We start from the raw sequence: 115,343 nt of genomic DNA on the forward strand, positions 1-115,343 counted from the left end.
GCATGCACGCTCGTCGTCTTTTGCTGAACTCAGAGGCCATTGGCCAGTCAGTTCATGGGTATCCACGCGGCAGGTGAACGCGCGTTATGACAGTCAGCAGGGACGATTAGAGTGGATCGGTCTAACAGGCAGCTGGCGACATTGCTCGTGATCTGTTGGACTGAATCAACGCTGGAGGCGTACAGGAATGTCACGGTGCGTTCATCCGGCGTGGATAAACTCAGAACGCACACCCTGATGAGAGGAGACAGGCATGAGCTTGCAAAACAGCAGCAATCAAGAACCCGTCGTCCGGCCCCAACCCGAGTTTCAACTGGGCGGTGCCATTCTCGATAAACACGGGAAGGAAATCCTGATTACTGAAGAGATGGTTCAGGCCGCATGTCAGGAATGCGACAAGTACTGGGTCAAACCCGAACAACAAGACTGATGAGCAGACTCACTTGAAACCCGGCACTCGATGCCGGGTTTTTTATGCGCGCAGCATTCACATCCTGCAACACACGCAACGCCAGCCGCCGTTGTGCATCCACCCCAGCTGCGATTACGTCCCTGGCTCTCACCCGTCAAATGACGCAATCCAGGGAAGACTCGTTATGTCCGCTACACACTACGCTTATACGCCCAGGGAACTGGACGCCGTCTATAGCCAACTGGAAGCCTCCCTGTTCAGGGTCAGGCAAGACATCGGCGAGGATGGCATGCCGGCGCCGAAAATCCTGGTGGTCGCCGGGGTCCAGGGCTCGGGCAAGACCTACATGCTCAATCACACGCTGTTGAAGGATCCGCGCTACGCCAACTACGTGCGTCTGTACGACGAACACTTGCGCCAATTGCACCCGCGTTACGCCGAGTTCGCCGACCAGGACGTGACCAGCCGCTACAAACACACCGAGACCTTCATCTGGGAGCTGTGCAGCCGCATCTTTACCCACGCGCACCAGAACAAGTTCAACATCGTCATGGAGACGGCGCTGGACACCAAGGCGTTCGCCAGCGTCATCTCGGGTCAGGAGCTGGCCGATTACCAGTTCGACGTGCGCCTGATCGGCTGCAAGAAAGACTTCGTCCATCTGTCGACCATCGACCGCGCACTCAATGCGCTGGAAGCCGGGACCCTGGAGCGTTTCGTCGACATCGCCACCATCGAGACCAGCATCGACAACGCCGAGGCGATTCTCAACGCGTTCGAGGCCGCTTGCATGCGGGTCAGCGGATCGACCATCAGCATGTATGAACGAGGATTTGGCGAACTGCGCAATCGCCGGAAACTGTGCAGCAGTCGCTGCGAGCGGATCGACACACTCACCCCGCACGTCTTCACCGATGAAACCGGCGCGGCGATCACCGTGCAGGAACAGACCCATCGCATCGAGCGCAGCGAGCAATCGCCCGTGCCGTGCACCTTCGCCAGTTTCATCGCGCTGACGCAGGCCCCTGTCAGCGCTGCGCGGGACCGTGAGCAAGCCTGGCAGCAAGCCTACGGCGCCCTGGCCCGCATGCGGCGATTCTGGAAAGAAGTCCCGCCGCGTCTGCCTGATACCTTGTGGAGTTACATCAAGAAGTACACCGAGTGACTCAATCGCCGACCGATACCGCGCCCAGCGCCTGAATAATCTGCTGCAAAGGCGCCGACTGGCCATTGATGCTCACGCGCAGGCCTTCGATTTCCCGGCGTGGCGGGTAATGCTTGCGCAGGGCATCGAAGGCCAGTCGCTGGCTCGACGAGTCGCCCACCAGACTGCGACGAAAATCCGCGTCATCACGACGCGGATCGTAGACACCCCGGCACAGCATGTTCAGCGCCCAGGCCGGGTCGGTCGCAGCGTCCAGTGCAACCTGGGCCAGCCATGGCTTTGGCAACAGGTCTTCAAGGGCAATAGTCGCTGGCTGATCAAGAAATGCACACAACGCCTGATAGATCTGTGCCGTGCCGCGCTGGCGGCCGTCCAGGCTGTAGCCGGCGATGTGTGGGGTACCGATCACGCACAGCTCGGCCAGTTCGACGTCCACCAGCGGCTCTTTTTCCCAGACATCCAGCACCGCCTGCAAATCCTCGCGTTCGAGCAGGACCTCACGCAGGGCGGTGTTATCCACCACCGGTCCGCGGGCTGCGTTGATCAGCCAGGCGCCGTGCCTGAGCTGCTGCAGACGCGCGCGATCCAGCAGGTGCCAGGTCGCCAGCTCGCCGCTCTTGCTCAAGGGGGTGTGCAGGCTGATGACGTCGCAGCGGGCGATGATCTCATCGAGGCTGACGTAATCACCGCCTTCTGCAGACTGTCGTGGCGGATCGCAGACCAGTACATTCCAGCCCAGGCCACGCAACACGCTGATCAGCCGACCACCTACCTGCCCCGCCCCGACCACGCCGTAGGTGCGTTGGGTGAGGTCGGCGCCTTCGATTTCAGCCAGCGTCAACAGGCTGCCGAGCACGTAATCGACAACGCCCCGAGCATTGCAGCCAGGGGCGCTGGACCACTGGATGCCCGCCTCGTTGAAGTAGTCCAGGTCCAGATGATCGGTGCCGATGGTGCAGGTGCCGACGAAACGCACCGGGCTGCCTTCGAGCAGCTGGCGATTGACCTGGGTCACCGAGCGCACCAGCAGAATGTCGGCATCGGCCACGGCGGCGCGGTCCAGAGTGCGTCCCGGATAACGCCGGATGTCGCCAAAGCCGGCAAAGAAGGCGTCGAGCAGTGGAATGTTTTCGTCAGCAACTATGCGCATGATGGGCTCCCTGAAGTCGCGGCAGTGTAGAGCCTGCCGCGCGGCGGGACCAGCGCGGTGCAGCGGCGCACCGGGATCGGCGCGACTCAGGCCGGCTTCTTGCGAATCCAGTACAGGTACACGCCATCGGCGGCCTGTCTGCCAACCAGTTCGTGGTCTAGGAAGACGCAGAATTTGGGAATGTCGCGCTCGGTCGAGGGGTCGGTGGCGATGACCTTGAGCAAACCACCGGCAGGCAGGTCACGCACCTTCTGGTGCAGCATCATCACAGGTTCCGGGCAGTTGAGGCCGGTCGCGTCGAGGACGGCATCAACGGCAAGGGTTTCGATGGGATCAGACATGTCGCGCTCCAAAAACTGGCGGGCATTGTCGCCTAAATAGCAACAGGCGCCAATATTATCGGTCCCGAAGCTGACTTCGATACGCCGTTGCACGAGCCCTGTAGCCGTCCGGCTTGGCGGCGGAAACGATCGGGAGGGCGTCACCGCCGGCAAGCCGTGCGGCGACAGCCGCTACCCGGTGATATTTGCCATCACACGCCATCAACCTTCCCCATAACCTGCGGTCAACTACGCTGCTGCTTGAAGCCTTTGTAGGATTCTGCGACATCTTGGCGGTTGGTGATGCACGACCCGGCACGTATGATCCTTGACATTTATTCGCAGATTAGAAGCCTATGTCCCTGATAGTTCTACTGCTTCTGCCTTTCATAGGCAGCTGTCTGGCGGCCCTTTTGCCGCACAACGCCCGCAACAGTGAATCCATTCTGGCTGGCCTGATCGCCCTCATCGGCGCGATACAGGTGGCCTTCTGGTATCCGCAGATCGCGCATGGCGGGGTCATCCGCGAGGAATTTTTCTGGATACCCAGCCTGGGCCTGAACTTCGTCCTGCGCCTGGATGGCTTTGCCTGGCTGTTTTCGATGCTGGTGCTGGGCATTGGCACCCTGGTGTCGCTGTACGCGCGCTACTACATGTCGCCGGCCGACCCGGTGCCGCGCTTCTTCTCCTTTTTCCTGGCGTTCATGGGCGCGATGCTCGGGCTGGTCATGTCCGGCAACCTGATCCAGATCGTGTTCTTCTGGGAGCTGACCAGCGTCTTTTCTTTCCTGCTGATCGGCTACTGGCACCACCGCGCCGACGCCAGACGCGGCGCCTACATGGCGCTGATGGTCACTGGCGCCGGTGGTCTGGCGTTACTGGTCGGGATGATGCTGCTCGGCCATGTGGTCGGCAGTTATGACCTGGACCGGGTGCTGGCTTCGGGCGATGCGATTCGCGCCCACGCCTTGTATCCGGTGTTGCTGACCCTGATTCTGATCGGCGCGCTGAGCAAAAGCGCGCAGTTCCCCTTCCACTTCTGGCTGCCCCACGCCATGGCGGCGCCAACGCCGGTGTCGGCCTATCTGCACTCGGCGACCATGGTCAAGGCCGGCGTGTTCCTGTTGGCGCGGTTCTGGCCAGCGCTATCGGGCAGCGAGCAATGGTTCTGGATCGTCAGCGGTGCCGGGGCATGCACCCTGGTAATCGGCGCCTATTCGGCCATTTTCCAGACCGACCTCAAGGGCCTGCTGGCCTATTCGACCATCAGCCATCTGGGTCTGATCACTCTGTTATTAGGCCTGAACAGCCCGCTGGCGGCCGTCGCGGCGGTGTTCCACATCCTCAACCATGCCACGTTCAAGGCCTCGCTGTTCATGGCCGCCGGGATCATCGACCACGAGAGCGGCACCCGCGACATCCGCAAACTCAGTGGCCTGATCAAGCTGATGCCCTACACCGCCACCCTGGCCATGGTCGCCAGCGCGGCGATGGCAGGCGTTCCGCTGCTCAATGGCTTCCTGTCCAAGGAAATGTTCTTTGCCGAGACCGTATTCATCACCTCCACCGCCTGGGTCGAAGCCGCGCTACCGGTGATCGCCACGGTGGCCGGGACCTTCAGCGTCGCCTACTCGCTGCGTTTCACCGTGGACGTGTTCTTCGGCCCCAGAGCCACCGACCTGCCGCACACCCCCCATGAGCCGCCGCGCTGGATGCGGGTGCCGGTCGAACTGCTGGTGCTGGCTTGCCTGATCGTCGGTATCTTTCCGGCGCTGTCGGTCGGCCCGCTGCTGGCTGCCGCCGCGCAACCGGTGGTCGGCGGCACCCTGCCCGAGTACAGCCTGGCGATCTGGCACGGCTGGAACGCACCGATGATCATGAGCCTGATCGCCATGGCTGCCGGCATCGTCCTTTATCTGTTACTGCGCGCAGGCTTCAAGCGCGAGCGCTTCAACGGGCCGCCACTGATCTGGCGACTCAACGGCAAGCGCCTGTTCGAACGGGTGCTGGTCAGCAAAATGCGTGGCGCACGCGCCCTGGAAGGCCTGCTGACGACCCGCCGCCTGCAAGCGCAGTTGTTCCTGATGGTGTTCGTCGCGCTGATTGCAGGCTTCGTGCCAATGTACGACAGCGGCCTGAGCTTTGGCGACCGCCCGAAGATTCCAGGCTCCGGAGTGTTCGTCATGCTTTGGCTGATCGCCATTGCCTGTGCCCTGGGCGCTGCCTGGCAAGCCAAATACCACCGTCTGGCAGCGGTGACCATGGTCGGCGTCTGCGGCCTGATGACGTGCGTGACGTTCGTCTGGTTCTCGGCGCCGGACCTGGCCCTGACCCAGCTGGCGGTCGAGGTCGTCACCACCGTACTGATCCTGCTGGGGCTGCGCTGGCTGCCACGGCGTAACGAAGATGTCGCGGTGCCTGCGCGCTCGCGCAATCGCGCCAGAGCCCGCCGGGTGCGCGACTTCATCCTCGCGGTGGCGGTCGGCGGCGGCATGGCCCTGTTGTCATACGCCATGCTCACGCGCCCGACGCCGAACGCCATTTCCGAGTTCTACCTCAGCCGGGCACTGGCCCAGGGCGGCGGCACCAACGCGGTCAACGTGATGCTGGTGGATTTTCGCGGCTTCGACACCTTTGGCGAAATCACCGTTCTTGCCGTGGTCGCCCTCACCGTATTCGCCCTGCTGCGGCGTTTCCGCCCGCCCAGGGAAAGCATCGCATCGCCGGCCCAGCAGCGCCTGCTGGCACGCGATGTAGTGACTGACCTGGTCAACCCGCGACATGCCACCGATACCGCCCTGGGCTTCATGATGGTGCCGGCGGTGCTGGTTCGCCTGCTGCTGCCGGTGGCCTTCGTGGTCTCGATGTACCTGTTCATGCGCGGTCACAACCAGCCAGGTGGCGGCTTCGTCGCAGGGCTGGTGATGTCGGTGGCGTTCATCCTGCAGTACATGGTCGCCGGGACTCAGTGGGTCGAGGCCCACATGAGTCTGCGCCCGTTGCGCTGGATGGGCACCGGGCTGTTCTTCGCCCTGGCCACGGGGCTGGGCTCCATGGCCCTGGGTTACCCGTTCATGACCACTCACACGGCGCACCTGCACCTGCCGCTGCTCGGCGAGGTGCACGTGGCCAGCGCGCTGTTCTTTGATATCGGCGTGTACGCCGTGGTGGTCGGATCGACGCTGCTGATCCTCACGGCCCTGGCCCACCAGTCAGTGCGCAGCCATCGCCCGACCTCACTGCCGCAACCGATCGAGCCATTGCCGGGCAGTCCCGCCAGCCCCGCTACTTCACAAGGAGCCATCTGATGGAAGAAGTCATTGCCATTGCCATCGGCGTGCTCGCCGCTTCCGGCGTGTGGCTGATCCTGCGCCCACGGACCTTTCAGGTGGTCATGGGCCTGTGCCTGCTGTCCTATGGCGTCAACCTGTTCATCTTCAGCATGGGCAGCCTGTTCATCGGCAAAGAGCCGATCATCAAGGACGGCGTGCCGCAGGACCTGCTCAACTACACCGACCCGCTGCCACAGGCACTGGTGCTCACGGCGATCGTCATCAGCTTTGCCATGACCGCGCTGTTTCTGGTGGTGCTGCTGGCCTCCCGCGGCCTGACCGGCAACGACCATGTCGACGGTCGGGAGAGCAGTGAATGAGTGTGATGAACCAACTGATCATCGCGCCGATCCTGCTGCCGGTACTGACCGCCGCATTGATGCTCTGGCTGGGTGAAAAACACCGGCCGCTGAAAGCGCGCATCAACCTGTTGTCCACGGCATTGGGGCTGGCCATTGCCGTCACCTTGATGCTCTGGGTGCAGAAGACCGGCACCACGGGCTCCATCGGCGTGTACCTGCCGGGCAATTGGGAGTCGCCGTTCGGCATCGTGCTGGTGATCGATCACCTCTCGGCGCTGATGCTGGTGCTGACCGGTATCGTCGCTTTCTGCGCGCTGCTGTTCGCCCTGGCGCGCTGGGATCGTGCCGGTGCCAGCTTCCATGCGCTGTTCCAGATTCAACTGATGGGCCTGTACGGCGCCTTCCTGACCGCCGATCTGTTCAACCTGTTCGTGTTCTTCGAAGTCCTGCTGGCAGCCTCCTACGGGCTGATGCTGCATGGCTCGGGCCGGGCACGGGTCTCGGCCGGTCTGCATTACATCACCATCAACCTGCTGGCCTCCTCGCTGTTTCTGATTGGCGCGGCGCTGATCTATGGCGTCACCGGCACGCTGAACCTGGCCGATCTGGCGGTCAAGATCCCCCAGGTCCCGCAAGCCGACCTCGGCCTGCTGCATGCGGGGGCGGCGATTCTCGCGGTGGCGTTCCTGGCCAAGGCCGGCATGTGGCCGTTGAACTTCTGGCTGGTGCCGGCCTACTCCGCGGCCAGCGCACCGGTGGCGGCGCTCTTTGCGCTAATGACCAAAGTCGGCGCCTATACCCTGCTTCGGCTGTGGACACTGCTGTTCTCAGGTCAGGCAGGTGCGTCGGCGTTTTTTGGCGGCGACTGGCTGATCTGGGGCGGCATGGCAACGCTGGCCGTGGCGGCCATTTCCATCGTTGCTGCGCAACGCCTGGAGCGCATGGCCAGTCTGAGCATTCTGGTCTCGGCAGGCATCCTGCTGTCGGCCATCGGCTTTGGCCAGCCAAGCCTGACCGCGGGCGCACTGTTCTATCTGGTCAGCTCGACCCTGGCCTTGAGCGCCTTGTTTCTGCTGGCCGAACTGGTGGAGCGTTCTCGGTCCGCCAACGAGATCCCACTGGAAGAGGACGCCGATCAATTGCCCAAGACCATGGAGTCACTGCACCCGGTGCCGGGCACCAACCTGGATGACCAGCAAAAAGCCGTGGTCGGCCAGGTGATTCCCTGGACCATGGCCTTCCTGGGCTTGAGCTTCATTGCCTGTGCGCTGCTGATCATCGGCATGCCACCGTTGTCGGGGTTCCTCGGCAAGCTGACGCTGATCAGCGCCCTGCTCAACCCGTTGGGCCTGGATGTGGCGAAAGACGAAGCCATTCGTGCCGACAGCTGGACGCTGGTGGCGCTGTTGATTCTCTCGGGGCTGGCCTCGCTGTTCGCCTTCGTGCGGGTCGGCATCAAGCGTTTCTGGACGCCGCAGGAGCGTCCGTCTCCCCTGCTGCGCCGCAACGAATGCATCCCCATCGCCCTGCTGCTGTGCGCCTGTATCGTGCTCACATTCAAGGCCCAGGCGCTGCTGCGCTACACCCAGGACACCGCCCAGGCGTTGCATGATCCGCAGCAATACGTGTTGTCGGTGAACGCCGCCCGACCTGTCCCCGGGCCGACCACCAGCGCCGAGGAGCTACAGCCATGACGCGCCTGTTGCCTGCGCCGCTGTTGTCCCTGTCGCTGTGGGCGCTGTGGCTTTTACTCAACCTGTCGCTCAGTGCCGGCAACCTGTTGCTCGGCGCGATGCTGGGCTTGCTCGCGCCGATCATGTTCGCCCCGCTGCGGCCACTGCCCGTGCGCATCGGCAAACCCTGGCTTGCGGTCAGACTGTTCTTTCTAGTCGGGCGCGATGTGCTGGTGTCGAACCTGACAGTGGCCTGGGGCGTGTTGCGCGCCGGTCAGCGAGCACCCCGCTCGGTCTTCATCAAGATCCCGCTGGACCTGCACGATGCCCATGGGCTGGCGGCGCTGGCGATGATCTGCACGGTGATACCCGGTACCGTGTGGTCGGAACTGGCGCTGGACCGCAGCGTGTTGTTGATGCACGTCTTCGATCTGGACGACGAAGCGCAATTCATCGAGCACTTCAAAGGGACTTACGAACGCCCGCTGATGGAGATTTTCCAATGAGCCCGCTGCTTGCCAACGCGATCCTGCTCAGCCTGTCGCTGTTCACCCTGGCGATGATCCTGACCCTGATCCGCCTGTTCAAAGGCCCCTCGGCCCAGGATCGGGTATTGGCGCTGGATTACCTTTACATCCTGGCGATGCTGATGATGCTGGTGCTGGGCGTTCGCTACGCCAGCGACACCTATTTCGAAGCGGCGCTGTTGATTGCCCTGTTCGGCTTCGTCGGCTCATTCGCCCTGGCCAAGTTCCTGCTACGCGGGGAGGTGATCGAATGAATTCTCTGCATGTCCTGCCGTTCTGGGTCGAGGTACTGACCGCCCTCCTGCTGGTGCTGAGCAGCCTGTTCGCGCTGATCGGCGCGCTGGGGCTGTTGCGCATGAAGGACTTTTTCCAGCGTATGCACCCGCCTGCACTGGCCTCGACCCTCGGGGCCTGGTGCGTGGCGCTGGCGTCGATCGTCTATTTCTCGGCCATGAAGGGCGCCCCGGTGCTGCATGCCTGGCTGGTTCCGGTGCTGCTGGCAATCACGGTGCCGGTGACCACGTTACTGCTGGCGCGCACCGGGCTGTTCCGCAAGCGCATGGCCGGCGACGCCAACGTGCCCGCCGAAGTCAGCGAAGGGCGCCATGAGGGTCACTGAATGCACGGCCCCGGATGCAGGCTGGGCGCTCGCCGGCCTGCGGTTTACTCGCTGGCCTTGAACGTCAGTTCGCCCTTGCGCCACTTGGCGGCCTTGGCCGTCGCGCTCTTGAGCACTTTGCTCAAATCCTGCTGAATCTGGTCGTGGGCGGCGAACACCATCACCACGCTGTGCGACTCCTTGAACACAACGCCGTGTCCTTCAGGCACATCGACAAAGGCATATTCGCCCAGGCCATAGACGGTGATCTTGATGTCACGAAACTTGATTTCGAACTTGCCGCCTTCACGACTTGGCAAGACCGCGGCGCGAAAATGATCGCCGACCTTGAGCTCCAGACGAGGCTTGTCATCAACCACCAGCGCGGTCTCGGTGTCGATTTCCGACATGTAGATGCCTTCAGGTGACTGCTCGATGACGTAAACGAAACGTGCCTGGAACTGCTTCACCAACTTCGCGCGCAAATCCCCGAGCACGAATAACGCATGGGTATCCAGATTACTTACTGCCAATGTACAAACTCCCAACCTGATATGAACTCGCCCGGCCGCTGGGCCAGGCAAGGAAAAGACAAGAAAACAGTACGTTCCGGGTGCCGGACATGGGCACAAGCGTGGATTCTACCGGCTCAGAGTCTATACGGGATATATGCCTTTCGTCCGTTATGTGGCGGATTTTGTACGCCGGGGTCATGACTGCCTGTGCCCGCCCGACTGAAGGACCGGCAACGCCAACGCTAACGCCACGCAACTGCCTAGAACTCTTGAGCCTGTGCTGCACTCAGATGCAACACAGGTTTGCTAACCGATAACGCCAACTCGGGTCCTCGACCCGCCAGGGAGACATGATGGAAATCACCACACCGACGCTCGCCACGCTGTTCGAGCAACTGGGGCTCGATTCGGATCAGGCCAGCATTGATGCATTTATCACCGCTCACCCTCTGCCCGACGAGGTGAAGCTATCGGATGCAGATTTCTGGAGCCCGCAACAAAAGAGCTTGCTGAAAGAAGAACTGCATGTGGACGCCGAATGGGCGCCGGTGGTCGACGAGCTCAATGCGGCGTTGCATGAAAAAAAATAATGAACAGCATCACCTGAAACAACAATGGCGGCCCTGAACAGGCCGCCATTTGACTAATGGGGGTATCCCGGCTGGCTCATGTTGGGAAAGCGTTGACGCCCTTCCCGCCCCGGAGCATGTACAAAGAGCCGGTCCACCAGGGTACCGCTGCGACCCAGCGTGCTGTTCCAGTGCGCCGAACAATGGATGTAACGCCGATAGAGCATTTTCAGCTCGTCCGGCGACAGCGCGCTGCCCTCGCCTCGCGCATAAGCCACCAGCTTGACGGCGACCACCCGCAGCTCGGGAGGCAGACTCAGATCCCCTGAATCGCATACTGCAAGAAACGGCGCGCCCTCATCGCAGGCCAGCGCATGCATCACGCGCAGGTAGATGCGCGAAAGATGGCCGAACACCCGCCGCTCCAGCCTCACGCTTGCCACCACGGTCTTCATGGCGTGGCCCCGCTGGCTCATGCGCTCGATGCCTTCGATGCCCATCGAGGCGCTGTCATCCTGAGGGTCTATCCAGCGCTGCGCGTCCAGCTCGAGCATCTCGGCCTGGGTCTGCTGCCATGCGTCAGTGGCGTATGAAGGCGTATCGGCGCTCACCAGGCTTCGTCGGGGTCGGGTCAATGCAACCTTCTCCACAGCTTGCGGGTGATAGCCGCCACCAATGTCCGAGTGGCTGCCCGGAAGCACGATTTCCCGTGTCCAGTGAGGTGCGACGCTGTTCAGGGCGAAGTTGCGACGATACTCATCGGCCGCCACCAGGTGCAGCACTTGCTGCGCACACCCAGGAGGTAAAAACAGATTGACCCGTGAGTTGACCGAATCGCGCACATTACCCAGATCGGAGATGCCTCCCACTGCCGCCACCGTATCGAACAGTCCGATGACCTTGAGCCGCACACAGCCGTTGGCCCAGGAAAACTCCGCAGCCAGGGGCAACTTCTGCGGATCAAGTAACGGGCCGAGTGCGCCTCGGGATTGCTTGAGTACTTCATTGGCCAGATGACGGGCCGATGCGGCGCCGCGACTGAACCCGAACAGATCAAGTTCCAGCGCGGTGATGACGCAGCCCGGATTAAGGCTCTGAAACTTGCCCAGTATGTTACTTATCTTCTTTACGCTTCTGCTTACTTTCGCCAGGACACCGGTATTGCCGCGGCCAAAGCCCTGCCCGGACAAGCGCGAGTCCCGACCGCCAGACGTAGTACCCACGCCGCTGACATAAACCGCCTGGTAAACCTTCAGGCCGCTGCCGTCATTACTGGCCACGGCCTGGTGCCGATAAAGACTGGCCAGTCGAGCGATATTGGTCAGATCGTTGCTGTAACTGCTGGTGGGGTCAGAATGTCGGCCGGCGCATTCCTTGATGTGGGCGCGGTGGTAAACCTGCGCCATCGCTTGGCAATCAGCGCCAATCTGGCTGTTGATCCGGTTATTCCCCGTGCCATCGAAGAAGACGCCGATGCGCACAGTGACGCCCAGTGCACTGGCGGCGCAGCCTGATACTTTATTCAAAGGGAGTGCTGTCATATGTATCACCTGTGAGTCGCGACTTATAGCCTGAATATTTATTTACATATCAGGCCAAACAACTCACAGAATGCTCGCAGCTAGGACTTCGTCAACGGCAAAACTATAACTTCAGAAACTTCCCACCAAAAGATCAGACCTATACGTTTGCAGGCACCTTACTTCCCACAACTCCACGTCCTATTTCCCAAAAGCAACGAAATAATTAAATAACTATTTATCAAGAAAACGATAACTAATTATTACCCATGTTTTTTCCCATGGGCACACAATAGTCCGGGCCTGTTTTCATCCAGGCCCGGTCTAGCACTATTTCCAGGGGCTCATCGGGGTTTATTGCCATCGCTCTGCGGCTTGTAACCAAGTCGCAAACCGCCCCAGTGCCGGCCCTTGACCATGATCGGGACTGACAGATCGTGCATCAGCTCCCCGGTGTCACGCGTATAGGTCTGCAGCAGGACAGGCTGTTGATGGCTGCCGCAGCGAATGCCGGTGCGGTCATCGAATTTGCGCTTGGTGCGGTTGTGCACCGTGTCAATGGCCGGGTCCCCCGTCAGCGCGCGACTGAACGCCTGATTGTGGGTCGGCACATAGCCCTGTTGCGTGCAGGCGATGGCGAACACCAGGCCCTCGTGACGCGCCAGCAGCGGCTCCTGAATCGCCGGAAGCGCCTGATCGGTGTAGCGGTCGAAACGCGTCTGATACTTGACCGGCGAGGTGTTGCCGATTGGCTGGTAAGTGCGGTCGAACAGGTCTTCCAGGCTGACCCGGCGCTGCTCGATATCCTGCTCGAACTTCTGTGCAATCTGGCTGGCGCCCTCGAGCGCCAGGTCGTAGATGCGCTGGTGATAATCATCCAGCCCGACCTGCGCCAGACGCTCGCTGATGGTTTCAGCCTGCCCCTCCATTTGCACCGCAGACTGGGCCAGGCGGCGAGTCTGATCATCGCTGATCGCCAGATCGCTGCGCATCTGTTCCACGGCCACGAACAGGCTGCTCAGTTGCTGCTGATTGGTCTGGGCACCGAGGGCGATTTCACTGACCTGCCCCTCGACTCCGGCCGCCAGTTGCGCGATGTTCGCCAATTGCCGCCCGGTCAGCTCCACTTGCTCCACGCCGCCGTTGAGGTCGCCGGACAACTGGCGAATCTGCTCCACCACCTGGGCGGTCCGCTGCTGAATGTCGGCGACCATCTGCCCGACTTCGCCGGTGGCCGTCGCCGTGCGTCCGGCCAGCCCCCGCACCTCATCAGCGACCACCGCAAAGCCCCGACCATGCTCACCGGCGCGAGCGGCTTCGATGGCCGCGTTGAGCGCCAGCAGATTAGTCTGGCTGGCGATCGATTGAATCACCGCCGTCACCCGTTGAATGTCTTCACTGCGCTGGCTGAGCGCTTCGATCAGTTGCCGGCTGTTGTCGGCGCGTTCGCTGAGCTGGTGCATCAGGGTGATTGATTGGTGGAGCACGGTCAGCCCGGCGTCACTGCTTTGCCGCGCCTGACTGGCTGCGCCCAGGGCTTGCTGGCTGAGCGACGAGGTGGCGCGTTCGGTGGCGATCATCACGTCGGCGCTGCTGACGATCTGGTCGGCGGCATCGACCTGAGATTGCAGCCTGGTCGCCAGCTGCCTGACCGAATACGCCACCGCCGCGGCGGACAACGCGTTATGGCTGGTGCTGCGGGACAGATCGCGGGTCAGCGCGGCGAGCGCATCGTCCTGCCGGTCCAGCGGCAACGGGAGCGCCCGGGAAGTCAGCAGCCGAGGCAACCACAGCGTCAGCAGGCCCAGCGGCAGGCACAGATAGACCGACAAATCGCTCCAAGCCATGGCCAGGAACAGCAGGCACAGCGCAGCACTTTGCAGCAACACGCTCAGCCAACGCGAGGGAGTTGCAGGTGCCAGGGCGTCAGGCGATTGCAGTTGTGCGGGGAGCGTTCCTGTGTAACTTCCTTTAGCAGCCATATCCTGTGACCCACCCTGCTTATCATTATTTTGAAAGCATTAAACGTCAGATAGCGGCCATGCGCCATGCGTCGTTGGTGGTAGTCGGTCGGGTTTATGACAGTCGGTCAGGCGCGTGCGGGGCACAAAGTGCAGACGACAAAAGGCCCGACCGCCTGTACAAGGCGGTCGGGCCCGGTCGATCACGCCTGACGCTGGTGGCGGTCGATCTGTTCGTGGCGTTCCTGGGCTTCGATGCAGTACTTGGTGGTCGGGCTGATCAGCAGACGCTTCAGACCAATAGGCTCACCACTGTCTTCGCACCAGCCAAAGGTGTCTTCGGCGATGCGGCTCAGGGCCATTTCCAGCTGCGGAAGCATGCGCTGATCGCGGTCGATCACGTTGACCAGCCAGTGACGCTCTTCTTCGACGGAAGCTGCGTCAGCGGGATCAGCCGGGGTGTCCAGGCTTTCGATAGCGATACGGCTCTGCTCGATGCGCTCGTGGATTTCCACTTTCATGGCTTGCAGCAGCTCGACGAAGAATGCGTGTTGCTCCGCGTTCATGTAGTCATCGGCCGGCATCGCCAGCAACTTTTCCTTGGTCATTGATTTCTCTATAAAAAAACGTGCATTAAGGCGAATCGAGGGAGCGCCTTGGCCCGATCGTAAAAGCGCCGTAGTCTCCAAGCGCCACCTGGCACTCAATTTACGAGGGGCGGCAGTCTAAGGCCGGTGTTCGTACTCGGCAACATAATTGAACAAGATTCGCTCAACAAGCCGCTGAAACCGCGCTGGCATTGAGTCAAACGGCTGTTTCAACCTGTTTCCGACGCAGTCTTCGCCTGACCCTTTCGCAACCAGGCCCCCCTTGCGCCAGGCGCATGATCTGTAGGAGTGAGCCTGCTCGCGGCGGGCTGGCCAGGCAACGCAAAGGCAAACGGCCTGAAGACGCTGTCTGACCGACTATTGGCCCCTGGGTTCAAACCGCGGGAAAACAAAAAGGGCCTGAAACCAGGCCCTTTCGATATTCATCGAACCCTCAGCGCTTGAGCTTGCGCTTGTTGCGGTATTGGTCGATGACCACCGCGACGACGATGATCAGCCCTTTGATGATGTCTTGTACATAGGCATCGACCCCCACGAAGGTAAAGCCGCTGGCCATGACCCCTAGAATCAGCGCACCGATCACTGTACCGGTGATGCGGCCCACGCCGCCCGCAAGGCTGGTGCCGCCGATGACCGCCGCGGCGATGGCGTCAAGCTCGTAGGACACGCCCATCCCGGCTTGCCCGGTGGCCGCCCGTGCCGAGGCAACCACACCGGCAAGGCCTGCCAGCAGTCCGGCGATGCTGTAGACGATCACCAGATGGCGCTTGACGTTGATTCCGGAGGTACGCGCGGCCTGCATGTTGCCGCCGATGGCATAGGTGTATTTGCCGTACTTGGTGTAACGCAGGGCAATGTGAAAAATCAGCGCCACGACCAGAAAGATGATCACCGGCATCGCGCCCTGACCGATGGCGGTGTAGGAATCGTTGAGCATGCTCACGGGTTGGCCACCGGTGTAGAAGCGTGCCAGGCCGCGGGCGGACACCATCATGCCCAAGGTGGCGATGAATGGCGGAATCCCGGTGATGGCGATGATGCTGCCGTTGATTGCCCCGGCCAACAACCCGACCCCAAGCCCGGCCAGCACGGGAAGCCACACCGGCAGGTCGGTCAGCGACGGGAACACCGCACGCGTATAGTCGGACGACTGTGCAAGGCTGGCCGCGACCATCGCCGACAACGCCAGCACCGAGCCTGAGGACAGATCGATACCGGTGGTGATGATCACCTGGGTCACGCCGATGGCAATCATGCCGATGATCGACACCTGCAGGATCATCAGCACCAGACGCTGGGAATTCATCAGAAAACTCTGGTCGCGCACGACCCAGCCAAACACTTCAAAGATCAGGGCGATGCCGATCAGCACCAGGAAGATGCTCAGTTCCGTCGGCAACCGGCGCTTGTGTTTGCTCGGTACCATAGCCGGCTTGTTTTCCAGTATCGCGTTCATTTTCATACCTGCCTCTTATTCTTGTTTCGACCCTGATCGGGTGTTCGGCAACCGGGCCGTCAGTGGACGGAATGTCCCGATGCCAGATGCATGACCCGCTCCTGAGTCGCGTCAGCGCGGTCCAGGGTGCCCATCATTTCGCCTTCGTGCATGACCATCACCCGGTCGCTCATGCCCAGCACTTCCGGCAGTTCCGAGGAGATCATGATCACCGCCATGCCTTCGCTGGCCAGCAGGGAAATAAGCCGATAGATCTCGGCCTTGGCGCCAACGTCGATGCCGCGCGTCGGCTCATCGAGGATCAGCACCCGCGGATTGGTCATCAGCCAGCGCGCCAGCAAGGCTTTCTGCTGGTTGCCGCCGGACAGGGTGTCAATGCACTGCTCCAGCGACGGCGTCTTGACCCGCAGCTTCTTGCACATGTCTTCACACAAGGCGCGCAAGGCCTTCTGATGCACGAAGCCGTTGCCGACGTAATGCGGCAGCACCGCCATTTCCATGTTTTCCAACACCGACAGGCAAGGGAACAGGCCGCTGAGCTTGCGATCTTCGGTGAGCAGGGCAAAACCCTTCTCGATGGCGAAATGCGGGTCGGTGACCTTGATCGGCGCGCCGTCCAGGAAGATTTCACCGCCGGTACAGGGGGTGATGCCGAAAATCGTCTCGGCGATGTTGGTGCGGCCCGAGCCCATGAGCCCGGCGATACCTAGCACTTCACCGGCATGCAGGTCGAAGGAAACCCCCTCGAATACGCCGCTTAACGACAGATCACGCACCGACAGCATCAGCTCGCCGATCGGCTTGTCGCGCTGCGGAAACAACTGGTTCAGTTCACGACCGACCATCATCGAGATCAGGCTGTCGCCGTCCATGCTGTCGGCGCGCTGCAGGCCGATATAAGCGCCGTCGCGAAACACTGCCACTTCGTCGGCGATGGCGAACACTTCATTCATCTTGTGGGTGATGTAGATAATGCCCTTACCCTGCGAGCGCAGGTCGGCAATGATCGAAAACAGATGAGCGACCTCCTTCTCGGTGATGGCCGACGTCGGCTCATCCATGATCAACACGTCGGAGTCGTAGGAAACCGCCTTGGCAATCTCGACCATCTGCCGCTCGGCGATGCTCAAGTTGCCGACATGCTCCTCAGGGTCCAGGTTGATGCGCAGACGTTCCAGCAGTTCGGCGGTGCAGCGATGCATGGCGCGGTGATCGACCATGTGCAGGCCGTTGAGCTGCTCACGACCGATCCAGATGTTCTCGGCGATGGTCATGTGCGGCATCAGGTTGAGTTCCTGGTGAATCATCGCGATGCCCGATTGCAGCGCCGCCAGCGGTGTGTCGAACACCACCGGCTTGCCGCGCAGACGTATCTCGCCGGTGTCGGGCTGGTAGATGCCTGCGATGATCTTCATCAGGGTGGACTTGCCGGCGCCGTTTTCGCCCATCAACGCCAGCACGCTGCCGGGACGCACGCGCAGTTCCACATTGTCCAGCGCCACCACGCCAGGAAAACCTTTGCTGATATTGGTGATTTCCAGCAGATAAGGATGCTCGGCAGCGTTTGCCGCAAGATCGGGCAGCGCCTCGGTGTTGGCAGGGGTCGAAGCAGTAGCTGAAGCGAACATGGTCACAGGCTCCTCAAGTGACGGCGGAGCAGAGGCGCGTTGGCCGACCTCTGCGTCCTGTCAGTTGTCGTGATGTGAACGTTATTTGAAGGTGCTGACGTTGTCCGGGGTGATCAGGCGAAACGGAATCACGATCGCCTGTTCAGGCAGGGTTTGCTTTTTCGCCATTTTCACCGCAGCGTCGATCGAACCCTCGCCCTGGCCTTTGGCGTCCTGGAATACCGAGACCGTGAGCTCGCCCTTCTTCACCGCGCTCAAGCCGTCCGGGGTACCGTCGACGCCTGCGACCAGCACATCGCCCTGCTTCTTACCGGCCTGTTTCAAAGCCATGGCCGCACCGATGGCCATTTCGTCATTGTTGGACACCACCGCACTGAAGTCGCGGCCCTGGGTCAGCCAGTTGTTGGTAATGTCCATGCCTTTCTGCCGTCCCCAGGCGCCTTCCTGTTCTTCGGCGACCTTGATGCCGGGGTATTTCTTCAGCGTGTCCTTGACCCCTTCGGTGCGGTCGCGGGTCGAGTTGTTCGACAGCTCACCGAGCAGAATCACGATGGTGCCCTTGCCATCCATCTTCTTGGCCAGGTACTCCATCTGCATGCGCCCCGCTTCCTTGTCATCGGAGGTTACCGAGGCAACCCCTGCCGGCAGTTTCGGATCATCCGGGCGGCGGTTGACGTAGACCAGGGGAATGCCCGCTGCGATGGCCGCTTTGGTGATGCCGGCCGTGGCGGCGGTATCCACCGGATTGACGATCAGCGCGTCGACCTTTTTACCAATCAACTCCTGTACCTGATCGAGCTGTTTGTTCACATCGTTACGACCGTCGACGAACTGCAGATCGACGCCGCCCATGGCGCTGGCTTTCTTGCCCATGTCTTCGCGCATGTAGGTCAGGTAGGTGTCATCGAACTGCGACATGGCCACGCCGATCTTCAGGTCGGCGGCCAGGACCGCGCCGCTGCTGAGCATCAGGGCCAGTGCCAGGGAGGTAAAACGGAGCTTGGTATTCATGAACGGTCTTTCTCCAAATTCTTGTTGTTGTAGTGAATTGGCTAACGACTGCTGGTGTTTACAGAGCTGCTGGTTGATCCACGGGTGTTTGCTGAGCTGAAAAATGCGGATTGGAAAAGTGCGCAACCGACGCTCCCGCCGAACCGCAGACCATGACCCCGTGGCTTTGCACGCACAACACGTGGGCGACGGTTTCCAGGGCTCGGTCCAGGGCAGTGGCGGTCAGGGGTTTAAGGCGCGAGGCAACGCAAGAGGGGGCGAGAAGAGAAGCTAACGCGGATCGGCAAGCCTGGGCGGCATGTTTGAAAATGTTCATCGACGGTACCTGTCTACTATGGCTTTCTTGTTTTTGTGTCGTTCGTCCCGCCTGTTGTCGAAAGCTGCGACAGCAGGCCCGGACGTCGATAGTCGGCAACCTGGAAATGACTCTATTGGAAAATAATTTCTACTTCAACCGATTTTAGAATTTATTTCTATTTTTCATTTCTGTTTTTGACCCAGACGTTCAAAGGCGAGCGGAACGCAGGAATTGCGGCCCAGATATGCCTACTGTAGGGGCCGGCTTGCTGGCTCGCAGAGGATGCCAGTGGGTGTCAGTTACAACGCCACCACCCTGCCCTCCAGTGCACTGACCCGCGCCGCATCCAGCACGTTGGCCGATGCCACGGCATCCCTGGCGTCCACCGGATTGCGGCCTTTGCTGACCACCGCTTCCTGCAACTGGCGATAGAACTCCGGCCAGCAGCCGCGCTCAGACGGCACCCGCTCGCGGTGCTCGCCCTGTTCGAACCAGCCCCAGCGCCGGTGCTCTTCGACGCCCCAGCGCTCGCCTTCGGATTTGGGCGAAAGCCCTTTGAGCGCTGCATCCTCCTGCCCGTCCAGGCCATCAACGGTATAGCAGCCCTGCGCACCATTGACGCGAAAACGTGGGCCCTGGGCGTTTTGCAGGCAGTTGCCCCACAGGTGCGAGGTCACGCCGCTGGTATGAATCAACGAAACGAAGAAGCCGTGATCGACCTTCTTGTCAGGGCTTGCGAACTCGAGCTCGGCGTACACCCGCTTGACCGGTCCGAACAGCACCAGTGCCTGATCCACCAGATGGCTGCCCAGATCACGCAGAATCCCGCCCCCGCTTTCCTTGCCAACCGAGGAGGGCGAATAGCGCTCGACCCGCGATTCGAAGCGGGTGATCTGGCCAAGCACGCCCTGCTCGATCAGCTTGCGCACCGTGAGGAAATCCGAATCCCAGCGTCGGTTCTGGTACACGCTCAGCAATACGCCACGGCGTTCGGCGGCGTCCACCAGTTCCTGCGCCTGCCTGGCATCAGCGGCGAACGGCTTGTCGCTGACTACCGCCACGCCCAGTTCGATGGCTTCCAGGATCAATGCGCGACGCGAGGCCAGCGGGGTGGAGATCACCACGGCATCGACACCGGCGGCGACCATCTCGGCCAGGCTGTCGAACGCCGCGACCCTGGGGTAATCGTTGCTCAAATCCTGACGCCGCTCGGCAGAGCGCGTCACCACCCCGGCAAAGGTAGCGCCGTTCATGCTGGCCAGCAGCGGCGCATGAAAGTAGCGCCCGCCCTTGCCGTAGCCGATGAGTCCGATTTTCATGAGGTTCTCCTGTGAAAAATCCTGTGGTGCCTGGCGCCACGGGACGATCTATCTGTGCAGAAAGAATGCGGTCCCCTGTAGGAGTGAGCTTGCTCGCGATAGCCATCCGCCGGACGCATCCCGGTATCTGACATACCGTAATCGCGAGCAAGCTCACGCCTGCAAGGTTTGCAGTGATCAATATGTGCGGGCCTTGGCCAGCATCGCTTTCTGCTGCTCATACGCCTGGGCGGTGCCGCCGGCGGTAGACACTCCAGCCAGACCCACGCGCCACCACGACAGGTAGCCATGGATCATGGTCTTGGGCAGGACCTTGATGTCGATCAGGGTCGAGACCGTCTGCCTGCGCGCGTCCGTCAATGCCGCTTGCAGCGCCTCGACGGTGCTGACCTTATAGGTCTTGCAACCATAGGCCGCCGCGCTCATGGCGAAATCCACCGGCACCAGGTCGCCGTCCAGCCGTCCGCTCTCGGGATTGCGGAAACGGAATTCGGTGCCGAAGCTGCCCATGCCGTTGCCCATCTGCAGGTTATTGATGCAGCCGAAGGCCATGTTATCCAGCAGCACCACGTTGATCTTGCGCCGCTCCTGAATCGAGGTTGCCAGCTCCGAGTGCAGCATCATGTACGAACCGTCGCCGACCAGGGCGTAGACCTCGCGCTCGGGCGCTGCCAGCTTCGCCCCCAGCGCCGCGTTGACCTCATAGCCCATGCACGAGTAGCCGTACTCGACGTGATAACTGTCGACGCTGGTACTGCGCCACGCCCGTTGCAAATCGCCTGGCAGGCTGCCGGCGGCGGCGACGATCACCGCATCGCTGGGCAACTGCTGATTGAGCACGCCCAGCACCCGACTCTGGGTCAGGCAGGAGCCGGTCATCTCGATGAAATCGCGCAGCACCTGTGGGTCCAGATGACCGCTGACCTCCGGTTCGAAATCCTCGGTCTGGTAGTCGACGGCGTACAGCCGATCCACCTCGGCATCCAGCGCCGCTCGTGCCTGCTTCGGCGCCTGGCCCCACTGGCTGCGATATTCCCCCAGCCCCTCGCTGAGCGACTGCAACGCCAGTTGCGCATCGGCCAGCACCTGCACGCCATCGAGCTTCTGCACATCGAAGGCGCCGACGTTGAGGTTGAGGAACTGCACCTCCGGGTTCTGAAACAGCGATTTGGAACCGGTGGTGAAGTCGCTGTAGCGGGTGCCGACGCCGATGATCAGGTCGGCCTCGCGGGCCAAAGTGTTGGCGGCCAACGAACCGGTCTCACCAATGCCGCCCATGTTCAACGGATGCGCCGAAACAATCGCGCTCTTGCCGGCCTGGGTTTCGCTGAAAGGGATATCAAAGCGTTCGGCAAAGGCTTGCAGCTGCGCGGCTGCGCCGGAATAACGCACCCCGCCGCCGCAGATCAGCAACGGTTTGCGCTTGCCCTTGAGCAGCGCCAGAGCGTCCTTGAGCATGGCCTGGGTGGGCGGCCGACGGTCGATGCGGTGCACGCGCTTTTGCAGGAATGAATCGGGGTAATCGTAGGCCTCGCCCTGTACATCCTGGGGCAGTGCCAGGGTCACCGCACCGGTTTCGGCGGGGTCGGTGAGCACGCGCATGGCATTGAGCGCCGCGCTCATCAATTGCTCGGGGCGGTTGATACGGTCCCAGTATTTGCTGACGGCCTTGAACGCATCGTTGGTGCTGATGCTCAGGTCGTGGAACTGCTCGATCTGCTGCAATACCGGATCAGGCTGACGGCTGGCGTAGACGTCACCCGGCAGCAGCAACAGCGGAATACGGTTGGCCGAGGCGGTGGCGGCGGCGGTGATCATGTTCGCCGCACCCGGCCCGACCGAGGAGGTGCAGGCGTAGATCTTGCGCCGCAGGTGCTGCTTGGCAAAACCCATGGCCGCGTGGCACATGCCCTGTTCGTTGCGGCCCTGATGCACGATCAGCTCGCCACTGTCCTGCTCCAGCGCCTGCCCCAGGCCCAGCACGTTGCCGTGGCCAAAAATAGTGAACACCCCGGCGACGAACTTGCTCTGCACGCCGTCGACTTCGACGTACTGGTTATCGAGAAACTTCACCAGGGCCTGGGCCATGGTCAATCGTGTCGTGGTCATGCTTGCACCTGGCTCTTGTAGGTGAGGACGCATAGTAGGGATCGGCATTTTTTGTAGGAGTGAGCTTGCTCGCGATGACGACGGTACATCCGGCGCCTTTCTATCGCCTGGTCATCCTCAATCGCGAGCAAGCTCACGCCTACAGGTTGGGCTGCGGCGCCAGTTCCTATTTCGCCGTCGGCATACTGAACTCCGCGCCCTTGACGATGCTGTCCGGCCAGCGCTGCATCACGCTCTTGTAACGGCTGTAAAACCGCAGGCCTTCTTCGCCATAGGCATGGTGGTCGCCGAACAGCGAACGCTTCCAGCCGCCGAACGAATGCCAGGCCATCGGCACCGGGATCGGCACGTTGATGCCGACCATGCCGACCTTGATGTTGCGGGCAAAGGCACGAGCGATGCCGCCATCGCTGGTGAAGCACGACACGCCGTTGCCGAACTCATGGGCGTTGATCAGCTCAACCGCGGTGGAGAAATCGGGCACATGCACGATACCCAGCACCGGGCCGAAGATTTCTTCCTTATAGATAGTCATCTGGGGCGTGACCTCATCGAACAACGTGGCGCCGACGAAGAACCCGCGCTCGGCACCCGGCACCGTGAAGTTGCGGCCATCGACGATCAGCTTCGCGCCCTCTTTCACGCCCTGATCGATATAACCCTCGACCTTGGCCTTGTGCACGGCGGTGACCAGCGGGCCCATGTCCGAGTCGGCATTCATGCCGTTGCCGACCTTGAGCGAATCGATGCGCGGCAGCAGCTTGTCGATCAGTTTCTGGCCGACATCGCCCACCACCACGGCGATGGAGATCGCCATGCAGCGCTCACCCGCCGAACCGTAGGCCGCACCGATCAAGGCGTCGGCGGCTTGATCGAGGTCGGCATCGGGCATCACGATCATGTGATTCTTCGCCCCGCCGAGCGCCTGCACCCGCTTGCCGTGTGCGGTGCCCTGCTGATGGATGTATTCGGCAATCGGCGTCGAACCGACAAAGGAAATCGCCTCGATGCCTTTGTGTTGCAGCAACGCATCGACAGCCACCTTGTCGCCCTGCACCACGTTGAAGACGCCGTCGGGCAGACCCGCCTGCTTGAGCAGACGCGCCATCAGCAGGCTGGCCGAAGGGTCACGCTCGGACGGTTTGAGAATGAAGCAGTTACCGGTCACCAGCGCCATGGGAATCATCCACAGCGGCACCATGACCGGGAAATTGAACGGGGTCACGCCTGCGCAGACGCCCAGCGGTTGACGCAGGTTCCAGTTGTCGATGCCGCCGCCGATGTTGTCGCTGAAATCGCTTTTCAACAGGCTCGGTGCGCCACAGGCGAATTCGACGATTTCGATCCCGCGCACCACTTCGCCCCTGGCATCGGAGAACACCTTGCCGTGTTCGCGGCAAATGATCTCGGCCAGTTCATCGTGGTGCTGATCGAGCAGTTCCTTGAACTTGAACATCACCCGCGCACGACGCAGCGACGACTGATCGGCCCATGCCGGGAACGCGGCCTGGGCAGCGGCGACGGCCTCATCGACAGTCGTAGGTTCGGCCAGCGCGACACGCGCCTGCACCGCGCCGGTGGCCGGGTTGAACACATCACTGAAACGCTCGCTGGCGTCGTGCCGCTGGCCATTGATGAAGTGGCCGATAATCGGGGCGTTGCTCATTGCAGAACTCCTTGCGAAATAGTTGTGCGTCCGTAGCAGCACGGCTTGCCGGCGGCAGCGGTGGGCGTAGGCCGACATGGTGTGTCAGCGCCGGGATTCACAGATCCATCAACCATTGATGCTGCGGATCGTTGTGAAATTGCCAGGCGCGTTTGGGGCCGGCCATCACGTTCAGGTAATAGGATTCGTACCCGTAGGGCACGCTGACCGGGTGGTAACCCTTGGGCACCGTCACCAGATCGTTGTTTTCCACGGCCATGGCCTGATCGATGCTGCGATCGTCGGTGTAGACCCGCTGAAAAACGAAGCCCTGGGGCGGATTGACCTGATGGTAATAGGTCTCCTCCAGAAAGCTTTCATGAGGCAAGTCGTCCTTGTCGTGCTTGTGCGGCGGGTAGCTGGAGGAATGCCCCGAAGGCGTTCGCACCTCGACCACCAGCAGCGAATGAGCAGGTTCAGTGTCCGGCAGAATGTCGCAAACATAGCGGGTGTTGGCCGCCTTACCGCGCACACTGCGCTTCATGCTCTGGGGCTCGATCAGGCGGGCCGGCAAATTCCCGGCCCGATTGCCCGGCGCGGCACAGACCGCGATTTGCACCGCGCTCAAAGCGACGACCTGAGCCTGGCTGCCCGGCGGCAGATACACGGCAAAGGGTGATTTGTCTTCGAATACCGACTGCCGATCACCGATGTTTTCCCAGTTGAAACTGCCCTGCCCCGGCGCCTCGCCGCTGACGCTGACCCGGCCGCTGAGCAGCACCAGGCACAGCTCCTTGTCCCCGGCGTTGACCGGCAGGCGCTCGCCAACCGTCAAGCGATGCGCGGAAAACCCGACGTACTCCAGCACGCCTTCGCCCAGGGCCACGACATCGCGGCCCTGGGCCTTGCTTTTGACCAGCAGATTCATGTTCACAGGCTCCTTCGGGCGGGCTGTTGCAGGGCAGTGCTCTGTTCTTGCGCAGCTGCCAGCAGGTTGCGCAGGGTTTCATAACCTTTCTTGGCGTAGGCATAGCTCGGTGCCACGGCCGGGTCTTGCTCGGCCTCGACCACCAGCCAGCCCTGGTAACCTGCGCTAATCAAGACTTCCAGCAACGCGGCGAAATCGATGTCGCCATCGCCCGGCACGGTGAAGGTGCCATTGACGATGCAATCGGGAAAGCTCCACAGGTTGTTGCGCGCCAGCTGCACCACCGCTTTGCGTACGTCCTTGAAGTGCACGTGGCAGACACGCTCGATGTGCTTGCGCAGCACCTGCAGCGGCTCGCCCCCGCCCATGTAGCAGTGGCCCGAATCGAACAGCAGACCGACTTCGCTGCCCGTACGCGCCATCAGCTGATCGATGTCCTCCGGCGACTCGACGTAAGCCCCCATATGGTGGTGATACGCCAGACGCACGCCCTGGGACAAGGTGAAACGCGCAAGCTCGGTGAGTTTGTCCGCGTACTCCTGCCATGCGCTGTCGCTGTGAAAACGCGGCCGCTCGACCAGACGAATGCGCTGGCCCTGAATCGAGTCGGCGACCTCGCCATACACCAGCACGTTGGCGCCGTTGTACTTGAGCAGCTCGACGTGGCTGGCAATGGCTTCGATCTCTTCGGCCACCGAGCGGCTGGCCAGACGGCTCGAATACCAACCCGAAACCAGCGCCAGATCGTAAGGCCGCAGGACATCGGCAACGCCCTTGGCGTCCTTGGGAAACTTGCCGTTGAGTTCGAAACCTTCGTAGCCGATTTCCTTGCCTTCGCTGAGCGCGGTGCTCAGTGGTGTTTCACCGCCCAACGCGGGCAGGTCGTCGTTGCTCCAGGAAATCGGGTTGATGCCAATTCGGATTGCGGAAGCGGGCATGGCTGCACCTTTATTGTTTTCTTCGCTTTGAATGTGTTTCACGTGTCTGGTTGCTTCAGCCCCGCGCTTCGCGCCAGGACTCGATCAGAAAGCCAAAGGTGCTCTGCACCCGGCTGATCAGCCCGGCATCGTCGATCTCACCTTGCAACCAGGCGCGGCTGGGCTCGTGAAAAATCGTGCGACCCACCGCGAAACCCCGGCAGCTGGTGCTTCTGGCGGCCTCGCGAAAACCGGCGGCAAGCTGTTCGGCCGGCGCATTAAGCCCCAGCAGAACCACGCCACGGCAGTACGGATCACGCTCCTGAATCAGCGCGTCCAGTTGCTCCCAGACCTGCGCCGGTTGCGATTCAATCTTCCACCAGGCGGGATAGATACCCAGGTTGTACAGGCGTTTGAGCGCCCGGTAGATCACATCCGGATGGGTCGAGGGGTGATCCTTGGGCGGGATGACCTCCAGCAACAATTCATGGCCGCTGGCCTGGGACGCCTGATACAGCCCCATCAGCTGCGCTTCCTGCTCCAGGCGCAGCATCGGTTCGTCATCGGGGTGGTACTGCACCAGACACTTGATGATCTGCTCCTTCGGCCAGGTCTGCAGATTGCTGCCGATGGAGCGCCCATGCTCGAACGCCAACGGCCGCGAGCCCTGCACTTCCACTGGCCGCGCGATCCACCAGCCACGGCCGGTGGCGGCGTTCAGCGAATCCTGACCGAAACGCTGATCGGCCAACAGCCCGACATCGGCTTCGATGCCGCGTTTTTTCAGGTCAGCCTCGACCCGCTGGACCGCCGTTATGAACAGCTGCTTGAGCTGACCGATACATGCCAGGTCACGACCGGCCTTCTGCGCAAGCTCCACCAGTTGCCCACGGTGGTCGAAGGCGAAAACGAACAGTTGCCGCCACTCCTTGCGCGGCACGCTGACCTGATGCAGACGTTGCAGCACCAGGTCCTGGTCGGGACGGGTGATCGGCACTGGACTGTTGAACAGGTATTCCAGCTCCACCAAGGTCGGCATCGCCGGAGCGCAGGCATGCCGTGAAACCACCAGGCCGCCGCAGGCATTGGCCAGCTGACAGCAGCGCTCGTCGCTCTCGTCGTTGAGCCAGCCTTTGAGAAAGCCAGACATGAACGCATCGCCCGCGCCCAGCACATTGAGGACTTCCACGCGCACGCCGGGATAAATCGCGCCATCTTCCAGGCGGGCAGGAATCGCTCCATGAATCACCGTGCAACCTTGTGGTCCCAGTTTGACCACCAGCGTCGCTGCGCTGAGCTCGCGCACCTTGCGCAACGCCGCCAGCAGATCGGTGCCGCCCCCGGCGATGAGGAATTCTTCTTCTGTGCCGACGATCAGATCGAAGCGCGGCAGAATGCGCTGCACGTGCTGGCTGACGTTCTGGTCGGCGACGAAACGGGTTTCGCCGTCAGCCTTGCCGGCCAGCCCCCAGAGCACCGGACGATAGTCGATGTCCAGTACGCACCTGACGTTGTGCTGCCGGGCGTAGTCCAGTGCCTGGCTGCTGGCCTTGAATACCGGGTCGGTGGAAAAGTGGGTACCGGTGATCAGCAGTGCCTTGCTTGAGGCAATCTGCGCCGGGTCGATGTCTTCGGCTTGCAGCGCCATGTCGGCGCAGTTCTCCCGGTAGAACACCAGCGGGAAACTTTCACGATCCTTGATGCCCAGCAGCACCATGCCGGTCAGGCGTTCGGCATCGACCTTGATCCCGCTGACATCGCAGCCTTCGCGGGCAAGAGACTCAACCAGAAAACGGCCCATCTGATCGTCGCCGACGCGGGTCAGCATGGCGGACTTGACGCCCAGCCGTGCGGTGCCGAATGCGATGTTGGCGGAGGACCCGCCCAGGTATTTGGCGAAACTGCTGACGTCTTCCAGGCGCGCCCCGATCTGCTGCGCGTAGAGATCAACGCCCAGACGTCCGAGACAAACCACGTCCAACGGACGTCCACTGGCGAAACGAGTCTGGCCCATGCCGGCTCCTCTTATTCTTATTAAGCCCTGGCTCAGACACGGCTGCCTGACGCCTGTTCGTGGATGCAGACTAGATCGGCACGAGACAAGGAGCAATGGTTTTTTCTAAATTTTTTTCATGTGGAATATTTTTTCCACTTTGCGCAAAGCCTGGCACTTCATGCTAAACAGGCAGGATATAAAGACGAAGCGCGTTAAACTGCGCGCCTGGCCGCCGCCGTAGTGAAGGGTCGACAGACCGTACCGGTAGCAGTCCGGCTTGCCGACGTTGGCGGCGCCCGACTCGCCACCGCCGGCGAGCCGGACTGCTACCGGGGCCAGGCGTTGCAACAGGTTGTTCGTTCAGATCGATGAGCGCGCGAAGTCGGCACCGGGCCCAGCGCGCCTTATAACAAAAGCCAGAGGATTCACGCGTATGCCCAGCACCGATCAGCCTACCTTGCCAGACAGCGGCGCCGAGGCTGCGTCTTCGCAAACCGTCGCTCCGGACAGCGCCGAGGCCCTGCTCAAGCTGATCACTGCCGAATACGAAAGCCTGCCGCGCCAGCTCAAGCGCATCGCCAGTTACATGAGCCAGCAGAGCGACCGGATCATGGTCGATCGCATCAGCGACATCGCCCGTGAATGCGAAGTCCATCCCTCGGCCATCGTGCGGTTTTCCCAGCGTTTCGGCTTCAGCGGGTTCAGCGAGATGCAGGCCCTGTTTCGCGAGGCCTACACCCACAAAGCCAGCCCGGTTCAGAACTACCAGCAGCGTATCCGCAGCATGATCGCCAACAAGTCGCAGAAAGCCAGCGGCGGTGACCTGGCGCGCGAGTGTGTGAACGCAACGCTCTCAGGCCTTGAGCGCCTGGCGCTGGAACTGGACGACGAAGCCTTCGACAAAGCCGTGGACCTGGTGGTCAACGCCGACAACATCTATGTGGTCGGCGTGCGTCGCTCGTTTGCAGTGGCCGATTACCTGGTCTACAACCTGCAGCACACCAACAAGCGCATCCACCTGATTTCCGGCCTTGGCGGCAGCTACCGCGAGCAGATGCGCAGCGTGCGCGCCAACGATCTGGTGATTGCCATCAGCTTCACTCCTTATGGCAAGGAAACCCAGCACTGCCTGCGTATTGCCCAGCATCATCAGGCCAAGACCCTGATCATCACCGACAGCAACCTGTCGCCGCTGGCCAAACGCGCCAACTCGGTGCTGTTGGTCAATGAGGGCAGTTCGTTCGCCTTCCGCTCGCTGAGTGCCACGCTGTGTCTGTGTCAGGCGCTGTTCATTGCCGTGGCGTATCGCCTGGAGTTGAAGGTCGACGAGATGTCGGAGCAGGTGGGCTTCGACGATTGATCTGGGGCTTATGTGCTCAGACTTGCCGCTTTTCACAAACAGCGCAATACCTGTCACAGCCGCTTGATGGCGAAGGCGGCGTATCAAACAACACTTCTGTAATTGCTCAGACAACCCGCCGCCAAGCCGGCGCGTTCAGAGGCGACGCACGGAAAAACCTGTACAAAACCGACGAGCTGTACAAGATATTTATAGCTTTTTGATATCACCTTTGTGATGATCTCTGCGCTGCAATAGGAAATTGCAGCCGAGCATTACCGCTCTTGAGGCCAGGGAACGGGAATTTCTGTCCACCTGCCTGAGCCGCCCTCATGTTTTTCGACTCGTCCAAGAACAAAGTCATTCAAGATCTGCAGTTGACCGTCGCCCATCAGGCCAGCCTGCTGGAAGCCATCAACCGCTCGATGGCCAGCATCGAGTTCGATCTCAATGGAGTCGTGCTCAGCGCCAACGACAACTTTTTCCAGGCCATGCGCTATCGCCCCGAGCAGGTGCTGGGCAAAGAGCACCGCATGTTCTGCACCGTCGACCACGCGCGCAGCGCCGACTACGCGCAGTTATGGTCGCGCCTGCGCAATGGCGAGTTCGTCGCGCAGACCTTCCAGCGCGTGGCCGGCGATGGCAGCACGGTGTGGCTGCAGGCCAGTTACAACCCCATCAGGAATGCCGACGGCAAAGTGGTGAAGATCGTCAAATATGCGATGGACGTGACGCACAAGGTTCACGCCGAAAACGAAACCCGCAACAAGCTGCAAGCCATAGACCGCGCCATGGCGGTGATCGAATTCGATCTCGATGGCCGCATCATCGCCGCCAACGACAACCTGCTGCGCTTGATGGGCTACAGCCGTCAGGAGCTGCTGGGCAAGAATCACAAGCTGCTGTGCCCGGCGGAGCTGGCCAACGGCTCGGAATACCAGGACTTCTGGCGCCGGCTGAACAAGGGCGAGTTCTTCGGCGGCCAGTTCAAGCGCGTCGGCAAGCATGGCCAGACACTCTGGCTGGAGGCCTCCTACAACCCGGTCTACGACGCCGACGGCAAGCTGTGCAAAGTGGTGAAATACGCCTCCGACGTCACCGCGCGCATCGAGCAACACGAGCAGGACTCACACAGTGCCGCCCAGGCTTATCACATCTCGGTGCAGACTCAGAAGGTGGCCGAGCGAGGTACGCTGGTGATCCAGCAGGCGGCGACGGAAATGCGTGAGATCTCGCGCAACATCGAGGATTCGTCGCGCATCATCGGCCAGTTGGGTGAACGCTCGGAACAGATCACCGCCATCGTCAACACCATCCACAGCATCGCCGACCAGACCAACCTGCTGGCCCTCAACGCCGCCATCGAAGCAGCGCGTGCCGGTGACCAGGGGCGCGGATTCGCCGTGGTCGCCGATGAAGTGCGGCAGCTGGCCGGGCGCACCAGCCGCTCGACCCAGGAAATTTCCGAGATGATCCAGCTGATCCAGACCGAAACCCGGCAGGCGATCGTCAGCATGGACAACACCCGCACCAACGCCGCCAAAGGCGTGGATCTTGCCGACCAGGCAGGCTCGGCGATCGTGCAGATCAGCAGCGGCACCCATGAGGCCGTCGAAGCCGTGCGGATGTTCGCCGCCAAGGATTGAGGGCCGCGCCGATCAGCCGCGTTCAACCCGGTCCACTGTAGGAGCCGGCTTGCTGGCGAAAGCGCCAGGGCAGTCGACATCGATGCTACCTGGCCCACCGCGTTCGCCAGCAAGCCCACGCCTACAGGGTTCAGAAGTTTCGTCAGCGGGCGATTGACTCAGCCCAGACGCGCCTCATTCTTGCTGCGCATGGCCTTGGCGCGTTTTTCCAGGACCAGGTACACCACCACCGCCAGCAGCAACGGGATGAGGAAGTAGATCACCCGGTAGCCGATCAACGCCGCCAGCAACTGGCCCTTGCTGAACTGGTGCTGCATCAGCGTAATGAACACGGTTTCCAGCACCCCCAGTCCGGCGGGAATATGGGCAATGACCCCGGCGATACTGCTGATCAGCAAGATCCCCAGCACCGCCGGATAAAAGGCTTTTTCCGGCAGCAGTACGAAGATCAGCAGCGCCATCAGGCCCCAGTTCAATGCCCCGAGACACGCCTGGCGCAAGGCTTGATTAAGCGACGGCAGGACCAGTTGCTGCTTGCGAATGGTCCAGGTCCGCCGCCGGGAAAAGCGACACGCCAGAAAGTAGCTAAAGCACACCGCCAGCAGTACAAAGCCAATCAGTTGCAGGGTGGTGTCGCCGATCTTCCAGCCGTCGGGCAAATCGATGAAACGACCGGCGAAGACAAATCCGGCCAGCAACATATACCCCAGCCAGTTGGTGATCAGGCTCAGGCTCAGAATCCGGGTGATGGTCGGCACGTCCAGCCCCAGCCGTGAATACAGCCGATAACGCAAAGCGATGCCACCGACCCATGAACTGAGGTTGAGGTTGAACGCGTAACAGACGAAGGTCACCGGCACGATCTGCGCCACGGACAACTTGTGTTCGGTATACCTGCGCGCCAGCACGTCGAATCCGCAGTAGGTCAGATAGCTGGCCAGCGCAATCACGAAGCCCAGCGCCAGGGTGCTCAGCTTGTACGATTCCAGTGCGTGACTGACCTCGTTCCAGTCCAGATTCTTCATCACCGTGAACAGCAACACCGGCACGGCGATGAAGAAAAACAGGGTGAAGCCACGCTTGGCCCATTTCAGCCAGGCGCCGTGTTTGCTGGCGTTCGACGGCTTGTCCTGGCTGGCAGACGTTTGCGATACCCCGCTCATAGCGACTTCTCCTGGTCAGGCGACAACTCATGCTTGAGGACTTCAGCTTCGGGAACCGCGTCCGGCGCGCGCACCGGCTTCAGGCGCGGCCCATGCACCGGAAACAGTCCGGCGATTGCCGGAAAATGGCGCAGGAAGTGAAAACTGAGAAAGATCATCGGCGCCCGCCACCACTGCCCCTTCGCCAGCCCCTTGAGGTTGACCTGCTTGCTGTGGGCGGCCGCCAGTTCCTGTAAATGTTCGTGAAGCTGCTGATTGAGGGCATGGTCCCGAATGAACAGATTGGCCTCCAGGTTCAACGCCAGGCTCAACGGGTCCAGGTTGCTCGAACCCACGGTGGACCATTCATGGTCGATCAGCGCGACCTTGCCATGCAGTGCTCGCTGTTTGTATTCGTGAATCACTACCCCTTCGCGCAACAACCAGGTGTAGGTCAGGCGAGAACACACGCGCACGAACGGCATGTCAGGCTGACCTTGCAGGATCAGCGTGACCTTCACCCCGCGGCGGGCAGCGTTGCGCAGTTCGCGCAGAAAACGATAGCTGGGGAAGAAATAGGCGTTGGCGATGGTAATGCGCTGAGTCGCGTTGCGCATGGCCAGCAAGTACTGTTCTTCGATGTCGGTGGTGTGACGGCGGTTGTCGCGCTCGGCCAGCAGCATGCGGGCGCTGCCGGCTTGACGGGTGGCCACCTTGAGCGGGGTGAACCTCTCGCGCAGCGCAGGCCCGAGCATGTTCAGCGTCGAGCGGTAGATGTCAGCGACAATCGGCCCGCGCACCAGCACTGCATAGTCCTGCTTGGCGGTGATGCCGGTATCGGCCATGTGGTCGACGCTGTAATTGATGCCGCCCATGAAGGCCAGTTCGGCATCGATCACCACCACCTTGCGATGCAGGCGACGAAACAGGTTGGTGCGCATGCCCATGAGCTTGGGGCGCGGGTCGAACAGCTGGATCTGCACGCCGACTTCGAGCATTTGCGCGATGAACGCCGTGCTCAGATCGCTGGTGCCGTAGTCATCGACCGTGATCACCACGCGCACGCCGCGGCTGGCAGCTTCGATCACGGCTTGTTGCAGGCCCTCGCCCACCCGGTCCTCGAAGATGATGAAGGTCTCGATCAAGACCTCATGGCGTGCCTCACGGATACGCTCGAAGACCTTGCTGAAAAAGTCCTCGCCATTGATCAGCAACTCCACCGAATTACCGTCCTGCCAGATGCCGCATTGATCGCTGAACGCCTTCATAGGGTGACCTCCACCGCCAACGGCGCATGATCGGAAAGGTGCGACCAGGGCCGGTTGGACAGCACCCTGGGTGCGCCGATTTTCACGTTACGCACGTAAATACGGTCCAGGCGCAGCAACGGCAGACGCGCCGGGAAGCTCTTCGCCGGGCGGCCGAAGGATTCGACGAACACCTCGCGCAATCCTGCCGGTGCCAGTAACCCATCGGCCTTTTGCCGCCAATCGTTGAAGTCACCGGCGATGATCACCGGCGCCTGCGGCGGCAGCCGGCCCACCAGACCGGCCAATAACGACAACTGCTGCTGGCGATGCATTTCCTTGAGTCCCAGGTGCACACAGATGGCGTGAACCTCACCGAACCCCGGCACCTGCAGGACGCAGTGCAACAGCCCGCGTTGCTCGGTGCCAAGGATCGAAATGTCGAGGTTTTCGTGACGCACGATCGGATACTTCGACAGCAGTGCGTTGCCATGATGGCCGTGGGGATACACCGCATTGCGCCCGTAGGCGAAGTCCTTCCACATGCTGTCGGCGAGAAACTCATATTGCGAGGTGGTCGGCCAGTTCTTGACGTTCTGCGCATGGTTCTGATGCTCGCCGTGGACCTCCTGCAAGAACACCACGTCCGCCGAGACACTGCGCACCGCGTCGCGCAACTCGGGCAGGATGAAACGCCGATTGAAAATGCCGAAGCCCATGTGCATGTTCATGGTCAATACATTGAGCGTGATCGCAGCCGATGCACGCTGGCGTTGGCTGGCAATGTCCTCGGGAATAAGGGCGCTGGTCAAAAGCTCACTCCTTGCAGATCGCCGGGGGCCACTTCCAGGTCATCGGCCAGCTCGAAACGTTCGAGCAGCTTGCGGGCGTCATAGGGCGCGTGGACCTTGATGTCGTTGTCGAAATAGCAGTAAACGTCTCGAGACTTGCGCGGCCTGGGGGGTTTGGCGCCGGTCAGGTGCGCATCCTTGGGTTGGGTGCCCTGGCGCCACAGGTCGATGCGGTCCCCCCAGCGTTTGAGTGCCGCAGGCGTATAGCCGCTGGCGTACAACTCTTCGGCACCGTGCAGTCGCAGATAGACAAAGTCTGCGCTGAGGTCTTCCAGATACGGCCATTTGCCTGCCGTGTCGGCGACCACCAGCGCGACTTTGTATTTGCGCAGCAGTGCGACGAATTCCGGGACGGCGAAGCTCTCGTGGCGAATTTCCACGGCATGCCGCAACCGGAGCCTGGCCGGGATATCCAGGTAGCCCGGCTTTTCCAGACGCGCAGCGCACTGTTTGGCGCAGGCCTTGGCGGCTTTTCCGTCATGCGGCAGCAACTGCAGAAACGCCTCGAACTTCTCGGGGTTGAATTTGAAATTCGGCGGAAACTGCCAGAGGATCGGCCCCAGCTTGTCCCTGAGCTTGAACACGCCGGAGGCAAAGAAGTTGGCCAGCGGTTCGGCCACATCGTTCAAGCGTTTGATATGGGTGATGTAGCGCGGCCCCTTGACGCTGAAGACAAAGTCCTTGGGTGTGTCGGCATACCACCGAGCGTAGAGATCCGGCGACTGCAGAGAGTAGAACGAGCCATTGATCTCAATGCTGTTCACCGCTCTGGAGGCGAATTTCAATTCGTTTTTCTGGGCCAGACCTTTCGGGTAGAAATCACCGCGCCACGGCACATAGCGCCAGCCCGAGATGCCGATACGGATATCGCTCATGCAAGTGCTCTCTGTGCTTGCCGTCACGACCGGTGTCGTGACAGCCCTGAACAAGAGATATGAAGCTTGAGAGCGAGGCAGGTTCCCTGGTTTTTTGCCGACAGTTACCAGGCGTTGTCAGGTGGATTTCTTTCAGCGCCACGCAGGCGGGAACCACAGCGCGAGCGTCAGAATTGCGCCACGGCGCGCTTGGCCTTTTCACGGGCACCGCAGACGTTCATCTGGCACCAGCGACGTCGGCCGTTCTTCGAAGTGTCGATGAACAGCCAGTCGCAGTCTGGGGTATCACAGGCCTTCAGGCGGCCGAGATCGACAGAGGTGAGCAGCGCCGAGGCCTGAACCGCCAGGCGTGCGATGAAACCGGCGGTCATGGCTTGCAGCGTCTGGCATGGGCGCCAGCACCAGATCACGCCAAAGGGCGTCGGCACCAGCACGCGTTGATCAGCGGTGCTGGCCAGCAGCTGATTGAGTGCATCGAGCTGTGCGGCATCCACCGGATCGCCCAGCGCCAATGGCAAAAACAAGCGGTACAGAGACTCACGAAAGCCGATCAACTCGTTGAATGCACTCACCGTGTGCCACGAAGCACCGCGCACCAGTTGTACGAGCTGCTCATGCTCGTGCGCCTCGATCAAACCGGCATGCAGGAACCAGTGCACGATGTCTTCAAGGTTCGACAATTTGTCGAGCACCTCGTGCACCGCCGTGCCGGGGCGGCGACCGTCGCAGGTGTTCAGGTAATCGAGCACCCCCATGCCACCGACCAAGCGGATCGAATTGATTTTAATCTGACCCAAAGACATTGCACCCCCAAGACATCAAAGCAAAAGCTCAATGATGGCAGAGATGGGCGAATTCGCCGGACTTTCAGACAGCCGCGAATGATCGGCTAGAACCCGTCCGGTTCAGCCGTGGCTACAGGCCTCTGAACTGCCGCAGCCAGTGGTCGATCATCTGCGCGGCAGCACACGCACTGACCTGATCGTTGTGAATATGCAACTCGGGACAGACTGGGGGTTCATACGGCGAATCCACCCCGGTGAACCCGCAGATTTCACCCTGTCTGGCCCGGCGGTACAGGCCCTTGGGGTCCCGGGCTTCGGCCACCGCCAGCGGCACGTCGACGAACACTTCGACAAAACGCTCGATGCCGATGATCGAGCGGGCGTGGTGCCGCGCAGCGCGGGTCGGTGAAATCAATGCCACCAGCACGGTCAGCCCGGCATCGGCCATCAACGCGGCGACCTGCGCTACGCGTCGCACGTTTTCCTCCCGGTCAGCGGCCGAAAACCCCAGATCCCGGCACAGACCGGTACGCAGTGAATCACCGTCAAGGATACAAGTCCTCAGCCCGCGTTCCCCCAGGAGCGGGTTGAGGCTGTCGACGATGGTCGACTTGCCCGCAGCGGAGAGCCCGGTCAGCCACACCACCTGAGGGGCCGGCTGCTCCTGAGGCAGTGCGGTGGGACTGAAGGGATGGGCAAACAGGTTGTCGTGCCCCGCCTGGGGCTGCCTTTGGAGGTTCATTGAAAGCTCTTCCTTGAGTCGTCAGGCCTGGGCCTGGTGAATGATGAAGTCAGCGCGCAGCGGGTCATAGACGCTTTTGAAGTCGCCAAAGCTTTTTTGCGCCACGAACCCTGCCGACTCCATCTCGCCGCGAAGCTTGCCCGGCAGCACGGGGAATACCCGCAAACGGTAGCGGGCACCGTCGGCGAAGGTGTAAACGAATTCGCAGAGTGAATCGTTCAGCTCGCCCAGCGTCACGCTGGCGGTCTTGCCACAGTAGTAATAGCGCCCGGACGATGAGAAGTTGCCATGCAGGATCGCTTGAAAATTGCGCTGGTCAAGCAGCAACAGGCCGCCTGGCCTGAGCAGGCTGCGAAACCGTTTCAACACCTCGATGCGCTCCCGCTCATCGAAGACGTGACACAGCGAACTGCCCAGGCACAGCACTGCGTCAAAGGTGCCCAGTTGCCGCGGATCGAGGTCGCGCCAGTCACGACACACCACCGGAATGTCCAGGCCGCGGATGGCGAAGTTGGCCTTGGCCCGCGTCACCATGGTCGGGCTGCCATCGCAGGCCGTCACATTAAAACCGGCCTTGCGCAGCTGCACGGCATGAAACCCGCTGCCGGTGGCCGCGTCGAACAGACGGCAAACGCCGGCTCGCAATAACAGGTCAGTGAAAAACTGCCCCTCTCCCGCCGCGCGCTTGTCCCAGTCGATCAGCTCATCCCAGCGGCTGACAAAATCGTTGCAGTACTGGGCGGCGTAATCCTGATCGGCAGGATCAGGGCTTATTTCAGGCGAACAGACGCTGTTCAAGGCCATGGTCGCAGGCTCCGTGCAGGTGAGTAGAACGGGTAAATTCCTGATATTTGCGCCCCAGTTCCAGGGCATGCCCGGCGGCGTCCTGAACCCTCATTGCGGACATCGAAAAGCCCAGCAAGCGCTGCATGACGTTCATCTGTGGGCGCCCGAAAACCACGGTACCGTCGGCCAGAATCGCCTCGATGCCGTCCTGGCACTGGCCCTTCTCGTTAAGGTCAATGGCGACTTCGCGCTTTACGCTGTAGGGCAGGTCCAGCAGCACCTTGCCCATCCCCACCTTGACCGGATAGCCGCCCGGCAGGCCATGGGGCCCCGGGGCATGCACGTGAACCTCCGTATCGGCGTACAGGTTCTCGATCACCGTGACAGCCGACATGGCCGTCAGGTACTGACCGTCCATGCCACCCTTGCGCCGGAACTCGGTGGCAACGCCGGCGAAGATCTTTTCATCGAGGAACTCACCGGTGAGTTCCTGGCCATTGACCCAATAGGTCAGGTTATGCAGCTCTTGCAACGGCGGCAGCCCCTCGCGCGGCACGTAGTGACTGAAATAATGCTGTCCGATCAGCTTGACCCGCACCTGCAGCGGCTCGCAGCGCGCCAGGCGGGCGATGGCGCAGCGGGTTGCCGGAATCAGGTTGGCGACATTGCCGACCCCGACATCCGGCGCCATGCCGACCTTGTACAGCACGGCATTCACGGCATCGGGAAAGGCGGCGTTGACCACCAGGGATTTCGGACAGGACTGTAAGACGGCCCGCATGAGGGCATAGGCCGGCGCCAGATGCATGGGCAGCCAGGGCCCCAACTGCGCCTGGTCCAGGGCGTCGAATTTGGCTTTCGGCAGCTGGGTGATGACCCGCCAGGACTGCAGCGAGGCGCAGTTGACGATAATGTCCGGCTTGATCCGTGCCAGCGTCTGCGCGTTGCGCTCGATCGCCGCCTCGGTCAGGTCCATTTCCCAGGGCTGGACCTGTGCAGCGACATCCTGCTGCAACGCGGCCAGGCGGACCAGGTTGCACAGGCGCGTGGTTTGCTCCAGATCGCGACTGGCGACATGAAATTCGAACCGGTTGCGCGGCACCAGAATCTGCAGAATCTGCAGGCAAAGATTGCCGCCGCCAACGATAAGCAGTTTTCTACGTTGCATCAGCTTGTCTCCTGAAAAGTATCTGTACAGCCCGCCAACTAGCGCGGATAGGCGCCGTTATCGACAGCAATGACCTTTCCGGTCAGGTGGCGGCTCTGGTCCGAGAGCAGGAATATGATCACGCCGGCGACGCCCTCAGGCTCGATGGGTTCCTTGAGCACTTCCTGGCGTTCGTATTCCTGGCGCCGATACTCGGGAATGCGGTCGTGAATGGAGGTGTTTCGAACCAGCGCCGGCGAAACCGCGTTGACCCGCACCCGTGGCGCGAAATTCCAGGCGTTGGCCTTGGTCAGGCCGATCACCCCCGCCTTGGTGGCGCCATACAGGGCGTCCATGCTGCCGACCTCTCCGGCCACCGACGTGACGTTGATGATGCTGCGCGGCTGCGGCGCATGGGGCTCTCGCAAGGCGAAGTCCTTGGACAGATAGATCAGCGACTTGAGGTTCACGGCCCACATCTCGTCCATCTCGCGATCGCTGTACTGGTAGACGCTCTTGCCGTGATACAGGCCTGCGTTATTGATCAGCCCATGCAGGGAGCGGTGTTTGTGCACCTCGTACAGATCGCCGATGAAGGATCGATAGACGTGCGCTTGCGAGAAGTCCGCCGGATGGGTTTCCAGTTGGTGCACCGGCAGATTCTTCTGCAGATCCTTCAGGCCATCTGTGTCCTTGTCCGCTGCGATGACGTAAAACCCGGCCTCCACACAAGCGATCGTGGTGGCTTTGCCGATGCCGTTGGCAGCGCCTGTGATGACGATCTTTTTCATGAATGCTCCTGCTGGACGAATTGATTCATGCGCTCGTAGAACGGTCGATGGGCCTGGTAATAGGCCATCAGATGAGGGTGCGCGGTGAGCTGCTGCTCATCGAAGTCGGCGGACGCGGGGAGGATCCGCGTGCTCAACTCCGCCTCCGTGTGCCAGCTGCGCCAGGCCTGCCATTGCACTGGGCAAGACGCCTCCCAGCTCAACGCCTGGGGTAGAAACTCCAGCTGCAGGTGATCACAAAGCCTGCGCAGCGTCTGCTGCGGACGATTGGCCAGGTCATCGCCGTTGATCACATGGGGGGTCTTGCCGGTGAGCCGGGTGACCAGGCAGAAAATCTCGTACATGGCCTTGTGGCCGATCGCCTGCAACGGCATCTGCGCGAACATTGCGTGATGCGAGACGATGGCCCGCGCCGGCTCGCGAATGATGAACACATTCTGCTGCTCGAGCAGAAACTCAGGATCGGCCTTCAACTCATCGAGGCAGTGGTAACACATGTCCTTGTGGAACACCGAGCGCGTCTGGCGAGCGTCGCGCAGCAGCGCCTTGACGCCCTCGTAGGTCCGCGGCAGGCCACAATCCAGATTGTCGTGAGGAATCGCCGACTGTTCATCGAATGCCATGTGCGCGAAGGGTTCGTGGAAAACCTCGAAGTCTCCGCGCTCGATGAACACCCGTTCCAGCACCGTCGAGCGCGAGCGAGGATGGGCCCAGAGGGCAATCATGCGGTTCATGACCAATGCTCCATCGGCGCATCACTGGCCGGGGGTATCACCGGCCTGGCGGCTCCATCGCCTGTCTGCTGGACAAAGGCGGACAAACGCTGCGTCCCTTCGCGGGCGTCATTGCTGGCGGTAATGAAAGCCGGCTGCGAAGCGAAATCGGCCGGTGCCAGATCACCCTCGAAGTACGCCTGATTGAAATACGGTATGGCCATCAGCCTGTTCAGCACCCGCTTGGGCACTTGTACCCAGCCGTTGGCGGGAACCACCGGCCGCCCCTGCTGCTGGCTGCGAATCAGGAATTCGATGATCTGCGGCGTCAATGTGTACAAGGTGCAGTCGGCGCCGGTGCGCTGCAGATGCCAGCAGTGCTCGCGGCCCTGTACATCGGTATCGATCTTCAGGCTGCACAAGAGCAGACGAGCCGGCGTTGGTCGGCGCCGCAGCAAGGCCTGGATCGCCTGATAGACCAGGATCTCCGCCCAACGTCGGTCAGCCGCGGTCAGGCATAAGCGGCGCTGCGAGGCCTGCCGCGCAAACTCTTCCTGTGCGCCCAGACGGCCGATCATGAAACTGATGACATAACGCGCCCGTTCGGTGCTCACGCCCTGAAGTTGCGCGCGCAAACGCCCGTCATGGATGGCTTTGAGACAAGCCGCCGCTTGAGAAACGCTGAAGCAGAAGGTGTTATTGATCGAGCATCCCTTGGCCACCAGCTGCTCGATGGCCCGATACCCTTGTTCGCTGCCGGGCACCTTGATCATGACGTTGGGCGCCAGCCTGGCCAGTTGCAGCCCGCGGGCCACCAGCGCCCGTTCGTCCATGTCCTCGCCACCCTCGATCTGTGCCGACAGCCAGCCGAGCGTGCGCCGCGAAGAGATCCACAGCGGGTGAAGCTGCCGGGCGCCCTCGACAATCACCTGATCGTACAGGCGCCGCGCCCGCTCGGCTTCTGTCAGGCGGCCCGAAAGGGAAGTTAAATAGTCAGACCATTGATGTGGACTTTCCAATACAGCCTGCGCAACTAACCTAGGGTTGGTAGTTGCACCGCTCATCCCGACCTGGCTTTGCGAAAAGTTATCAGGCAGCAGCGCCTCGATAAACTCGAACAGCTGCGGGTACTTGCTGATCATGTGACTTTTGAAACGCGCAAAGGCTGTCGGGGAAGAATCCCACCAAACCTCGGAGTCCATGTTTTTCTGTTTTAGCGAGCGAGTGAAGCCGGGGACGTCCATATGTAGAGTCCTGTGAGCAGAGTTTCATCCGATTAAAACGAAGGTCCCGGTGAAGCCGAGCAAAATGCCAGTCGGTTCAGACTGATAGCCAGAAGCTTGAGCCGTCCGCCGTAAAGATGGATCCAATCGAATTGCCTGTCAAACTCATTTTGATGGTTTGGTAATCACGATTGGTTATATGCGAATTATTTTTATAACCTTAAATACTTATCTTAAATCGCTCCTCGGTCGAATATATTCAAATGAGGGAAGCATAACTATCTCTGTCCGAATGCGGATATAGGACAACTGACGATAATGTGAAAAGTTAACACCCTCCAACATTTATACAGCAATTATTCAAACTACTCAGGAGACTTACGACAACTTATAACATATGAATATTGTCGGACAAGAATTGCCCGACAAGTTAATAAGTGTCTGTCGCAGGAGTTTCAGCCAGAGGCGAGCCGATACCTGACGGCACGCAAATTGAATATCGACGTTGAGATTTTCCCGGACCTGCGCTAATTATCCGTGTTCATAATGCCAAGCCTGTGCAAACGAGGCGACGAAACCAAGACCGAGGAGCCTGACCGTGATGACCCCTTCCGACACCGAACGCTACAGCTACAAGGCCCGCTGGCTTCACTGGGTGATGGCTGGCCTGATCGTGCTGGCCTACGCGCTGATCCTCAGCCGCAGCCTGTTCGCCAAGGGCACCGACCTGCGAACCCTGGTGGTGCAGACGCATTTCTGGGTAGGGCTCCTGGTCTTGCTCATGGCCTTTGTGCGCCTGGCAGAGCGCCATCGGCATACGCCGCCAGGGATCACCCCGCCGCTGCAGGGTGCCTTGCGTCTGGCCGCCACCCTGTCGCATTACGCACTGTATGCGTTTCTCTTCGTGCAGCCGCTGCTGGGCGTGTTCACGGTGCTGCTGGAACGCGGCGGGCTGCCCGTCCCGCTGACCTCGCTGAGCATTCCTGCACCGTTCGATATCTCAAAGGACACTGCCCAGACCCTGGAGCACCTGCACGTGCTGCTGGGTACGATCTTTTACTACGTCATTGGCCTGCACGTTGTCGCTGCGGTCTGGCATCACTTCGTGCGCAGGGACAACACCGTACGACGCATGGTCTAGGGCCAGCGTCCGGGCGCCTGGCCACTCATCTCAGGGATGCTGCTGATCAATCGTGCCGTCCACCGGGTCGGCCGGCACCGGGCCGTCCTGGCTGGTGTCGATGCTGACCACCACTGACATGCCGGGACGCAGCCGCTGGAGATCATCCTGATCGTTGTCGACGGTGATACGTACCGGGATCCGCTGGGCGATCTTGACGAAGTTGCCGGTGGCGTTGTCGGCCGGCAACAGGCTGAACTCAGAGCCCGCCGCAGGCGAGATACGCTGCACCCGACCACGCATCCTGCGGTCCTCCAGCGCGTCGACGGTGAAGGTCACCGGCTGGCCAAGGCGCACGTTGGCCATCTGGGTTTCCTTCATGTTGGCGATGATCCAGCGCGCACGCGGCACCAGCGCCATCAGTTGGGCACCGGAGTTCACATAGGCGCCCAGGCGCGTACCGATCTGCCCCAGTTGACCATCGCGCGGCGCGGTGATCCGGGTATTGCTCAGATCGATGCGCGCAAGCTCGATGCTCGCTTCGGCGTTCTTCACCGAAGCCTGCAGCGATCCACGGTTGACGATCACGGTCTGCAAATCCTGCCGGGCGATCTCCAGCGTGGCACGCGCCTCGGCCAGGGCAGCGCGGGCCTGGGCATCGGCGGCGCGGGTCACGTCCAGTTCGCTCTTGGACACCGATCCGTCGCTCACCAGCGCCGAGTTGCGGCGCAGATCAGCCGCGGCTTTCTCCGCCTGGGCCTGGGCGTTGGCCACGCTCGCCTGACGCTGCACGATGGTGGCCTCGGCACTGCGGCGCTGCTGCAGGTTGTTGTCCAGTGCAGCCTTCTGAATGCCCAGCTGCGCCAGCCCCTGATCCAGATGCTGCTGGTAGATCCGGTCGTCGATGCGTACCAGCAAATCGCCCTCCTTGACCCACTGGAAGTCCTGAACCGGCACCTCATAGACATAGCCGCTCAACTGCGGCCCGATGATTGTGGTCTGGCCTCTGACCAAGGCGTTCTCGGTGCTTTCGATGGGGCTGCTGAACGGCGGCAACTGCCAGGCGTAGAGCACGATCAGCACCCCCGCCAGCGCGATGCCGCCAAACAGGATCGAAGACACCAGGCGAACGCGTGCCGAGCGCGGTTGCGTGGTGGCCGGCATCGCTGCAGGCGCCGGTGCAGGCCCTGTCGCTGCATGGGGCGCGACCGATGGATTGGCGGATGCAGAGCCTGAAGGCTTGTCAGCAGGTTTTTCGGGTTCTGTCATGAAGGTTGAGCGCCAGAAGGTTGGACGGGGGATGCCAGGGGTGTGGTCGGCGTGAATGGCGCAACCGGTTCAGTGGTGATCCACAACCAGGTCGCACGGCTGGTGATCCAGATCATGGTCAGCACCGCGATCAACGCAATGAGCATGAACACATCGTTATAGGCCAGGGTGTTAGCCTCGCGCGTGGCTGCGGTGGCGAGCGCGCGGATACCCTGACTGGTGCGCGATGAGGGATCGGCAATCGCGGAAATATAGGCGCCGCTTGAGCTCTGCAAGCGCGACTGCACCTGCGGGTCGAGCAGGGTCACGTGCTCGACGATGTGCGCTGAATGGAATTTCTCGCGCCAGACCTGAAAAGTCCCCAGCAGGGCCGAGCCGATCAGGCTGCCGACGTTCTGGGTGATCCCGAACATCACCGAGAAGCTGACCATGTTGCGCGGGTTGCCGATCACCCCGCTCATACCCAGCACCAGGGTCGGACCGAGAAAGAACGTCCCGCCAAACGCCAGCAGGAACTGACTGAAATACATCTGCGGGCCACGGGTCAGGCTGGTGGAAAAACTGTCCATGGTCGAACCGATGGCCATCAACGCCAGGGAAATGATCAGCGGTTTGAACAGGTGCTGCGGGTTGATCGTCATCGCGCTCACCGCAAGCCCCGCGACACTGCCCAGCAACATGAAAAAATACAGCGTGTGCAGCTGCTCGGTGCCCTGATTCATGCCTTGCAGAAACCCCACCGCCCCCGTCGATTGCTCCGAGAGCACGATGCGGGTCAGCAGCACGCCCAAGGCAAAGCGGATCATCCGCCCACTGCCCAGCCAGCGGGTGATCAATAGCGGGCGGGTGCGGTTATGCTCGATGGCCAGCCCGCTGAAAATCAGGGCGATGGAGGACGCCAGGGCAACGCCGATCCAGGGTTCCTCCAGCCACCACTCGATGCGCCCCAGCGACAAGGCCGCGCAGAGTGCGGCAAAGCCTGAGGCGAGCAAAGCGAAGGTCAGGAAGTCGAGCTTTTCGAATGCCTTGAAACGATCACCCGGCGGCAGCTTGAGGATCAGCACACAGCCAAGCGACAACAGGCACATGCCCAACTCGAACAGGTACAAGCCGCGCCATTCGGCGATCTGCAGCAGGTCTTCAGAGACCAGCCGCGCCAGGGGCGTGGCCAACTGCGCGGTGCCCAGGCCCAACACCAATGCCTTCATTCGCCACTTCTGCGGGAACGCCTGGATCATGTAATACAGGCCCAGCGAACTGAGCGCCGCACCGACCATGCCGTGCGCGGCACGCACGGCGACGGCCGAGGTGATGTCATTGACGAACAGATGGGCAAAGGTCACCAGGGCGTAGAGGACCAGGAAAACCTCGGTGAACGCACGCAGGCCGAACTGCTGGCGGAATTTGACCAGCAGCAGGTTCATGGAGACATTGGTCATGACATAAGCCGCCGGCAACCAGGCGATTTCTGCCTGAGTGGCGCCGAGCGCGCCTTGCAGATATTGCAGATTGGCCACCACCAGCGCATTGCCCAGCCCGCCGGTCAACGCGACGATAATGCCGACGATGGCAAACGCCAGCCGCTTGGAGGTCGGGTGCAGCGGCGTCGAAGGCGAACCCGGCAACGTTGGCCGTTCGTGGGGAGCCCAGTCATGGGGTGTGTACTTGTCGTTCATCGAGCAGACCTGATGGATGCTGTCCTGAGACCATGATCCGAACAATATTACTCACCCCCCGCGGGTGCCTGTAGACGATTCGGCTTTTTATTTTCGGATAAGCGTGAGGATAGGCGTCAGTGGAAGGACGGTAAGTCACCCTGCCATGCTGCAAGCTTGCTTCTGCCCAAAGGGCGTAGAAGCAGAATGGGGGCGGCGCCTGCTTTTGATTCTGCCCGAAGGGCCTAAGAGCAGAATGGAGCGCGGGGAACTGTTTTGATTCTGCCCGAAGGGCCTAAAAGCAGAATGGAGTGCGGCGAACTGCTTTTGATTCTGCCCGGAGGGCGTGGGAGCAAGCTTGCTCGCGATCTGGCGCGAAGCGGCAGTTAACCCTGACAACGCGGTCCGCCTGACCCAGCCGAGGCGTCTGCTTCTACTGCCGGTGCCCGGCAGATCGCCGGCAAGCCAGCCTCCCACGCCCTCCGGGCAGAATCAAAAGCCATGCCGCAATCCTGATTCTGCCCGAAGGGCCCAAGAGCAGAATGGAGTGCCGCGAACTGCTTTTGATTCTGCCCGAAGGGCCTAAGAGCAGAATGGAGTGCGGCGAACTGCTTTTGATTCTGCCCGAAGGGCGTGGGAGCAAGCTTGCTCGCGATCTGGCGCGAAGCGGCAGTGAACCCTGACAACGCGGTCCGCCTGACCCAGCCGAGGCGTCTGCTTCTACTGCCGGTGCCCGGCAGATCGCCGGAAGCCAGCCTCCCACGCCCTCCGGGCAGAATCAAAAGCCATGCCGCCATCCTGATTCTGCCCGAAGGGCGTAAGAGCAAAACGGAGTGCGGCGAACTGTTTTGATTCTGCCCGAAGGGCCTAAAAGCAGAGTGGAGTGCGGCGAACTGCTTTTGATTCTGCCCGAAGGGCGTGGGAGGCTGGCTTGCTCGCGATCTGGCGCGAAGCGGCAGTTAACCCTGACAACGCGGTCCGCCTGACCCAGCCGAGGCGTCTGTTTCTACTGCCGGTGCCCGGCAGATCGCCGGCAAGCCAGGCTCCCACGCCCTCCGGGCAGAATCAAAAGCCATGCCGCAATCCTGATTCTGCCCGAAGGGTGTAAGAGCAGAATGGAGTGCCGCGAACTAATTTTGATTCTGCCCGAAGGGCGCAAGAGCAGAATGGAGTGCGGCGAACTGCTTTTGATTCTGCCCGAAGGGCGTGGGAGCAAGCTTGCTCGCGATCTGGCGCGAAGCGGCAGCAAACCCTGCCAACGCGGTCTGCCCGACCCAGCCGAGGTGCCCGCTCATGCAGTCCGAGTCAGACGCGGAGCCCTGCGTCGTTCAGCAGGGCTCCATCCGCGACGCCTTCACCCGATCATCTTCAACTCCGGCTCTTGCTCCATTTTCGTATCGACCGCGTGAATACTCGCCTGGCGATGTTTGAGCATGGCCCCGGAGCGGCCGTTGAAGACGGCGTTGATCTCCGACAGGATGGACAATGCCACGCTGTCCGGGCTGTCACCGCCGACATCCAGGCCAACCGGAAAATGCAGATGGTTGAAGGCCTCACCTTCACTCAGCTGCGCTGGCAATTCGTCGAGCAGGCGCTCGGTGCGGCTGCGCGGCCCGAGCTGGCCGATGTAGCGCGGCGCGCACTGCAACACCTGGCCTAACCAGTGTCGGTCCTGGCTCAGGCTATGGGTCATCACCACGACGGCTGCGTCTTCGACCATCGCAGCCAGCTCAGGCATAGGCTCCAGCGGCGCCGCCAACACCCGATCCGCATCGGGAAAACGCTGCGCCCGGGCAAAGTGCGGGCGGGCGTCGATCAGCGTGATATGCCAGCCCTGCAAACGCGCCATGCCGACCAGCGGCGAAGCATCATGACCGGCACCGAACACCACCAGTCGACGAGGCGCGGGTATGTACTCAAGGAGCACTTCGACCCCTGCACCCGCCACGTCATAGGTTCGTGTGGCAGAGCGACGGGCCTGGAGCACTGCCTGCAAGTCATCGGCGATCGTCGTCGCCAGCCAGCGCTCGCGTAGCTGTATGTCCAGGCCACTGCAAGGTCCAAGCCCGACCCGCTCGCCTGTCGAGACATGGCGCTCGTTGTGCGAGCCGATCACCGTCGCCAGCGCAGCTCCCTTGCCGCTGGCCTTGACCTCACGCAGCAGGTTCACCACCAGGCTCGCGGTCTGGGGCCGCACCCGTTCGAACAGAATATGCACGGTGCCATTGCAGCCCAGGCCGAAACTCAACTCGGCCTCCTCCAGCTCATCGTCGTCCTCGCCCGTGCTGTAGCTGCGGATCGACGGTTTGCCGCTGGCGGTCAACCACCAGGCCTTTTTACTGACATCGCTTTCCAGGCAGCCACCACTGACCGTACCCGCGGCCTCGCCCAACTGGGCGATCACCATGCGCGCCCCGGGACGTCGATAGGCCGAGCCTTCGACCTTGACCACCGTGGCGATCACCGCTTCCTGCTGCTCGGCATAGCTGCGATCGAGCATCCCGAGCAGACTGGATAGATCATTCATTAGCGCCCCCGGCATCCGGCTCATTCATCTGGTTCATCCACTGTTCATGCAAAAGGCACCGAGGCATCGGCCATCCGTGCCTTTATTGCTGACTGCCGACCGCGCCCGAGGTTCAGGCCTTGAGCAGCTGTGGGTCGACCGGTAACTCGTAAATGCGTTTGCCGGTGGCCGCAGCCAGCGCATTGACCAGCGCTCACCAACGGCGCCTGATCCATCGTTTGGCGCTGATCAGCAGCGCTGTTGGCAGACGCGCCGATTGAGCGTAGAACAGAGCGTTCGCCACAATACGGTCGTCCGTATTCTGCGCGTCTACACTGCGTTTTTTTCTCTGCCGGTCAGCCTGCCCGTCGCAGGCGACCGGGCTTGTCGGTTTCTTCAGCCCAACAGGATGACCCGTCATGAAAATCCCAGGTCCCGATCACCCCATCACCATCACCCCGCTCAACGCCCGCGTGACCGTGCAGTTCAATGGCGTGCGCATTGCGCAAAGCGACAAGGCGCTGGAACTCAAGGAGGCGCAGTACCCGCCGGTTATCTATGTGCCCCGGTCGGATATTTCGATTGAACATTACGATAGAACCGAACATCGAACCCATTGCCCCTATAAGGGCGATGCCAGCTATTTCAGCCTCAACGCCGATGGGAAAACAGCGGCCAATGCGGTCTGGACCTACGAGGACGCCTATCCGTCGGTCAAGGAAATCGAAGGTCATGTCGCGTTCTATGCTGACAAGGTGACCATCGAAGTCCACTGATGCTCAAGCCCTCTGCGCGCACGGCGGCATCGTTTGACGCTTTCGCTACACGACGTTCGGGCCGCAACGCTGTTGTTGCGGCCCGGTCATGAGAAGAACGCAGAAAAGCCGTACCGCCTGGCTGCATTGAGACAGCCTACCGGGCGTCGGCAAGATCCGGAGAAGACCCGATGACGCGCCATTCACGCCAGCTACGCGAGACACCTGCCAACAACGACCTGAGCAAGCGCTATCAAGGCGTTCGCAACCGCACCGAGCATCTGGTCGAGCCGCTCAGTGCCGAGGACATGGTCGTGCAGTCGATGCCCGACGCCAGCCCGGCAAAATGGCACATGGCGCACACCACCTGGTTCTTCGAGACTTTCCTGCTGGTGCCCAATCTTGCCGATTACACGCCGTTCGATCCCGCGTTCGGTTATCTCTTCAACTCCTATTACGAAGCCGTCGGGCCGCGCCATCCACGTCCGCAACGGGGCTTGATGACGCGCCCCAGCGTTGACCAGGTGCTGGCCTATCGCAGGCATGTAGACGAGCACATGATCGCGCTGATGATGACCCGTCTGTCCGATGAGGTATCGAGCCTGATCGAACTGGGCCTGGCCCATGAAGAGCAGCATCAGGAATTGCTGCTGATGGACATCCTGCATCTGTTCAGCCTGTCATCGCTCAAGCCGGCCTACGACCTGCGCTGGCCTGACGATGTGCCCGGTCGTCGCGGGCAGTTCAAGCCATTGAGCGCGGGGCTGACGAAAATCGGCCATGGCGCCAAGACGTTCGCCTTCGACCATGAAGGCCCGCGTCATACCACCTATCTGCAATCGTTCGAAATCAGCGATCGGCTGGTCACCAACGGCGAGTGGCTGAGTTTCATTGCCGATGGCGGCTATCACACGGCCGCGCTGTGGCTCTCCGAAGGCTGGACGCTGGTGCAGGAAAACGGCTGGAACTCGCCGATGTACTGGCAGCATGACGAAAACGGCTGGAAACGCATGAGCCTGCGCGGACTCGAGGCCATAGACCCGGCCGCGCCGGTGACCCATATCAGCTATTACGAAGCAGCCGCCTTTGCCCTCTGGGCCGACGCCCGGCTGCCCACCGAGGCGGAATGGGAAGCGGCCGCCCGCGCCGGTCTGCTGGAACAGGTCGATGACGTCGCCTGGCAATGGACGCAAAGCGCCTTCAGCGCCTATCCCGGCTTCCAACCCTCGGCGGGCGCTGTGGGCGAGTACAACGGCAAATTCATGGTCAATCAGATGGTTTTGCGCGGCGGCGCCAGCGTGACTTCGCCTGACCATTGCCGAGTGACCTACCGTAATTTCTTTCACGCGGAAAAACGCTGGGTGGTCTCGGGCCTGCGCCTTGCCCGCGACAGCCGTCAACCTGGGGTGGTCAACCCCAATGACAGCGAGTTTGCCCGTGACGTGCTGGCCGGCCTGTCCGCGCCGGTGAAAACGCTGTCGCCCAAATATTTCTACGATGCCGCCGGTTCCGACCTGTTCGAAGCCATCTGCGAAACCGCCGAGTATTACCCCACGCGTGCCGAAACAGGGCTGCTCAAGAGCATCGCGGGTCAGATTGCAGCGTCGATTCCCGAGGGGGCGGCGTTGGTGGAATTCGGCAGCGGCGCCAGCGAAAAGACCCGTCTGGTGCTCGACGCTGCACCTCATATCGCGGTGTACGTGCCGATCGACATCAGCGCCACCGCCCTGAACAAGGCCGCCCAATCCCTGAGCCAGCAATATCCCAAGCTGGTGGTTGCGCCGCAGGTGGGCGACTTCACCCGGGTGCTGACCTTGCCCAGGCAAGCCAACGGCCACGTGCGCGTGGGGTTCTTCCCCGGCTCGACCATCGGCAACTTCACCCACGAAGAAGCGGTGGACTTTCTCCATTCGGCGCACGATGTGCTGGGTAAAAATGCGCATTTCATCGTCGGAGTGGACATGGTCAAGGACGCCGCGACACTGGTGGCGGCCTATGACGATGCCGAGGGGGTGACCGCACGGTTCAACAAGAACCTGCTGACCCGTATCAACCGTGAGCTCAATGCCAACTTCAACGTCGATGCATTCAGCCATCTGGCGGTCTGGAATGCCGAGCAGGGGCGCATGGAGATGCATCTGGTCAGCGAGGTGGAACAAGTGGTGAAGATCGCCGGAAACAGCTTCCACTTTGCCGCCGCAGAGCGACTGCACACTGAGAACTCGCACAAATTCACGGTGGAATCGTTTACCGAACTGGCCGCCCGGGCCGGATGGACGGTGAGCCAGTACTGGATCAGCGAAGCGCCACAAACGGCCTTGTTCAGTTTGCAGGCGTAGCTGCAACACCGCGAGCTGCAGGGTTTACCAAGGATGTGTGAAGCTGGCGGGCCGGGGATTGTGATGTGCCATCCCTGGCATGCCTCATTCCCCAGCACGCCCGTGCTCACGGCCTTCGGTCAGAAGCAAAAATCAGTGCGCGCCACAGACCCTTAGCAAGCTCAGCGACGCAAGCGAAGCCAACCTGCTAACGTCCATCCGCTTCAGCGCAGACTCAATATGTACGGGCATATCAACCATCCATGGCCAAACCATCGCATCGTGAAAAAATACTCACCGAAGGATTGAAGGTTGTTCATGAACGCGGTTTTGCAGGCGCCAGTGTGCGCGATATCGTGCAGGCCGCCGGTGTTCCGCAAGGCTCATTCACCAATCACTTCGTGTCCAAGGAGGCATTCGGCCTGGAGATCATCGATCTCTACTTCCAGGGCACCCGACAAATGGTCAGTCAGACCCTGCTCGATGACCGGCTGGGGCCGATTGCACGCGTGCTGGCCTACATCGATTTTCACAAGGGCGCGCTGCAATGCGCGGTCAACAAGGGTTGTCTGTTCGGCAACTTCACCGCTGAAAGTACCGAGCACAGCGAACCGATACGCGCCCGGCTGGTGGAAATCTACGCTTGGTTGAGCGACATCATCTGCAATTGCCTCGATGAGGCCATCACCACCGGCGAGCTGCCTGAAGGCTACAACAGTCGCCAGGTGGCGCTGTTCATCGTCGGCTCCCTGCAGGGCGCGGTGCTGCTGGCCAAAGCCCAGCGCAACACAGCGGCACTGGACAGCTTTTCTGCTGTTCTGACCAGCAGCGTCTTGCGCTGAGAGCGACGCCCCATTTTCCGGGTGAGCACACGATCTGAGCCGGCTTGCTGGCGAAGGCGTCAGGTCAGGCGTATCGATGTCACTGACTTTAAAAGGTCATGTAGGAGCAGGCTCGTCCCGCGAGCAGCGGGAAACCCGTGGTGAATTGGGTGCACGCGGTCTGTCTGGCCCACCGCATCGGCCGTGGTAAGCCGCCAGTGTCGCGACTGGGCTGGCGAAAGCGGCAGACCATTCGCATCGATACCGGCTGCCACACCGCCATGCAAAGTTGCAGACCCGCCCTGCATGATTCTTCATTGTCATTTGCAAAATCGCGCTGTTAGCATCGCGGCTGAACCTCACGGAGTGCGGCTTCTTCATGGCCGCCTGAACGAGCAAGAATAAAAAGCCACAGGGAGTCAGCGATGACGGCACAGGTAGTATCGGCCAAGTCTTCAGGTCAGGAACCGACCTGCGACAGCGTTCAGTCCGAAGTACGCAATCATATTGGCCACATCACCCTCAATCGCCCACAGGGGCTCAATGCCATCGATCTGGACATGGTCCGGCAGCTGCAACAGCAACTGGACGCATGGGCAGGCGATGACAAGGTTCACGCCGTGGTGCTGCGCGGTGCCGGGGAAAAGGCCTTTTGCGCCGGTGGTGATATCCGCTCGCTGTACGAGAGCTTCAGCAGCGGCCAGACCCAGCACCAGGATTTCTTCGTCGAAGAGTACGCCCTGGACCTGACCCTCCATCATTACCGCAAACCGGTCATGGCGCTGATGGACGGCTTCGTCCTGGGTGGCGGTATGGGCCTGGCCCAAGGCGTTGACCTGCGGGTCGTGACCGAACGCAGCCGGCTGGCGATGCCTGAGGTTGCCATCGGCTATTTTCCAGACGTCGGTGGCAGTTACTTTCTGCCCAGGGTGCCCGGTGAGCTGGGTATCTACCTGGGGGTGACCGGGGTCCAGATTCAGGCCGCCGATGCGCTCTACTGCGGCCTGGCCGACTGGTACCTGCAAAGCGCGCGGGTGGAGGATCTGGACCGCCAGCTCGACACCCTGAAATGGACCCTGACCCCGCTCAAGGATCTGCAAGGCGTACTGGCCAGGCTTGCCGTCCAGCAGTTGCCGGCCCCGCCCCTGGAGAAGCTGCGTCCGGCCATCGATCACTTCTTTGCCCTGCCGGATATCCCAAGCATCATCGAACAGCTGCTGGAAGTGAACGTCAACGACACCCATGGCTGGGCCGTGGACACTGCCCACCTGATGAAAACCCGTTCCCCGCTGGCCATGGCGGTGACCCTGGAAATGCTGCGCCGTGGCCGCCACCTGCCGCTGGAAGCCTGTTTCGACCTGGAGTTGCATCTGGATCGACAATGGTTCGAACGCGGTGACCTGATCGAAGGCGTACGCGCCCTGATCGTTGATAAAGACAAGAAACCGCAATGGAACCCGTCCACCGTCGAGGCACTGGATGCCGAGCACGTGGCGAGTTTCTTCAGCGGTCATGAGGCCTGACCCATGCAAGACCTTGAACTGAGCGAAGAACAGATCATGATTCGCGACATGGCGCGCGAGTTTGCCCGCAACGAAATCGCACCGCATGCCCACGCCTGGGAACAGGCCGGCTGGATCGACGACGCCCTGGTCGGCAAGCTCGGCGAGCTGGGCCTGTTGGGCATGATCGTCCCGGAACACTGGGGCGGCACCTACATCGACTACGTGGCTTACGCCTTGGCGGTTGAAGAAATCTCTGCCGCCGATGCGGCCACCGGCACCTTGATGAGCGTGCACAGCTCGGTGGGCTGCGGCCCGGTGCTGAACTACGGCAGCGAGGATCAGAAACAGCAGTGGCTGGAAAAGCTTGCCAGCGGCAAGGCCATCGGTTGCTTCTGCCTGACCGAACCCCAGGCCGGTTCAGAAGCCCACAACCTGCGTACCCGCGCCGAACTCAAGGATGGGCACTGGGTGCTCAACGGCGCCAAACAGTTCGTCAGCAATGGCAAGCGCGCACAACTGGCGATCGTCTTTGCGGTCACCGACCCCGAGTTGGGCAAGAAAGGTCTGTCGGCATTCCTGGTGCCCACCGACAACCCCGGCTATCGCGTTGATCGCATGGAACACAAGATGGGCATTCGCGCCTCGGACACCTGTGCGGTGACCTTGAGCGATTGCCGCATTCCCGAAGCCAACCTGCTGGGCGAGCGCGGCAAGGGCCTGGCCATCGCGCTGTCCAATCTGGAAGGCGGTCGCATCGGCATTGCCGCCCAGGCCCTGGGCATCGCCCGTGCCGCATTCGAAGCGGCGCTGGGGTATGCCCGCGAGCGGGTGCAGTTCGACAAGCCGATCATCGAACACCAGAGCGTGTCCAATCTGCTGGCCGACATGCACACCCGGATCAACGCCTCGCGCCTGCTGGTCCTGCACGCCGCACGCCTGCGCACGGCGGGCAGGCCCTGCCTGTCGGAAGCCTCCCAGGCCAAGTTGTTCGCCTCGGAAATGGCCGAGTGGGTGTGCTCCAAAGCGATGCAGATCCACGGCGGCTACGGCTACCTGGAAGACTACCCGGTGGAAAAATACTACCGCGACGCGCGCATCACCCAGATCTACGAAGGCTCCAGCGAAATCCAGCGTCTGCTGATCGCCCGCGAGCTGCGCCACTACTCCCTGTAGCGCCGCACGCTGCCGAGCCCGTCACGGGTTCGGCAGGCGCAGATTGTGCCGTCCCAGGCGCAGGATCAGCAGGGTCAGGGAGTCGGCATTCTTGAGCATCACCCGGCTGCGCTTGTGCACGTTGGCGAGAAACGCGTCCCGTGCGTCGTCCAGGTTAGTGGTCTTGGTCAGGCGCAAGATAGCGTCGAAGCCGTGGTCCTCATCGGCTTCGAGGTCCCGCCACTGACCGTCTTCGATCACCTTGAACAGGGTGTTTCTGTCGCTGTCATGGGACAGCCGACGTTCCTGCAGGCCCGCAACGTAGTCCCGCAGCCCGACATTGGAGGCGGTATTCTCCTCCAGCAGATCCGGGTACGGCGCCATGGCCTCCAGGTAGGCGATGTCGTAGGTATCGAGCACCTGGTGCGACAGTTCGTGCATCAGGTTGGCAGCCTGATAGTGAACCGCCGCCTCGAACCCTTGTGCAGCGGCCTCAGGCCTCAGGGCAAAGGCCGGCACGTTGAAGAAGCGGTCTGTCAGGAACACCCGGCGCTTGGGATCGGACTTGATGACGAAGGCCACCACCGTCTCGCGGCCCGGCAGACTGGTCCCCACCACGAAGCGCGGGGAGAGGAAGGGCGACAGGTCCATCACGGCATCGAACATCGATTTGATCGCGCTTTTGACTTCCGCCAACAGGACCTGGTCAGGGCGGGCGGTGCCGAAGAAATCGCCGATGATACGGCTGACACGCGGATCCAGCACGGCGCCACGCCCACGAATATGCAGGTTGTCCAGGCAGTTCTGCAGGTAGCGTCGGGCCTGCAAATGCGCCTGACCGATGCGCCGGGCGCGGTCGCGATACAGCAGGCGAATCTGCGTCATGCCGCTGGCTTCAATGATCAGAAGGTCTTCGGCACTGCGCTTGGCCCCGGCGGCATTGAATTTGGTGAGCAGACCGCCGCCACCCTTGAGGCCCAGGTTCAGGTCCAGTTGCCAACGCTGATTGCTGTCGAGTTTCAAGCGCGGGCCGGGGGTGCCGTCCGCACCGACGATAGTCAATCTACCTTCATCGGGAACGCCCTCCACCCGATAGACCTTGCCGTCCACCACCGCGTAGGGCACATCGGTGCTGTCCATATAGAGGTTGAGCAAGTCGTCATGACGCATGCCGGCAAGGGCGACATCCCTGGCCTCCAGGTTGCGCAGCTGCATACGCTGTTCGGCGCTCAGGCCGCCGCTGCGCCAGGTGAACGCCAAGGGCGGTTCGTCCCGCAGCCCTGGCGCATTCTCGGGCTCGGAGCTGCCTCGCTCGTCCCCTGCCCGTTCCTCGCTTGCCTGACGTCGGGCCGTGACCATGCTCCCCAGTGCCGCAGTGAATTCGGACAGTGCCTCGCCCCAACGATGCCCCGAGGCCGACAGCGCGGAAGCCCGAAACAGCGTGTGGCTCTGCCAGAGCATCACCAATGCGCCGAGTTTGCCGGGCAGCATCACCAGGGTCTGCTCCAGCCCCAGGGTCGCCAGAAACGCCCTGCCCGCCCGATCGACCTGTTCATTGGTCACGACGTTGGAAACCCCCATATCCAGCAGCAGTTTAATCGTGCCCTCGAACAGAAACTGCAGGGCATTGCCCTTGACTTCGCTGACCCCCAAGGTGACCGGCCCGGGCCTGCGCAGTGGGACGTCGAAGTCGAACAGCCCGACCGACGACGCCAGGTGCGGCTCGACGAACCCGCCATTGGCATAGCGCCGATGCACTTCCGGCTCCAGACGGTCGAGCAGCAGTTGCCCAAGCATTTCGTCGGTGCGGATGGCCTCCATCAATGCCGCGCGATTGGCGTATTGGCGAAAGGTGAAGGGCGAATGAAAGATCGCGTACAGGATCACCGGCCCTGCCTCGGGATCCGCCGGGCCAATCAGGTATACCCCGGACACCGTGTCCGCAGGCATGCCGGGGTCGGCCACCAGTTGCAATGGGCTGAGGATCACCTTCACACCGTCGACCGGCTCGCGGGCGATGCCGTCGGGCATGTCGAAGACAAACGCCAGATACACATATCCGGCGGCGCTCAAGGCACCTTTGAGCTTTTCCGGAAACGCCAGTGCCAGCAGCACCCCGGGCAGGCGCTCGACAAACAGCTGCTTGCGCTCGGCGTAGTGCGTGGCGTCCGGGGAGAATGCCTTGCGCAGGATCGTCGTATAACCGGCCCCTACATCCAGCCGCCTGACCAGCTGGCGCAGGTAGTCCGGGGTCAATGCCCCCAGCGCTTGCGCATGCTCCACGGACTCCACGCTCAGGGCGGCGGTCTGCTGGTTGCCGAAACGGCTGATCGCGTAGTCGGTCAGCGATCCGCTGTGCACGGACGCTGCGGCCGCCACGGCGGATGGCAGTTGCCCGGGTGCCGGAAAGGCGCTGACGTAGCGACGTGAAGTCACGCTGATCTGGTCGGGGTCCAACGGCGTATCGGGGAAGTCCAGCTTCAGCTGGTCAAGCAATTGTTTGCGGGCGTAGTCCTGCAACGAGGGAATGCCGAACATGAACCCCCGGCTCCCGACGCTGGTCTGGTAGTAGCGTTTCAGCGCGTCGTAGTAGAGCATCAGGTCGGTCAGCGATGCCGAAACCATCCACGGCGGCAGCAGGGCTTCGAACAGACTGTTCTCGATCCTCACCGCCAGCCCGTCGAGCATTTTGATCAGCTGTTCGTCCAGCTCGGTCGCCGTTGCCAGACGGCTGAACAGGTCTGCCTCGAGGCGACAGCGAACGGCGCGCAAGCACAGCTGACGCAGGTCCTGCTGTTGACCTTCCAGTACTGCTTGCTGCAGGGTTTCGAGGGCATGCCCATCGATGCGGTCCAGGCGGATCCGTACCGGACCCGCGGACGCCTTGAGCAGGTGCGTGCGCAGTAAGTCACGGTCGCGCTCGCCCAGAAGCGACAGCCAGCGCTCGCGCCTGGGCCCGGCGAGCTTGAGCTGCAAGACCTGCTGCAAGCGCTCGACCGATGAAAACTGACGCCAGCCGAACTCGCTGGACCAGACCATGCCCGGGCCGCTCTGCTCCAGCGGCTGTCTGAGTACCAGCGTGTTGCGCAGCGGGGCCACCACGTGCTCGCCATAGGTCAACGAGACCGAGTAGGCCTCTGTCACCGCCGCGCCCAGCGCCAGCCGCAATGCCCGTAGCGGCCGGTCGAGCACCTGCCTGACCATGGCGATGACCGCCTCGTCGAGCCACTTTTCACGCTTGCGCAGCGCCAGGTCCAGGCGCATGGCATCCTCGCGCAGATTGAGCGCTTCTCTGCTAGGTTGCAGGTGGCGATCAGCCAGGCGCCTGTACTCAAGCGGTGACTGTTTTGACTGCAGCAGATAGCGCTCGATGAAATGCGCCGTGACCCGGTTCAGCATGTGCTGGACCAGATCGGTCTGCAGGGGGCCGGCCGACGTCATGGCATCGGCCACGACCTGCGCCCGCGACGGCAGTACGCGCGAGCGATGGGCGCTGACACATTCCAGCAACCAGGACAGCAGATCCCTGGACACCAACTGCTGCGATTCGCTGACGGCGACGGCGCGGGTCTCGACGTCGGAAGGATCGACCGGTGCCGACTCAAGCCAACGCACATGAATATTGCGGGCACTGACCGGCTCGTTGAACAGCAGGCATAGCCAGGGCTGCAACGCCTGCTCGGCACAGTCGAGCAGCACACTGGCGCTTTGACGAAGACGCTCGGCTCGCGCATCGAAGGCTTGGGTCTGCTCCATCCAGGAAGCTTTCGGTGCGTTGCTGGCAGCGATGCCGGCACTCGTCTGGCTGCGGTTGCCCGCCCCGCTCTGGTTCACCGATGCCGGCCCTGGCAGGTCGGTCGAAGGCTGCGGTTGCGGCTTGAGCCAGATGTCGGGGAAGCTAAATGGCGCATCACGGCGCCAGCGCCCTGAGCTCAACCGCAGCTGTCGCGGGTCCAGAAGCTGACGTATATCCAGCGCGTCATCAAGCATCGCCATCAGCGTGTCGCGCGACCTGGGCAGCCCCAGCGCGTAGGCCAGGTTGCGTGCCTGCAGGGCGATGATCGAATCGACGCGATCGGCAAACAGCGGTGCGCCGATCGCTTGCAGTTCGATCCGCAACGCCCCCTCTTCGAGCAACATCGACTGATCCTGCAGTGCCAGTGCCGGACGCAAGCGCTCACGCCCCTGGGCCGTGGCGAAATACCCCGCCAATGCCGCAAGGTCATTGAAGCTCATCCAGCGGTGATCGGGCGCAAGCCACAGCAGCGATGGATCGCCATCACCCGCTTGCACCACGAAAGTTGCGGCCAGCGCACAGCCAGCGCGGTCACCTACCTTGAGGATCAAGCGGCTGCAACCGGACGCCGCAGCCGACCCTGATCGCCAGTGCCGCTGCAGGGTATCGCGGGCAGCTACAGTCAAAGCGCCCTCATGGCGACACGCGTAAAAGGCATGCAGCACGCTGTTGCTCAGACTCTCGATGGCCAGATCCCGGCGCGAGCGCTGAGCGCTCCATACACCGCCCCAGAACGCCTTGAGCAATTGCCCGTATTGCCCGGCGACAGCGTCCGCGGCTTCGCTCAAGGCCTTGGCGAACAACGCCGCATCGGCGCTGCTGGCGAGCCGGCCCTGCCCGTCGAGGAAGCGCCGCTCCAGCCCCTGGTCAAGCCCGGCGTTGCGGTATTGGTCGAAGACCGCTCGGGCCAGCGCCTGAGTGCCGCGCACTTGCTGCGTACCATCACTGGAAGCCGAGACGATCTGCAGCAGATGAATCTGCGGGTCGAGCGCCATGTGCGGCAACGTGGTGCGCAGCTGCCGCGTCAGCGAGACCGTGCAGATGTGTGGCAACGCGGGGATTTGCACAAGCTGCGCGCTCAGTTGCCCGATCAGATCGACCTGATGATCGACGATGGCCAACATCTGCGCACGGAACGGATCGCCTTCGATCTTCTCGTCCTCGAACAACGCATTGCCATCACCTGCCGCGAAGCGAGCACGCAGCGCGGCCAGCAGCCCGTGGCGATCGCCGAAGGCCTCAATGCCGTTGGCCAGGGAGTACAGATAGACCCGTGGGTCGTCGCTGCTGCCATGGCTCAACATCAAGGCCGCGGCGAGTTCGAACGGATTGGCCGCGCCGTCGTCGAGCATCAGCCGGTCCACCCTGAGCAGATCCGGATCATCGGCCAGCCACGGGCGGGTCAGCTTCAACAGCCATGAATGTTCTTCGCCGCGAAGACGATCATCGCCCAGCGCGTCATCGAGGTCGGCGATGTAGCGCTGTCTGAGCGAGGCAGTATGAAAATAATTGCGCGTAGCAGTCGTCATGAAAGCTCCTTGATACATGAACGGCCCGGCTGCGGCGGTCGAACCGTCGCCGGGAATTGATTCAAGGAGCGTAAGGACAAAGGGCCCAGGCACTGCGCTACATAATGCTGTGCACCGGCCGCGCCATTTGCGATTGACTGCTACCGGGCTTTAGCCTGCCATGTTTTTTCAGGGGCTCGGCGCCACCAGGCTGTGCCGCCCCAGGCGCAGTATCAACAGGGTCAGGGAGTCGGCATTACTGAGCATCACCCGGCTGCGCTTGGCGGCATCGCAGAGGAACACATCGCGCGCATCGTCCAGGTTATCGGTCTGGGTTTCGTGCAGGATAGTGCTGTAGACACGCTCGTCACGAGGGCCGATATCGCGCCATTTGCCATCCTCGTTGAGCTTGAACAGGCTGGCTTTGTGGGTGCGGTGCGAGAGCCGGTAATTTTGCAGGCGTTCGATATGGGCCTTGAGCTGCAGGTGTTTGGCGTTGTCAGCCAGCAACAGATCGGGAAACGGCGCCATGGTTTCCAGGTAGGCAATGTCATGGGTATCGAGGGCCTGGTGCGATAGCTCATGGAGCAGGATCGCCGCCCGATGATGCACCGAAGACTCGAAGCCCTGTGCCGCAGCCTGAGGCGAGAATCCGTAGCGTGACACCTGGAAGAATTGCTCCGTGAGAAACACCCGCTTCAGGGGGTCCACTTTGATGATGAACGCCGCGACATTCTCACGTCCCGGCCGGTTCGAGCCGACGATGAAACGCGGCGAGGAGAGCGGCGATAACGAAGGCTCCATCACCGCATCGAACAGCGTCTTGATCGCGCTTTCGATCTGGATCAATAGCGCCTGCCCGGGGCTGGTCACCCCGAAGAACTCGCCAATGATGTGGCTGACACGAGGGTCGAGCAAGACACCCCGTCGGTTGACATTGAGGTTGTCCAGGCTGTTTTCCAGATAGAGCCTGGCTTGCAGGTGTGCCTGGGCGATGCGCCGGGCGCGGTCGCGATACAGCCGGCGAATCTCGGGCATGCCCCGGGCTTCGATCACCAGCGCCTCTTCGGCACTGTGCTGCGCCCCGCTGGCATTGATCTTGGTAACCACCCCGCCGCCGCCCTTCAGGCGCAGGTTGAGGTCCAGCTGCCAGCGCTGATTGCCGTCGATGACCAGCCGCGGTCCGGGCGTGCCGTCGGCGCCGACGATGATCCAGTCGCCGTCGTCGGGCCTGTGCCGGACCTGATACACCTTGCCTTCGACCACCACGTAAGGCGTGCCATCGTCCTTGTCCAGGTAAAGGTTGAGCAGTTCATCGTGACGCATCTGCTCAAGGGCCACGCTCCTGGCTTCCAGCGCTTGCAGGCGCATACGCTGCTCGGCGTTCAATGCGCTGTTGCGCCAGGAGAAGGTCAATGGCGGCCGGTCTTCAGCCATCGCGTGCCCGCTGGCGCCGCCGACTCGGTCTTGGGGCGCCTGCTCTTCGATGGCCTGCTCGCGGGCCGTGACCATCACCCCGAGTGCGGCGGAAAACTCCGAGAGTGCCTTGCCCCAGTGCCGCCCCGACGCCGAAACGGCAGACGCCCGAAACAGCGTCTGGCTTTGCCACAGCGTCACCAGCGCCGCCAGTTTGCCGGGCAACAGGCTCAGTACCTGCTCCACCGCCAGCGTTGCCAGGAAACGTCGACCCGCCTGGTCGACCTGATGGTTGGTCACCGCATTGGACACTCCTAGGTCCAGCAGCAACCTGACCGTATCGCGAAACAGCACTTGCAAGACGTTGCCTTTGGTCTCTGCCAATTGCAGCGCGATCGGTCCCGGTCTGCGAAACGGCACGTTATTCGAGCCTTGGACAGAAAAAGGCAGATGCGGCTCGCTGAATCCGCCATGGGCATAACGCCGATGCACGTTGGCATCGAGGCGTTGCAACAGCAGTGCCTGCAAGGCTTCATCGTTGCGAATAGCGGCCAGCAGCGCCGCCTGATTGCTGTATTCGCGGAACGTGAATGAGGAGTGATGCAGCGCCAACAGCACCAGCGGGCCCGGGTCGGGTGCGGCCGGGCAAATCAGGTAGACCCCTGACACCGGGTCCGGGCTCATGCCAGCATCGGCGACCAGTTGCAGCGGGCTGATGATCACCCGCACCCCGTCCACCGCTTCGCGGGCGATGCCATCGGGCATTTCGAACACCCTTGAGATGCAGGCAAATGCCTGCGCGCTCAACTGGCCACTGAGTTTCAGCGGCAGGGCCAGGGTCAGCAGCATCGGCGCCAATTGTTCGAGGAACAGGCGTTTGCGTGTGACAAAACGTGCATCGTCGGGGTTCAGCGCTTTGTGCAGCAACGCTCGGTAGCTGCTGCCGATGTCCAGGCGCCGGACCAGCCGTTGCAGATAGTCAGGACTCAGCAGGCGCGCGGCTTGTGGCTGGGTCGCGGAATCGACACTGAACACCGCGCCCTGATCCTCGACGAAACGATTGATCGCATAATCGGTCAGCGATTCACTGTGCGCGACGGTCGCGGCAGCTACCGCCACCGGCACCTGGCCGACCGGCGGAAAAGCACCGATGTAGCGCCGCGAGGTCACCGTGATCTGATCAGGATCCCAGTGCTGTGCGGCAAAGTCCTGGCTTAACCGGGCAACCAGCCGCTCGCGCGCATGATCCTGTACCGAAGGGATATCGAACAGAAAATCCTTGCCGCCGTCGCTGACCCGGTAGTAACGCGTCAGCAGGTCGTAATACAGCCTCAGATCGGCAATCGACGCCGAGGTCAGCCACCCTGGCAACAGGGCTTCGAACAGGCTGTTGTCGACCCTGACCGCCAGGCCGTCGAGGAGCATGTTCAAGGGCAGGTCGACCTCGATCGCGGCGGCAAGACGGGTGAACAGACCGGCCTCGAAACGACAACGCATGGCGCGCTGACAGAGCAGTCGCAAATCCTCTTGCTGACGCTCCAGCAACCTTTGCTGCAGGGTCTGGACGGCATGCCCGTCGACCCTGTCCAGGCGCAGCTGCAACGGACTGCCCGACACGTCGAGCAAGTGCGCGCGCAACAAAATGCGATCACGCTCGCTCATCAGTTGCAACCAACGCTCGCGATCGGGCCCTGCAAGCTTGCGCCGCAGGATGTGCTGCAAGCGCTGCAGCGAAGAAAACTGCCGCCAGCCAGACTCCCCCGACCAGAGCAGCACCGCAGTGTCAGGTCTGAGCGGTTGGCGCAGCACCAGTGTGTCGCACAGCGGTGCCAGCCTTTGATCAGCATATTCCAGCGAGACCGCATATACCTCCGTCAGGGTGTTTTGCGAAGCCACGCGCAAAGCACGCAGCGGACGATTGAGCACCTGCCGGACCTTCTCGGTTGCGGCCCCGTCGAGCCTGCCCTGTCGCCGGGCCAGCGCCAGGTCCAGACCCATCGCCTGCAACCGCAGGCTCGCCGCTTCGCTGGCCGGTTGCAGTTGCTGATCGCCCTGGCGCCGGAGCGTACTGCGCGAGGCCATGAAACCCTGGACATAGCGCTCGGTGAAACTGACCGTGCCCCGCTCGAGCATGTGCTGGAGCAGCTCGACCTGCAGGTGCCCGGCCGTGTCTGCAGCGTCAGCCAGGATCTGCGCGCCAACCGGCAGCGCTCGGGGCCGATGACCACTGACCCATTCCAGCAGCAACGACGGCAGGTCCACCGAGATCAATCGCTGCGACTCACTCACCGGCACTGCCTGGGTTTCGACATCCGATGAGTCGGCAGGCGCCGATTCCAGCCATTGCACGCGCAGTCTTTTCGCTTGCAGCTGACCGTTGCCCAACACGCACAAATAGGCTTGCAACGTCTGCTCGGCACAATCGAGCAAGGCGTTGTCCAGGCGTTGCAAACGTTCGGCACGCAGGTCGAAAGCTTGCGTGCGCTGCCGCCAGGACGGCGTCAGCGCGGTCTGCTCATCCGCAGAGACGCTGGCCGTCGCGCTGGGCGGGACCAGGGCGGGCACCCTGGGTTGAGGCTTGAGCCAGACCTGGGCGAAATCGAACGGCGCCTCCTGGCGCCAGCGCCCGGCACTGAGCAGCAATTGCCGCGGGTCGAGCAGCTCCCGCACGTCCAGCGCATCGTCGATCATCGCCGCCACTTGATCGGATGCGCCGGGCAGACCCGTGACGTACTCCAGATTGCGCGCCTGCAAGGCGAGGATCGAATCGACCCGCTCGGCGAACAGCGGCGCGTCGATGCGCTGTACCTCGACCCGCAGCAAGCCTTCGCGTTGCAGGATCGCCTGGTCCTGCAAAGCCAGCGTCGGACGCAACCGGGCACGACCCTGTGCCGTGTTGACGTATCTGGCCAGACTCGCCAGATCCGCGAACCTGACAAAGATGTGATCGGCCGAAAACAACAGCACCGAACGATCGGCACCGGCGCCCAGAACAAACGTGCCTGCCAGCGCACAGGAGGCACTGTCAGCGACCCTCAACGCCAGCCGATGGCAACGCACGGCAGAGCCTGTGGGCAACGTCCCCGGGGCGGTTTGCAGCAGTGCCAGTAACGCCTTGAGTGTGGCTGCGCCGAGGACGCCGTCGTGATGGCAACGGTAGAGTGCCTGACGCACGCTGTTGTTGAGGGCCTGCATGGCCAGCTCGCGGCGAGTGCACTGAGCGCGCCATGTCCCGCCCCAGAAACCCTGGAGCACATCGGCGTAACGCTCCTTGACCGCCGCAGCCGCTGCGACCAATGCCTGGGCGAACAGATGGCTGTCGGCAACACTGGCGGGTCGCCCTTGCTCATCGAGAAAACGCCGTTGCATGCCATGGGCGATCGCCACTTTGCCGTAGTCATCGAAGACCGCCTGGGCCAGCGTCTGGGTGATGGCCACAGGCTCGGCAGCGTGATGGTCTGCAGCGGGAACGATCTGGAGCAGATGGGTCTGGGGATCGACGGTCCGATCCGGCAGCGTGTCGCGCAGCTGCCGCTCCAGCGCCAGCGTAGCGGCTTGGGACAAGGTCGGGGTCAGCGCGAGCTGCGCGGACAGTTCACCGAGGTGTTCGACCTGTTGGTCAACGATGGCCAGCATCTGCGCGCGAAACGGATCACCTTCGACCACTTCGGCCTCGAACAGCGCATTGGCATCGCCCTGGAAAAACCGGACCCGCAGTGCGGCCAGCAAGGTGTGCCGATCACTGAAGACTTCGATGCCATCGGCCAGGGTGTACAGGTAGATTTCCTGGTCGGTATGACCATGACTCACCAACAACGCAGCCGCCAGTTCCGAAGTCTGGGACAGACCATTATCGAGGGTGAGGCGGTCGACCCTGAGGGGGTCAGCATCGTCGGCAACCGCAGGGCGAGTCAGACGCTGCAGCCAGGTGTGCGCCGACGCAGGCAGACGCCCGGCGTGCAGCGCTTGATCGACTGCGTCGAGGAAACGCTGGCGTAGCGCAGTGCTGTGGAAATAGTCGAGGGTAGCGGTGGACATGCGGGCTCCTTGATGCACAAACGGCCCAGCTCCGGCGTCAACCGGACCTGGGCACCAGGCCGGTGAGCGTAAGGAGAAAGCCGCCACCGGCTGCGCTACATAATGCTGTACATGCCCCGCGCCGTTTCCGATTGACTGCTCAGGCGCCTATCGCCAGGCGCCCGGCCACGGGCAGGCGCGCACGCGGTGCCTGGTCATGCAGGTCACGGTTGCGGAGCCACATAGTTGTGTCGCCCTAAACGCAGTATCAGCAAGGTCATGGAGTCGGCGTTCTTGAGCATGACCCGGCTGCGTTTGTGCACATCGGACAAGAACACCTTGCGTGCGTCATCCAGCGTCCTGGTTTCGGTGATCTGCAGAATCGTCGAGTAACCGATGCCGTCCTCGCGGCTGATATCGCGCCACTGGCCGTCTTCCATGTATTTGAACAAGTCACTGTGAAGTGTCTGATGGGACAGCCGACTGTTCTGTAATCGCTCTATCTGGGCCCGGCTTCTGAAATTACTCGCCGTGTTCTGCAGCAGCAGATCCGGATACGGCGAATTGGCTTCCAGGTAGGCGATGTCCTTGGTATTCAGGACCTGATGCGACAGCTCATGCAGCAACACAGCGGCCTGGGAATGACGCAGCGGATCGAAGCCTGCGGCAATCGCCTCAGGCTTGAGGCGAAAGTAAGGCACGCGAAAGAAGCGCTCGGTCAGAAATATCCGCCGCTGCGGGTCGGCCGGAACCATGAAAGCGGTGACACGATCGTGTCCGGGTCGATTGGAACCCACGACGAAGCGCGGCGATGAAAACGGCGAAAGGGAGGCATCCATGACCTCGGCGAACAGCGACCTTATGGCGCTTTCGACGCGGCCCAGCAGCTGCTGGTCCGGGCTGGCAGCGCCGAAGAAATCAGCGACCACCCCGTTGACCCGAGGCTCCAGCACAGCCCCGGGCGTATTGACGTTGAGGTTGTCCAGGCAGTTTTCCAGATAGCGCTTGGCCTGGGCGTGTGCCTCACCGATCTGCCGGGCACGCGCACGATACTGCAGGCGAATTTCGGGCATGCCACTGGCCTCGATGACCATGACCTGTTCGACGCTGGACAGCGCGGTAGCGGCCTGAAAGCGCGTGATCACGCCGCCCCCGCCCCTCAGGCGCACATTCAGGTCCAGCTGCCAGCGCTGATCATCGTCGAGTATCAACTGCGGTCCGGTGGTGCCGTCGGCGCCGACGATGACCCACTCCCCTTCCGGCAGTCGGTTGACCTCGAAGACCTTTCCATCTACCACGGCGTAGGTGGCGGCGCTGTCGGGGTCCAGATAAAGATTGAGCAACTCATCGTGGCGCATTGCGTTGAGCGCCACATTCTGCGCCTGCAAATCCTGAAGCCGCACCCGCTGTTCGGCATTCAAGGAGATGCCGCCCCAGGAGGCGTAGGGCGTCTGGCGCTTCTCGTCGACCGAATCAGACGCAGGCTGCGGATCGAGCGGGTCCTCGGGCACCCGCTCCTCGATGGCTTGCCTGCGCGCCGTGACCAGCACGCCCAAGGCCGCAGAGAATTCGGACAGCGCCTCGCCCCAGCGATGCCCCGAGATCGACAACGCCGAGGCGCGAATCAACGCATGGCTCTGCCAGAGCGTGACCAGCGTCGCCCATTTGCCTGGCAGCAGGCATAGGACCTGCTCAAGCCCTAGCGTCACGAGAAAGGCTCTGCCTGATTGATCGACCTGTTGGTTGGTCACCGAATCGTTAGCGCCCATGTCCAGCAGCACCTTGACGGTGCCCTTGAACAGCAGTTGCAAGGCATTGCCTTTCTCTTCGACGGTTGCCAGCGCCACGGGGCCCGGTCGGTGCAGAGGCAGGTCGAAGTCGAACAGGCCCACCGAGGAGGCCAGATGCGGCTCGCGGAAACCGCCGCGGGCGTAACGTCGATGCACCTGCGGATCGACGCGCTGCAGCAGCAGCCGTTGCAGGGATTCATCAGTACGGATAGCGGCGGTCAAGGCCGTTCGGTTGGGATACTCACGAAATACGAATAACGGATGATAGATCGCGTACAGCACCACCGGACCGGCGTCAGGCGCCTCAGGAAAAATCACATAAACCCCGGTCACTGTGTCCGGGTTCACGCCGCGATCGGCGACCAACTGCAGCGGGCTGAGGATCACCCGCACCCCGTCCACCGGCTCACGGGCAACGCCATCAGGCATGTCCAACACAGAGCAGATGAACTCATAGGCCCGCGCAGTCAGCTTGCCCTGGACCTTTTCGGTCAAGGCCAACGCCATCAGCGCGGGCGGTAACTGTTCGACGAACAGCCGTTGCCGCTCGGCGTAATGCACATCATCGGACGACAGCGCTTTACGCAGCAACGCCATGTAACCAGCGCCGACATCCAGCTGCCTGACCAACTGTCGCAGATAGTCAGGCCTCAGCAACCCGGCGACCGGCTCACCGCCTGCGGGATCGACACTCAGCGCCGAATCGCGAACGCCGACGAACCGATTGATCGCATAGTCGGTCAGCGTTTCAGTGTGGACGATGGTGGCCGCCGCCACGCCGGACGGCAACTCACCCACCGTGGGGATGGCACTCACGTAGCGACGTGAGATGACGTTGATCGCATCGGGATTCAACAGTTGATCGGGGAAGTCCTGGCTCAGCTGCGCGGTCAATCGATCGCGGGCCAGATCCTGTAGTGCGGGCACGTCGAAGAGAAAATCCTTGCCGCCGTCGCTGGCCAGGTAAAAGCGTTTGAAGATTTTGTTGTATTGATCCAGGTCGGCCAGGGATGCCGAGATCAACCATGACGGCAGCATCGCCTCGAAGATACTGCAGTCGATTCTCACCGCTAATCCATCAAGCATCTCGACCAGTTGGCGGTCCAGCTCGGCCGCGCACGCAAGGCTGGTAAAGAGACGCGCCGGCAGATGGCAACGCGCCGCACTCAGGCACAGCTGGCGCAGATCCTGCTGTCCGCGTTTGAGCGTCTGCGCTTGCAGGCTGTCGATGACATGCCCGTCGATTCGTTGCAAGCGAATCTGCACCGCAGGGCGGGAGGAGTCCAGTAGATACGTCTCAAGCAGCCTGCGGTCGCGCTCGCCCAACAGCTTGAGCCATCGCTCGCGATGAGGCCCAAGCAGATTGAGCTGCAGCGCGTGCTGCAAATGCTCGATTGAAGCAAATTGCCGCCAGCCCGTCGTTGCGCGCCAGAGCATGACCGGTGCGTCGGGCTCGAGCGTCTGCCGCAACACTAAGGTGTCGCAAAGCAAGGCTGCCGGGTGGGGGTCATACGCCAGAGAGACCGAAAACGCCTCGGTCAGCGGTTCGCCCAATGCTATGCGCAAGGCGCGCACAGGCCGGTCCAGCATCTGCCTGGCCATGCCGATGGCGCCGCTGTCGAACCGGCCCTCACGCTTGCCCAGCGCCAGGTCCAGGCGTAACGCATCTTCGCGCAGGCTCAGCGCTTGCATGTCCGGCCATGCATGGCTGTCGCCCTGGCGCTGCAGGCCGACGCGGCTCTGCCTGAAGTAATCGGCATAACGGCGGGTAAAATCGACAGCGGCCTTCTCCAGCACGCGGGGAATCAGCTCAGCCAGCGCCGCTACCCGCGCCGCCGACGGTTCGACCCTGACCTCCATGGTGGAGGGAACGCCTGCGCGATGGCCGGTGACACATTCGAGCAGCAATGACACCAGATCCAGGGACATCAGCTGTTGTGTTTCGCTGACCGGAACAGCGCTCAGCTCGGTTACCGACGCCTCCAGGGGAATCGGTTCGAGCCATTGCACGCGGATGTCCCGGGCTCGCACCGGACCCCGGACGAGGACGCTCACGTACGGCTGTAGCGCCTGCGCGGCGTAGTCCAGCAACACAATGTCCGACTGGCGCAGACGCTCGGCGCGCGAATCGAAGCTTTGCGCCAGCTCCCGCCAGGAGGCCGACAGAATCAACCGGGACGTACGGTCACCCCCGGCATCGCTGGAAATGGACGAGTCGCCTTCTTCCGGCGCGGTGGCAAGCGAAGTGTCCGATCCGGCGCCGCGCCAGACATCGCAGAAGTCGAAGGGTGCCGCCCGTCGCCAGCGCCCGGCATCGAGTTGCGACTGTCGCGGGTCCAGAAGCTGGCGCACGTCCAGTGCATCATCGATCATCGCCGTGACCCGTTCCCCAAGGTTAGAGGAGCCCAAGGCATAGGCCAGATTGCGCGCCTGCAAGGCCAGGATCGAATCGATGCGATCGGCCATGACCGGGGTGCGGATCGGCTCCAGCTGCAGCTGTACCGCGCCTTGTTGCAGGAGCAACGGCTGGTCTTCGATAGCCAGCAGCGCACGCAGCTGCTGGCGCCCCTGCACCGTCCCCAGATGCGCGGCCAGCGCGGCCACATCGGCAAAACCGACCAGGCTGTGATCGGGGGTGAACCACAGCAGCGAACCGACACCGGCGGCTCCACGCTGCACGGCGAAGGTCGCTGCCAAAGGGTAGAAGTTGCTGTAGCCAATGCGGATCTTCAACCGGCTGCATCGCAGGTCAGCAGCCGCAGGCGCATCGCCCAGCACCGAGCGCAGGGTGTTCACGCTTGCGGCATCCAGGCTTGCGTTGTGACGGCAACGATAAAGCGCGCACCGATAACTGTCGCCCAGGGTCTCGATGGCCAGGTCGCGACGCGTTCGCCCGGCACGCCAGATGTCCTGCCAGAAGGCCGTGAGCTGTTGGCCATACTCGCTTCCCGCCTGCGCCGTGGCCTCGGTCAGTGCCTGAGCGAACCGCTGGGCATCAGCGGAATCGGCGATCAGCCCCTGAGCGCAAAGAAAGCGCCGCTCGAAGCCCTCCTCGATCTGCACCTTGCAATAATCATCGAACACCGCCTGCGCCAAGGTCTGGGTAACCGGGGTCAACTCGACCTCCCTGCTGGAGGCGCTGACGATCTGCAGCAGGTGCGTGGCAGGGTCGATCGACATACGCGCCAGTTTGGCGCGCAATTGCCGTGCGAGCGCGGCGGTCAGTACATCCGGCAAGGACGGCGTCAGCCTCAGTTGCGCGGCCACCTGGCCGACATGCCCGGCCTGATGATCGACGAGGTTGAGCATTTGCGCATGGAAGGGATCGCCTTCGATGCGTTCGGATTCGAACAGCGTATCGGCATCCCCCTGGGCAAAGCGTTGGCGCAGTGCAGCCAACAGCGCGTGGCGGTCGGGGAAAACCTCGATCCCATCGGCCAGGGTATACAGGTAAACCTGCGGATCATCGGCCTGCTGATGGCTCAACATCAGCGCACCCGACAGCTCGAAAGCGCTGCTGGAGCCATCGTTGAACAAGAGCCGGTCAACCCTGACCGGGTCAGGACCACCCTCGACCAGGGGACGCGCCGGGCCCTGCAGCCACAATCGCGCTTCTGGCCGCAGCCGGTGACTGCGCAACGCGTCGTCGAGTTCGTCGACATAGCGTTGGCGCAGCGATGCACTGTGAAAATAATCGAGGGTCGCGATAGACATGAAAGCTCCTTGGTGCAGGAAGGGCCCGGCTCCGGCGTTCAACGGAGCCGGCGACAATGCCAAGGAGCGTAAGGAGAAAAATCGCAGGTGCTGCGCTACATAATGCTGTGCACGGGCATCGCTATTTCGGATTGACTGGCTCAGCTACGCAGCGCCTTGAGGTCCTGCATCGGTGGCGCTTGCTGGGCCAGCTCGACACGCCGTTGATCCTGCGCGAACCAGGCTCGGTCATGCGCCAGGTGGTGGAACAAGAGATGAACCGGCTGGGCTTGAAAATCCGTCCGGCGATTCAGGTGCAAGGACGTGAAGCGGCGGGTGAGGCTGTCGTGGTGGGCATCGGCGTGGGCGTGGGCGTGGTTTCGGCCGCCGGATTGGGCGCGGACTCGCGGGTCATCGCCTTGCCGATCCTCGATTGCGCACGGCGCATGAGCGAGACCCTGGTGCGCCTGCCGGAGCAGAGCTCAAGGCCGGTGGTGGCGACGTTTCTGGACAGGGCAATGGGGCGCTCGGGGAGCATAAACAACTGTAGCAGCACCGCTTGCCGGCGGAAGCGATCTTGAGGACGCCACCGCCGGCAAGCCGTGCGGCTACAGATGATCAGACCTTGATTGTCCGCTCAACATGGGCGGCAAACGCATCGATGATGCCTTGCAGGAATGGCCGGGTTTTCTCGCTCAATTTGCCCTGTTCATCGAAGAAGCTCCCGGCGTTGCCCAGATAGGCTTCCGGTTGCTGCATGCACAGGACATCGAGAAACACGAAACTCTGACGCAGGTGCTGGTTGGCCCCGAAACCGCCAATGGCACCCGGCGACACGCTGACCACCGCTGCAGGCTTGGCTTTGCCCCAGGCGCTTTTGCCATAAGGGCGTGAACCGACGTCGAGGGCGTTTTTCAGAACGCCCGGCACCGAGCGGTTGTATTCAGGGGTGACAAACAGAAAACCGTCTGCGCCCTGCAACGCCTGACGGAATGCGGTGTAAGCGGCGGGCGGCGAATCGTGGTCGATGTCTTCGTTGTACAAAGGCAGCTCGCCGATCTCGACGATGCTCAGTTTCAGGCTCGGGGGTGCCAACTCGGCCAGGGCGCGGGCGACCTTGCGGTTCAGGGAGTCTTTTCTCAAGCTGCCGACAATCACTGCAATCGAATGAACCTGGCTCATGTACCTGACCTTCTTCTAATAGAGGAGTGGACAGTTATAGATCAAAGAGACGATTTGTTCTGCGCAGTTTTTTCGCTGCCATTGATCGAAACAGCCGATCTAGCTCGTGCTCAGGGAGGTTCAGCGGCTACCGTTGGTCGAGACTATTTTTTTCTTTGACGAAAACTAGCCCCGAAAACGGCGGTCTGAAAGGCTTGAGCGTGGAAGGCACCTGCAGCACTTGCAGAATTGCCTTACAAGCTGACACGGATTCATGGCTTGCAGTGTTAGGATGCGAGCGAAAACGAGCAGTTATTTCCAGAGGTTACAAAGCAAATGGCTTCAGTTCTAGTTGGGCAATTTCATGCAAGGGATGCCGACGGCCGCATCTACCCCGTGCATGAATTCCGTGAATCACTGCCCGCCGAGGCGGACGGCAAGGAGCCCGTGTCCACTTATCGCCTGGCCATTGGCGACCGCGTGACTCATCTGGGCGGTGACGACTTTGTACTGGTTCAGCTGGGCACCAAACTCAAGCGAGAACCTGAAGGTGGCCGAGCCCCTGAGGGCGGCGCCAAGAAAGATCCATCCCAGATCTAGTCGCTGACTGGATCGTCAAACAACAGATACCAGAATATCGCTGCTTCGACGGTGGTCGGATCGATGGCGCGATAACGCAGGTAATCGACCCCGCCGACCACGAACCCGTGACTTTCGTACAGCCTGCAAGCGGCCAGGTTGTTGTTTTGGGTTTCCAGCATGATGCCCGCCAGCTGGTGCTTGCGGCTCCAGAACTGCGCGACGTCCAGCAGCTTGCGCGCCACCCCGCAGCGCCTGGCGGCGGTATCCACGGCCAGTTCGTCGATATGCGCCAGGCCGTTCCAGTTCTTGCTCAGGACAATATGCCCCACCGGTTGTTCGTCGAGCCAGGCCACCAGCACGGTGGCGTCCGCAGCCTCGCGGTAATTGCAGAACTCTTCTGAATCGATGCCGTAATTCTTGAGATAGGGCTCGACTGCATCGACAGGCCACCGGGCCACCGGCTCACCAATGAGTACCTTCGCGTAACCGGTGACCATGAAAGTGAATTCGCTGTTGAGGATGTAATCCTCAAAGCATTCGTCCGCGACACGAATGCTCAGAGCGGGATTGAGCGTGGTCACCATGGGGCTCCTGCGCCATCGATGAAAGGATCATCAGGTCTGCGATAAACCACCGAAGCGGCGCCCTGCCCCGGCGTTACTGGACCTGGGCCTGGGCTTCGAGCAATTGCGTCCACAACGCAGGCGCACCGGCGGATTTGGCGATCACGGCCAGCCGCGCCTGGTGGTCGCTCAATTCGGCTTCGCTGGCGACGAGCACAGGGCCCGGCGTGCGATTGACGATACGGCGTATTTCCGAGGGCCGGTCAGCTCCGCCTTCGCCATCGTTATTGCCCGCCAGCGACAGCGTGGTCTGACCACCGGTCATCGCCAGGTAGACGTCGGCGAGAATCTCCGAGTCGAGCAACGCGCCGTGCAGTTCGCGACCGGAGTTGTCGACGTCGTAGCGCTTGCACAGGGCGTCCAGGCTGTTGCGCTGACCCGGATGCCGCTCGCGGGCCATGGCCAGGGTATCGAGCACCGAGCAGTAGCTGCTCATGTTGGCGCGATCATGCTGACCGATCAGGGCAAATTCGTTGTTGAGGAAGCCAACGTCGAACGCCGCGTTGTGGATGATCAGCTGAGCGCCTTTGATGAACTCGAAGAATTCGTCGGCGACCTCGGCAAAACGCGGTTTGCCGATCAGGAACTGGTCAGTGATACCGTGAACGCCGATGGCACCCTCGTCACTGTCGCGATCGGGCTGCAGGTAAACGTGAAAATGGCGCCCGGTCAAACGCCGTCCGATCAACTCCACGCAGCCGATCTCGATCACCCGATGACCGTCAGTGACGGGCATACCCGTGGTTTCGGTATCGAGGACGACTCGTCGTTCAGTGATGATGTTTTGTACAGTCATTGCCTACCGCCTCAGCTTCAGGCGCGGATATTAGCATGGGTGATCAGCAAGAGAGGACACACGAAACTGTAGGAATGAGCTTGCTCGCGATCACGATTGGCCAGTCGAAGGACTGGGTGCAGACCGAAAACAATCGCCAGCAAGCTCACTCCTATAGTGCAAGGGTGGGGTTCTACCCGTGCTTGATGCCGCGCACCTCATCGACCCCGCGATTGGCCAGCTGGTCCGCTCGTTCGTTGCCGTGGTGTCCGATGTGGCCGCGCACCCACTTCCAGGTGACTGTGTGCCGGCTGACCTGTTCGTCCAGCTGCTTCCACAGGTCGGCGTTCTTCACCGGTTCCTTGGCCGCCGTCTTCCAGCCGCGCTTTTTCCAGTTGACCATCCACTCGGTGATGCCTTTCATCACATATTGCGAGTCAGTCACCAGAATCACTTCACAGGGCCGCTTGAGCTCTTCCAGGCCACGAATCGCTCCCAGCAGCTCCATCCGGTTATTGGTGGTATTGGCTTCGCCACCCCAGAGTTCCTTTTCCACGCCTTTGCACACCAGCAACGCGCCCCAGCCTCCGGGACCAGGGTTGCCCTTGCAGGCGCCATCGGAGAAGAGTTCCACGGTATCGCTCATTACGGCTTTTTCCAGAATTGAGTAGGCTTGGTGCAGGCCGGGCGGCTAAGGCTCCGGGCTGCGCCGATTGACCTTGGCCATCGGCAACGGGATCAGTTTGCCCATCGGCTCGCGACGCGGCATGCGCACGGGCCGCAAGCCGACCACCATTTTGCGTGCGACCAACAGATAGAAACCGCCACCGGGGCTCTGCCAGCCGCCGCCCAGGCGCTCGAGGCCCGACAGACGGGCCTGCCACTTGGGCGAGGCAAGCGGCGGACGATAGCACCCGAAACGGCGTTTCTCCAGCGCGAAGCCCAGCAGATTGAGCCAGTCCCCGACCCGCGACGGCGAGATGCAGCGGGCGCGGCGCAGGGTGTCGTTGGCGAAGATATGGCGAATGCCCCAGGTGCTCCAGGGGTTGATGCCGATGATCAGCAGGTGACCGCCAGGGCGTACGCTGCTGGCGGCTTCGCGCAACAGGCCATGGGGAGACAGGCAGAAATCCAGCCCATGCTGCATGACCACCACATCGGCGGCGTGCTCGCTCAGGGGCCAGGCCTGCTCCTCGCAGACAATCTCCACACCCGGCAGCGGAGCACCCAGGCGTACATTGCGCTGCACCTGCTTGGCGGCCGGCGGGGTCTGCGCCGAGGGCCCGTAATGCACCAGATAGCCACCAAAGAAACGCTCAAGCTCCTCTTCGAGGACGCCCCGCTCTTCTTCGAGCAGCAGTTGCCCCAGCGGCCCGGACAACCATTCACGGGCAGAGCTGATCAACTCAAGCCATTCGGGGTCGGCCTGGGCGAACGCTTCATCGGTCATTTCCGGTCTCCATGAGTGGTCTTGCGCAAGCGCTGCTCGCGTGGAACCTGTTCAGACTCTAAGATGTTTCTTTGTTTCCCAAGTAGCGAATCGAGCCATGATACAGATCGACGCCCTGCCCGCTTTCAGCGACAACTACATCTGGTTGTTACAAGACAATGCCAGCAAGCGTTGCGCCGTGGTCGATCCGGGTGATGCAGCGCCGGTACTGGCCTGGCTGGACGATCATCCGGGCTGGCATTTGAGCGACATTCTGGTCACTCACCATCACGCCGATCATACCGGCGGCGTGGCGCAGCTGAAAAACCTCTCCGGTGCCCGGGTCTACGGTCCGGCCAGCGAGAATATCCCGGCCCGTGACGTGGCGCTTGACGACGGCGATGAGGTCACCGTACTCGGCCTGACGTTCGCCGTCCATGCAGTTGCGGGCCACACCCTGGGACACATCGCGTTCTACCATGCCGATTCGCAGCGGCCGCTGCTGTTCAGTGGCGACACTCTGTTCGCCGCTGGCTGTGGCCGGCTGTTCGAAGGCACGCCGCAGCAAATGCACCACTCCCTGCAACGGCTGGCGACACTGCCTGACGCCACGCTGGTCTACTGCGCCCACGAGTACACGCTCAGCAACCTGCGTTTTGCCGTGGCGGTGGAACCCGACAACCCTGATGTGGCTGCCCGTTTCGAGCAAGTCACACAATGGCGCGAGCAGGACCGCATCAGCTTGCCGTCGAATCTGGCGCTGGAACGCAAGACCAACCCGTTTCTGCGCGCCTCGCAACCTTCGGTAAAACAAAAAGCGGACGAACGGACCGGCACAGACAACGCCTCGCCTGTAGAGGTTTTTGCGGCGCTGCGGGCATGGAAAGATAAGTTCTAATCCATGCCCCGATCAGCACAAAAATTCTGAAAGGTTGACCGTTCCCATGACGCTTTCTAGAATCGCCCGACATTTTCGACTGGAACTATCCCCCAGCCAATGTCGTCATCTATACGCAGAACCTTTAATTCCGACGCATTGACTCGGTTGGCCCAGGCTATCGCGGTGGTCGCAAGCGCCACCCTGGCAGGCTGCCAGACCACCAGCAGCCTGGAGCCTGGCAGTTCGGCCAACGTCTCTCATTCCCCGGCCAGCATCAAGCCCAAGCCGGTGTTCGTTGCTCGCAAACCCGCTCCGCTGGCCCCGCCGCACGATGTCTGGGAGCGCATGCGTCAGGGCTTCCAGCTGCAGGACGGCAACGACCTCAACCCGCGTATCGATCAACAGCGCCTCTGGTACGCCAACAACCCCTCGTTCCTCGAAACCGCGGGCGAGCGCGGCAGCCTTTACATGCACTACATCGTCGAGCGCCTGGAAGAACGCAACATGCCGCTGGAGCTGGCCCTGCTGCCAGTGATCGAGAGCGCCTACAACCCCATGGCCCTTTCACGTAGCGATGCCGCCGGGATCTGGCAGATCATCCCATCCACCGGCCGCTATTTCAACCTGCGCCAGACCAATTTCTACGATGGTCGCCGCGACATCACGGCGTCCACCACCGCAGCGCTGGACTACCTGACCCGCCTGCACGACATGTTCAACGGCGACTGGCTGCTGGCACTGGCTGCCTACAATGCCGGCGAAGGCACGGTCAGCCGCGCCATCGAACGCAACGAAAAGCTCAACCTGCCGACCGACTACTGGAACCTGCCCCTGCCGCAGGAAACCCGCGACTATGTGCCCAAACTGCTGGCCCTGTCGCAAGTGGTCATGTCCCCCGAAGCGTATGGCGTCAACCTCAACCCGATCGACAACAAGCCCTACTTTGAAGTCGTCGAACTGAACCAGCGCATGGACCTGTCCAAAGTCGCGCAGATGGCCAACATCGATGAAGACGAGCTGATGCAGCTCAACCCGGCGTTCAAGAAGCGCCTGACCATCGATGGCCCGCAGCACCTGCTGGTGCCGACCGCGAAATCACAGTTGCTGACCGCCAGTCTTTCCAACATGAAGCCTGAAGAGCTGGTGGACTGGCAGCAATACCGCGTGCGTCCGGGCGATAGCCTGGCCAGCATCGCCAGCCGCTACAAGGTTTCGACCGGCACCCTCAAGGATCTCAACAAGCTGTCCGGCAACCACCTCAAACGTGGGCAGGCGCTGACGATTCCGGTTCAGCCGGGCATGAAGATCGCCATGCCGGTGTTCGAAGAAGTGGCCGAAGTCGACGAAAAACCCGCTCGTACCCGCACCTACAAAGTGAAGAAAGGCGAGAACCTGGGTCAGATCGCCCGCATCAACAAGGTTGACGTGAAGGATCTGCAGCACTGGAACAAATTGTCCGGTTACAACCTCAAGGTTGGCCAGACCCTGGTCATGCAGGACAACAGCAAGCCCGCCAAGGCGAGTTCACGCGCAGTGGCTGCCAAGACCGCTTCGCGGGCCGTGGTGGCCAAGGCTGGTAGCGGCGCCAGGGATGAAGACACCGACAAGAAATCCATGCAGTACAAGATCCAGAAAGGCGACTCGCTGTATCTGGTGGCCAAGCGCTTCAACGTCGAGATGCAACATCTCAAACGCTGGAACCCGCGCAGCGGTCAGGCACTGAAGCCTGGGCAGACGTTGACGGTTTATTTGCCGCATTGATTAAGCAGACCCTCCGCCCACTGTAGGCGCGTGGCTTGTCCCGCGATCGACGACAAAGTCGTCGCAAAACCTGCGCATGAGGTTTGATCGACAGACCGCATTCACAGATTTTACTGCCGGTGCCGGCAGATCGCGGGACAAGCCACGCTCCGACAAATGCTGCACGCCCGCGACGCCCTCTGCACGACCCTTTTTCCAGCCCATACAAGCTGTTACTGTGACCGACCGCTGCCTGGATCGAATGCCGATTTGATACGCCTCCTGCTGCTGATCTTCAGCCTGGTCTTGAGCATGACAGCCGCCGCGACCATCAGCGAAAGCCATGGCTACGCACAATTCGGTGTCCTCAAGTATCCGGCCAGCTTCACCCATTTCGACTGGGTCAATCCCGAGGCGCCGAAGGCTGGCACCTTGCGGATCATGGCGTTCGGCACCTTCGATACCCTCAACCCCTACACCTTCAAGGGCAGCAGCCCGATCTCGACGCCCAACTTCGGTCAATACGGCGTCAGCGAGCTCAATGAGCCGTTGATGGTCGGCACCGGCCAATACGACCCTTCGGGCGATGAACCCACCTCCAGCTATGGCTTGATCGCCAAATCAGTGGAATACAGCGAGGACCGCAGCTGGGTGGTGTTCAACCTGCGCCCCGAAGCGCGCTTTCACGATGGCAAGGCAATCACCGCCTATGACGTGGCGTTTTCCTACCGCACCCTGCTCAAGGACGGTCACCCGCAATACCGCACGGCCCTGCAGGAAGTGCAGCGGGTGGACATCCTCAACCGTCACCGCATCCGCTTCGTGTTCAAGCGCTCCGGCAACCCGTTGTTGATCCTGCGCCTGGGCGAGCTGCCGGTGCTGCCCCAGCACTACTGGAAGAATCGTGACTTCAAGGCAACGACCTTCGAAGTACCTCTGGGCAGCGGACCGTACCGCATCACCGGGGTGCGTCCCGGCCGCGGACTGACGTTCGAGCGGGTCAAGGACTACTGGGGCAAGGACTTGCCGGTCAATCGCGGCAAGTACAACTTCAACCGCGTGGAGGTCGAGTTCTACCGTGACGCCGACGTGGCTTTCGAGGCGTTCAAGGCCGGCGAGTTCGACATCTACATCGAGCATCAGGCCAAGAACTGGTTCACCGGCTATGACTTCCCCGCCGTGGCCAGCGGCAACGTGATAAAGGCGCAAATCGCGCACCAGATCCCGACCCAGACCCAAGGCCTGTTCATGAACACCCGACGCGGCAATTTCGCCGACATCAGGGTGCGTGAAGCGCTGGGCCTGATGTTCAACTTCGAGTGGACCAACCGCACGCTGTTCAACAACGCCTACAGTCGCTCGATCAGCTACTACCCCAACAGCGAGTTTTCGGCCACCGATCTGCCGCTCGGTCGTGAGTTTCTCACCTTGGCGCCTTATCGCGATCAACTGCCCGCCAAGCTGTTTACCCAACCGTTCACGGTCTCGAAGACCGACGGTGGCGGCGTGCCTCGCGACACCATTCGCAAGGCGCTGGGCCTGTTGGCCGAGGCTGGCTGGAAGTTCACCGACCGCGGCCTGACCGACAATGCCGGCCAGCCGTTGCGTTTCGAAATACTTCTGGTCAACCCCAATCTCGAACGAATCCTGCAGCCCTACATCGAAGACCTCACGCGAATCGGCATCGACGCGCGCCTGCGCACGGTTGATCGCGCGCAATACAAACAGCGACTGGACCAGTTCGATTTCGACATGATTCTGATGACCCTCAACCAGACCCTGAGTCCGGGGCTGGAGCAATGGCAGTACTTTCACTCCAGCCAGGCCAATATCAAAGGCAGCAAGAATTATGCGGGTATCGCCAATCCGGTCGTGGACCACCTGCTCAATCAGTTGCTGGCGGCCAAGACCCGGGACGACCAGGTGGCCGCGACCAGGGCACTGGATCGGGTTCTGCTGTGGCAGCACTACATGATTCCCAACTGGTACCTCAACAATCATCGTCTGGCGTACCGCAACCGGTTCGCCATGGTCACCACCCCGCCCTACACCCTGGGCCTGCGTGCGTGGTGGCTCAAGCCTTCGGAGAAACCCCAATGACTGCCTTGCGCTCTCTCACACGGGCCGGCGGCCTGCTGCTGCTGGGACTGGCCTGTTCAGCCCAGGCAGCCCCGCAGCATGCCATTACCCTGTACAACGAAGCACCGAAGTATCCGGCGGACTTCAAGCACTTCGATTACGTCAACCCTGATGCTCCCAAGGGCGGGATTCTGCGCAGCGCAGGCTTTGGCGGTTTCGACAGCCTCAATCCGTTCATCAGCAAGGGTGTGCCCGCCGATGATATCGGTCTGATCTACGACACCCTGGCGCGTCAGGGCCTGGATGAGCCGTTTACCGAGTACGGCCTGATCGCCGGCAAGATCGAGAAGGCCCCGGACAACAGCTGGGTGCGTTTCTATCTGCGGCCTGAAGCGCGCTTCAACGACGGTCACCCGGTGCGCGCCGAAGACGTGGTGTTCAGTTTCGACACGCTGGTCAAGGACGGCTCGCCGCTCTACCGCAGCTACTACGCCGACGTCGATCAAGTGGTCGCGGAAAATCCGCTGACGGTATTGTTCAAGTTCAAGCACAACAACAACCGCGAACTGCCGTTGATCATCGGTCAGTTGCCGGTGCTGCCCAAACACTGGTGGGCCACGCGTGACTTCAGCAAGGGCAATCTGGAGATCCCGTTGGGCAGCGGCCCGTACAAAGTGGTCGAGGTCAAGGCCGGGCGTTCGGTGCGGTACGAGCGGGTCAAGGACTACTGGGGCAAGGATCTGCCGGTCAACAAGGGTTTCTACAACTTCGACAAACTGTCCACCGACTACTACCGCGACAACACCGTCGCCCTCGAGGCGCTGAAAGCCGGTGCATTCGACTTCTGGCAGGAAATGACCGCCAAGAACTGGGCCACCGCCTACGACGTTCCCGCCGTCAGAGACGGCCGCCTGATCAAGGAAGAAATCCCCAACGGCAACCCGCAGGGCATGCAGGGCTTCATCTTTAACCTGCGCAAGCCGATGTTCCAGGATATCCGTGTGCGTCAGGCGCTGAGCCTGCTGCTGGACTTCGAGTGGACCAACAAGCAGCTGTTCTTCGGCACCTACACCCGGACCAAGAGCTACTTCGACAACTCGGACATGGGCTCGCGCGGCATGCCCTCCACCGCCGAGCTGGCGATTCTCGAGCCTCTGCGCGGCAAGCTGCCGGAACAGGTGTTCACCGATGAGTTCAAGCTGCCGGTCACCGATGGCAGCGGCATCATCCGCGAGCAGCAACGCAAGGCCTTTCAGCTGCTCAGCGAAGCGGGCTGGAAGATCGTCGGCGACAAGATGGTCGATACCCAAGGCAAACCGGTGACCATCGAGTTCCTGCTGGCGCAGACCGAGTTCGAACGGGTGCTGTTGCCGTTCAAGCGCAATCTGGCCGACATCGGCATCAATCTCGAGATTCGTCGTGTCGATGTCTCGCAATACATCACCCGCCGCCGCTCGCGAGACTACGACATGATCGTCGGCAGCTTCCCGCAGTCGAGTTCACCGGGCAACGAACAGCGCGAATACTGGGACTCGTCGGCCGCCGACAAGCCGGGCAGCTACAATCTGATCGGCCTGAAGGATCCGGCCATCGATACTCTGGTCGGCGGTCTGATCAACGCCGATTCGCGGCAGAGCCTGATCGATCACACCCGCGCGCTGGATCGCGCCCTGCTCTGGGGTTACTACGTGATCCCCAATTGGCACATCAAGACCTGGCGTCTGGCCTATTGGGACCATCTGGGGCATCCGACACGCACACCGCTGTACGACATCGGCAGCATGACCTGGTGGGTCAAACCCGACGCCACGCCTGCGATTCCGGTGCAGACCGTTGCAGATCCGGCGGCGCCTGACGCACCACCTTCCAAGGACACGGAGCAATAATATGCTGGCCTACCTGCTGCGGCGTCTGCTGCTGATCGTGCCGACCCTGTTCGGCATCCTGCTGATCAACTTCGTGATCATCCAGGCCGCACCCGGCGGCCCGGTGGAACAGATGATCGCCAAGCTCGAAGGCTTCGAGGGCGCCACCAGCCGGATTGCCGGTGGCGGCGCCGAGGTCTCGGTGGCAGGCTCCACCTATCGCGGCGCGCAAGGCCTGGATCCGGGCCTGATCAAGGAAATCGAGCACATGTACGGCTTTGACAAGTCGGCGCCGGAACGCTTGTGGATCATGGTCAAGAACTACGCGCGGCTGGATTTTGGCGACAGCTTCTTCCGCGACGCCAAGGTCATCGACCTGATTGTCGAGAAAATGCCGGTGTCGATCTCGCTCGGCCTGTGGAGCACGCTGATCATGTACCTGGTGTCGATCCCGCTGGGGATCGCCAAGGCCACGCGCCACGGCAGCCAGTTCGACATCTGGACCAGTTCGGCGATCATCGTCGGCTATGCCATCCCGGCATTCCTGTTTGCGATCCTGCTGATCGTGGTGTTTGCCGGCGGCAGCTATTTCGACTGGTTCCCGCTGCGCGGCCTGACCTCCGGCAACTTCGACGAACTGAGCTGGCTGGGCAAGGTGGGCGATTACTTCTGGCATCTGGTACTGCCCATCACGGCACTGGTGATCGGCAACTTCGCCACCATGACCCTGCTGACCAAAAACAGCTTTCTCGATGAAATCGGCAAGCAGTACGTGATTACCGCCAAAGCCAAGGGGCTGACTCAGCGCCGGGTGCTCTACGGGCACGTGTTTCGCAACGCCATGCTGTTGGTGATCGCCGGTTTCCCGTCGGCATTCATTGGCATTTTCTTCACTGGGTCCTTGCTGGTGGAAGTGATCTTTTCCCTCGACGGCCTTGGCCTGATGAGTTTTGAAGCGGCGATCAACCGTGACTACCCGGTGGTGTTCGGCACCTTGTTCATCTTCACCTTGCTGGGGCTGGTGGTGAAGCTGATCGGCGACCTGACCTACACGCTGGTTGACCCACGTATCGACTTCGACCGCAGGGATCATTGATATGACGTTGTCCCCTCTCAATCGACGCCGTTTCGAGCGTTTCAAGGCCAACAAGCGTGGCTGGTGGTCGCTGTGGCTGTTCCTGATTCTGTTCGGCGCAAGCCTTGGCGCCGAGCTGATCGCCAACGACAAGCCGCTGGCGGTGCGTTACGACGGTCAGTGGTACTTCCCGGTGTTCGAACGTTATCCGGAGACCACCTTCGGCGGCGAATTCCCCCTGGAAGCCAACTACAAAAGCCCCTATATCAAGGAATTGCTGGCAGCCAAGGGCGGCTGGACGCTGTGGGCGCCGATTCCGTTCAGTTACCAGAGCATCAACTACGACCTGAAAGTCCCGGCCCCTGCCCCGCCTTCGCGGGAAAACCTGCTGGGCACCGACGACCAGGGCCGCGACGTGTTGGCGCGGGTGATCTACGGCTTCCGTGTCTCGGTGCTGTTCGCCCTGACGCTGACCATCCTCAGTTCGATCATCGGCGTGATTGCCGGCGCCTTGCAGGGTTTCTACGGCGGCTGGGTCGACCTGATCGGTCAGCGCTTTCTGGAAATATGGTCAGGCTTGCCGGTGCTGTACCTGCTGATCATTCTCGCCAGTTTCGTGCAGCCCAACTTCTGGTGGTTGCTGGGGATCATGCTGCTGTTCTCCTGGATGAGCCTGGTCGACGTAGTGCGCGCCGAGTTCCTGCGCGGTCGCAACCTTGAATACGTGCGCGCAGCACGGGCGTTGGGCATGCAGAACGGGGCGATCATGTTCCGCCACATCCTGCCCAATGCCATGGTCTCGACCATGACCTTCATGCCGTTCATTCTCACCGGCGCGATCGGCACCCTCACCGCGCTGGACTTCCTGGGCTTCGGCCTGCCCGCAGGCTCGCCCTCGCTCGGCGAACTGGTGGCTCAGGGCAAATCCAACCTGCAAGCGCCGTGGCTGGGCATCAGCGCCTTTGCCGTGCTGGCGATCATGTTGAGTTTGCTGGTGTTCATCGGCGAATCCGCCCGCGACGCGTTCGACCCGAGGAAATGAGATGAATCAGGACAATCTGATCGAAATCCGCGACCTGTCGGTCGAGTTCGTCAGCGGCCAGAACACCCAGCGCGTGGTCGAGGGCATCAGCTTCGACATCCGCAAGGGCGAGACCCTGGCGCTGGTAGGCGAAAGCGGGTCGGGCAAGTCGGTCACTGCCCACTCGATCCTGCGTCTTCTGCCCTATCCGCTGGCGCGACACCCCACCGGCACCATCGAGTACGCCGGCGACGACCTGTTGACGGTCAGCGAGAAACGCATGCGCGCGATCCGCGGCAACCGGATCGCGATGATCTTCCAGGAGCCGATGACCTCGCTCAATCCGCTGCAGTCGATCGAGAAGCAGATCAACGAAGTGCTCGGCCTGCACAAGGGCCTGACCGGCAAGGCCGCCACCAGACGCACCCTGGAGTTGCTCGAGCTGGTAGGCATCCCCGAACCGCTCAAGCGCCTCAAGGCACTGCCTCACGAGCTCTCGGGGGGCCAGCGCCAGCGGGTGATGATCGCCATGGCCCTGGCCAATGAACCGGAATTGCTGATTGCCGACGAGCCGACCACCGCGCTGGACGTGACTGTACAGCTGAAGATCCTCAAACTGCTCAAGGAATTGCAGGGCCGCCTGGGCATGGCTTTGCTGCTGATCAGCCATGATTTGAATGTGGTTCGACAAATAGCTAACCGAGTATGTGTCATGCAGCGCGGTTGCATCGTCGAACAGGCATCGTGCGAAGAGCTGTTCCGTTCGCCGCAGCACCCGTACACCATCGAGCTGCTCAGTGCCGAGCCCAAGGGAGGGCCGGCGAATAACGCGCCGGGCCCACCGATGCTGGAAGTCGAAGACCTGAAAGTCTGGTTCCCCATCAAGAAAGGCGTGTTCAAGCGCACCGTCGACCATGTCAAGGCAGTGGACGGCATCCACTTCAGTCTGCCCAGGGGCCAGACGCTGGGGATCGTCGGCGAGAGCGGCTCGGGCAAGTCGACGTTGGGCCTGGCGATTTTGCGGTTGATTCGCAGTGAAGGCCAGATACGCTTTCAGGGCAGTTCGCTGGCGTGCCTCAAGCAGGATCAGGTGCGACCGCTGAGGCGGCAGATGCAGGTCGTGTTTCAGGACCCGTTCGGCAGCCTTAGCCCGCGTATGTCGGTATGCGATATCGTTGGCGAAGGCCTGCGCATTCACAAGATCGGCACACCGGTGGAGCAGGAAGCCGCGGTGGTCGAAGCGCTCAAGGAGGTAGGTCTGGACCCGGCGACCCGGCACCGCTACCCCCACGAGTTTTCCGGTGGACAGCGGCAAAGGATCGCCATCGCCCGGGCATTAGTGTTAAAACCGGCGCTGATTTTACTGGACGAGCCGACTTCGGCCCTCGACCGGACCGTTCAGCGTCAAGTGGTGGAGCTTTTGCGCTCGCTGCAAACCAAGTACAACCTGACGTATTTGTTTATCAGCCATGACCTGGCGGTAGTCAAAGCACTGAGCCACCAGCTGATGGTGGTCAAGCAAGGCCAAGTGGTCGAACAGGGTGCGGCGGAAGACATCTTCGCCGCACCACAGCATCCTTATACACAGCAGCTGCTGGAAGCCGCTTTCCCGGCTCCGGCAGCTGTCGATTAACCTGAAGAGGAACAAACCATGGGTTTTCTCGCCGGTAAGCGCGTCCTGATCGTAGGTGTCGCCAGCAAACTGTCCATCGCATCCGGCATTGCTGCCGCCATGCACCGCGAGGGCGCTGAGCTTGCCTTCACCTACCAGAACGAAAAACTCAAAGGCCGCGTTGAAGAATTCGCTGCAGGCTGGGGTTCGAACCCTGAGCTGTGCTTCCCTTGCGACGTGGCCAGCGATGAAGAAATCGCCAAGGTCTTCGAGCAACTGAGCCAGAAGTGGGACGGCCTGGATTGCATCGTGCACTCCGTGGGCTTTGCCCCGGGCGACCAGCTCGATGGCGACTTCACCGAAGCCACCACCCGTGACGGCTTCCGTATCGCTCATGACATCAGCGCCTACAGCTTCGTGGCGCTGGCCAAGGCCGGTCGCGCGATGATGAAAGGCCGCAACGGCAGCCTGCTGACCCTGTCGTACCTGGGTGCTGAACGCACCATGCCCAACTACAACGTCATGGGCATGGCCAAGGCCAGCCTGGAAGCCGGCGTACGTTACCTGGCTGGCAGCCTGGGCCCGGAAGGCACCCGCGTCAACGCCGTGTCGGCAGGTCCCATCCGCACCCTGGCCGCTTCCGGCATCAAGAACTTCCGCAAGATGCTGGCCGCCAACGAAGCCCAGACGCCCCTGCGCCGTAACGTGACCATTGATGAAGTCGGCAACGCCGGCGCCTTCCTGTGCTCGGACCTGGCCTCGGGCATCAGCGGTGAAATCATGTACGTCGACGGCGGTTTCAACACCACGGCGATGGGCAACATCGAAGAGTGATGCTGTAGGCCTCGATGTAACATCTGTAGGAGCCGGCTTGCTGGCGAATGCGGTGGATCAGTCAGCCATGTGCTGAATGATCCACCGTTTTTTTTTGGTGAGCGGGTGATGTTTTTTGGCGCTGGTTTGGAGGTATATCGGCTGCTCTTGGAAAAAGTGACCCGCTGTAAGAGCGGAACCCTAATCAGCGGCGCTACAACTAACGGATACACACCCACCACCCAGCGCCAATAACCAATTTCAATCCCCAAAACCAAAACCAAAACCAAAACCAAAACCAAAACCAAAACCAAAAAGCCCCGACTCTCACGAGCCGGGGCTTTTCGTTTTCAGCGGGTCAGCCGGGGATCAGTACTTCTCGATCTTCGCCGCCGCTTGCAGTTGCGCCTGGTAGGCCTCGAAGTCCTGCTTGCCCTCACGGGACGCCAGGAAGCGACGATACTGGGTCTTCTCGGCGTCGGTGGCCGGGGCCGCCTGGTTCACGCCGTTGAGGCGCACGATCACAAAGCTGCCGTCGGCGGCGCTCAGGCTGCCGTAGACCGGCTTGTCCTTGCCTTCCGGCTTGGGCATGCGGAACAGCGCCTGCAGAACCTGAGGGTCGACGCCATCCTGACCGCGGGAAGCCGCTTCAACGACTTTCCAGTTCTGCCCGTCCTGTTTGGTGGCGCTGTAGGGAACCTTGCCATCGCGCAGACCTGCCAACAGCGCCTCGCCCTTGCCTTTGACGGCAGCACTGGCGTGTTCCTTGGTCAACTGCCCGCGAATGGCGCTGGAAACCACTTCCAGAGGCAGCTGCTCAGGCTGGCGATGCTCCTTCACATGCACGACCACCATCGTCTCGGGGTCAAGCTCCAGCGCAGAACTGTTGGAGCCCTCCTCCATGACTTCCTGGCTGAATGCTGCCTGGATCACCGCGCGGTTGGCGGCAATGCCTTCGCCGCCTTCACGACCGAAGGCCGGGGTGGTCTGAACCTTCAGGCCCAGGTCCTGTGCCGGTTGAGTCAGGTCGGACGCCTCGAACGCCGCGTCTTCGAGCTTCTTGCTGGCATCGACGTATTTCTGCTCGACCTGCTGGGATTTCAGTTCGTGCGTCAGTTTGTCCTTGAGGCTGGCAAGGGTCGGAACCGATGGTGCCTCCACGCCCAGCAACTTGATCAGGTGCCAGCCGAACTGGCTGCGCACAGGGGTCGATACCTGATCCTTGTTCAATGCATACAGCGCATCTTCGAAGGCCGGGTCATAAACGCCCTTGCCAGCATAACCCAGGTCGCCGCCCTTGCTTGAAGAGCCAGGATCCTGCGAGAACTCCTTGGCCAGCTTGGCGAAGTCTTCACCCTTGGCCAGACGCTGCTGAACTTCTTCGATCCTGGCCTTGGCCTGGGCATCGCTGGTCTTGTCGTTGACTTCGATCAGGATGTGCGCAGCGCGACGCTGCTCGGCCAGGTTGGCGATTTCTTTCTGGTAAGCCGCCTGAAGGTCTTCGTCCTTGACCGTTACCTTGTCGAAGAACGAGGATTTTTTCAGTTCGATGTAATCAAGCACCACCTGCTCAGGACTCAGGAATTCCTTGGCATGCTCATCGTAATGGGCCTTGATTTCTTCGTCGGTGACTTTCACGTTGGACGGGTCGGCCGGCAGTGTCAGGGTCGCAAAGTCACGCGTCTGCTTCTCCAGACGAGCGAACGCATCAACCTGTGCGTCGGTGATGAAAGCGCTGCCTGCAATGCCCGCCCGGATCTGACCGATCAGCATTTCCTGACCCAGGATCTGACGGAACTGCATCCGGCTGTAGCCGAGCTGACGAACCACTTGATCGAAACGGTCGGCGTTGAATTTGCCATCGACCTGAAACTCTGGAGTCATCAGAATCTGCTGATCCAGCGAAGCTTCAGAGAAGCCGAATTTGGCGTCGGCCGCGCCTTGCAGCAACAGTTTGCGGTCGATCAGGCCTTTGAGAGCCGAATCACGCAGCATTTTCTCATTGAGCATGGCCGGATCGAAATCCTTGCCCAACTGCTGCATGAGCTGACGGCGTTGCATTTCAACCGCCTGCCCCAGATCGGTCTGGGTGATTTCGTCGCCGTTGACCTTCGCAGCGTCCTGACTGTGGCTGGTGGCCCTGAAAATGGCATCAAAACCCGTCAAGGCCATCAGAGCGATGATCACTCCGATGATGGTCTTGGCAATCCAGCCTTGTGAATTGTCCCTGATATTCTGCAGCATGCGTCCCCCAGAGGGTTGTATTCGACTCACCAGGCTGCTGCACACGGTAACGCGGAGCGTGGGTAGAATCCGGATAGAAGAAAGGCGCATCCGAGGATGCGCCTTCTCGTAACTTGCAAAGCGGACAGGGTTCGAATTTGCGTTCCCTGAGGTGACAGGCCAGCGCTTGACCAACCGCACTTGCCGCTTCACGCCCAGAACAGAGGTAACGCTGTCCTGGGTGGGCAAAGGTGAAAAAAGAAACTTAGTTGACGGCTTCTTTCAGCGCTTTACCGGCTTTGAAACCTGGCTTCTTGGCTGCTGCAATTTCCAGAGCCTTACCGGTCTGCGGGTTACGGCCGGTGCGAGCAGGACGATCGGTTACGGAGAAAGTGCCGAAGCCAACCAGTACAACAGAGTCGCCAGCCTTGAGAGCGCCAGTGACGGATTCGATTACTGCGTCCAGCGCACGGCCAGCAGCAGCTTTCGGGATGTCAGCGGATGCGGCGATGGCATCAATCAGTTCCGACTTGTTCACTCTAAGTCCCCTTATGTCTAAATGAGATATTTCTAAGTTTTTTGGTGTAGCCAAACGAACGCTGTATGGCCTGCTGACGCATGAAGAGCCGCTTTATAACAAGGGCTCTAAAATGCTGTCAAGGAAGGCCCCACAGACTAATGAGTGCTAATTCTTTCCTTAGAGTCAGACTCGCGTTTTTCATCCTTTGCAACCATCTTCGGAACCACATCCGGCAAGGGCTCCGGCGCGTATTGCAGCGCAATTTGCAGGACTTCGTCAATCCATTTAACCGGTTTGATTTGCAGGTCCTGCTTGATATTGTCAGGAATTTCCTTCAGATCACGTACGTTTTCTTCCGGAATGATCACCGTTTTAATTCCCCCACGGTGTGCAGCCAGCAACTTTTCCTTCAACCCGCCAATCGCCAGCACCTGACCGCGAAGGGTGATTTCACCGGTCATTGCCACATCCGCACGCACGGGTATCTGGGTCAGCGCCGAAACCAGCGCCGTGCACATGCCTACGCCCGCGCTAGGGCCGTCTTTGGGCGTTGCCCCTTCCGGCATATGGATATGCGTGTCGCGCTTCTCATGGAAGTCCAGAGGGATGCCCAGGCTCTTGGCCCTGCTGCGCACCACGGTCAGTGCTGCAGTGATCGATTCGACCATGACATCGCCCAGCGAGCCGGTCTTGATCAGCTGACCCTTACCCGGCACCACAGCGGCTTCGATGGTGAGCAATTCGCCACCTACCTGCGTCCACGCCAGACCAGTCACTTGGCCAATCTGATCCTGCTGTTCGGCCAGGCCGTAGCGGAATTTGCGCACACCGAGGAAGTTTTCCAGCATTTCGGCGCTGACCACCACGGAAAAACGCTTCTCGTGGGCGTGTTCCTTGACCGCCTTACGGCAGACTTTGGCGATCTGACGCTCGAGACTACGCACACCAGCTTCACGCGTGTAGTACCGGATAATGTCGCGTATGGCCTCTTCTTCGAACTCGATTTCACCTTTTTTCAGGCCGTTGGCAGCGATTTGCTTGGGCGAGAGGTACTTGGTGGCGATGTTGATCTTCTCGTCTTCGGTGTAGCCGGGCAGACGGATCACTTCCATACGGTCGAGTAACGCCGCAGGAATATTCATCGAGTTGGCGGTGCACAGGAACATCACATCGGACAGGTCGTAATCGACCTCCAGATAGTGATCGTTGAAGTTGTGGTTCTGCTCTGGATCGAGCACTTCAAGCAACGCCGAGGCAGGGTCGCCCCGCATGTCGCTGCCCATTTTGTCGATTTCATCGAGCAGGAAAAGCGGGTTGCGCACACCCACCTTGGTCATCTTTTGTATCAAACGGCCAGGCATCGAACCGATGTAAGTACGGCGGTGACCGCGAATCTCGGCCTCATCACGCACACCACCCAAGGCCATGCGAACGAACTTGCGGTTGGTGGCGTGGGCAATCGACTCGGCCAGCGAGGTCTTGCCTACGCCAGGCGGACCGACCAGGCACAGTACCGGGCCGCGAATCTTCTTCACGCGTTTTTGCACGGCGAGGTATTCGAGGATTCGCTCTTTGACTTCTTCCAGACCGTAGTGGTCGGCATCGAGGATGTCCTCGGCGCGAGCCAGGTCCAGACGCACCTTGCTCTGAGCCTTCCACGGCACCTGGACCAGCCAGTCGATGTAGGAGCGCACCACCGTCGCTTCCGCCGACATCGGCGACATCTGCTTGAGCTTGTTGAGCTCGGCAGTGGCCTTGGTCATGGCGTCCTTTGGCAGGCCAGCGGCATCGATACGCTTTTTCAGCTCTTCGATTTCGTTGTGACCTTCGTCGCTGTCCCCGAGCTCCTTCTGAATGGCCTTCATCTGCTCATTGAGGTAGTACTCGCGCTGACTGCGCTCCATCTGTTTTTTCACGCGGCCGCGAATGCGTTTCTCGACCTGCAACAGATCGATTTCGGCATCCAGCAACGCCAGCACGTGTTCAACACGCGCCGGCAGATCAATGATTTCGAGAATTTCCTGCTTCTGCTCGATCTTCAGCGCCATGTGCGCGGCCATGGTATCGACCAATCGGCCTGGCTCATCGATGCTGTTGAGTGAGGACAACACCTCGGCCGGGACTTTCTTGCCCAGCTGCACGTATTGCTCGAACTGCGCCAGCAGGCTGCGCACGAACACTTCGGATTCACGGTCCGGTGCATCGACCTCGTCGATCAGCGCCACTTCGGCACGGCAATGGCCGTCCACTTCAATGAAACGCTCGACAGAGCCGCGCTGCTCGCCTTCAACCAGCACCTTTACGGTGCCGTCTGGAAGTTTGAGCAACTGCAATACGGTTGCAATCGTACCCACGCTATAAAGAGCGTCTTCACCAGGATCATCGTCTGCTGGGTTTCTTTGCGCGAGCAGCAGGATCTGCTTGTCACCTGTCATCGCGGCTTCCAGCGCCTCGATGGACTTCTCGCGCCCCACGAACAGTGGGATAACCATATGCGGATAAACCACAACATCACGCAATGGCAAAAGAGGCAATTCAATGGTCGTCTTCATGATTTCGCCTCTACGGCGGCCTTACGGCCATGGACAGATATAAATGAGCTGAAAACCAAGATGGGGGCAGGCACCCAAAAAAACAAGCGTCGCTTTGAGTTAATGCCAAAGAGGCAGTGAAATGCAAAAGGGGCCCGAGGGCCCCTTTTTTTCCAGTCACCCGGTGCGCAGCGGTCAGGCTTACGCGTCGGGAGCCGCCTTGGCAGGTGGCTCGCTGTTTTCATAGATCAACAGCGGTTTTGACGTTCCTTCGATCACGCTTTCGTCGATCACCACTTTACTCACGTCGCTTTGCGACGGGATTTCATACATGGTGTCGAGCAGAACGCCTTCCAGGATGGACCGCAGACCCCGGGCACCGGTCTTGCGCTCAAGCGCGCGACGGGCAACCGACTTCAGTGCGTCAGCGCGGAACTCAAGGTCCACGCCTTCCATCTCGAACAACTTGGCGTATTGCTTGGTCAGGGCGTTCTTAGGCTCTGTCAGAATCTGCATCAGAGCCGCTTCGTCCAGTTCGTCCAGCGTCGCCAGTACTGGCAGACGGCCGACAAACTCGGGGATCAGACCGAACTTGACCAGATCGTCAGGCTCGACTTCACGCAGCGAGTCGCCAACCTTCTTGCCCTCTTCCTTGCTGCGCACTTCGGCGTTGAAACCGATGCCGCCCTTGGTGGAGCGATTCTGGATGACTTTTTCAAGCCCCGAGAATGCGCCGCCGCAGATGAACAGGATGTTGCGTGTGTCCACCTGCAGGAATTCCTGCTGTGGGTGCTTGCGACCGCCCTGCGGCGGAACCGAAGCCACGGTACCCTCGATCAGTTTCAGAAGGGCTTGTTGCACGCCCTCGCCAGACACATCACGAGTAATCGAAGGGTTGTCGGATTTGCGCGAGATCTTGTCGATTTCGTCGATGTAGACAATACCCATCTGGGCCTTCTCGACATCGTAATCGCATTTCTGCAACAGCTTCTGGATGATGTTTTCTACGTCCTCACCCACGTAACCGGCTTCGGTCAGGGTGGTGGCGTCAGCGATGGTGAACGGAACGTTGAGCAAACGTGCAAGCGTTTCCGCAAGCAGGGTCTTGCCGGAGCCCGTAGGGCCGATCAGCAGGATGTTGCTCTTGCCCAGTTCAACGTCGTCGTTTTTCTTGTCGCGCTGGTTCAGCCGCTTGTAGTGGTTGTACACCGCTACTGCGAGAACCTTTTTGGCACGCTCCTGACCGATGACGTACTGGTCAAGGATGCCGCTGATTTCTTTGGGCGATGGTAATTTATGCGCGCTGCTCTCTGCCTGTGCTTCCTGCACCTCCTCGCGGATGATGTCATTGCACAGGTCGACGCACTCGTCACAGATAAATACCGAGGGGCCGGCAATCAATTTGCGCACTTCATGCTGGCTTTTGCCGCAGAAGGAGCAATAAAGCAGTTTGCCGTTGTCCTCGCCGTTGCGGGTGTCAGTCATTCGATCGATCCAATCCGGTAGGCTTGCAACACAAGATGAAGGCAATTGCGGGCTTTTTCAAGTCCGCAGGTGGCACGGACGTGCCGACCACCTGGGATTACCGCTTATCAAGCAATCATTTGATCATTTGACGTTTGTCGAGTACCGAGTCAACCAGGCCGTATTCAGCAGCGCGCTCGGCGCTCATGAAGTTGTCGCGGTTGGTATCGCGCTCGATGGCTTCCAGCGTCTGGCCAGTGTGGTGCGCCAGCAGCTCGTTCAGACGTTGACGAATGAACAGGATTTCCTTGGCGTGAATGTCGATGTCCGACGCCTGCCCCTGGAAACCGCCCAGTGGCTGGTGAATCATCACGCGGGAGTTGGGCAGGGCGAAACGCTTGCCCTTGGCACCACCCGCCAGCAGGAAGGCACCCATGCTGCAGGCCTGTCCCATGACGGTCGTGGAAACGTCCGGCTTGATGAACTGCATGGTGTCATAGATCGCCATGCCAGCGGTCACCGAACCACCAGGGGAGTTGATGTAGAGATGGATGTCCTTGTCCGGGTTCTCCGCTTCAAGGAACAGCAGCTGCGCCGAGATCAGGTTGGCCATGTAGTCTTCAACCGGACCAACCAGGAAGATCACGCGTTCCTTGAGCAGGCGGGAGTAGATGTCATAGGCGCGTTCGCCACGGGCGGACTGCTCGATAACCATCGGGACCAGGCCGCCAGCGGCCTGGATGTCAGAGTTCTGCTGAATATAAGAATTGCGGGACATGTCTCGCATTCACTCCCAAATAGTCATGTCTTGAATACGCATAAGCCAGCGCGAAGGCTGGCTTATGGTGTTTTCGAACGAGAGAAAGAAATCAGTCGGCTTGTGGAGCTTCTACCGGCTTGACTGCTTCTTCGTACGAGACCGCTTTATCGGTCACGCTCGCTTTCTGCAAAACAGTATCCACAACTTGTTCTTCAAGCACAACCGAACGCACTTCGTTCATTTGCTGTTCGTTCTTGTAGTACCACGCCACGACCTGCTCTGGCTCCTGGTAGGCGGAGGCCATTTCCTGGATCAGCTCACGTACGCGGGCTTCGTCAGGCTTGAGGTCGAACTGCTTGACCACTTCGGCAACGATCAGACCCAGCTCGACGCGGCGCTTGGCCTGCTCTTCGAACAGCTCGGCCGGCAGTTGGTCAGGCTTGATGTTGCCGCCGAACTGTTGAACAGCCTGCACGCGCAGACGGTTCACTTCGTTTTCCAGCAGCGCCTTTGGCACTTCGATCGGGTTGGCGGCCAGCAGACCGTCCATTACCTGATTCTTGACCTTGGACTTGATGGCCTGACGCAGCTCGCGCTCCATGTTCTTGCGAACTTCGGTGCGGAAGCCTTCGATACCGGTTTCCTTGATGCCGAACTGATTGAAGAAGGTTTCGTTCAGTTCAGGCAGGGTCGGTGCCGAGACAGTGTTGACGGTCACGGTGAATTCAGCGGTTTTGCCAGCCAGTTCCAGATTCTGGTAATCCTCTGGGAAAGTCAGGTTCAGAACGCGCTCTTCGCCCGCCTTGGCGCCAACCAGGCCGTCTTCGAAGCCAGGGATCATGCGACCCGAGCCCAGAACCAGCTGAGTGCCGGTCGCCGAACCGCCAGCGAATGCTTCGCCGTCGATCTTGCCAACGAAATCGATGTTCAGCTGGTCTTCGTTCTCGGCGGCACGCTCGGCCACTTCGAAACGGACGTTCTGCTTGCGCAGGATTTCCAGCATGTTGTCCAGGTCCGAATCGGCGACGTCGGCAGACAGACGCTCGACCGCTACGGATTCGAAACCGGCAACGGAGAATTCAGGGAATACTTCGAAAGTGGCGATGTACTCGAGGTCCTTGCCTTTTTCGAAGGTTTTTGGCTCGACGGAAGGTGCGCCGGCCGGGTTCAGCTTTTGCTCAACGACGGCTTCGTAGAAGGTCGCCTGGATCAGGTCGCCCAGGGCTTCCTGACGAGCACCGTCTTCATAACGCTGGCGGATCACGCTCATAGGCACTTTGCCAGGGCGGAAGCCCGGGATCTTGGCTTTACGTGCGGTCTGCTGCAGACGCTTGTTGACTTCAGTCTCGATGCGCTCAGCGGGCACGCCAATGGTCATGCGGCGCTCGAGAGCGGAAGTGTTTTCAACAGAAACTTGCATGGATATTCCTCGTTGCACAGACGTTAGCCGGCCGTTTCCGACCCCAGAATCAAGGGCAAGCATTCTAGTGGGTCAAACTCAAGAAGTCACCCTACTGAACGAGGGTAAATACAGTGGAATGCAACCAGGGCGCAACGGAGCGAGGCTTGCACCTTCGCGAGCGGTCTGGAACGCGCCTTGAACGCACCTTTATAAAGGAGGCGAGGCACGACCGGACATCGATCCAATCCCTGGAAACAGTCCGAATGAGTCCATCGCCGGCGGCATGACGGACTCGGTCCAGCTTGAAACCAAATACGCTGAAACAAAAAAAGCCGCACTAGGCGGCTTTTCGATCCTCTCGAGCGCCAATCAATGGCACATCCAGAGGCTTGTAGCTGGTGCGGACGGAGAGACTCGAACTCTCACACCTTGCGGCGCTGGAACCTAAATCCAGTGTGTCTACCAATTCCACCACATCCGCATTTGAAGCGCTTAAAGCAAAGGCGCCAGATTATGCATCTGGCGCCTTCTTCGAATATGGGGTGGACGAAGGGGATCGAACCCTCGACAACGGGAGTCACAATCCCGTGCTCTACCAACTGAGCTACGCCCACCATATTGCGTTGTAACCGACGCATTCAAACTGAATGCTACTTGTGCCAAAGCTGCCGTTAATGGCGCACCCGGCAGGACTCGAACCTGCGACCATCCGCTTAGAAGGCGGATGCTCTATCCAGCTGAGCTACGGGCGCTTATTTAATTTGCACTCTTGCGACTACAAATTAAGAGCTTTCAATCACGCTGAGCCGATCTGAACTCTACCTGACTTAATCAACCTTTCGACCTGATCGACCGTTTCCGGCTTATCCTGTGTGGGGTTGTGCCCGACAAGTGCGACGAATCTTATAGACGCCCCCAAGGGTCGTCAACACTTTTTTAAAAAAAATTCAGTTAATTAAAGGGGTTAGCTTATTAAGCGGACCAACCGCCTTTGCCCTTGCGTCAGGTCATGCGAGAATACGCGCTCTTTTTCCCTCCCTTCCGATGGTTAATCACGCGTAATGACTGCAAAACTAATAGACGGCAAAGCGATCGCAGCCAACCTGCGCCAGCAGATCGCCCAACGAGTCGCCGAACGTCGCGAGCAAGGGCTGCGCACGCCGGGCCTCGCGGTGATTCTGGTCGGCAGCGACCCCGCCTCTCAGGTTTACGTCTCGCACAAACGCAAAGACTGCGAAGAGGTCGGCTTCATTTCCCGGGCCTATGACCTTCCCAGCGAAACCACCCAGACCCAACTGACCGATCTGATCGACAGCCTCAATGATGATCCGGCCATCGACGGCATCCTGTTGCAACTGCCATTGCCCGAACATCTGGAATCTTCGAGCCTGCTGGAGCGCATCCGCCCGGACAAGGACGTCGACGGCTTCCATCCGTATAACGTCGGCCGCCTGGCCCAGCGCATCCCGCTGCTGCGCCCGTGCACGCCCAAAGGCATCATGACGCTGCTCGAAAGCACCGGCGTCGACCTGTACGGCAAGGACGCCGTGGTTGTCGGCGCGTCCAACATCGTCGGTCGCCCAATGGCGATGGAGCTTTTGCTGGCCGGTTGCACCGTGACCGTTACCCACCGCTTCACCCAGGATCTGGCCGGCCACGTGGGTCGTGCCGATCTGGTGGTTGTGGCCGCTGGCAAGCCCGGGCTGGTCAAGGGCGAGTGGATCAAGGAAGGCGCGATCGTCATCGACGTCGGCATCAACCGCCAGGATGACGGCAAGCTGGTGGGCGATGTGGTCTACGAGACCGCCCTGCCCCGGGCCGGCTGGATCACTCCGGTACCGGGCGGCGTAGGCCCGATGACCCGCGCCTGTCTGCTGGAAAACACGCTGTACGCGGCAGAGACGCTGCACGGCTGATCGACACGGCAGGCAAAAAAACGGCACCTTCGGGTGCCGTTTTGATTGGCGTCAGTTCGATCCCGGTAGGAGTGAGCTTGCTCGCGAAGGCGATCTTCCAGTCAACATTGCGCTGACAGACCTACCGTCATCGCGAGCAAGCTCACTCCTACAGTGGAACAACGTGCGTTTTGTATAGCCGTCCGGCTTGCCGGCGGTGGGCCTGCAAGATCGCTACCGCCGGCAAGCCGGACAGCTACACAAGCCCCTCGCCCCAGCGACCCCAATAAAAAACGGCACCCGAGGGTGCCGTTTTTCGTTTCTCGGTGACTTATTTCTTGGCCGCTTCCCAGCTTTTCAGAAGGTCCGAGTAAGCGATGGTCTCGCCTTTCGGTTTCTCGTTCGCCAGTTTGCGTTGCGGCGCCAGGAACGCGCCGTTGCTCTTCTCAGCTTTGGTGTACCACTCTTCAGCCGAGGTTTCCGGGTTCATCTTCGGCGCGCAACCACTGGCCTCCTGAACCTTGGAGCGCTCGATACGGGTCATGATCGCATCCTGATCCTTGGCCAGGCCGTCCAGCGCTGCCTGTGCGGTTTTCTCACCGGTGACCGCTTCAGCCACGTGACTCCACCACAGCTGCGCCAGTTTCGGATAATCCGGAACGTTGGTGCCGGTCGGCGACCATTGCACGCGTGCCGGGCTGCGATAGAACTCCACCAGACCACCGAGCTTCGGCGCCAGTGCGGTCATCTCCTTGGAATTGATGTCCGACTCACGAATCGGCGTCAGGCCGACGATGGTTTTCTTCAGCGAGACCGACTTGGAGGTCACGAACTGCGCGTAGAGCCAGGCGGCCAGACGTTTTTTCTCGTCAGCCGACTTCAGGAACGTCCACGAACCCACGTCCTGGTAACCCAGCTTCATGCCTTCTTTCCAGTACGGACCCTTTGGCGACGGCGCCATACGCCATTTCGGCGTGCCATCGGCGTTCATCACCGGCAGGCCCGGCTTGGTCATGTCGGCGGTGAAAGCGGTGTACCAGAAGATCTGCTGGGCAACGTTACCTTGCGCCGGCACGGGACCCGACTCGGAGAAGGTCATACCCGCAGCCTCAGGCGGCGCGTAAGCCTTGAGCCAGTCGATGTATTTCTGCGTTGCATACACAGCGGCCGGGCCGTTGGTGTCGCCGCCACGGGTGATGCTGGAGCCGACCGGATGGCAATCCTCTACGCGGATACCCCACTCATCCACCGGGAGACCGTTCGGCAGGCCTTTGTCGCCGCTGCCGGCCATGGAGAACCAGGCATCGGTGAAGCGCCAGCCCAGCGACGGGTCTTTCTTGCCGTAGTCCATGTGGCCATAGACCTTCTTGCCGTCGATTTCCTTGACGTCTTCGCTGAAGAACTTGGCTATGTCTTCATAGGCCGACCAGTTGACCGGCACGCCCAGCTCATAGCCGTACTTGTCCTTGAATTTTTTCTTCAGATCAGCACGCTCGAACCAGTCGGCACGAAACCAGTACAGGTTGGCGAATTGCTGGTCAGGCAGTTGATAAAGCTTGGCCGGGGTCACGACCTTGCCCGATGCATCCTTGACCTCAGGGGAGGTGGTGAACGAGGTGCCAATGAAGTCCTTGATATCCAGGGTCGGCGAAGTGACCTTCGCGCCTTCAGGACTGGCCATCAGGTCTGTCAGAGACATCGCCTTGCCATAGCGGAAATGCGTGCCGATCAAGTCGGAGTCGTTGACCCAGCCGTCGTAGATAGTCTTGTCCGACTGCATCGCCGTCTGCAGCTTCTCGATGACGTCACCTTCCTGCAGCAGGTCGTGGGTCACTTTGATGCCGGTGATTTCGGTAAACGCCTTGGCCAGGGTCTTCGACTCGTACTCGTGGGTAGTCAAGGTTTCGGAAACCACCTTGATGTCCATGCCACGAAACGGCTCGGCAGCCTTGATGAACCACTCCAGTTCCTTGAGCTGGTCCGCGTCGGACAGCGTGGTCGGCTTGAACTCGCTGGCCGCCCACTTCTTGGCGGCATCTTCGTACTGATCGGCCCACGCCGAAACGCTCAAGCCACTGAGCATCACCATGGTTGCTACCGTCACACTATGTCGCAGCTTGTTTTTCTTATTGAACATAGACACCTCCACTGTTGATTCTTATGTAGTCCCGCTTTGCAAACCCCGTCGATCGTGCCGCCACGGCAGCCCGACCGGCGTTCAACCCCAACGCATTACCACCAACAACCAAACCAGGGACAACCCGGAGGCGACCCAGATATTCCAGTCGGTGGCACCCACCACCAGCAAATGCAGGTAGGCGCTGCCGAGAAGACCGATGAACAAGCGATCGCCACGGGTAGTGGCAATCGGCAGAAAACCGCGGCGTTCGATGCTCGCCGAGCGCAATTCCCACACCGTCATCCCCACCAGGATGCAGGCGATGGATGCGAAGAAAATCGCGGTTGGCAGTGTCCAGGACATCCACTCCATTTTTTCGACTCCTCAGACACGACCAAGGGCAAAACCCTTGACCACGTGATTACGAACGAACCAGATCACCAGCATGCCGGGCAGGATAGTCAACACCCCCGCCGCCGCCAGCACCCCCCAATCAATACCTGACGCTGAGACCGTGCGGGTCATGACCGCCGCGATCGGCTTGGCATTGACCGATGTCAGGGTCCGCGCCAGCAACAGCTCGACCCAGGAAAACATGAAGCAGAAGAACGCCGTCACACCGATACCCGAGCCAATCAACGGGATGAAAATCTTGCCGAAGAACTTGGGAAAGCTGTAACCGTCGATGTAGGCAGTTTCGTCGATCTCCTTGGGCACGCCGGACATGAATCCCTCAAGAATCCACACGGCCAGCGGCACGTTGAACAGGCAGTGCGCCAGCGCGACGGCAATGTGGGTATCGAACAGGCCAATGGACGAGTACAGCTGGAAGAACGGCAGCAGAAACACCGCCGGCGGCGCCATGCGGTTGGTCAGCAGCCAGAAGAACAGGTGCTTGTCGCCGAGGAAACGATAGCGTGAAAACGCATACGCCGCTGGCAATGCCACGCTCAGCGATATCACGGTATTCAGGCACACGTAGTACAGCGAGTTGATGTAGCCGCTGTACCAGCTTTCGTCGGTGAAGATCACCTTGTAGTTGGCCAGGGTGAAGTCCTGCGGGAACAGGGTCAGGCCACCGAGGATTTCGGTGTTGGTCTTGAACGACATGTTCACCAGCCAGTAGATCGGCACCAGCAGAAACAGCAGGTAGATCCACAGCGGCACGATTTTTTTCAGTGACGTTTTTTCGCGCTTGATCATGAGCCGCTCCTCAGTTCTTTTCGCCGTGGGTCATGGCGGTGTAGAACACCCACGAGACCAACAGGATGATCAGGAAATACACCAGGGAGAACGCCGCCGCAGGCCCCAGATCGAACTGGCCCAAGGCCATGGTGGTCAGGGTCTGGCTGAGGAAGGTCGTCGAGTTGCCCGGCCCGCCGCCAGTGAGCACGAACGGTTCGGTGTAGATCATGAAGCTGTCCATGAAGCGCAGCATCACCGCGATCAACAGCACGCTTTTCATCTTCGGCAGCTGGATGTGTCGGAAAACCGCCCAGTTGGACGCCCGATCAATCCGCGCCGCCTGGTAGTACACGTCCGGGATCGCCCGCAGACCCGAGTAGCAGAGCAACGCCACCAGCGAGGTCCAGTGCCAGACGTCAATGATCAGCACGGTCACCCAGGCATCCGAAGCGTTGGCCGCGTAGTTGTAGTTGATGTGCAGCACGTTGTTCAGCGTGTAGCCCAGCAAGCCGATGTCGCCACGGCCGAAGATCTGCCAGATGGTGCCGACGACGTTCCACGGGATCAGTAGCGGAATGGTCATCACGATCAGGCACAACGAGGACCAGCGACCCTTGGTCGGCATGGTCAGCGCAATCCCGATCCCCAGCGGGATTTCGATCAGCAGCACGCAGAACGAATAGATGAACTGGCGCAACAGCGAGTCATGCAGACGCGGGTCCTGCAACACCTGGCGGAACCAGTCGGCGCCGACGAAATAACGGCTGGACTGGTCGAAGATGTCCTGCACCGAGTAGTTGACCACGGTCATCATCGGAATGATGGCGCTGAACGCCACCAACAGGAAAACCGGCAGCACCAGCCACCAGGCCTTGTTGTTCTGCACCTTACTCATGGGGCACCTCGATCGCCTGCACTGGATTGCCAGCGGCCTCCAGCAGAAATTCATCGGCATAGAGCATCAGCCACTGCGCCGGGAAGCTGATCCAGGCCTGGCCTTGCGGCACCGGCTTGTCTTCCTGCAAGCGGACTTTCAACGCCTGCCCCGCCAGATTCAGGGTCAGGATCTTGTAAGTCCCCAGGTCTTCGACATAGGTCACGTCGGCGCACATGGCGTCGTCGAACGGGCCATCCCAGACGTGCACGAACTCGGGACGAATCCCGACTTTAAGGGTGCTCCACTGGGTGGCGGCCAGACGCTGCAGCAATGGCTCCGGCAACGGCAGATGGATGCCACCGAAACCGACGCCGCCCGCCTCGGGCTTGACCTCGATGAGGTTCATGCCGGGGCTGCCGATGAAGTAGCCGACGAAAGTGTGATGGGGTTTTTCGAACAGCTCGCGCGGGGTGCCGAACTGCACGATCTGCCCGCCGTACATCACCGCGATCTTGTCCGCGAAGGTCGAAGCCTCCAGCTGATCGTGGGTGACGTAGACCATGGTGATGTTGAATTGCTCGTGGATCTGCTTGAGCTTGCGACGCAGTTTCCACTTCAGGTGCGGGTCGATCACGGTCAGCGGTTCGTCGAACAGAATCGCCGACACGTCATCACGCACCAGGCCTCGGCCCATGGAAACTTTCTGCTTCTCGTCAGCCGTCAGGCCCTTGGCCTTCTTTTTCAGCAGCGGTTGCAGGTCAAGCACGTCGGCAATTTCCTGCACCTTGGTGCGAACCTTGTCCTCGGCCATGCCCTGATTGCGTAACGGGAATGCGAGATTGTCGTACACCGTCATGGTGTCGTAGACCACCGGAAACTGGAAAACCTGAGCGATGTTGCGCTGCTCCGGCGACATGTCGTTGACCACCGTGGAGTCGAACATCACCTTGCCTTCCGACGGGCTGAGCAGGCCGGAAATGATATTGAGCAGGGTCGACTTGCCGCAGCCAGACGGCCCGAGCAAGGCATAAGCCCCGCCCTGCTCCCAGATGTGGGTCATCTCGCGGATGGCGTAGTCTTCAGGACCACTGGGGGTAGCGCTGTAGCTGTGCGCGAGTTGTTGCAAGCGGATCTCGGCCATCAGGCAACCCTCGCCATGCGCAGGCCCGGCGCCTGGATAAGGCCGCCCTGCTGATCGAATACGAACAATTTGTGGGTGGGGATGTACACGCGAATCGGCGTATCGACGTCGTACTCGTGAACCCCCGGCAGGTGCAGGACCAGCGAGAAATGCTCGTTACGCACGTGCAGGAACGTCTCCGACCCGCTGATCTCGGCAAGCTCCACGGTCACTGCCAGCTCCAGGTCGTCGTCGTTGGACGGCACCAGGCTCAGGTGGCTGGGGCGCACGCCAAAACCATATTCGCCGTCGCCGATCTTGCGCAGGTCGACGTTGAGCGGGAAATGCACGAAATTGGCGAAACTCACCTCATTGCCATCGATCCGGCCCGGCATCAGGTTGATCGGCGGTTCGGAGAACAGCTCAGCGGCCAGCACGGTTTTCGGCTGGTGATAGACCTCAGGCGTCCGACCGCTCTGGATCAGGCGGCCCTCATGGAGGATCGTCGTGGTGCCCCCCAGCGCCAGCGCTTCGTTCGGCTCAGTGGTGGCATAAACGGCGATGGTGTTGCGTGTTTCGAACAACTGGCGCATTTCCTGACGCAGCTCTTCACGCAGCTTGTAGTCCAGGTTCACCAGCGGCTCGTCGAACAGGATCAGTTCGGCATCCTTGACCAGCGCGCGGGCCATGGCCGTGCGCTGCTGCTGGCCGCCAGACAGTTCAAGCGGGTAGCGAGTGAGGAATTTTTCGATGCGCAGCATCTTCGCGGTTTCGCGCACCCGGCTTTCGATTTCATCCTTCGACATCTTTGCCTGGCGCAGGGGCGAGGCAATGTTGTCGAAGACCGTCATGCTCGGGTAGTTGATGAACTGCTGATAAACCATGGAAACGTTGCGATGGCGCACCGCAACCTGGGTGACATCCTTGCCATTCATCAGTACTCGGCCGCTGTCTGGCTTGTCCAGCCCGGCCATCAAGCGCATCAGGCTGGTTTTGCCTGATAAGGTGCGCCCCAGCAATACGTTGAATGAGCCAGGTTCGAAGCTCAGCGAAGCATCATCGATCCAGATCTGACCGTCGACTGCGCGGCTGACGTGCTCAAGCGTGAGAGACATGGCGTGCCCTTTTATCTGTTCTTATTAGGGTGTTGCTCAGTGTGTTGCATTCGGGTCGTGACATTCGTCGACCGCTTGTTGGATAGCGACAATCGTGCCAACCGAGCTTCGCTACTGAACCCGAGGCCAAATGCCCCGGAATAGAGCCCTCGAACTGTTCAGGGTCGTCACGGGATATTCGTTGCTGAACATAAGTGAACAGAAAAAACTGAACACCTGAACAAATTGAACATTGACTTTGAACAATCCTGAACAACAATGGATGAACGTTTCGAGCACGGACGCTCGGCCAGAGCTGCATCCCAAAAACAATAAAAGTACTCGCACGGACCCCTCTCATGGCCACAGGCGCACCGATCGCTCACGACACCATCATTCAGGACTCCTGGGCCCGCTGCCGCGAGTTCGGCCTTGACCATCAGTCACGTCCTGCCTTCGGCCGCTTGCCGCAGCAGCAGGTGTCGCATCTGCTGGAGCGTCACCGCTCGCTGGTGCAGACCACCCATCAACAAGTGCTGCCGTTCTACGAGAACATCCTGAGCAATTCCAACTGCCTGATTCTGCTGGCTGACCAGCAAGGCCAGGTGCTCAACTCCTGGGGCACCAAACGCTTTGTCGAGCCCGACCAGCAGATGGGCTTCGTGGCCGGTGCCAGCTGGCTCGAACAGGGGGTGGGGACCAACGCGATCGGCACGGCGCTGGCCTGTGAACAAGCGGTTCACATCGAACACGATGAACACTTTCTCAAGGCCAACCGCTTCATGACCGGCTCCGCGGCGCCGATCTTCGATGCTTCGCGGCGAATGGTCGCGGTGCTCGATGTCTCCAGTGACAGCTTCCTGCCTCCCTCGCACACGCTGGGGATGGTGAAGATGATGAGCCAGACCATCGAAAACCGGCTGATCCTTGACCAGTTCCAGCACAGCCACTTTCAGATGACCTTCAATACCGGCCTCAATAACCTCGACAGCCAATGGGCAGGCCTGCTGGTGTTCGATGAAAGCGGCCGTATCCTCTGCGCCAATCGCCGCGCCGATAACCTGCTCGGGGTCAGCCTGCTGCAGGCCAACATCGAGAACCTGTTCAAGGCACCGGTCGCTCACCTGCTCGATCAACCGGAAGGCCAGCCCTTCGCGCTGCAGGCCGCAGGGCACAACCGTTTTCACTGCCTGATCAAACGCCCCAAGGCGCCAGTGCTGAAACTGCGCAGCGTGCAGGCGCCGACAAAACCGGGACCGGTGGTGGCTGCCACCGGGCTCGGTGCACTGAGCTTCGGTGATGAGAAAGTCGAGAAAGCCGCACATCAGGCCCAGCGTCTGCTAGAGAAAAACGTACCGCTGCTGATCCTCGGCGAGACCGGTGCCGGCAAGGAAGTGTTCGTCAAAGCGCTGCATCAGGCCAGCTCCCGGGCCGAGCAGCCGTTGATCGCGGTGAACTGTGCGGCGATTCCGTCGGAGCTGGTGGAGGCAGAGCTGTTCGGTTATGAAAAAGGCGCCTTCACCGGCGCCCATCACAAAGGCAGCATCGGCCTGATCCGCAAAGCCGATAAAGGCACCTTGTTTCTCGACGAGATAGGTGACATGCCCCTGCCCGTCCAGGCGCGTCTGCTGCGGGTATTGCAGGAGCGCTGCGTGCAGCCGCTGGGCAGCAGTGAGCTGTATCCGGTGGACATCCGGGTCATCTCCGCCACCCACTGCTCGCTGCGCGAGCAAGTGCAGAGCGGGCGTTTCCGTCAGGATCTGTACTACCGCATCAGCGGCCTGAACCTGGAACTGCCGCCACTTCGCGAGCGCAGCGACAAGCTCGAGCTGGTTCAGGCGATCTGGCAACAGCACCGCGAACCGCAACAGACTGCAGGCTTCGAACCGCAGGTTCTGGCGTTGTTCGAGCGCCATCCATGGCCTGGTAATTTGCGCCAACTCAGCAACGTGATTCAGGTGGCTTTGGCCCTGGCTGACGATCAGCCGATTTGCACCGAGCATCTGCCGGAAGATTTCTTTGCCGATCTTGAAATGGAAAACGACAACGGCGAACCGGAGACAGCCTTCAATCGCAGGGCCGTGCTGGATACGCCGGAAGAATTGAACGAGTTGTTGCAGGCGGCCGGAGGGAATATTTCGCAGCTGGCCAAGCGGCTGGGGGTCAGTCGCAATACGCTGTACAAGCGGTTGCGCGACAGAGAATTGTAACGGTCGCTCTATCACGACGGCTTTTCTGGCCGTATTTGAGCAGGTTCAGGGCTGATGCGAATCAGCTTCTGCCCGGAGGGGCGTGGGAGCCGGCTTGCCCGCGACATGTTGCAAGCAACAGCAAAATCAGGCAGCCGTTTACTTCAGGTCAATCGCATCCACAGGCTTTGCTGCCGGTCCCGGCAGACCGTCGGCAAGCCTCACTCCCACGGCCTGCGGCCAGAATCAAAAGCAGTTTGCGATTGCCCGTCCCCATAAACAGAGGCTGGGCAATCGACTTCAAACCATCAATCGGCCAAGCGCCAGGTGGTTGCGCCCTTGCCGTCTTCCAGCACCACGCCCATGGCGGTGAGCTGGTCGCGGATGCGGTCCGATTCAGCCCAGTGCTTGTCGGCACGTGCTTGTAGACGCGCGGCAATCAACGCTTCTACCTCTACTGCATCGACCCGCCCTTCTGCACCTGCGCGCAAAAAGTCATCGGCCTGAAGCTGCAACACGCCCAGCACGCTGGCCAACTCCTTCAAACGCGCCGCCAGACCGGCCGCTGCATTGACATCGCTGTCACGCAGACGGTTGATCTCGCGAACCATTTCGAACAGCACCGCACAGGCTTCGGGAGTGCCGAAGTCGTCGTTCATGGCCGCGCTGAAGCGTTCGACAAATGCCTCGCCACCAGCAGGTTCTGCGACCGGCAAGCCCTTGAGCGCGTGGTAGAACCGCTCCAGCGCACCCTTGGATTCCTTCAGGCTGTCTTCGGAATAGTTGATCGCGCTGCGGTAGTGGCTCGACACCAGCAGGTAACGCACCACTTCCGGATGGTATTTATCCAGCACGTCGCGAATGGTGAAGAAGTTGTTCAAGGACTTGGACATCTTCTCGCCATTGATGCGGATCATGCCGCAATGCATCCAGGCGTTGGCGTAGGTCTTGCCGGTAGCGGCCTCGCTCTGGGCGATCTCGTTTTCATGGTGCGGGAACTCAAGGTCGCTGCCGCCGCCATGAATATCGAAAGTCTCACCCAGGCAGCAGGTGGACATCACCGAGCACTCGATATGCCAGCCCGGACGTCCCGCACCCCATGGCGACTCCCAGCTCGGCTCGCCGGGCTTGACGCCTTTCCAGAGCACGAAGTCCAGCGGATCGTCTTTCGCTTCGTCGACCTCGATCCGCGCACCGATGCGCAGGTCTTCGATCTTCTTGCGCGAAAGCTTGCCGTAGCCCATGAATTTGGCGACGCGGTAGTACACGTCGCCATTGCCCGGGGCGTAGGCGTAACCCTTGTCGATCAGGGTCTGGATCATGCTCAGCATGCCGGGAATGTGATCCGTGGCGCGCGGTTCCAGATCCGGCTTGAGGATGTTCAGCCGCGCTTCATCCTCGTGCATCGCCTGGATCATGCGCTCGGTCAGCACGTTGTACGGCTCGCCGTTCTCGCGGGCCCGATTGATGATCTTGTCTTCGATGTCGGTGATGTTGCGCACGTAGGTCAGGTCATAACCGCTGAAACGCAGCCAGCGGGTCACCAGATCAAAGGCGACCATGCTGCGGCCGTGGCCGATATGGCAGTAGTCGTAGACGGTCATGCCGCAGACGTACATGCGCACCTTGTTGCCATCGAGCGGTGTGAAGACTTCTTTGCTCTTGGTGAGCGTGTTGTAGATCGAAAGCACGTTCTGCCCCTTAGATGTACCGCATCAGGTCCAGGAGTCCCGCAGCGTGACCGTGCGGTTGAATACCGGCTTGCCAGGCTTGGAGTCCTTGATGTCCGCGCAGAAGTAACCTTCGCGTTCGAACTGGAAACGCTCCTCCGGTTGAGCGTCGCCCAACGACGGTTCAGCTCGACAACCGGTCAACAACTGCAGCGAATCAGGGTTGATGTTTTCCAGGAAGCTGGCGCCTTCCTCGGCCTTCTCAGGGTTGGCCGAGCGGAACAGACGGTCGTACAGACGCACTTCGCATTCGACGCTTTCAGCCGCCGGAACCCAGTGGATCACGCCTTTGACCTTGCGGCCTTCAGGGTTCTTGCCCAGGGTTTCGGGGTCATAGGAGCAACGCAGTTCGACGATGTTGCCCTCGGCGTCCTTGATCGCTTCGTCGGCACGAATCACATAGCTGCCACGCAGACGCACTTCGCCGTTGGGCTCCAGACGCTTGTAGCCTTTTGGCGGCTCTTCCATGAAATCATCGCGGTCGATGTAGATTTCGCGGGAGAACGGCAGCTTGCGCACGCCCAGTTCTTCTTTCTGCGGATGACGCGGCAGCTCGAGGTGATCGACCTTGTCTTCGGGATAATTGGTGATCACCACTTTCAGCGGACGCAGCACGCACATGGCGCGCGGGGCGTTGTGGTCCAGATCCTGGCGGATGCTGAACTCGAGCATGCCGAAATCGACCACGCCATCGGAGCGGTTGGTGCCGATCATTTCGCAGAAACTGCGGATCGACGCCGGGGTGTAGCCGCGACGGCGGAAGCCCGACAGCGTCGACATGCGCGGATCGTCCCAGCCGCTGACGTGTTTCTCATCGACCAGTTGCTTGAGCTTGCGCTTGCTGGTGATGGTGTAGTTCAGGTTCAGCCGCGAGAACTCGTACTGGCGCGGCTTGCACGGCACCGGCAGGTTGTCGAGAAACCAGTCGTACAGCGGGCGGTGGCTTTCGAACTCAAGGGTGCAGATCGAATGCGTGATGCCTTCGATGGCGTCCGACTGACCGTGGGTGAAGTCGTAGATCGGGTAGATGCACCACTTGTCGCCGGTCTGGTGGTGATGGGCGTGACGAATGCGGTACAGGATCGGGTCGCGCAGGTTCATGTTAGGCGAAGCCATGTCGATCCTGGCACGCAGCACACGGGCGCCGTCTTCGAACTCGCCGGCCTTCATGCGCGCGAACAGGTCCAGGTTTTCCTCGACACTGCGCTCGCGGAACGGGCTGTTCTTGCCAGGCTCGGTCAGGGTGCCGCGGTATTCACGCGCCTGCTCGGGGGTCAGATCGTCGACATAGGCCTTGCCTGCCTTGATCAGCTCGACCGCCCAGTCGTGCAGCTGGTCGAAATACTGCGAGGCGTAGCGCACTTCACCGGACCACTCAAACCCCAGCCATTTGACGTCGCTTTCGATCGCGTCGATGTATTCCTGGTCTTCCTTGGCCGGGTTGGTGTCGTCGAATCGCAGGTGCGTGACGCCACCGAATTCCTGAGCCAGACCAAAGTTGACGCAGATCGACTTGGCATGACCGATGTGCAGGTAACCATTAGGCTCCGGCGGGAAGCGGGTGACGATCTGGGTGTGCTTGCCCGAATCCAGGTCTGCCTGCACGATCGGGCGCAGGAAGTTGGTAGGGATTGCAGGGCCTGCCTTTGAATTCGCAGCGGCGTCTTGTGTGGGCTTGCTCATAGGTTCCTTGGAGATACTGGTTCACAGCCAGGGTAGGCCGAATAAATCAAAGCGCTTATCATAGCCGAACCTGTCAAGGCCCTGACAGCGTGCTGTGACAAAACTGCCAGGATGGGCTCCGGGCCGGTTCAAGCAGTGACTTCAATCGCAACTACCCGCTGAGCGACTACCCTCTGTAAACTCCGCGTCTGGGTTAAATCAGCGGCACTTGCAACGCCGGCCAAGTGGCCAAATGCCGCGATCGACACGTCCAAACCACGAATTCCAAAAGAGCGACTTAGAACATGTCCAAAGTAAAACTGACAACCAACCACGGTGACATCGTCCTGCAATTGAACGCTGAAAAAGCGCCGCTCACTGTCGCCAACTTCATCGAATACGTTAACGCCGGTCATTACGAAAACACCGTATTCCACCGCGTTATCGGCAACTTCATGGTTCAGGGCGGCGGTTTCGAGCCAGGCATGAAGGAAAAGAAAGACAAGCGTCCAAGCATCCAGAACGAAGCCGACAACGGCCTGCCGAACAAGAAGTACACCGTCGCCATGGCCCGTACCATGGAGCCGCATTCGGCTTCTGCGCAGTTCTTCATTAACGTCGCCGACAACAGCTTCCTCAACCACAGCGGCAAGACCGTGCAGGGCTGGGGCTATGCGGTGTTCGGTGAAGTGGTCGAAGGCCAGGACGTGGTCGACAAGATCAAAGGGGTGCCTACCACCTCCAAGGCCGGCCACCAGGATGTGCCAGCTGACGACGTGATCATCGAGAAAGCAGAGATCGTTGAGTGATACTGCTGATCTCCGATCTGCATCTTGAAGAAGGACGCCCGGACATAACCCGGGCGTTTCTGGATCTGCTGAGCGACCGCGCGCGTGGCGCCGAGTCGCTGTACATCCTCGGGGATTTTTTCGAAGCCTGGATCGGCGATGACGCAATGTCGCCCTTCCAGCGCTCGATCTGTCAGGCCCTGCGTGCCTTGAGCGACAGCGGCACGCAGGTGTTCCTGATGCACGGCAATCGCGACTTCATGATCGGCAAGGCCTTTTGCAAGGCGGCCGGTTGCACATTGCTGAGCGACCCCAGCGTCGTGCAATTGAACGGCGAACCGGTGTTGCTGATGCACGGCGACAGCCTGTGCACCCGCGACCAAGCCTACATGCGCATGCGCCGCTACCTGCGCAATCCACTGACTTTATGGGTACTGCGTCACCTGCCGCTGGGCACACGCCACAAGCTGGCGCGCAAGTTGCGCAGCGAAAGCCGCACGCAGACCCGCATGAAAGCCAACGACATCGTGGATGTCACCCCCGAAGAAGTCCCGCGGATCATGACCGCGTTCGGCGTGAAAACGCTGATCCACGGCCACACCCACCGCCCCGCCATCCACAAGCTGCAGATCGGCGAGCACACCGCCCAGCGCATCGTGCTGGGGGATTGGGACCGAGAAGGATGGGCATTGCAGGTCGATGAACAGGGCTTTGAACTGACCCCGTTCGAATTTGCGCCTGAGCAGCCGTTGGCGCTGCCTGCCCAGACGACACCAGACCGGTAGGCGTGAGCTTGCTCGCGATCGCATCGGGTCAGGCACATTGATGGTGCCTGAGAGATTGCAATCGCGAGCAAGCTCACTCGTACAGTGGGTGTGAGGCCCGAACTATCAATGCCCGGCCCCTGGCCCCGGCTTGGCGGCGAACGGCGGTTTGGCCATCCAGATGATCAGGATCAGCGACAGAAAGACCCAGCCCATCATGTAGAAGTAATCTACTGTCGACATCATGTAGGCCTGGCTGGTCACCATGCTGTCCAGTTGCGCGTAAGCCTGGTTACTGGCACCGCCCAGGTTTTCCAGGGCGTGCCGGGTGGTCGGCTCGTAGGTGTTCACGTTCTCGCTGAGGTACGCATGGTGCTGGTTGGCTCGGCGAATCCAGATCCAGGTGGTCAGCGATGCGGCAAAACTGCCGCCCAGGTTACGCAGGAAGGTCGCAAGGCCCGAGCCATCGGCAATCTGCGACGGCGGCAGGTCCGACAGCAAGATGCTCAAGGTCGGCATGAAGAACAGCGCGATCCCCGCTCCCATGAACAACTGAACCAGCGCGATGTGTTCGAAATCCACCTGACTGGTGAAGTTCGCGCGCATGAAGCAACTCATGCCGATGCCTAGAAATGCCAGCCCGGCGAGCAGGCGAAGGTCGAACTTGTTCGCGTATCGCCCGACAAAAGGCGACAACAGCACCGGCAGCACACCGATCGGCGCCACCGCCAGCCCGGCATAGGTGGGCGTATAGCCCATCTGGGTCTGCAGCCACTGCGGCAGGATCAGGTTGATGCCGAAGAACCCGGCGTAACCCAGCACCAGACAGATGGTCCCGACCCGGAAGTTGCGGAAGGCGAACAGCCGCAGGTTGACCACCGGATGTTCGTCGGTCATCTCCCAGATGATGAACGCCGCCAGGCCGATCACCGAAATCACGGTGCCGATAATGATGAAGTTGGAGGAGAACCAGTCCAGATCGTTGCCCTTGTCGAGCACGATCTGCAAGGCACCCACGCCGATGATCAAGGTAATCAGCCCCACATAGTCCATCGGTTGGCGGCTGGTGGTGACCGGCCGCGCCGCCATCTGCGTGCGCACCACGAACGCTGCAAAAATACCGATCGGCACGTTGATGAAGAAGATCCACGGCCAGGTGTAGCTGTCGGTGATCCAGCCGCCGAGAATCGGCCCGGCAATCGGCGCGACCACCGTGACCATCGCCAGCAATGCCAAGGCCATCCCCCTTTTGGCCGGGGGATAGACCGCGATCAGCAGGGTCTGGGTCATTGGGTACAACGGCCCGGCGACCACACCCTGAAGCACCCGGAAGCCCACCAGCTCAGGCATCGAGGTAGAGATACCGCAGAGGAACGAGGCCATCACGAACAGCAGCGTGGCCCATATGAACAGCTTCACCTCGCCGAAACGACGGCTCAGCCAGCCGGTCAACGGCAGGGCAATCGCGTTGCTCACCGCAAACGAGGTGATGACCCAGGTGCCTTGCTCGGAACTGACCCCAAGGTTGCCGGAGATCGTCGGCAGGGCGACGTTGGCAATGGTCGTATCGAGCACCTGCATGAACGTCGCCAGCGACAGACCGATGGTGGTCAACAGCAGGCTTGGCGGCGTGAAAGAAGCGGGAGCGTTGTTACTCATCGCGAATCCTTTGACACTCGAAGATCGCTCCGGCCCGCAGACCGGAGCAGATGGATTGGCGAATCAGCGCTGGGCCGTCTTGCCGCTGGTCGAAGCGCTGTTTTCGTGGATCAGGCGGGTAATCAGCGTGTCGGCCTCGGCCAACTGCTTGACGTACACGTCGGTGGTGAACGACGCCTGCTTGGGCGGCTGCTGGGCCAGCACCGGGCCGCTCTGGTCATGCAGGTTGACGTCGACTACGGTCGACAGACCGATACGCAGCGGGTTCTTGGCCAGCTCATCGGCATTGATGTGGATGCGTACCGGCACCCGTTGCACGATCTTGATCCAGTTACCGGTGGCGTTCTGCGCGGGCAGCAAGGCGAACGCACTGCCGGTGCCGGCGCCGACGCTGTCCACGGTGCCGCTGAATTTCACATCGCTGCCATACAGATCAGCCTCGATGTCCACCGGCTGGCCGATACGCATCTTGCCCAGCTGGGTTTCCTTGAAATTGGCATCGATCCACAGCTGATCCAGCGGGATGACCGCCATCAGCGCCGTGCCAGGCTGGACCCGCTGGCCCAATTGCACGGTGCGCTTGGCGACGTAGCCTGTGACCGGCGCGATCAGGGTACTGCGCGAACTGTTCAGATACGCCTGACGCAATTGCGCGGCCGCTGCCTTGACGTCCGGGTGCGAGGACACTTGCGTGTCATCGACCAATGCGGTGCTGGTCACCAGTTGCTGCTGGATATTGTTCAGCGCGTTTTGTGCACTGGTCAGGTCATCCTTGGCGTGGGACAGCTCTTCCTGGGAGATCGCACCACCTGCCGCCAGATTGCGGCGCCGACTGTAGTTGTCCTGAGCGCGTTGCACTTCGGCGCGCTGGGCGGCCAGCTGTGCCTTTATGCCATCGACATTGCTGTAGAGGCCGCGCACCTGACGGACCACTTTGCCCAGATTGGCCTCGGCGCTTTGCAAGGCCACTTCGGCGTCGTTGGGATCGAACTGCACCAGCACCTGGCCTTCACGGACCAGATCGCCATCATCGGCGCCGATGCTCACGACGGTGCCTGTCACCTGAGGGGTGATTTCCACCACGTTGCCATTGACGTAGGCATCGTCGGTGCTTTCGTTCCAGCGACCGTAGACTTCATACCAGCCCCAGACGCCGAGCCCGGCAAGCACCACGATAACGGCCAGGCCGATCAGCAACAGCTTGCGCTTGCGCGGATTTTTCGCTGGCTGCCCCGGTTTGGCATCCTGCTGCTTTGTATCCTGTTGACCGGCGTCGGAGCCTTGGGCGTTATTCGGTTGGTTTGCTGTGTTGTTTTCGCTAGTGGCAGTGGCCATGACGAGTACCTTAATGTGTCAGCGAAGCAGTTGACGGGACGGCCGGGGCGGCGTTTTCGCCGGGCTTGCTCTCTTCGAAGCCTCCCCCCAGGGCCTGCATCAACTGGATCGAAAGATCGATTCGTTCCGCGTTGAGATCAGCCAGTTGGCGTTGCGATTGCAGCAATTGCTGCTCCACGGTCAGCACATCGAGGTAGTTGCCAATCCCCGACGAGTAGCGCTGGACCACAGTGTTATAGGACTTCTGAATGACGTCGGTCGCCTCCTGGCGAGCGTCGATCTGAGCGCTGATCGAGCGCAACTGACCGATGTTGTCACTCACATCTCCCAGTGCCCGCACCAGACTCTTGTTGTACTGCGCCACCGCCAGGTCGTAATCGGCATCGCGCGCATCCAGGTCGGCACGACGACGACCCCCGTCGAAGATCGGCAGCGAAACGGTCGGCGCCACATTGAAGAAGCGGCTGGCCGAACCGAACATTGCGTCGCCCAGCAGGGATTCAACACCGGCCGAAGCGCTGAGGTTCAGGTTCGGATAGAAGTTGGTCTTGCTGGCGGCGATGTCCTTGCTGGCAGCTTCTACCCGCCAGCGAGCCGCCACCAGATCCGGGCGACGACCGAGCAATTCGGTAGGCACCACGGAAGGCAAGGCGACCACGGCAGGTTTGAGCACAGTGGGACGAGCCAGCTCTTCGCCGCGATCAGGGCCTTTGCCCATCAGCACAGCGAGGGAAATCTTCGCCGTGCGCAAGCGCTTGTCGGCATCGACCAACGCTTCCCGCGAGCCGGCTTCCAGGCTTTCGGTCTGCTGATACTGATATTGGCTGTCGATTCCGGACTTGAAGCGACGAGCGCCCAGTTCGAGCAACTGCCGCGTACGCTTGAGGTCATCGGCGGCCAGATCGCGCACCACGTAGGCTTGTCCCAGATCGCTGTAGGCACGGGCGACATCGGCGGCAAGGGTCAACTGCGCGGCGCGCTGATCGACCTCGCTGGCCCGGGCCTGGCCCAGGGCAGCTTCCCAGGCGGCACGCTGACCGCCCCACAAATCGAAGTTGTAATTGAAGCTGGCACCCAGACTGCGCAGGGTGCTGTAGCGGCCACCCGCCCCACTCGGGTCCTGATCACGGGCCAGGCGCGAACGACTGACACTGGCATCGGCATCGACGGTCGGCATGCGCTCGGCGTCGGCGCCATAAGCAGCTGCGTTGGCCTGATGAGTGCGGGCGGCGGCAATCTGCATGTCCGGGCTGTCGCGCAGGGCTTCGGTGATCAAGCCATTGAGCTGCGGGTCGCCGAGGCGGGTCCACCAGTCACGCTTGGGCCAGGCCGCTGGCGACAGTTGAACGCCTTTGAGACTTTGCTCGGCGCGCAGCTGGTTTGCGTCGATACCGACGCCTTCTGTAGTCAACCCCCTGGAGTTGGCGCAGCCCGCCGTGACCAGCGCGACGAAGACCAGACTCAGGGAGGTGCGCAAGGCAGTGCCTTGCTTGCGTTGAATAGTCATTGTGCTGCAATCCGGGCGAGCGTAATGGGGTCGGCCGAGGCAATCAGAATCTTGGTGAGGAGCCTTTCCAGCGTGGTCAGCTCGCTTTCTTCCAGCACGCCGACCATCTCATTCATGGCCCGGGCACCGATCTGCGGCAGCAGATCAGACAGCGCCTGCCCCGCTTGCGTGAGCACCAGTCGGACTTGCCGCCGATCCGCTTCGGACCGCTTGCGCGTCAGCAGATCCTTTTGTTCGAGGCGATCGAGCATGCGTGTCATCGAGCCGCTGTCCAGCGACAGCATCCGACACAGATCC

Annotated in this window: 85 protein-coding genes, 3 tRNA genes and 3 pseudogenes (1 of these 91 only partly in view); 32 read left to right on the forward strand and 59 right to left on the reverse strand. The window is 61.0% G+C overall.

Annotated elements, in window-relative coordinates; genetic code table 11:
* The first annotated feature begins 253 nt into the window (after positions 1-253).
* Both ACI2KS_RS00265 and ACI2KS_RS00270 read left to right on the forward strand, forming a co-directional pair.
* On the forward strand, positions 254-430 hold the full coding sequence (locus ACI2KS_RS00265) for a PA1571 family protein (protein WP_404616405.1): 177 nt from the start codon (positions 254-256) through the stop codon (positions 428-430).
* A gap of 166 nt (positions 431-596) precedes the next feature.
* Positions 597-1,577, forward strand: a complete 981-nt coding sequence (locus tag ACI2KS_RS00270; protein ID WP_404616406.1) for a zeta toxin family protein — start codon at positions 597-599, stop codon at positions 1,575-1,577.
* A 1-nt stretch (position 1,578) separates the two neighbouring features.
* Here the strand turns inward: ACI2KS_RS00270 and pdxB are convergent, their stop codons facing one another.
* Positions 1,579-2,727 (reverse strand): 4-phosphoerythronate dehydrogenase PdxB, encoded by a 1,149-nt coding sequence (gene pdxB, locus ACI2KS_RS00275; RefSeq protein ID WP_404616407.1) that lies wholly within the window; start codon positions 2,725-2,727, stop codon positions 1,579-1,581.
* An 86-nt stretch (positions 2,728-2,813) separates the two neighbouring features.
* Entirely contained in the window at positions 2,814-3,068 is a 255-nt protein-coding gene (tusA, locus tag ACI2KS_RS00280; protein ID WP_404616408.1) for a sulfurtransferase TusA, read from the reverse strand.
* Between the two features lie 335 nt (positions 3,069-3,403).
* Between tusA and ACI2KS_RS00285 the strand changes: the two genes are divergently transcribed.
* The 6 genes from ACI2KS_RS00285 to ACI2KS_RS00310 are packed head-to-tail and all read left to right on the forward strand — an operon-like array spanning position 3,404 to position 9,500.
* Entirely contained in the window at positions 3,404-6,355 is a 2,952-nt protein-coding gene (locus tag ACI2KS_RS00285) for a monovalent cation/H+ antiporter subunit A (protein ID WP_404616409.1), read from the forward strand.
* Positions 6,355-6,699 carry a Na+/H+ antiporter subunit C gene (locus tag ACI2KS_RS00290; protein ID WP_081568723.1) on the forward strand — a complete coding sequence of 115 codons (345 nt, stop codon included), beginning with the start codon at positions 6,355-6,357 and terminating at the stop codon, positions 6,697-6,699. Before ACI2KS_RS00285 ends, ACI2KS_RS00290 begins: the two co-directional genes overlap by 1 nt.
* On the forward strand, positions 6,696-8,375 hold the full coding sequence (locus tag ACI2KS_RS00295; protein ID WP_404616410.1) for a monovalent cation/H+ antiporter subunit D: 1,680 nt from the start codon (positions 6,696-6,698) through the stop codon (positions 8,373-8,375). The genes ACI2KS_RS00290 and ACI2KS_RS00295 overlap by 4 nt, the downstream gene beginning before the upstream one ends.
* Entirely contained in the window at positions 8,372-8,860 is a 489-nt protein-coding gene (locus tag ACI2KS_RS00300; RefSeq protein WP_404616411.1) for a Na+/H+ antiporter subunit E, read from the forward strand. The genes ACI2KS_RS00295 and ACI2KS_RS00300 overlap by 4 nt, the downstream gene beginning before the upstream one ends.
* On the forward strand, positions 8,857-9,135 hold the full coding sequence (locus ACI2KS_RS00305) for a K+/H+ antiporter subunit F (RefSeq protein WP_404616412.1): 279 nt from the start codon (positions 8,857-8,859) through the stop codon (positions 9,133-9,135). The genes ACI2KS_RS00300 and ACI2KS_RS00305 overlap by 4 nt, the downstream gene beginning before the upstream one ends.
* Positions 9,132-9,500 (forward strand): Na+/H+ antiporter subunit G, encoded by a 369-nt coding sequence (locus tag ACI2KS_RS00310; RefSeq protein ID WP_404616413.1) that lies wholly within the window; start codon positions 9,132-9,134, stop codon positions 9,498-9,500. The genes ACI2KS_RS00305 and ACI2KS_RS00310 overlap by 4 nt, the downstream gene beginning before the upstream one ends.
* A gap of 44 nt (positions 9,501-9,544) precedes the next feature.
* Here ACI2KS_RS00310 and ACI2KS_RS00315 read toward each other — a convergent pair whose 3' ends face one another.
* Complete coding sequence (locus ACI2KS_RS00315; RefSeq protein ID WP_404616414.1) at positions 9,545-10,012, reverse strand: hypothetical protein; 468 nt, start codon at positions 10,010-10,012, stop codon at positions 9,545-9,547.
* 335 nt (positions 10,013-10,347) lie between these two features.
* Between ACI2KS_RS00315 and ACI2KS_RS00320 the strand changes: the two genes are divergently transcribed.
* Positions 10,348-10,584, forward strand: coding sequence for a DUF2789 domain-containing protein (locus tag ACI2KS_RS00320; protein ID WP_404616415.1), 237 nt, complete (start codon positions 10,348-10,350; stop codon positions 10,582-10,584).
* Between the two features lie 53 nt (positions 10,585-10,637).
* Here the strand turns inward: ACI2KS_RS00320 and ACI2KS_RS00325 are convergent, their stop codons facing one another.
* The 13 genes from ACI2KS_RS00325 to ACI2KS_RS00385 all read right to left on the reverse strand — a co-directional run bounded on the left by ACI2KS_RS00325 (position 10,638) and on the right by ACI2KS_RS00385 (position 28,307).
* Positions 10,638-12,104 carry a T6SS phospholipase effector Tle1-like catalytic domain-containing protein gene (locus tag ACI2KS_RS00325; RefSeq protein ID WP_404616416.1) on the reverse strand — a complete coding sequence of 489 codons (1,467 nt, stop codon included), beginning with the start codon at positions 12,102-12,104 and terminating at the stop codon, positions 10,638-10,640.
* A 323-nt stretch (positions 12,105-12,427) separates the two neighbouring features.
* On the reverse strand, positions 12,428-14,065 hold the full coding sequence (locus ACI2KS_RS00330; protein WP_404616417.1) for a methyl-accepting chemotaxis protein: 1,638 nt from the start codon (positions 14,063-14,065) through the stop codon (positions 12,428-12,430).
* 182 nt (positions 14,066-14,247) lie between these two features.
* A complete protein-coding gene (locus ACI2KS_RS00335) occupies positions 14,248-14,652 on the reverse strand; it encodes a TraR/DksA family transcriptional regulator (protein ID WP_404616418.1) in 405 nt (134 codons plus the stop codon).
* Between the two features lie 433 nt (positions 14,653-15,085).
* The gene (locus ACI2KS_RS00340; protein ID WP_404616419.1) at positions 15,086-16,108 is read right to left on the reverse strand and encodes an ABC transporter permease; all 1,023 of its coding nucleotides are present in this window, start codon (positions 16,106-16,108) and stop codon (positions 15,086-15,088) included.
* Between the two features lie 59 nt (positions 16,109-16,167).
* Entirely contained in the window at positions 16,168-17,736 is a 1,569-nt protein-coding gene (locus tag ACI2KS_RS00345) for a sugar ABC transporter ATP-binding protein (protein WP_404616420.1), read from the reverse strand.
* Between the two features lie 81 nt (positions 17,737-17,817).
* The gene (locus ACI2KS_RS00350; RefSeq protein WP_404616421.1) at positions 17,818-18,747 is read right to left on the reverse strand and encodes a sugar ABC transporter substrate-binding protein; all 930 of its coding nucleotides are present in this window, start codon (positions 18,745-18,747) and stop codon (positions 17,818-17,820) included.
* 597 nt (positions 18,748-19,344) lie between these two features.
* Positions 19,345-20,364 carry a Gfo/Idh/MocA family oxidoreductase gene (locus ACI2KS_RS00355; protein ID WP_404616422.1) on the reverse strand — a complete coding sequence of 340 codons (1,020 nt, stop codon included), beginning with the start codon at positions 20,362-20,364 and terminating at the stop codon, positions 19,345-19,347.
* A 177-nt stretch (positions 20,365-20,541) separates the two neighbouring features.
* Complete coding sequence (gene iolD, locus ACI2KS_RS00360) at positions 20,542-22,473, reverse strand: 3D-(3,5/4)-trihydroxycyclohexane-1,2-dione acylhydrolase (decyclizing) (protein WP_404616423.1); 1,932 nt, start codon at positions 22,471-22,473, stop codon at positions 20,542-20,544.
* A 166-nt stretch (positions 22,474-22,639) separates the two neighbouring features.
* Positions 22,640-24,139 (reverse strand): CoA-acylating methylmalonate-semialdehyde dehydrogenase, encoded by a 1,500-nt coding sequence (locus ACI2KS_RS00365; RefSeq protein ID WP_404616424.1) that lies wholly within the window; start codon positions 24,137-24,139, stop codon positions 22,640-22,642.
* 97 nt (positions 24,140-24,236) lie between these two features.
* A complete protein-coding gene (iolB, locus tag ACI2KS_RS00370; RefSeq protein WP_404616425.1) occupies positions 24,237-25,046 on the reverse strand; it encodes a 5-deoxy-glucuronate isomerase in 810 nt (269 codons plus the stop codon).
* Between the two features lie 2 nt (positions 25,047-25,048).
* Entirely contained in the window at positions 25,049-25,984 is a 936-nt protein-coding gene (gene iolE / locus ACI2KS_RS00375; RefSeq protein WP_404616426.1) for a myo-inosose-2 dehydratase, read from the reverse strand.
* 55 nt (positions 25,985-26,039) lie between these two features.
* The gene (gene iolC, locus ACI2KS_RS00380) at positions 26,040-27,977 is read right to left on the reverse strand and encodes a 5-dehydro-2-deoxygluconokinase (protein WP_404616427.1); all 1,938 of its coding nucleotides are present in this window, start codon (positions 27,975-27,977) and stop codon (positions 26,040-26,042) included.
* A gap of 105 nt (positions 27,978-28,082) precedes the next feature.
* Positions 28,083-28,307, reverse strand: coding sequence for a hypothetical protein (locus tag ACI2KS_RS00385; protein WP_404616428.1), 225 nt, complete (start codon positions 28,305-28,307; stop codon positions 28,083-28,085).
* An 85-nt stretch (positions 28,308-28,392) separates the two neighbouring features.
* Between ACI2KS_RS00385 and ACI2KS_RS00390 the strand changes: the two genes are divergently transcribed.
* From ACI2KS_RS00390 to ACI2KS_RS00400, 3 genes and pseudogenes are all read left to right on the forward strand, one after another.
* Complete coding sequence (locus tag ACI2KS_RS00390; protein WP_404616429.1) at positions 28,393-29,319, forward strand: MurR/RpiR family transcriptional regulator; 927 nt, start codon at positions 28,393-28,395, stop codon at positions 29,317-29,319.
* 404 nt (positions 29,320-29,723) lie between these two features.
* Positions 29,724-30,407, forward strand: a pseudogene (locus ACI2KS_RS00395) (PAS domain-containing protein); the annotation flags it as partial.
* A gap of 105 nt (positions 30,408-30,512) precedes the next feature.
* Positions 30,513-30,944, forward strand: a pseudogene (locus ACI2KS_RS00400) (methyl-accepting chemotaxis protein); the annotation flags it as partial.
* 158 nt (positions 30,945-31,102) lie between these two features.
* On the opposite strand, the gene ACI2KS_RS00405 reads toward ACI2KS_RS00400, so the two are convergent.
* The 11 genes from ACI2KS_RS00405 to ACI2KS_RS00455 form a co-directional block, all read right to left on the reverse strand.
* Positions 31,103-32,107, reverse strand: coding sequence for a lysylphosphatidylglycerol synthase domain-containing protein (locus ACI2KS_RS00405; protein ID WP_404616430.1), 1,005 nt, complete (start codon positions 32,105-32,107; stop codon positions 31,103-31,105).
* Positions 32,104-33,354 carry a cardiolipin synthase ClsB gene (clsB, locus tag ACI2KS_RS00410; RefSeq protein WP_404616431.1) on the reverse strand — a complete coding sequence of 417 codons (1,251 nt, stop codon included), beginning with the start codon at positions 33,352-33,354 and terminating at the stop codon, positions 32,104-32,106. Before clsB ends, ACI2KS_RS00405 begins: the two co-directional genes overlap by 4 nt.
* Entirely contained in the window at positions 33,351-34,145 is a 795-nt protein-coding gene (locus tag ACI2KS_RS00415; protein WP_404616432.1) for an endonuclease/exonuclease/phosphatase family protein, read from the reverse strand. Before ACI2KS_RS00415 ends, clsB begins: the two co-directional genes overlap by 4 nt.
* Entirely contained in the window at positions 34,142-35,059 is a 918-nt protein-coding gene (locus ACI2KS_RS00420; RefSeq protein ID WP_404616433.1) for a DUF72 domain-containing protein, read from the reverse strand. The genes ACI2KS_RS00415 and ACI2KS_RS00420 overlap by 4 nt, the downstream gene beginning before the upstream one ends.
* 167 nt (positions 35,060-35,226) lie before the next feature.
* The gene (locus ACI2KS_RS00425; RefSeq protein ID WP_404616434.1) at positions 35,227-35,856 is read right to left on the reverse strand and encodes a CGNR zinc finger domain-containing protein; all 630 of its coding nucleotides are present in this window, start codon (positions 35,854-35,856) and stop codon (positions 35,227-35,229) included.
* A 118-nt stretch (positions 35,857-35,974) separates the two neighbouring features.
* Positions 35,975-36,586: an adenylyl-sulfate kinase gene (gene cysC, locus ACI2KS_RS00430; protein ID WP_404616435.1), complete on the reverse strand. Its 612-nt coding sequence runs from the start codon at positions 36,584-36,586 to the stop codon at positions 35,975-35,977.
* Positions 36,587-36,607: 21 nt separating this feature from the next.
* Complete coding sequence (locus ACI2KS_RS00435; RefSeq protein ID WP_404616436.1) at positions 36,608-37,390, reverse strand: class I SAM-dependent methyltransferase; 783 nt, start codon at positions 37,388-37,390, stop codon at positions 36,608-36,610.
* Positions 37,362-38,540, reverse strand: a complete 1,179-nt coding sequence (locus tag ACI2KS_RS00440; RefSeq protein ID WP_404616437.1) for a hypothetical protein — start codon at positions 38,538-38,540, stop codon at positions 37,362-37,364. The genes ACI2KS_RS00435 and ACI2KS_RS00440 overlap by 29 nt, the downstream gene beginning before the upstream one ends.
* 38 nt (positions 38,541-38,578) lie before the next feature.
* Positions 38,579-39,310, reverse strand: coding sequence for an SDR family NAD(P)-dependent oxidoreductase (locus ACI2KS_RS00445; protein ID WP_404616438.1), 732 nt, complete (start codon positions 39,308-39,310; stop codon positions 38,579-38,581).
* Entirely contained in the window at positions 39,307-40,044 is a 738-nt protein-coding gene (locus tag ACI2KS_RS00450) for a sulfotransferase family protein (RefSeq protein ID WP_404616439.1), read from the reverse strand. The genes ACI2KS_RS00445 and ACI2KS_RS00450 overlap by 4 nt, the downstream gene beginning before the upstream one ends.
* Positions 40,041-41,165, reverse strand: coding sequence for a transaldolase family protein (locus tag ACI2KS_RS00455; protein WP_404616440.1), 1,125 nt, complete (start codon positions 41,163-41,165; stop codon positions 40,041-40,043). The genes ACI2KS_RS00450 and ACI2KS_RS00455 overlap by 4 nt, the downstream gene beginning before the upstream one ends.
* 682 nt (positions 41,166-41,847) lie before the next feature.
* Here ACI2KS_RS00455 and ACI2KS_RS00460 point away from each other — a divergent pair.
* Positions 41,848-42,387 carry a cytochrome b gene (locus ACI2KS_RS00460; RefSeq protein ID WP_404617223.1) on the forward strand — a complete coding sequence of 180 codons (540 nt, stop codon included), beginning with the start codon at positions 41,848-41,850 and terminating at the stop codon, positions 42,385-42,387.
* A gap of 30 nt (positions 42,388-42,417) precedes the next feature.
* On the opposite strand, the gene ACI2KS_RS00465 is transcribed toward ACI2KS_RS00460, so the two are convergent.
* The 3 genes from ACI2KS_RS00465 to ACI2KS_RS00475 all read right to left on the reverse strand — a co-directional run bounded on the left by ACI2KS_RS00465 (position 42,418) and on the right by ACI2KS_RS00475 (position 47,817).
* Positions 42,418-43,530: an HlyD family secretion protein gene (locus ACI2KS_RS00465; protein WP_404617225.1), complete on the reverse strand. Its 1,113-nt coding sequence runs from the start codon at positions 43,528-43,530 to the stop codon at positions 42,418-42,420.
* Between the two features lie 101 nt (positions 43,531-43,631).
* Positions 43,632-45,311 carry an MFS transporter gene (locus ACI2KS_RS00470; protein ID WP_404616441.1) on the reverse strand — a complete coding sequence of 560 codons (1,680 nt, stop codon included), beginning with the start codon at positions 45,309-45,311 and terminating at the stop codon, positions 43,632-43,634.
* Positions 45,312-46,644: 1,333 nt separating this feature from the next.
* Positions 46,645-47,817: an XdhC family protein gene (locus ACI2KS_RS00475; protein ID WP_404616442.1), complete on the reverse strand. Its 1,173-nt coding sequence runs from the start codon at positions 47,815-47,817 to the stop codon at positions 46,645-46,647.
* 398 nt (positions 47,818-48,215) lie between these two features.
* Between ACI2KS_RS00475 and ACI2KS_RS00480 the strand changes: the two genes are divergently transcribed.
* The 5 genes from ACI2KS_RS00480 to ACI2KS_RS00500 all read left to right on the forward strand — a co-directional run bounded on the left by ACI2KS_RS00480 (position 48,216) and on the right by ACI2KS_RS00500 (position 54,368).
* Positions 48,216-48,572 (forward strand): DUF427 domain-containing protein, encoded by a 357-nt coding sequence (locus ACI2KS_RS00480; RefSeq protein ID WP_404616443.1) that lies wholly within the window; start codon positions 48,216-48,218, stop codon positions 48,570-48,572.
* A 170-nt stretch (positions 48,573-48,742) separates the two neighbouring features.
* Positions 48,743-50,890, forward strand: coding sequence for an ergothioneine biosynthesis protein EgtB (egtB, locus tag ACI2KS_RS00485; RefSeq protein WP_404616444.1), 2,148 nt, complete (start codon positions 48,743-48,745; stop codon positions 50,888-50,890).
* 242 nt (positions 50,891-51,132) lie between these two features.
* Complete coding sequence (locus tag ACI2KS_RS00490) at positions 51,133-51,711, forward strand: TetR/AcrR family transcriptional regulator (RefSeq protein ID WP_404616445.1); 579 nt, start codon at positions 51,133-51,135, stop codon at positions 51,709-51,711.
* Positions 51,712-52,115: 404 nt separating this feature from the next.
* Positions 52,116-53,213 carry an enoyl-CoA hydratase/isomerase family protein gene (locus ACI2KS_RS00495; protein WP_404616446.1) on the forward strand — a complete coding sequence of 366 codons (1,098 nt, stop codon included), beginning with the start codon at positions 52,116-52,118 and terminating at the stop codon, positions 53,211-53,213.
* A gap of 3 nt (positions 53,214-53,216) precedes the next feature.
* Complete coding sequence (locus tag ACI2KS_RS00500) at positions 53,217-54,368, forward strand: acyl-CoA dehydrogenase family protein (protein WP_404616447.1); 1,152 nt, start codon at positions 53,217-53,219, stop codon at positions 54,366-54,368.
* A gap of 21 nt (positions 54,369-54,389) precedes the next feature.
* Here ACI2KS_RS00500 and ACI2KS_RS00505 read toward each other — a convergent pair whose 3' ends face one another.
* From ACI2KS_RS00505 to ACI2KS_RS00515, 3 genes are all read right to left on the reverse strand, one after another.
* The gene (locus tag ACI2KS_RS00505) at positions 54,390-59,672 is read right to left on the reverse strand and encodes a hypothetical protein (protein ID WP_404616448.1); all 5,283 of its coding nucleotides are present in this window, start codon (positions 59,670-59,672) and stop codon (positions 54,390-54,392) included.
* 168 nt (positions 59,673-59,840) lie between these two features.
* Entirely contained in the window at positions 59,841-65,105 is a 5,265-nt protein-coding gene (locus ACI2KS_RS00510) for a dermonecrotic toxin domain-containing protein (protein ID WP_404616449.1), read from the reverse strand.
* Positions 65,106-65,308: 203 nt separating this feature from the next.
* Entirely contained in the window at positions 65,309-70,588 is a 5,280-nt protein-coding gene (locus ACI2KS_RS00515) for a dermonecrotic toxin domain-containing protein (protein ID WP_404616450.1), read from the reverse strand.
* Between the two features lie 194 nt (positions 70,589-70,782).
* Here ACI2KS_RS00515 and ACI2KS_RS00520 point away from each other — a divergent pair.
* A pseudogene (locus ACI2KS_RS00520) lies at positions 70,783-71,148 on the forward strand (LysR substrate-binding domain-containing protein); the annotation flags it as partial.
* Between the two features lie 37 nt (positions 71,149-71,185).
* Here the strand turns inward: ACI2KS_RS00520 and ACI2KS_RS00525 are convergent.
* Positions 71,186-71,749 (reverse strand): NADPH-dependent FMN reductase, encoded by a 564-nt coding sequence (locus tag ACI2KS_RS00525; RefSeq protein ID WP_404616451.1) that lies wholly within the window; start codon positions 71,747-71,749, stop codon positions 71,186-71,188.
* 315 nt (positions 71,750-72,064) lie between these two features.
* Here ACI2KS_RS00525 and ACI2KS_RS00530 point away from each other — a divergent pair, with 315 nt between their 5' ends.
* Positions 72,065-72,328: a hypothetical protein gene (locus ACI2KS_RS00530; RefSeq protein WP_404616452.1), complete on the forward strand. Its 264-nt coding sequence runs from the start codon at positions 72,065-72,067 to the stop codon at positions 72,326-72,328.
* Here ACI2KS_RS00530 and ACI2KS_RS00535 read toward each other — a convergent pair.
* The 4 genes from ACI2KS_RS00535 to ACI2KS_RS00550 all read right to left on the reverse strand — a co-directional run bounded on the left by ACI2KS_RS00535 (position 72,325) and on the right by ACI2KS_RS00550 (position 75,158).
* Positions 72,325-72,891, reverse strand: coding sequence for a GNAT family N-acetyltransferase (locus ACI2KS_RS00535; RefSeq protein WP_404616453.1), 567 nt, complete (start codon positions 72,889-72,891; stop codon positions 72,325-72,327). The genes ACI2KS_RS00530 and ACI2KS_RS00535 overlap by 4 nt on opposite strands.
* A 76-nt stretch (positions 72,892-72,967) precedes the next feature.
* Positions 72,968-73,729: a DNA polymerase III subunit epsilon gene (gene dnaQ, locus ACI2KS_RS00540; RefSeq protein ID WP_404616454.1), complete on the reverse strand. Its 762-nt coding sequence runs from the start codon at positions 73,727-73,729 to the stop codon at positions 72,968-72,970.
* 172 nt (positions 73,730-73,901) lie between these two features.
* Positions 73,902-74,354, reverse strand: a complete 453-nt coding sequence (gene rnhA / locus ACI2KS_RS00545) for a ribonuclease HI (protein ID WP_404616455.1) — start codon at positions 74,352-74,354, stop codon at positions 73,902-73,904.
* A gap of 45 nt (positions 74,355-74,399) precedes the next feature.
* The gene (locus tag ACI2KS_RS00550) at positions 74,400-75,158 is read right to left on the reverse strand and encodes a class I SAM-dependent methyltransferase (RefSeq protein WP_404616456.1); all 759 of its coding nucleotides are present in this window, start codon (positions 75,156-75,158) and stop codon (positions 74,400-74,402) included.
* Positions 75,159-75,255: 97 nt separating this feature from the next.
* Here ACI2KS_RS00550 and gloB point away from each other — a divergent pair, with 97 nt between their 5' ends.
* The 8 genes from gloB (at position 75,256) to fabI (ending at position 86,243) form a co-directional block, all read left to right on the forward strand.
* A complete protein-coding gene (gene gloB, locus ACI2KS_RS00555) occupies positions 75,256-76,035 on the forward strand; it encodes a hydroxyacylglutathione hydrolase (RefSeq protein ID WP_404616457.1) in 780 nt (259 codons plus the stop codon).
* Between the two features lie 99 nt (positions 76,036-76,134).
* The gene (locus ACI2KS_RS00560) at positions 76,135-77,778 is read left to right on the forward strand and encodes a LysM peptidoglycan-binding domain-containing protein (protein WP_404616458.1); all 1,644 of its coding nucleotides are present in this window, start codon (positions 76,135-76,137) and stop codon (positions 77,776-77,778) included.
* 249 nt (positions 77,779-78,027) lie between these two features.
* Positions 78,028-79,857 (forward strand): extracellular solute-binding protein, encoded by a 1,830-nt coding sequence (locus ACI2KS_RS00565; protein WP_404616459.1) that lies wholly within the window; start codon positions 78,028-78,030, stop codon positions 79,855-79,857.
* Positions 79,854-81,722, forward strand: a complete 1,869-nt coding sequence (locus ACI2KS_RS00570) for an extracellular solute-binding protein (protein ID WP_404616460.1) — start codon at positions 79,854-79,856, stop codon at positions 81,720-81,722. Before ACI2KS_RS00565 ends, ACI2KS_RS00570 begins: the two co-directional genes overlap by 4 nt.
* A 1-nt stretch (position 81,723) precedes the next feature.
* Entirely contained in the window at positions 81,724-82,797 is a 1,074-nt protein-coding gene (locus ACI2KS_RS00575; RefSeq protein ID WP_404616461.1) for a microcin C ABC transporter permease YejB, read from the forward strand.
* A 1-nt stretch (position 82,798) separates the two neighbouring features.
* Positions 82,799-83,818, forward strand: a complete 1,020-nt coding sequence (locus tag ACI2KS_RS00580) for an ABC transporter permease (protein ID WP_404616462.1) — start codon at positions 82,799-82,801, stop codon at positions 83,816-83,818.
* A gap of 1 nt (position 83,819) precedes the next feature.
* Positions 83,820-85,430, forward strand: coding sequence for an ABC transporter ATP-binding protein (locus ACI2KS_RS00585; RefSeq protein ID WP_404616463.1), 1,611 nt, complete (start codon positions 83,820-83,822; stop codon positions 85,428-85,430).
* An 18-nt stretch (positions 85,431-85,448) separates the two neighbouring features.
* Positions 85,449-86,243, forward strand: coding sequence for an enoyl-ACP reductase FabI (gene fabI, locus ACI2KS_RS00590; RefSeq protein ID WP_404616464.1), 795 nt, complete (start codon positions 85,449-85,451; stop codon positions 86,241-86,243).
* 348 nt (positions 86,244-86,591) lie between these two features.
* On the opposite strand, the gene ACI2KS_RS00595 is transcribed toward fabI, so the two are convergent.
* The 9 genes from ACI2KS_RS00595 to ACI2KS_RS00635 all read right to left on the reverse strand — a co-directional run bounded on the left by ACI2KS_RS00595 (position 86,592) and on the right by ACI2KS_RS00635 (position 95,874).
* Positions 86,592-88,466, reverse strand: a complete 1,875-nt coding sequence (locus tag ACI2KS_RS00595; protein ID WP_404616465.1) for a SurA N-terminal domain-containing protein — start codon at positions 88,464-88,466, stop codon at positions 86,592-86,594.
* Positions 88,467-88,710: 244 nt separating this feature from the next.
* Positions 88,711-88,983: an HU family DNA-binding protein gene (locus ACI2KS_RS00600; RefSeq protein ID WP_099586644.1), complete on the reverse strand. Its 273-nt coding sequence runs from the start codon at positions 88,981-88,983 to the stop codon at positions 88,711-88,713.
* 137 nt (positions 88,984-89,120) lie between these two features.
* Positions 89,121-91,517: an endopeptidase La gene (gene lon / locus ACI2KS_RS00605; RefSeq protein WP_404616466.1), complete on the reverse strand. Its 2,397-nt coding sequence runs from the start codon at positions 91,515-91,517 to the stop codon at positions 89,121-89,123.
* Between the two features lie 180 nt (positions 91,518-91,697).
* A complete protein-coding gene (gene clpX, locus ACI2KS_RS00610) occupies positions 91,698-92,981 on the reverse strand; it encodes an ATP-dependent Clp protease ATP-binding subunit ClpX (RefSeq protein WP_404616467.1) in 1,284 nt (427 codons plus the stop codon).
* A gap of 115 nt (positions 92,982-93,096) precedes the next feature.
* Positions 93,097-93,738, reverse strand: coding sequence for an ATP-dependent Clp endopeptidase proteolytic subunit ClpP (clpP, locus tag ACI2KS_RS00615; RefSeq protein WP_404616468.1), 642 nt, complete (start codon positions 93,736-93,738; stop codon positions 93,097-93,099).
* A gap of 91 nt (positions 93,739-93,829) precedes the next feature.
* Complete coding sequence (gene tig / locus ACI2KS_RS00620; RefSeq protein ID WP_404616469.1) at positions 93,830-95,140, reverse strand: trigger factor; 1,311 nt, start codon at positions 95,138-95,140, stop codon at positions 93,830-93,832.
* Positions 95,141-95,518: 378 nt separating this feature from the next.
* Positions 95,519-95,603 (reverse strand) — tRNA-Leu (locus ACI2KS_RS00625).
* A 57-nt stretch (positions 95,604-95,660) separates the two neighbouring features.
* Positions 95,661-95,736 (reverse strand) — tRNA-His (locus ACI2KS_RS00630).
* Positions 95,737-95,797: 61 nt separating this feature from the next.
* Positions 95,798-95,874: transfer RNA gene (locus ACI2KS_RS00635), tRNA-Arg, on the reverse strand.
* 309 nt (positions 95,875-96,183) lie between these two features.
* Between ACI2KS_RS00635 and folD the strand changes: the two genes are divergently transcribed.
* Entirely contained in the window at positions 96,184-97,038 is an 855-nt protein-coding gene (gene folD, locus ACI2KS_RS00640; RefSeq protein WP_404616470.1) for a bifunctional methylenetetrahydrofolate dehydrogenase/methenyltetrahydrofolate cyclohydrolase FolD, read from the forward strand.
* A gap of 310 nt (positions 97,039-97,348) precedes the next feature.
* Here the strand turns inward: folD and ACI2KS_RS00645 are convergent, their stop codons facing one another.
* From ACI2KS_RS00645 to ACI2KS_RS00670, 6 genes are all read right to left on the reverse strand, one after another.
* Positions 97,349-99,154, reverse strand: coding sequence for an ABC transporter substrate-binding protein (locus ACI2KS_RS00645; protein ID WP_404616471.1), 1,806 nt, complete (start codon positions 99,152-99,154; stop codon positions 97,349-97,351).
* Positions 99,155-99,235: 81 nt separating this feature from the next.
* Complete coding sequence (locus ACI2KS_RS00650) at positions 99,236-99,508, reverse strand: DUF2160 domain-containing protein (protein ID WP_404616472.1); 273 nt, start codon at positions 99,506-99,508, stop codon at positions 99,236-99,238.
* 12 nt (positions 99,509-99,520) lie between these two features.
* A complete protein-coding gene (locus tag ACI2KS_RS00655; protein WP_404616473.1) occupies positions 99,521-100,339 on the reverse strand; it encodes a carbohydrate ABC transporter permease in 819 nt (272 codons plus the stop codon).
* A 10-nt stretch (positions 100,340-100,349) separates the two neighbouring features.
* A complete protein-coding gene (locus ACI2KS_RS00660; protein WP_404616474.1) occupies positions 100,350-101,216 on the reverse strand; it encodes a carbohydrate ABC transporter permease in 867 nt (288 codons plus the stop codon).
* Positions 101,209-102,339: an ABC transporter ATP-binding protein gene (locus ACI2KS_RS00665; protein WP_404616475.1), complete on the reverse strand. Its 1,131-nt coding sequence runs from the start codon at positions 102,337-102,339 to the stop codon at positions 101,209-101,211. Before ACI2KS_RS00665 ends, ACI2KS_RS00660 begins: the two co-directional genes overlap by 8 nt.
* On the reverse strand, positions 102,339-103,433 hold the full coding sequence (locus tag ACI2KS_RS00670; protein ID WP_404616476.1) for an ABC transporter ATP-binding protein: 1,095 nt from the start codon (positions 103,431-103,433) through the stop codon (positions 102,339-102,341). Before ACI2KS_RS00670 ends, ACI2KS_RS00665 begins: the two co-directional genes overlap by 1 nt.
* 338 nt (positions 103,434-103,771) lie before the next feature.
* On the opposite strand from ACI2KS_RS00670, the gene ACI2KS_RS00675 reads away from it, so the two are divergent.
* Positions 103,772-105,622, forward strand: coding sequence for a sigma-54-dependent Fis family transcriptional regulator (locus tag ACI2KS_RS00675; RefSeq protein WP_404616477.1), 1,851 nt, complete (start codon positions 103,772-103,774; stop codon positions 105,620-105,622).
* A gap of 287 nt (positions 105,623-105,909) precedes the next feature.
* Here ACI2KS_RS00675 and cysS read toward each other — a convergent pair whose 3' ends face one another.
* Together cysS and ACI2KS_RS00685 are read right to left on the reverse strand one after the other, a co-directional pair.
* A complete protein-coding gene (gene cysS, locus ACI2KS_RS00680; RefSeq protein WP_404616478.1) occupies positions 105,910-107,292 on the reverse strand; it encodes a cysteine--tRNA ligase in 1,383 nt (460 codons plus the stop codon).
* A 24-nt stretch (positions 107,293-107,316) separates the two neighbouring features.
* Complete coding sequence (locus ACI2KS_RS00685; RefSeq protein ID WP_404616479.1) at positions 107,317-109,014, reverse strand: glutamine--tRNA ligase/YqeY domain fusion protein; 1,698 nt, start codon at positions 109,012-109,014, stop codon at positions 107,317-107,319.
* A 284-nt stretch (positions 109,015-109,298) separates the two neighbouring features.
* Between ACI2KS_RS00685 and ACI2KS_RS00690 the strand changes: the two genes are divergently transcribed.
* On the forward strand, positions 109,299-109,802 hold the full coding sequence (locus ACI2KS_RS00690; protein WP_404616480.1) for a peptidylprolyl isomerase: 504 nt from the start codon (positions 109,299-109,301) through the stop codon (positions 109,800-109,802).
* The gene (lpxH, locus tag ACI2KS_RS00695; protein ID WP_404616481.1) at positions 109,799-110,566 is read left to right on the forward strand and encodes a UDP-2,3-diacylglucosamine diphosphatase; all 768 of its coding nucleotides are present in this window, start codon (positions 109,799-109,801) and stop codon (positions 110,564-110,566) included. The genes ACI2KS_RS00690 and lpxH overlap by 4 nt, the downstream gene beginning before the upstream one ends.
* A 105-nt stretch (positions 110,567-110,671) precedes the next feature.
* Here lpxH and ACI2KS_RS00700 read toward each other — a convergent pair whose 3' ends face one another.
* The 4 genes from ACI2KS_RS00700 to ACI2KS_RS00715 all read right to left on the reverse strand — a co-directional run.
* Positions 110,672-112,204, reverse strand: coding sequence for a DHA2 family efflux MFS transporter permease subunit (locus ACI2KS_RS00700; protein ID WP_404616482.1), 1,533 nt, complete (start codon positions 112,202-112,204; stop codon positions 110,672-110,674).
* Positions 112,205-112,267: 63 nt separating this feature from the next.
* Positions 112,268-113,539, reverse strand: coding sequence for an efflux RND transporter periplasmic adaptor subunit (locus ACI2KS_RS00705; RefSeq protein ID WP_404616483.1), 1,272 nt, complete (start codon positions 113,537-113,539; stop codon positions 112,268-112,270).
* A gap of 10 nt (positions 113,540-113,549) precedes the next feature.
* Positions 113,550-115,046 (reverse strand): efflux transporter outer membrane subunit, encoded by a 1,497-nt coding sequence (locus ACI2KS_RS00710; protein ID WP_404616484.1) that lies wholly within the window; start codon positions 115,044-115,046, stop codon positions 113,550-113,552.
* Positions 115,043-115,343, reverse strand: the 3' portion of a protein-coding gene (locus tag ACI2KS_RS00715) for a MarR family winged helix-turn-helix transcriptional regulator (protein ID WP_404616485.1). 173 nt of this gene lie beyond the right edge of the window; 301 of the gene's 474 nt are visible here — the last part of the coding sequence; its start codon lies off the right edge, out of view; the stop codon is at positions 115,043-115,045. The genes ACI2KS_RS00710 and ACI2KS_RS00715 overlap by 4 nt, the downstream gene beginning before the upstream one ends.

Source organism: Pseudomonas sp. NPDC087358 (genome assembly GCF_044900785.1).
GTDB lineage: Bacteria > Pseudomonadota > Gammaproteobacteria > Pseudomonadales > Pseudomonadaceae > Aquipseudomonas.

Bases quoted from the DNA above. Each gene is read 5' to 3' on its own strand.
- ACI2KS_RS00495 (WP_404616446.1), top strand. From the start codon at position 52,116: ATGACGGCACAGGTAGTATCGGCCAAGTCTTCAGGTCAGGAACCGACC.
- ACI2KS_RS00480 (WP_404616443.1), top strand. From the start codon at position 48,216: ATGAAAATCCCAGGTCCCGATCACCCCATCACCATCACCCCGCTCAAC.
- ACI2KS_RS00705 (WP_404616483.1), bottom strand. From the start codon at position 113,539: ATGGCCACTGCCACTAGCGAAAACAACACAGCAAACCAACCGAATAAC.
- ACI2KS_RS00325 (WP_404616416.1), bottom strand. From the start codon at position 12,104: ATGACAGCACTCCCTTTGAATAAAGTATCAGGCTGCGCCGCCAGTGCA.
- tusA (WP_404616408.1), bottom strand. From the start codon at position 3,068: ATGTCTGATCCCATCGAAACCCTTGCCGTTGATGCCGTCCTCGACGCG.
- ACI2KS_RS00335 (WP_404616418.1), bottom strand. From the start codon at position 14,652: ATGACCAAGGAAAAGTTGCTGGCGATGCCGGCCGATGACTACATGAAC.
- pdxB (WP_404616407.1), bottom strand. From the start codon at position 2,727: ATGCGCATAGTTGCTGACGAAAACATTCCACTGCTCGACGCCTTCTTT.
- ACI2KS_RS00505 (WP_404616448.1), bottom strand. From the start codon at position 59,672: ATGACGACTGCTACGCGCAATTATTTTCATACTGCCTCGCTCAGACAG.
- ACI2KS_RS00440 (WP_404616437.1), bottom strand. From the start codon at position 38,540: ATGCAACGTAGAAAACTGCTTATCGTTGGCGGCGGCAATCTTTGCCTG.
- clsB (WP_404616431.1), bottom strand. From the start codon at position 33,354: ATGAAGGCGTTCAGCGATCAATGCGGCATCTGGCAGGACGGTAATTCG.
- ACI2KS_RS00570 (WP_404616460.1), top strand. From the start codon at position 79,854: ATGACTGCCTTGCGCTCTCTCACACGGGCCGGCGGCCTGCTGCTGCTG.
- ACI2KS_RS00355 (WP_404616422.1), bottom strand. From the start codon at position 20,364: ATGAAAATCGGACTCATCGGCTACGGCAAGGGCGGGCGCTACTTTCAT.
- ACI2KS_RS00665 (WP_404616475.1), bottom strand. From the start codon at position 102,339: ATGGCCGAGATCCGCTTGCAACAACTCGCGCACAGCTACAGCGCTACC.
- clpP (WP_404616468.1), bottom strand. From the start codon at position 93,738: ATGTCCCGCAATTCTTATATTCAGCAGAACTCTGACATCCAGGCCGCT.
- iolB (WP_404616425.1), bottom strand. From the start codon at position 25,046: ATGAATCTGCTGGTCAAAAGCAAGGCCCAGGGCCGCGATGTCGTGGCC.
- ACI2KS_RS00420 (WP_404616433.1), bottom strand. From the start codon at position 35,059: ATGAGCGATATCCGTATCGGCATCTCGGGCTGGCGCTATGTGCCGTGG.
- ACI2KS_RS00560 (WP_404616458.1), top strand. From the start codon at position 76,135: ATGTCGTCATCTATACGCAGAACCTTTAATTCCGACGCATTGACTCGG.
- ACI2KS_RS00585 (WP_404616463.1), top strand. From the start codon at position 83,820: ATGAATCAGGACAATCTGATCGAAATCCGCGACCTGTCGGTCGAGTTC.
- ACI2KS_RS00690 (WP_404616480.1), top strand. From the start codon at position 109,299: ATGTCCAAAGTAAAACTGACAACCAACCACGGTGACATCGTCCTGCAA.
- gloB (WP_404616457.1), top strand. From the start codon at position 75,256: ATGATACAGATCGACGCCCTGCCCGCTTTCAGCGACAACTACATCTGG.
- rnhA (WP_404616455.1), bottom strand. From the start codon at position 74,354: ATGAGCGATACCGTGGAACTCTTCTCCGATGGCGCCTGCAAGGGCAAC.
- ACI2KS_RS00575 (WP_404616461.1), top strand. From the start codon at position 81,724: ATGCTGGCCTACCTGCTGCGGCGTCTGCTGCTGATCGTGCCGACCCTG.
- ACI2KS_RS00310 (WP_404616413.1), top strand. From the start codon at position 9,132: ATGAATTCTCTGCATGTCCTGCCGTTCTGGGTCGAGGTACTGACCGCC.
- ACI2KS_RS00450 (WP_404616439.1), bottom strand. From the start codon at position 40,044: ATGAACCGCATGATTGCCCTCTGGGCCCATCCTCGCTCGCGCTCGACG.
- ACI2KS_RS00320 (WP_404616415.1), top strand. From the start codon at position 10,348: ATGGAAATCACCACACCGACGCTCGCCACGCTGTTCGAGCAACTGGGG.
- lon (WP_404616466.1), bottom strand. From the start codon at position 91,517: ATGAAGACGACCATTGAATTGCCTCTTTTGCCATTGCGTGATGTTGTG.
- ACI2KS_RS00300 (WP_404616411.1), top strand. From the start codon at position 8,372: ATGACGCGCCTGTTGCCTGCGCCGCTGTTGTCCCTGTCGCTGTGGGCG.
- ACI2KS_RS00270 (WP_404616406.1), top strand. From the start codon at position 597: ATGTCCGCTACACACTACGCTTATACGCCCAGGGAACTGGACGCCGTC.
- ACI2KS_RS00675 (WP_404616477.1), top strand. From the start codon at position 103,772: ATGGCCACAGGCGCACCGATCGCTCACGACACCATCATTCAGGACTCC.
- ACI2KS_RS00595 (WP_404616465.1), bottom strand. From the start codon at position 88,466: ATGCTGCAGAATATCAGGGACAATTCACAAGGCTGGATTGCCAAGACC.
- ACI2KS_RS00265 (WP_404616405.1), top strand. From the start codon at position 254: ATGAGCTTGCAAAACAGCAGCAATCAAGAACCCGTCGTCCGGCCCCAA.
- ACI2KS_RS00515 (WP_404616450.1), bottom strand. From the start codon at position 70,588: ATGTCTATCGCGACCCTCGATTATTTTCACAGTGCATCGCTGCGCCAA.
- ACI2KS_RS00285 (WP_404616409.1), top strand. From the start codon at position 3,404: ATGTCCCTGATAGTTCTACTGCTTCTGCCTTTCATAGGCAGCTGTCTG.
- ACI2KS_RS00445 (WP_404616438.1), bottom strand. From the start codon at position 39,310: ATGAAAAAGATCGTCATCACAGGCGCTGCCAACGGCATCGGCAAAGCC.
- iolC (WP_404616427.1), bottom strand. From the start codon at position 27,977: ATGGGCCAGACTCGTTTCGCCAGTGGACGTCCGTTGGACGTGGTTTGT.
- folD (WP_404616470.1), top strand. From the start codon at position 96,184: ATGACTGCAAAACTAATAGACGGCAAAGCGATCGCAGCCAACCTGCGC.
- ACI2KS_RS00290 (WP_081568723.1), top strand. From the start codon at position 6,355: ATGGAAGAAGTCATTGCCATTGCCATCGGCGTGCTCGCCGCTTCCGGC.
- dnaQ (WP_404616454.1), bottom strand. From the start codon at position 73,729: ATGACTGTACAAAACATCATCACTGAACGACGAGTCGTCCTCGATACC.
- tig (WP_404616469.1), bottom strand. From the start codon at position 95,140: ATGCAAGTTTCTGTTGAAAACACTTCCGCTCTCGAGCGCCGCATGACC.
- ACI2KS_RS00465 (WP_404617225.1), bottom strand. From the start codon at position 43,530: ATGCCGGCCACCACGCAACCGCGCTCGGCACGCGTTCGCCTGGTGTCT.
- iolE (WP_404616426.1), bottom strand. From the start codon at position 25,984: ATGCCCGCTTCCGCAATCCGAATTGGCATCAACCCGATTTCCTGGAGC.
- ACI2KS_RS00435 (WP_404616436.1), bottom strand. From the start codon at position 37,390: ATGGCCTTGAACAGCGTCTGTTCGCCTGAAATAAGCCCTGATCCTGCC.
- ACI2KS_RS00455 (WP_404616440.1), bottom strand. From the start codon at position 41,165: ATGATCAGCAAGTACCCGCAGCTGTTCGAGTTTATCGAGGCGCTGCTG.
- ACI2KS_RS00390 (WP_404616429.1), top strand. From the start codon at position 28,393: ATGCCCAGCACCGATCAGCCTACCTTGCCAGACAGCGGCGCCGAGGCT.
- ACI2KS_RS00685 (WP_404616479.1), bottom strand. From the start codon at position 109,014: ATGAGCAAGCCCACACAAGACGCCGCTGCGAATTCAAAGGCAGGCCCT.
- ACI2KS_RS00500 (WP_404616447.1), top strand. From the start codon at position 53,217: ATGCAAGACCTTGAACTGAGCGAAGAACAGATCATGATTCGCGACATG.
- ACI2KS_RS00340 (WP_404616419.1), bottom strand. From the start codon at position 16,108: ATGAACGCGATACTGGAAAACAAGCCGGCTATGGTACCGAGCAAACAC.
- ACI2KS_RS00305 (WP_404616412.1), top strand. From the start codon at position 8,857: ATGAGCCCGCTGCTTGCCAACGCGATCCTGCTCAGCCTGTCGCTGTTC.
- ACI2KS_RS00655 (WP_404616473.1), bottom strand. From the start codon at position 100,339: ATGATCAAGCGCGAAAAAACGTCACTGAAAAAAATCGTGCCGCTGTGG.
- ACI2KS_RS00580 (WP_404616462.1), top strand. From the start codon at position 82,799: ATGACGTTGTCCCCTCTCAATCGACGCCGTTTCGAGCGTTTCAAGGCC.
- ACI2KS_RS00670 (WP_404616476.1), bottom strand. From the start codon at position 103,433: ATGTCTCTCACGCTTGAGCACGTCAGCCGCGCAGTCGACGGTCAGATC.
- ACI2KS_RS00490 (WP_404616445.1), top strand. From the start codon at position 51,133: ATGGCCAAACCATCGCATCGTGAAAAAATACTCACCGAAGGATTGAAG.
- iolD (WP_404616423.1), bottom strand. From the start codon at position 22,473: ATGACCACGACACGATTGACCATGGCCCAGGCCCTGGTGAAGTTTCTC.
- ACI2KS_RS00645 (WP_404616471.1), bottom strand. From the start codon at position 99,154: ATGTTCAATAAGAAAAACAAGCTGCGACATAGTGTGACGGTAGCAACC.
- ACI2KS_RS00295 (WP_404616410.1), top strand. From the start codon at position 6,696: ATGAGTGTGATGAACCAACTGATCATCGCGCCGATCCTGCTGCCGGTA.
- ACI2KS_RS00510 (WP_404616449.1), bottom strand. From the start codon at position 65,105: ATGTCCACCGCTACCCTCGACTATTTCCACAGCACTGCGCTACGCCAG.
- ACI2KS_RS00365 (WP_404616424.1), bottom strand. From the start codon at position 24,139: ATGAGCAACGCCCCGATTATCGGCCACTTCATCAATGGCCAGCGGCAC.
- ACI2KS_RS00710 (WP_404616484.1), bottom strand. From the start codon at position 115,046: ATGACTATTCAACGCAAGCAAGGCACTGCCTTGCGCACCTCCCTGAGT.
- fabI (WP_404616464.1), top strand. From the start codon at position 85,449: ATGGGTTTTCTCGCCGGTAAGCGCGTCCTGATCGTAGGTGTCGCCAGC.
- egtB (WP_404616444.1), top strand. From the start codon at position 48,743: ATGACGCGCCATTCACGCCAGCTACGCGAGACACCTGCCAACAACGAC.
- ACI2KS_RS00330 (WP_404616417.1), bottom strand. From the start codon at position 14,065: ATGGCTGCTAAAGGAAGTTACACAGGAACGCTCCCCGCACAACTGCAA.
- ACI2KS_RS00470 (WP_404616441.1), bottom strand. From the start codon at position 45,311: ATGAACGACAAGTACACACCCCATGACTGGGCTCCCCACGAACGGCCA.
- ACI2KS_RS00550 (WP_404616456.1), bottom strand. From the start codon at position 75,158: ATGACCGATGAAGCGTTCGCCCAGGCCGACCCCGAATGGCTTGAGTTG.
- ACI2KS_RS00525 (WP_404616451.1), bottom strand. From the start codon at position 71,749: ATGAGCCAGGTTCATTCGATTGCAGTGATTGTCGGCAGCTTGAGAAAA.
- ACI2KS_RS00345 (WP_404616420.1), bottom strand. From the start codon at position 17,736: ATGTTCGCTTCAGCTACTGCTTCGACCCCTGCCAACACCGAGGCGCTG.
- ACI2KS_RS00700 (WP_404616482.1), bottom strand. From the start codon at position 112,204: ATGAGTAACAACGCTCCCGCTTCTTTCACGCCGCCAAGCCTGCTGTTG.
- ACI2KS_RS00405 (WP_404616430.1), bottom strand. From the start codon at position 32,107: ATGAGCGGGGTATCGCAAACGTCTGCCAGCCAGGACAAGCCGTCGAAC.
- ACI2KS_RS00650 (WP_404616472.1), bottom strand. From the start codon at position 99,508: ATGGAGTGGATGTCCTGGACACTGCCAACCGCGATTTTCTTCGCATCC.
- cysC (WP_404616435.1), bottom strand. From the start codon at position 36,586: ATGAACCTCCAAAGGCAGCCCCAGGCGGGGCACGACAACCTGTTTGCC.
- ACI2KS_RS00350 (WP_404616421.1), bottom strand. From the start codon at position 18,747: ATGAATACCAAGCTCCGTTTTACCTCCCTGGCACTGGCCCTGATGCTC.
- ACI2KS_RS00475 (WP_404616442.1), bottom strand. From the start codon at position 47,817: ATGAATGATCTATCCAGTCTGCTCGGGATGCTCGATCGCAGCTATGCC.
- ACI2KS_RS00460 (WP_404617223.1), top strand. From the start codon at position 41,848: ATGACCCCTTCCGACACCGAACGCTACAGCTACAAGGCCCGCTGGCTT.
- ACI2KS_RS00530 (WP_404616452.1), top strand. From the start codon at position 72,065: ATGGCTTCAGTTCTAGTTGGGCAATTTCATGCAAGGGATGCCGACGGC.
- ACI2KS_RS00660 (WP_404616474.1), bottom strand. From the start codon at position 101,216: ATGAGTAAGGTGCAGAACAACAAGGCCTGGTGGCTGGTGCTGCCGGTT.
- clpX (WP_404616467.1), bottom strand. From the start codon at position 92,981: ATGACTGACACCCGCAACGGCGAGGACAACGGCAAACTGCTTTATTGC.